Source organism: uncultured Turicibacter sp., from assembly GCF_938044715.1.
Classification (GTDB): domain Bacteria; phylum Bacillota_I; class Bacilli_A; order MOL361; family Turicibacteraceae; genus Turicibacter; species Turicibacter sanguinis.
Genome location: NZ_CALIOS010000050.1, coordinates 1 through 115,343, shown reverse-complemented (window position 1 = coordinate 115,343; position 115,343 = coordinate 1). Strand labels below are relative to the sequence as shown.

Genomic DNA, 115,343 nt, shown 5'->3' with positions numbered 1-115,343 from the left:
TATTGAAGAAAATCCATATGAAATCGAACTCATCACCCTAGGCCCTCTAACCAATATTGCCATGGCTTGCTTAAAAGCGCCTGAAACGATGAACAAATTAAAATCAATCACTTTAATGGCTGGAACAGGACTTGGACCGGGGAATATTACTGAAACAGCAGAATTTAATGTTTATGTCGATGCAGAAAGCTTATCTATCGTCTTAGATTTAGAAATTCCAAAACTCTTTGTTGGTTGGGATGCCATCATGAACAAAGGATTCTTAACTCGTCAAGACACTAACTACTTAAAAAACAGCGATTCATCACTTGCTAAATTTGCTATGCGTTGTACACAATCTCTTGATGAATACAATCAAAAACTTGGATTTGATGGATTTGAATTAGCAGATCCAACTGCAATGATTGCAGCTATTTGGCCTGAAATGATGACAAAATGCATTCCTGCTTATGCCACTGTTGAAACAAAAAATGAGGATAACTATGGCCAAGTCTATTTAGACTTATCTTCAAAAACACCCAACGCCACAATTTGTATCGATATCAACCCTGATTTATTTAAAAAATATCTATTTCAATCTTTATTATAAGATGAAGTGATATAATGAACTTATCATTATCACAGGGGGGCTACGATGGCTAAACTAAGGAAAATGCTTAGAAGTATAGATTCACCAGAGATTATTTCTTTAATGCATTTAATTGAAACACAAAATAAAATGACGATTGCCACTTGGTGTGTTAACTATGCAAAGGAACATATTCTCCCTATTTATCAAAAGAGTTTTCCGAAAGATCAACGCTTACTTCAAGCGATTAATGGAGCATTAGATTATTTAGAGGGGACAATAAAATTACCTGCAGCTAAAAAGCTAATCTCTGAGGCTCAAACAGCAGCAAGAGAGACAAAGGAAAATCCAGTAGCACAAGCGGCAGCAAGAGCAGTCGCTCAAGCCTGTGCCACTATTCATAAATCAACTAATGCATTGGCACTTGCATTTTATGGATCAGCAGCAATTGCCTATGATCGAGTGGGATTACTCGAAACAAAAGAAACTTATGATGAAATTGCGACTGAAGAATTTCATAGGTTAGAAGAAGCTTTACGCTCTATTGCGATTGAAAATGAACCCAATCCAGCCAAAATCAATTGGCACTGCTAGAATAAAAAATAGCACCGTGGTGAGGTGCTATTTTTTATTCCGAATATCGAAAGGGCTTAGTTATCCATTTGAATAACTTATATATAATAAATACTGGAATACCATATTGAATCATGACCACTGTAAAATAGCATGCTAATTTAACAAAGAAAAAGATAAACGCAAATAAGCTAAAAAGCCAACTCATCACGAATGTCCTCCTTAATAAAACTATGTTTCATTTCCTTTGTATCTTATGTTTTTAAAGTATTTATGTGCGTTTTATTTACGATATTTCTTTAAAAACTGATTATTCCAATTTACGTGGTGTTTAATATATGGAGCAATATTTTTTCCTTTTAAATAAGCAATGAGCATCGGTGCTAATGTAACTACACCATCTCGATATCCGATTTCAATTCTTTCTTTAATCGAAGTTTGATTAAAATTTAAAGTTCCACTTCCATTCACAATTTCTAATGGAAACGAAGGATAAATTTCTATAATATTTGCCTGTGGATAAAGATTTAAATCTACTTTATCTGTATACGTTAAATGAACGACGATAATTAAATCTAAATCATGATTCATAATTGGAGCAATAGGTACATTATCCGCACTAGCTCCCGAATATAGAGGGTTATTAATTCCTCCATCCGCATATTGTTTACCTTTAAACGTCACTGGAGTAAAAATAAAGGGAACAGCACATGAAGCAATGCTAATATCAATTATTTCTTCTTCATTGTAATCATTGAGCTTAAAGTATTCTGGATGACCATCATTAATATTATAGGCACAACTGTAAATATCAATATTCGTACTTTTTAATGTTGGCATATCTACGAATTCCTCGATATAGTCACGAATTCCTTTTTGAGAAATGAGTCCAAGAGCACTTAAATCAACGTTTTCTGCTATTTCATCTGGCTTATGACCCGTAGCAATCAATTTGATGATTTCTCCTATATCAGCCAACTTAAATCCTTCACTTTTCGTGACAATCTTTTGATAAGTTAACGACTTCCAACTAATATCAATAAGATCCCGCTTCTTCATACAAAGCATTAAGGAGTTAAGTGTTCCAATTGAAACACCAGAGACTGCTGTAATATTATTAATTAAATCTAAGTCCCATAAAGCTTGCATCACACCTGCTTGATAAGCTCCTTTTGTTCCTCCACCAGCTAAAACTAGGCCAACCTTCAAATCATAAAGACTTTGATCCATAAAATTCATTTTGCCACCTCGCAGCATGCATTATCTACCATTAGTCTATGTTATAATTCTCCATTTAATAGCAATATTAAGTAAAAATTAAATTTAATCTATTATTTCATTGCTTTTTCGCTTTCAAGTATATATAAATTCCTTAGCAAACTGATTATCACCCAGTCCTAAAATGAAGTTTAATTGTTCCTTATCTAATCCAAATAAAAAAGATGCCACCCATGTAGCATCTTCATTCCTTTATCTCAAGTCAGCTTTTAATCTTTTACGGTAAATAATTTTGATTAATATACAAATAGCAAATAAAAGTGTAATAATCATAACACTTAAAATTAAGAATAGTTCTTCTGGTAGAGCTAAAATAACTGGATCGGTACGATAATCAAAAACCCAGTAATCATTACGAAAGAAGATTTTATGGAACATCGTAAAAGTAGCTGAAAAGTTCACCATAATTGAAACAATTAACAAACCAAATACAATAAATGTTAAATTAACACCTTTATTAAACATAGATAATACGGCTTTATCTTTGTCGTGATGTTTAATCACTAAAAAGATAGCTAATGCGATGATAAATAAGATAACAATGACATATAACCATTGAAAAATGATTTTAACATCCGCAAAATGAATCATTCCATTTTCACTCATTTTAAAATCTGAAAGTGTCAAATACTCTGAACTAAAACACTGTAAATAAGAAACAATTTCTTTATAGTTTAGCATTAGAGCATCTTTTGAAAGTCCTGTAACCGAGGTTAATCGATATTTATCAATAATAAACCCATAAATAGAAGTGCAGTTTAAAACAATTAAGACAGTAGTTGAAATCAATGCTAGAAAAAACCACAATCCCCCTATATACTCTACAATCTTATGTTTTAACTTTTTACGCTTGTTCATACTTCTTTCTCCCTTGTGAAGCTTCTTTAAACATGATTTTATAGACTTTACTATTATAAATGCTCAACTTCATTGTGGCAATGTTATCTGCTTAAAAAGTTAAATTTAGTACTTAAAAAGACTAATCATCATCGGATGATGTAGAATAATGGAAAATGATTCCCTGTCATCTTTACGTTCATCGACATGTCAAAATGTTAGAAATATGATAGAATATTCATTAAGGCTAAAAAAACAAATATGATGAATCACTCTGAAAGGGGTTGTGAATATGGACTTCAATGCATTATCACCAAACTGGGATACTGACTTAAGAGTTAAACGCGCGGAAGCAATTAGTGCTGAGATTGAGAGTTATTTAGGAAGTGGCCCTCTTGAAATGATGGAGTTTGGTTGCGGAACAGGCCTCATTTCTTTTCATCTTAAAAATAAAAAAGCACAATTCTTACTAATCGATAATTCTGAAGGAATGATTAAGGAAGTTGAACAAAAAATTAATGAGTCTGATCTTAAAAATATGAAGACTTATTGTGGTGAATTAAAGGATTTAGAAACTGATACTAAATTTGACGTTATCTACACTTCAATGGTTTTACATCATATTGAGGATGTTCAATCTACTGTGAATCTTCTAGCAAGTCATTTAAAACCAAACGGAAAATTAATCATCGTGGACTTATTACCAGACGATGGAACTTTCCACAATCACAGTGAAACCTTTAAAGGTCACCACGGCTTCTCTATTAATGAAATGAAAGAGTATTTAGAAGCTGCTTCTTTACAAAATATTAGTGGCCGTAAATTTTACTCTAGTTATAAAATGGTCGATGATATGAATCATCCTTATAGCTTATTTAGTATCTATGCAACAAAATAAAAAAGTGAGATCTTAAGATCTCACTTTTTTATTTGTTATGAATTTTTCGAAATAGCTATTAAGTTGTCTTTTTTCATCTTCCGTAAAGTAAAAATGCCCTGATTTAGGTAACTCTAATACATTATATTTACAAGTTAAATGACGTTTAAATACATTTATACTTTCATCACTAACAAACTCATCATCTTTACAATGTACAATAGTTAATGGAATTTTAATCTCACCTAATTTTTTATTTGTTTCTCTAACAAGCGAAAATAAATCTAAATAGCGTGGAATCCATCTCAAATAGGTAATAAGATGTTTCGCTCTTTTAATACTCCAAGCTCGATAAATAGCTGTCGTATAAATATCTTTTTCATCAACTTTACCGCGCGCTACTTTTATACTACATCTTAATCCCCTAAAACTTAATTTTAATTTTAACGGTGTTGAAATTAAAAAAGCTTTTTTTATCTGTGGATAACGTAAAGAAGTTAAAAGGCCTAGTAAACACCCCATCGAATGACCAACAATAATAATCTGTTGATAATCTTTTGATAATCGTCTAATCGTCTGTTCAACATAATTTAGCCATACTTGTTTCTCAATACGAGAAAATCTTTCAGCACTATCACCATGTCCAGGTAATAAAATAGCATAACTTGAGTAACCATTTTGATTGGCGATATCAGCTAATCCTCTAAATTGATAAGGCCCCTCCAAAATTCCATGAATAAACAAAACCACACCCTTAGCATGTGGAACCTCGTGTATAAAAGGTTTATGGGCTACTCTTTTCGTTAATTCCATATTATCACCTATTCCTTAAGTCATAACAATATTTTACCATTTTTTATCTTTTTCATTCAGGATTTTGGTATTTTTATTGACTTAAAAAATGTTGATAAAGATTAATAGCATAATAATGAAAATATTTCGACTCATCTTATTCTCCATTACAATTGATTTAAGAAATAATTATATAAATAAACAGCATCAAGCACGTGATATTGTGGGGTATAGGCACTTCCATCAGCGTGCGTTGTCACAAGGGCATATTCGTGTTTTCCATCTGTTGCATAGCTCGCTAAACAAAGTTGCGCCTCATGCGTATAACCTGTTTTTCCACCTAACATTTCAACACGACCAAATGTTGGTGATGATAAACGGTCAAACATTCGACTCGTAAAGACTAACATTGGCGTTGTACTCGTGACATAAGATTTAGCAGAATAAACTTCTCTAAACTTATCGTTATATAGCGCGGCCTTGACTAATACGGCCATATCTCGCACCGTTGAGTAATGATTATCGTCATGAAGTCCTGTTACATTTGTAAAGTGAGTGCTCGTCATGCCAAGTTCCCTTGCTTTTTGATTCATTAATTCAACGAAGGCCTCTTCTGAACCTGCTACATAATTGGCTAATGTTTGGGCTGCATCAGCACCTGATGGTAACATCGTTCCATATAACAAATCGTCGCCACTCACAACTTGTCCATTTGAAAATCCGGCAAGCGCGGCTCCTTCTTCATATAACTTATTAAAATCAACATCTACAACCATCGGCGTATTTGGCATATTTTCAATCGCAACTAACACTGTCATCATTTTGGTCAGAGACGCTGGATATGTTATAACATCAGGATTTCTTTCATAAATGATCTCATTCGCCGTTAAATCCACCAAGATTGCATTGGAACTATAAATCCCTACCTTCACATCATCATCTGTTAAAACATAATCACTTTTAAATCCGTAACCGTAATGCAGGGAAAAGATTAAATCCTCGCGATTAGGCATATAAAAAGTACGATAATGTTTTTCTATGGTAACGTCCTCTTTAAGGGGACTTGCTTGGACAACTGGTGCTAATCCTAATAAAGTAATCGCTGCTATCGATATATTTTTTAAATTAAACCATTTAGACATAAAAAAATCAGCTCCTTATACGACTATTAAACCATATAATCGGAGCTGATACCTTGTTATTTTAATAAAAAATTATTAAATAATTCGCCAAAAAACATCTTATTGATGTTTTTCTTGTAATTTTTTGAAGAATCGATAGATACTCTCTAATGATTGAACTAAATCTTCTCGAAACTCTAAGTCTTTTAAAGCAGCATTTACTAAGTCTTCATGAAAGGCTTCATGAATTTCAAATACACTCTGACCTTTTTCCGTTAAATCTAGTAAAACCACTCGACGATCATTCACATCACGTTTACGTGTTACATAACCTTTTTCTACTAATCGGTTAACCGATGTTGTCAAAGTCCCCATTGTAATCATTAAACGTTTAGACACGGTCCCCATTGTTGATGGTTCACATTTACGAATCGCCTCAATGACATGAATCTCCGTCATCGTTACATCAACTGCATCATGCTCTTGTAAATTACGTTCCTCTAAAATTAAAATTTGATTAAAAACATCTGTTAATAATTCATTAACAACTTTTCTTGAGCGATCCACCTATAACACCTCCCATTTCTATATGCTGACAGAAATATGATCTAGACTTATATATCAGGAAACAAAAAAATCCTCTTGTACATATCTATTAAAAGCAAAATTGCTTAAATTTTCAAAAAATAGTAACCTATTATTAGAATGGGCGAAATTAAATGATTTATGACTAGCTGTGTATAATCGGTAAAAAACTAGGAGAAAGTATCTCCTAGTTCATTTAAAAAATTATTGTTTACTTTCGATATAATCAACGATGTTTTTAACGCTTTTCATTGCTTTAGCATCGTCTTCAGCGATTTCTAAATCGTACTCTTCTTCTAATGCCATGATTAATTCAACAGCATCTAAAGAGTCAGCACCTAAATCTTCTAAAGTTGAATCAATAGTTACTGCTTCTGCATCTACACCTAATTCGTCTACAATAATTTCTTTAACGCGATCAAATACCATTTTGATTTCCTCCTTCATCTAACTATAGTACTATTATAATTAGTTTGAATTACAAAGTAAATAGTTTTTTAGGCTTTTTCTACCGTATATTTAGATTTTAAACCTTGAGTAAACGCACTATACATCTCATTTTGTTTTTTCGTCACTAAGTATTGTTTAATTTGTGGTAAAACATCAGTAAATGGCACTGTTTCTTTTTTGTCTAATAATTTAATTAAATGATATCCAAACTGAGATTTAACTACCCCAGAAATTTCTCCAATATTTAAAGCGAATGCAGCTTGTTCAAATTCAGGAACCATTTGTCCACGTCCGAAATCTCCTAAATCTCCTCCACGAGCTCCAGAAGGACAGCTTGAATGTTCGCTTGCTAATTGATGGAAATCTGCACCTTCATTAATTTGATTTAATAAATCCTCTGCTTTTGCTTCTTCATCTACTAAGATATGAGCAGCGCGAACTGTTTCTTCTTTGAATTGATCTTGGTTTTCATTATAGTAAGCTTCACACTCAGCATCTGTTACATTAATTGTTTTGAACATTTGTCCAATGCTGTGTTGGAAAATGAATTCGCGATATAATTTTTGGAACTCTTCAGTTTCAGTTAATCCAGACTCAATTGCATCTTCAACAACTAATTGACGAGCAACTAATTCATCTAATAAATCTTGTTTTTGTTCTTCAGTTGTTAAATTAATATTTTGTTGTGCGCGTAAGGCATCGATTGTTTCATTTAACATTTCTTCAGTGATTTCATAATTTTTAACTTTAGCTAATACTTTTGACATTTTTTGTACACCCTTTCGGTTTCATATATAGCATAATTGTAGTACTTATTTACCATTTAGTAAAGAAAAGCTACACTTTAAATCCTAACAATCAAAAGGATTATCGAAAAATTCACAGATAATCCTTTTTCTATATCTACCATCCTAAAAAATCTCAGTTCCTGACTCATCAAAATAGCTGACTTCCATTTCAAAATAATCTGTTCCTGCAGGGAGATTCAAATCAAAAATAGTCAGCGTTGGGAGGCCTATCTCTATCTCCTGTGATGGCAAAACTTCCTCATTCACCGTTACCTGAACTTTGGATAACTCTGTTCAACCCAAAAATATACTCCTAAATAACTTTATTTGATTACTTGTTAGTATTAAACATACATTTTTTACCACATAATAAAACAATTATCTTAAAATAATGTTAAAATTAGGGAGAGATAATCACTAGAGAGGATATGAATAATGAGCGAAAATATTGGATGTTTAGGAAGTATTCTTAATGCACTGGGACTATTACCAAAACAGAATAACAAACAAAGTAAAAAAATAGAAAATATATTTCCATATGTTTTACGGGATGATTTTTTATCAGCAGCAGAACTTAATTTTTATAAATCCTTGTCACTTGCTACTAAAGAGCTTCCAGTTAAGATTTTGTCTAAAGTATCATTAGGAGATTTATTTTTTGTTAATATAAAAGATTTTAAAATGAAACAAAGCTATTGGAATAAAATTAACCGAAAACATGTAGACTTTTTAGTTTGCGATAATGTATCTCTGAAACCATTGGTAGCTATTGAACTGGATGATAAAAGTCATCAGCAATCAAATAGAGTACAACGAGATGCATTTGTTGATGAAGTTTTTAAAGCGGCTAATCTCCCTCTTCTCCATATACCCGTCAAAAATAGCTACGCAATTTCTGAATTAACAGATTTAATACAGTCCCAAATGAAAACTAATCCTATTATTGCTAGTATTACCTCCGAAGATTATGTACCAATCTGTCCAAAATGCCAGATACCTATGACTTTACGTGAAACTAAAAAAGGCAATCATATTGGACAAAAGTTTTATGGTTGTTCAAACTTTCCAAAATGTAAAGAAATTAAACCCTATAATTAATAAAAGGAGACTAAACTAATGCAAGTTGAAGTTATAGAAACTACAGGTGGTAATATCTTCAATCAATTACTATTTTCAATTTCATCTTTAATCCCACTGGTTATGTACGGATTGATTATTTATATTCTGATACTAATCATAAAATGTTTAAAGTTGTATATTAAAAATAATTCATAATATTAAAAAGGAGCTAGCTAGCTCCTTTTTAATTTATTTAGCTTCTGGCATGATCATAGTTAACGCTAATCGTTTACGATTTAAGTCAACTGACTCTACCCATACTTTAACGATGTCCCCAACTGAGGCAACATCCATTGGATGTTTAACGAATCCTTTTTTCATTTTTGATAAGTGAACTAATCCATCTTCTTTTACACCACAGTCGACAAATACTCCGAAGTCAACAACGTTACGAACTGTCCCTTGAAGTTCCATTCCTGGTTTTAAATCTTCAAGTTTTAACACATCAGAACGTAATAAAGGTGCTGCCACCTCATCACGTGGATCACGATTCGGTGCAACAAATGCATCTAAAATATCGTTTAATGTATGTTCACCAACACCAAGCGTTGCCATTAATTTTAAGCGATCAGCTTTAGCAACTGCTGCTTTTAAGCCTTCGGTTCCTAAATCATCTTTTGTGCACCCTAAGCTTTCAAGAACTTCTTCTGCAACTTTGTAACTTTCAGGGTGAATACCCGTTTTATCAAGCGGATTTACCCCATCAATAATACGTAAAAATCCGATTGCTTGCTCATAAGTTTTAGCTCCTAAGCGTGCAACTTTCTTTAACTCTTCACGTTTTGTGAACTTTCCAACTTCATCACGGTGCTTCACGATATTATTGGCAATCGTTGAAGAAAGACCCGCTACATATTTAAGTAATGCAGGCGACGCTGTATTTACGTTTACCCCTACCTGGTTAACAGTTGTTTCAACCACGAAGTTTAATGAATCATTCAACTTAGATTGCGTTACGTCATGTTGATATTGACCTACCCCAATAGACTTAGGATCAATCTTAACCAGCTCTGCTAATGGGTCTTGAAGACGTCTTGCAATCGAAACAGCCGAACGCTCCTCAACCTGTAAATCTGGGAACTCTTGACGCGCAAGATCTGATGCCGAATAAACTGAAGCTCCTGCTTCATTCGTAATAATATAATAAATTGGATGCTTAATTTCTTTTAACACATCAACAATAAAACTTTCTGTTTCGCGTGAAGCTGTACCATTACCGATCGACACAATTTCTACTTTATGAGTATTGATTTTATCAATGACCTTAGCACGCGCCGCCGCTACTAATTTAGGGTCTGCAGTTGACCCTTTTGATTTTTCGTGAGGATAAATCACATCGATATCTAATACTTTACCAGTCTCATCAACAACTGCTAACTTACATCCAGTACGGAAAGCAGGGTCAACTCCAAGTACAACTTTTCCTTTCATAGGAGGTTGTAATAATAATTGACGCACATTCTCAGAGAAGATATGAATCGCTTGATTTTCTGCTACCTCTTTTAAACTAGCACGAATCTCACGCTCAATTGAAGGTTTGATTAAACGTTTATACGCATCCTCAATTGCCATCATCACCTGATTGGCAGCTTCCCCTGATGCATCCTTAATAAATTGCTTTGATAAATAAGTGTATACGCCTTCAGCGTTCTCTGTAATAGAAATACGTAAAATCTTCTCCGACTCTCCACGATTCATCGCCAGAACACGGTGAGGAACAATACGTGAGATAGGTTCAGAGTATTCATAATATTGTTCATAAACATGGCGCTCATCTAATGATTTATCACGAACCTTAGATTGAATTTCACCATTTTTCGTTGTATATTCACGAATCCATTTACGATAATCTGCGTTATCCGCAATCATCTCCGCGATAATATCGCGAGCTCCTTGTAAAGCCTCTTCAACAGATGCTACTTCTTCATTCACATATTTAGCTGCTTCAACTTCAATTCCTGATTGTGGATAAGTTAAAAGATACTGTGCTAATGGCTCTAAACCTTTTGCTTTTGCCATCGTTGCACGAGTTTTCTTTTTCTCCTTAAATGGACGATATAAGTCTTCAATCTCAGTTAATTTCTCTGCTTTTAAAATTTGATTTTTTAACTCTGGTGTTAACATCCCTTTTTCATCAATTAAACGAATGACATCATCTTTACGCTGTTGTAAATTAACACCGTACTCATATGTCTTAGAAATTTCACGAATCTGCTCTTCATCTAGCGCTCCTGTTACCTCTTTACGATAACGAGCAATGAATGGAACGGTTGATCCCTCTTCTAAAAGTTTTAAGACCGCATTAATTTGATTCGTTGTAATGTTTAATTGCTTCGCAATTTGCTTATATAAATCATTCATAAAATTCTGTTCCATGTTGGCCCCTCCTTTAATCACCTGTATTATTTTAGCACAAAAAAATTTCATAGTTATGTTCTGGATAATTTTTTACTATATTTATCAAAATTATAATAATATATCATAGTAGTTATCTTATTATTTTGAAACATTTATGTATAAATACAAATCAGAGAGGATCTTTAACATGAAAAAATCAACAGCCATGATTGGTGGTTTTACTTGTTTAATTATCGCGATGTTACTTTTACTTTTGGTAAAATAATGCATTTTAAAAGGTTGAGTCCAATCAAGACTCAACCTTTTTTCATCTAAAACATTTATGATATAACATCATATAAAATATCAAATTATTTTTAATTGAATCATAAATTCACTACCAATCCCTACTTCACTTTTTACACTCAGCAATCCCCCGTGAGCTTCTACAATAGATTTCGCAATCGTTAATCCAACACCAATGCCCCCCGTTTCCTTACTTCTTGACTTATCCACACGATAAAATCGTTCAAAGATATGTTTCAAATCAACCTCTGGAATTCCAATACCATTATCCACAACTTTAATATAGATATGTTGCTCATCAGAATGACACATCACCGTAATCACTCCGCCTACATTTGTATACTTAGTGGCATTCGATAATAGATTGATTAACACTTGAGAAAATTTCTTCTCGTCAACTAAAGCCACTACTGGTTCAATTTGCGATTGAATCTCGATGTTTTTTTCAAAGGCTTGAACTTGATAATTATAAATGACAGACACTAACAGCTCATCTAATCGTATTTTAGATAACTCAAGCTTTGTCCTTTCGCTATCATACTTTGAAAGATGGCGTAGTTCATCTACCATCCGGCTAATCCTAACGACTTCCTCATTAATACTCATCAAACGCTCAGACGTCGGTTCCCAAATTCCCGCAATCATCACATCCAAATGCCCCTTTATCGTCGTTAAAGGCGTTCTTAACTCGTGCGCAATATCAGTCGTCAGTTGCTTCCTCAACATTTCTTGCTCATCTAAAGCCAGTGACAAATTATTAATCGATGTGATTAACTCATCAATCTCCTTAATATCGCTACGAGTCTCCACTTCCTTCTTATATTGGCCAGTCTCAATCAACTTCGCCATTCGGGACACCTTCACGATAGGAATCGAAATAGATTTTGAAATCATCGCAGAAACCACAACAATACTGCCCACTGACACAATACCAATAATTAAAATCACCTGATTAACCGTATTCAATAGCTCTAAATCATTACTCATATAATACGTCGAAGCATAATGAGTTAAATCTAGTTTTCCGACAACTTCATCTCTCTCATTATAAATATCTACTTGATAATCCTCGAGTGCATTACTCCAATCACTGTCAATGTTTTGCATATTTTGACTAATTTCATTTAACGTGTAATCGGATAGCACCTTCTCATCAGAAAACACACTCCAAAGCTCCTTGCCCGAATGATCATATACTTTAATCGCAATTCCTTTTTGAATCGCATCAATTCCTAAATTTTTAATAAAATCCATATCCCATTCATCATTTCGATAGAGCCCTCGAGCGTCAAAATTCATTAAATGATATAACTCTACTTTATTCGAATCATCTACATATCGTTCAAATGAATGTTGAAAAAGCGTTGCAACAAATAACCGAATCATAATAATCGTCACAATCATGACAAATGAAAAAATTAAAATCATTTTTTTATTAATAGGCATTCTTTTACTTTTGTAATCCAAAACGATACCCCACTCCGTACACGGTTAAGATAATTGAATCTATCTCAATCTTATGCCTTAAATTTTTAATATGACTATCAATCACACGATCAAATTTTTCAACATATCCATCAACTGCATAAGCCAGTAATTCTTCTCGAGTATACACTTTTTGAGGATGTGAACTAAGGGCCAATAAAATTTTATACTCTGTATTCGTTAAAGGAACCTCCTGTCCTTTAACCTTTAACTGATGGGATAAAGTATTTAGTTCAAAATCTGTTCCAAATTTAATTAAATCTTGATTATCTTTTTTTATCGTTCGTTTTAAAATAGCCTTTATTCGGAGTAATAACTCCATTATATTAAACGGCTTACAAATATAATCATCACAACCTAATTGAAAACCTTCAATTCGATCTTCATCTTCTATTTTGGCTGTTAGCATTATAATTGGAATATCAGACTGTTGTCTAATTTGTTTACAGATTTCTTCCCCACTCACATCAGGCAACATTCGATCAAGCAGAATCAAATCATAGGTATACTGATGAAATAAACTAAGTGCTGTTTTACCATCATGAGCAACCTCTGTTTGATACCCTTCATTATCTAAACACGCCTGTACAAATTCACAAATCTTTACTTCATCATCTACCATTAAAATACGCATCTCATCAACTCCAATCTCTCTTTTTATTATAAGCAGAAAAAGCCTACAATGTAGGCTTTTTCATATTAAATTCCTAAAAGTGTGCGAGCTAACATAAAGTAAACAATTAATGCAAAGGCATCAACAATCGTTGTAATCAACGGACTCGCCATAATAGCTGGATCAAATTTTAACTTCTTAGCAATAATCGGTAAAATACTTCCCACCACTTTAGCTAAAATAACCGTAAAGAACAAACTTGCACAAACAGTAATTCCGACCATAAACTCGACATGCTCAATAAAATAAATTCTTAAAAAATTGACAACAGATAGAACAATTGCCACAACACTTCCTACTCGTAACTCTTTAAACATAACTTTTAAATAATCATGAGTCGTAATTTCACCAAGCGCTAATCCTCGAATAATTAAAGTAGAAGACTGAGAACCAGCATTTCCCCCTGTGTCCATTAACATTGGAATAAATGATGCTAAAATAACAACCGATTGAATGACTTCCTCAAACCCTTGAATGATACGTCCTGTCACCGTTGCTGAAATCATTAAAACTAATAACCAAATAATACGATGTTTAGCTAAAGATAAAACGGGAGTTTTTAAATAAGGTTCCTCGTTTGGTGCCATCGCTGCCATCTTTTGAAAATCTTCCGTATTTTCTTGCTCAATGATATCCACAACATCATCAATCGTAATCATTCCTACTAGACGGTTTTCTTTATCCACGACGGGCATAGTTACTAAATCATACGCCTTAAATAAATGTGCAACCTCTTCTTGATCAACCGATGTTTGAACTGAGATAAGATTAGTGTCCATAATATCTTCAATTATCATATCATCTTCGCTTAAAATTAAATCTTTAAGTGTCACCGATCCTAAAAGATGACGTGCTTGATCAATGATAAAACAAGTTTCTAACGTTTCCTTAGTTGTTCCAGTTTTTCGAGTATGATTAATTGCCTCTTTAACAGTCATATACGCTTTTAAATCAACAAACTCAATCGTCATAATTGATCCTGCTGAATACTGTGCATACTGTAAAAACTGATTAATTAATTCACGTTTTTGAGGAGATGTATTTCGAATCACCTTTTTAACAACATTTGCAGGTAACTCCTCAATAAAATCAACTGTGTCATCTAAAAATAACTTATCCACAATTTGTGTGACTTCTCGATCTGTAATCGACTCCACAATATGTTGTTGAGAATCTTTATCTAAATAAGAAAAAACTTCTGCAGCAATATCCTTAGGTAAAACCCTAAAAACTAAAACCAACTCTTCATCCTCAAGATCCATTAATTGATTCGCTACATCAACAGAATTCAATTCTTGTAAATACTCACATAACTCTAATAACTTATTTCTTTCAATTAACTCTTTAATTTCAATAACCATGGCTCAATCCTCCTTGGTTACCATATCCTCCACTTCATAAGATGGTCAGATATGGAACCCATCTTATTATCCTTACAACAACTCGGACTACCGTCCATACCCTCACATCCTTTCAATATCATCGGCAAAGTAGGTACATTCACAACCCACGATATTATATGACAACACTATGGAGAAATTATGTGGTTTTATTAAAAAGTTGAATCAAGCGTTTAGCCAGTCGTAAAAATGGGGGGCCCCCACGCTAGGAAATGAGCTTGCGAATTCGTAGCTTTCCTCCCTTAGTAGGGCTTTTTTGATATGAGAGATAATCTCCCTTATAACATTGCTTTATGCCATATTCATTGTTATAATCCACTTATCAAATTTAGAATGAGGGATTAGATATGAAAAAAGCTATAATATTTGATATGGATGGATTAATGATTGATAGTGAAAGAGTGACTTATGAAGAATATTGTCATAAGTTAGATCAATTAGGATATAAATTTGACGAAACACTTTATCGTCGTTGCCTAGGAAAAAATAAAAAAGGCGTTTATCAAGTATTAATAGATCACTACGGAGAAGATTTCCCAATAGATGAGGTCTGGGATGATGTTCATGTCTCATTAGATAACCGCCTAAAACTTAACACACCATTAAAAAAAGGAATCGTTGAATTACTAACGTTTCTAAAAGAAAATAACTATAAAACAATTGTAGCAACCAGTAGTGCTCGTGCTCGTGCGGATATCATTTTAAAAACAGCAAATATCTATCAATATTTTGATGATATGATTTGTGGCGATGAAGTGACTTGTGGAAAACCTCATCCTGAAATTTTCTTAACAGCCTGTGAAAAATTAGGAATAACTCCTCAGGAAGCGTTAGTTTTAGAAGACAGTGAAGCCGGCATTACAGCAGCACACGCTGGAAATATAGATGTTATCTGCGTACCAGATATGAAATATCCTGATGAAGAGTTTGCCAATAAAACAGTTAAAATTGTCGAATCATTATTAGAGGTTATTGATCATCTAAAATAAATGTGACCTCACTTTATCAATACGTAATCAATTGATTAAACCTCTGCCTCAACTGCTTTTTTATAGTACCAAAAACTAGATACTTAAAAAGATAGATTTTGTCTTGCTAATGGTACCTATAAACTCGTTAAACGTTTTCAAAAAATGATACATAAAAAAAGGTCTGTCATATTTTTGACAGACCTTTTTTTATGTATGGTAAATAAATTAAATACCATGTTTTAAAAGATACTTCTCATACTTATAGGACATTAATCCATCGCTAAAAATCTCTATATTAGTTGAATTTTCTAATGGGAATAATCGGCTTGTAAAGGCTAACTCCCCATTGTTAATAAAGATTTCAACAATACTATTATCCATTAAAACTTTAATTTCAATCTTTTCACCAATTTTTAATTCTGCTTGACGATATGTCCCAAACTCTTCAACAAACTGATGTTTTAATTCACTTCGATCAAGTGTAACGGTTTGATTTTTCTGATTAAACTCTAATACCAGACGTTCCTCTTTTGAAACTGATAGGTTTATTCCAAAAATATTTGCATCATTTGGGGTGAGTATCATATTTAACTCATATGTATTTGTATCATTTTCTAATAAAGAAAATCCTTGACATTGACCTGCTTCTGATACTTTATTGAGACGTAATAACTCAAGTTCTTTTGCTGGAATTTGAATAACCTTATTATCTTTGATTCTAATTTCTCTTGGGAATGTTAAGCAATGAGCCCATCCAAAAATATCAGTTGGATATTCAAATTCTCCTAAACCTGCCCAGGCTAATAGTAGTGTTTGATTTTCTTTTCCTTTAAAAGTTTGAGTCGCATAGAAATCAAATCCTCGCTCAAATTCATCAAATGATTCTACTTCAAATATCAATTGATCTAAATCTAACTTTCCAATTACATACGTTACATTAAATAAATTTTTATACTTCTCACCTTGTACTTCAACTCCCTGTGGTGAAAAAATCAATAAATCCTTTCCGTCAATCTCAGCAAAGTCTGGACATTCCCACATATACCCTAAATTCTGATTAAAGTTTTTTAACGTTAACTCTCCTAAAAAACTCCAATCTACTCCATCTGGGGATTGATACATAATAAAGGTTCCTGTTTCATCTAATCGTTGAGCTCCCAAAATCATATAATATTGACCATTCTTTTTAAATACTTTTGGATCACGAACATGTCCGGTATACCCTTGTGGAACGCCTTCAATCAACGCATTTGATGGATGTTTTTGAATATTCCCCTTATCATCCATAATAGCTAAACACTGATTTGCGCTTCGATTAAACTTATCTAATTTAATGTTTCCAGTGTAATACAAATACAACTGATTATTTATTTCTATAGCTGTTCCTGAATATGCTCCATGAGCTTCATAATCTTCAGTTGGTATTAATGCTACTTCTTCACGTGTCCATTCAACTAAGTTTTTTGATTTCAAATGAGCCCAATGTTTCATTCCATGTGTTGTCCCAAAAGGATACCATTGGTGAAAAAGATGATAATAACCATTAAAATATGCTAATCCATTTGGATCATTTAATAAACCAAACTCTGGATGAATATGATAAATTGGTTTCCAATTATCATCTTTTGACTTTTCTAGAAGTTGAACTAATTCTTCTGTTGTAGCTTCTAGAATTGTTCGATGTTTAGGCTCTTTGTATCTCATAATTAAGCTACCTCTCTTTTAACTTTTACTTTTCCATATACATATGTAAAGATAAATCCAGCTGATAAAGCAATTAAATGAGCAAAAATATAATTAAGATGTCCATTTCCTTCAGCTGCTACAATTGCAATTCCAGGAATAGCTGTTGCACCAAATCCAATAGCTGTTACATGTGTAAGATAAACATATGCTCCCCCTAAAGTTGCTCCTAAGCATCCTGCAATTAATGGGAATTTATTTTTTAAAGTTACTCCGAAAATAGCCGGTTCAGAAATTCCAAATAAAATTGACCCAAATGAAGAAATACAAATTTGTTTAACTTTAGCATCTTTCCAATTTAAAAGTAAGAATCCAAGAACTGCTCCACCTTGTGCAATTAAAGCAACTGACATTAATGGCATAATAAAGTTACGTCCAGTATCTGCGATTAATTGTGCCTCAACTGCTCCGATAACATGATGAATTCCAGTAATAACAATGATTTGTTGAATTCCTGCAAACAACATGAAACCAAAAATTCCTAAATTTGTTGTTGCCCATAATAATGAATAAGTAATAATATCTGCTAGAGCACGTCCTAGTGGACCAATGACTGTAAATAATAAGAATGCTGCAATCACTACTGTTGCTAATGGTGCAAAGAATAATTTAACCATATCTGGAATTTTTTTGTTAAAGAAAATATCAAGTTTAGCCGTAATGAATCCCATCATTAAAGCAATGATAATCCCACCTTGAAATGCAACTAATTCTACATTTAGTCCAAAAATATTAATAACTTCGGGATCAACTGTTCCATTTCCAACAGAATAAGCATTTGCTAAATCAGGATGTAACATAATTGCTCCAATAACTAATCCAAGAACAGGTGTTCCACCATAACGTCTTGTTGCTGAATAAACAACTAACATTGGTAATATTGTAAAGATTCCTGTTGAACAAATTGATAAGAAGCGATTAATTCCAGCTAAAGATGGAAACATCTCAATCACAGATTGAGGACCAAAAATTCCTTCTTGCCCAAGTAAACCTGTCAATCCCATCAATAGGGCTGCAGCTAATAAACCTGGAATGATATCTACGAAAACGTCAGATAACGATTTAATAGCTTTTTGAAATGCATTCTGTTTCTGTACTGATTGAGCTTTAACATCACCTAAAGACATTCTTTCTGTTCCACTAACTTCTGTAAAGACATCATAAACATTATTAACTGTTCCTGCGCCAAAAATAATTTGCAATTGATCTCCTGCCACAAAGACCCCTTTAACTAATTCTAATTGCCCAATTTGATCTAAATCAGCTAATGAATTATCAACTAAGACAATTCTTAATCGTGTTGCACAATGCGCTACTCCTTGTATGTTTTCTTTTCCACCAATTAACGTTAATAATTCTTCTGAAATTTTTTGATAAATTTCTTTTTTGTTAGACATATTTCATTTCTCCCCTCACCATAGGAACCGGTTCCACCGATTACGAAAATAATATAACACAATAATTACCATATAGCAACCCTTTTCAGTAAGTGTTTACAAAAAAAAAAAAAAGACAATCAGGTTTTAAAAACTAGATTGTCTTTTTTATCTTTATTTATGCTTTACACTTTTTGATTTGATTAACTGATAGCCAATAACCTGTAGTTCTGCAACATCTCTTCCTTCCATTAGGTCTATAATCGTTTCAGCGGCTAAGTGTCCTGTTTTCTCATTTTCAAATTTAATTGTCGTCAAAGGTGGTGTAACTAAAGTTGCCAAATCATATCCTCCAAAACCTGTAAGTGATATATCTTCTGGTACACTTAAATTATGTCGTTGAATAGCTTTTCTAGCCCCTAATGCTATTCGATCTGTAGCACAAATAATTGCACTTGGTTTACTATCTTTTAAAGCATCGTTGACTATTTTCTCAGAAAGTTCACTTGTGAAATCTGACTCCATTATACGAATATTCATCAAATTATTTTGGTAACGTAATCCATCCAAAACCCCATTACGACGATTTATTCCTACCGCAGTATCATCTTTTGATACGCCCAAATAAATAACATCCTGATGCCCCATCTCTTGAATATATCTCCCTACTTCAAACCCTGCATGATAATCATCATTAACAATTGAAGTAACTCCATCACAGACTTGTCCAATCATTAAAAATGGAACCTTTAACTGACTAATTACATCTCGATGAGCATCTTTAATTTCGGTCGCTACTAAAATAATTCCATCTACTTTTAATCGTGCTAAATTTTCGATACTTTCAATTTCTAAATCTTTTCGTAAACTAGTATTTATAATTAATGGATTGTATCCATTTTCTCTTAAGGTTGTATCAATGGCCATAATTACTTTTGATGTAACAATAGAATCTAACCCAGGGGCTATGATTCCAACAAATTTTGTTTTTTTTGCTTTTAGACTCTGTGCAAAAGCGTTTGGTTCATAATTATGCTCTTCAATAACTCTCCTGATTTTTTCCTTTGTTTCTTCACTCACTTTGCCATTGTTCAAGTAACGAGATACAGTACTTTTCGCTACCCCAGCGATTTCAGCTATATCTTTAATTGTTAAGGCTTTATTCATCCTTCTCCTCCTAATAACCCTTACTAAAAATTAAAACAGTTTTATCTCTTTAATTATAGATTATATTTTGCTACTTTGATATGCTAATTAAATAGAAGAACAAAAATAAATACCATCTAATTTATAAAATATTAGATCGTATCCTGATTCCTACAAAAAAAGAACCGATAGCTCCCTATCGGTTCTTTTTTTAGTGATGGTTTAAACATACTTCTCTACAACTTATGTTATAAATCAAAGCTTTATGACTCTTTTTTTCATTGCATTACTTTTTCATAATACTAAAATACTTTGTATAAAATATGTAGAAAAAGACGAATTGATGTAGAAAAAAAACTTTCCATGTCATCATTATACTAATAAGTAATTATATACCATATAGACTGGAATATCCTCTTTTAGTGAATTAAGATTATTTTTCAAATAAAATCCTCTCTAGATATTAATCTTGTCATAAAAATCCATATAAATTTATATTCGCTTTTCATATAATGATGATAGCGCTATAAAAGGGGGGATCAATATGGACAAACAGTCTTATCTTAAACTAATTGATAAAGTCATTGAACAAGGACCATTCAAAGACACGTGGGAATCTCTTGAACAATACGACGTAGCAAAGTGGTATCAAAAAGCGAAGTTCGGAATCTTTATTCACTGGGGGCTATATTCTATTCCGGCATTTGGAAGTGAGTGGTATTCAAGAAATATGTATATTCAAGGTAGTAAAGAGTACGAGCATCATATTAAAACATATGGGCCGCAAAAAGAATTTGGGTACAAAGATTTCATTCCGATGTTTAAGGCTGAAAAATTTGATCCTGAAGTTTGGGCAGACTTATTTGAAAAAGCTGGGGCGCGATATGTCATGCCTGTCGCCGAACATCACGATGGATTCCAAATGTATAAAAGTGATCTCTCTCCATTCAACTCATATGAAATGGGACCTAAACGTGATATTTTAGGTGAATTATCTCAGGCATTTGAAAAACGAGGTATTAAAGCCTGTGCCTCATCTCATCGAATTGAGCATTGGTTTTTCATGGGAGAGGGGAAAAAATTTGATAGTGATATAAATGATTCTTTAGCGTGTGGCGATTTTTATTGGCCTGCCATGCCTGAGCCTGATCACTATGATTTATTTAGTGAACCTACCCCAACAAAAGAATTTTTGGAAGATTGGTTACTCAGATGTTGTGAATTAGTTGATAAATATCGTCCTAAACTCATTTACTTTGACTGGTGGATTCAACATCATGCTGTTAAACCCTACCTCAAAAAATTCGCTGCTTACTACTACAATCGTGCACATGAATGGAATGAAGAAGTTGCTATTAACTATAAAAATGATGCGTTCATGTTTGGTAGTGCTGTTATCGATATGGAACGTGGTCAATTTAATGAACCCAAACCAAACTTATGGCAAAGTTGTACGTCTGTTGCAAGAAACTCTTGGGGATATACTGAGGATAATGACTATAAAACAGCAAACGAAATCATTTGTGACCTTGTGGATATCGTGAGTAAAAACGGGTGCCTACTATTAAATATCGGACCAAAAGGAGATGGCTCAATTCCAGAAGAAGATAAAAAACTCCTACTCGAAATTGGAGACTGGCTAAAAATCAACGGCCAGGCCATTTACGACTCTAAGGTTTGGCGGTACGCATCAGAAGGTCCAACCAAAGTATCAGAAGGACAATTTTCAGATACAACGAGCAAAAAGTTCACTCCTAAGGATATTAGATACACCGTGAACAACAATGCCATCTACGCAACGGTCCTAAACTATCCTGAAAATGGACAAGTCAAACTCACCTCTTTTGCCAAAAAAGATCCTTGTTTCGTCCCATGCTTCCACGGCATTATCAAAGATATTGTTGCGCTAGGATTTGACGAGAAAATCAAATGGAATCATAGTACGGATGCCCTTGAGATTAGTACAACTACTATTCAAAGTGAGCTCCCTGTTGTTTTCAAAATTATTCTCGATTAAAAAATCAAAAGCATTAACCTGATATCGGCTAATGCTTTTTTATATGATTAAATTAACCCAAAATGTTTACAAGCATGGTAGATTCCATCTTCATGAACTGGTTTTGTGACATAGTTAGCATGCTTTTGAACATCTTTATGAGCATTCCCCATTGCAACACCCATTCCAACTGCTTGCAACATCTCAATATCATTGAATCCATCCCCAAACGCAAGTGCATTCTCAGGTTTCAACCCGATTTTATCTAAAATCGTTTGTATAGCAGTTGCTTTTGAACCATGTAACGGTAATAAATCAACGCCATTTTCTTGCCAACGAACAATGCGAATTTCTTTAATTGACTCAAAGAAATGCTCATTCTCTTTTGTAACTCCCGCTACCATCTGATACACCTTAAAATCAGGTTTTTCTAAATCTGTTTGAATTCTAGGATAAGGTAACTTCATAGCCTCAAGTCCTGATAATAAAAGTTCTTGATTGGCACCTGATAAAATATAATGCTCTGCTGGCATCCATAAAAGTGGAATATCATGCTTCTTAGAAACATCTACAATTTCATCAAGTAAAGTTTCTGAATAAGGTGCCTCATGAATCACTTTACCATGCATCACAGCATATTGACCATTCGTACAAATATAACTATCAATTTCTAATCCCTCAAGTAAATCCTCAATCATAAATGGAGAACGTCCTGTTGCAATAAAAGGCGTGATTCCATTCTCTTTTAATAATTTAATCGCCTCAATCGTTGACGCTGGTACTAACTCCATATCTGAACCATGCGAATGCGTTGAATGATTATCCACAATCGTTCCATCTACATCAAAAAAAGCAACCTTAATCTCCATCCTGGCCATCCTCCTACAAACTAATGTTGATAAACATAGGATACTACAAAAAAGACATTTAATCTACACTTAACCTCTTCCTTCGACACGTAACAATAATTGGTATCTAAATTTTAAAAGTCATTTTGAATGAAAAAATTTATCTGTGACATAATGAGGTTAAAGAGGTGATAGCAATGAATACCGAATTTATCGAAACACCGATTGAGGCTCTTACATTTATTGCAATCGAATTAATTATGTTGACAATCGTCTTAGCACTTTTAACTTATACTTTTTTAAAACTTTATTCTCTCCTGACCAAAACATCACATCACGATTCTCAAGAAGATTTTAAATGAAATCTTCTTTTTTATTTTATCTGTATACTCTTTATAGATATTAAAAGTCATGCAAATATGAAGAATGTATAACAGATATATTACCTATTTAAATTTCTCCTGTATTTTCTACGTATATATAAATACCATTAAAGTATTTTTATTTAAAACGTTTTTATTCTGTGTTACAATTTCATAAAAGAAATCATTTAGGAAGTGATTACCATGTCTAACTCAGAATATAAAATACTAGACCATTTATCTAAAGGAATATTAGTTATTAATAATGAATTTAAAATTATTTATGCGAATCAAGTAGCAGAAGAAATCTTTAATATAAATAAAGATAGCATCCTAGGTGAGTCCTTGCATCATCTAAATTGTCAAAAAGAGCTTTGCTTATTTTGTTTATTAAGTAAGCAAATCAAAGATTTTCCACTCCATTCTCCAATTAAGAAAATTACCATTCCAAATTATTATCAAATACCAGATCAACATTTAATAATAAAAATTATCCGACACGAAAACATATTCTTAGTTGAGGGAAAATCCATTAATTTTTCTAATGATAGAAAAAAAGAGCTATTGACTGAACTGATACAACATTCAAAAGATTATATGTTCTTTAAAGATGAGAATTTAAACTATGTTATCGCGAATCAAAGTTATTTAGACTTTGTCGGTCTTAAGGAGAATGAGCTAATAGGATTAAATGATTGGGATTTAGTGCGTAAGGGAATTCTTTCTGAAGAATTATATTATCAATGTAAATGTGGAGATAATGATACTTTATTACACGGTTCTTACTCAGGCGTTGAAGTATTTTTAGGACGCTCTTATCAGGTACTAAAACAAAAGGTAAATCAAGGCGTGTTATGTGTAGCCAAGGATATAACAGAAATAATCAATATGACTAAATTATCAGTAGAAGATTCCTTAACTCAAATGTATAATCGCCGAAAATTTAATACCGTTTATAATAATATCTTTGAAGATTCTAAATATAATTACTATTTAGTATTAATAGAATTCAGTAATCTTGATTTAATTAATACTTTATATGGCTATCAACAAGGTGACGAATATTTAAAAATATTATCAAAAATCCTTTTAAATTATTCAGAAGAGCTATTTTTCAGATTAGATGGAAGTATCTTTTGTTCTCTTACGGATAAAAATCAAAAAAATCTTGAAAAGTTTATTAGTCATATTTTTTCTGACCTAGATCAAATTAACATCACACCAAAAATAACGATTAATGTCGGTGCCTGTCAAATAGATAGAACAACTTCAAAGGAAATTAATTATAATAAAGCTTCTCATTTTTTAAATGAATCTAAAAAAATAGGACAAAATCAATGTATCATTGACGGCGAATTATATCTTAAGAAATAAAATTGAATCAAAATAAAGACCTACATTTAATTATCTCTAATTAAGTGTAGGCCTTTTTATTAAACTTATTACATCAATCATATTATTTTTGTTTTCCTTCTTTATTAAATAATTGTTTAACTCTAATCTCTGTTACAGCCATTGAAATTAATACAATCACAACTAACTCCAAAACATTAATCATCACAACCTCAAAAGGACTCAGTAATCGAATATATGAATTTAATATAATCCCAATCACAAGAGCAATTGCCCCCATACTAACTAACATCACACCAAAAACTTTATTCGCAAACTGCCATGATTCTTTTGTTTGTAAAACTGATCTAACTCGATATCCAAACCTTCGTATATCTTGGTCCGACTCTAAAACATTAACCACACCAATTAACATCGAAAGTAATCCAACAATAAACACAGAAAACTCTAGCATAACCCCTACCTCCTTTAAAATCAATATATTTCCATTACATTATACCACGAGAATGGACCTAACCCTTAAATACTTTCAAATTCAAACAAAAAAGCACGCCTTAGCGTGCCTTCACAACCATAAAACCATATGAATCCAAACTTACTGTCTCATCAAATGACAAAATCTGATTTCCATACAACTCATGAACTTCCTTATTTTTTAGCTCAGGGATTAATGGAATCGTTAGGTGATAAGGATTATTATTAATAATAAAATAAATACTATGATGTTCATCAAACTTTCTATAAATTAACGTATTTTGATGATGATAAATAAACTCTAAGTTCCCAGAATACTCTTTTCTTAACTCAATACAACGCTTTAAATGCGTAAAATAAGGCATCTCACAAGCAGCGTCAGTCCAAATCATACACTGACGTGAACGAGTATCATTATCCCCCTCAAGTCCCACTTCAGATCCATAAAAAATACACGGAGACCCTATTAACGAATAAAGTAATAAATAAGCGAGCTTGATTTTACCTTCACATCCATCAGCTAAAGTAGCAAGACGTGGTGTATCATGACTATCGAGTAAATTAAACATTACGTCATTCACATTAGCAGGATATCGATAAAGTGCCTCAACAATTGTATCAACAAAACCTTGATCATCGATATGATTGGTCGCCACAAACTCTAAAATAGCTTTCGTTAATGGATAATTCATTACCGCATCAAATTGATCGCCTAAAAGCCAGGCATAAGAATCATGCCAAGTCTCTCCTACAATATATAAATCGGGATTCGCCTCTTTAACAGCCTTTCTAAAATCACGCCAAAAGTCATGAGAAATCTCATTGGCAACATCAAGTCGCCAGGCATCAATCCCAAACTCCTTAATCCAATACAATGCAATATCAATTAAATATTGTTTTGCCTCTTTATGATTTGTATTAATCTTTGGCATATACGGTGTGAAGCTAAAAGTTTCGTACGTTCCGATAATCGGAGCCCCCTCCTCATCAACAACTGGAAACTCATGAATGAAGAACCAGTCTTTGTATTCTGACTGCTCACCATTTTTCACAACATCTTGCCACTGAGGTGAATGATATCCCATATGATTAAAGACAGCATCAAGCATCACTTTCATTCCACGCTGATGAGCTTCATTTACTAACGTTTTAAAAATAGCATCATCTCCAAAATGAGGATCAATTTTATAATAATCCACCGTATCATACTTATGAGTAGACGGTGATTCAAAAATCGGAGTTAAATAAAGTCCATTAATTCCAAGCTCTTGCAGATAATCCAACTTATCCACAATTCCTTGTAAGTCACCACCATAAAAAGAATCAATCGTCACTTCCCCCTCTCCCCAAGGAAGAACATTCTCAGGACTAATTGAATCATCTCCATTTGCAAAACGTTCAGGAAAAATTTGATACCACATCGTATCACGTACCCAATCTGGTGCCTTAAATACGTCTTCAACATTTAAATACGGAAATGCAAAATAACTATTAACATCCTTCTTAATTACTTCATCCTCAACACTAAAAAATCCACGCTCAATAAATAATAATTCTTCTATCCCATCATTTAAAATAAATCCATATTTAAAACGACGATACGTTGGCTTGATTTCAATAAACCAGTAATCAAACTCTGATGTTGAATGTTGTTTTATCATTGGCGTTGATTTTAAGCACCATTCATATTCACCTTTCTCATTAGGTTGCCAATCATATGGATCATTTCCAAGTAACTTGACTGCCTTTATATCATTTTTAGCACTTCTTAAACGGATATGAAGCGTTTCTTTGTCATATGCATACGCATACGCACTTTTTGCACGGTGGTAAATTGCTTGTTTAATCATTTTTAGCTGCCCCCTTCTTACTTCTTCATTATACAAAAAAGAGTCCTCATATTCATCGTACTGCCAATGAGAAATGAAGGGCTAAAATTTATATTAAAGACCTTTTAAAAGCAAGACTTTCTCACAAATGATTCTCACCAGTTAATAAATAAGCGTCTTTATACATCCGATTTCGTACATAAAACTTTATAACTGATTCATATAAACATTCATCATACAATAAGTTAGACATTCCCTGTTCCTTATATTTCGTAATTAAATCTTGAAGTTCATCAAGCTGTGACTTATCCCCATTTTCACAAAGCGTTAAGATTTGTGAGGTAATCGTATCCTCAATCACCAAAGGCTCATCCGACTGATTCAATCGACTTAACATAAAAGTCTGCCCCTCCTGTGCCTCCTTCAAAAACTCCAAACGATTCAACTTCCTCATATAAGTCACAGAGCGCTCATACTGTCTAAGTGCGCGCTCAGTACTCCCTACCTTATAACAAAGTACCGCCTTAAAATGATAAAAGCCAATCAACCCAATTAAATTTCCCTCATCCAAATAAGTTTGATACGACTTTTCAGCAAATTCAAATGCTTCATAGTAACTCGACAACTTATAATAAGCCATCGCCAAATACAAAAGAGAATGCCCTGTTGTTTCATAATTAGTAGACTTTAATAACAAATCGCGTGCTAAGGTCGCATCGCGATAATAAAGCAACTGATCTAACCCTAAATAAAAATAATACTTAAATCGTTGATGATTCGTTAATAAATGCTCAATAGATTGAATCATCATCAATACCTCATCAAACTTATCACGCTCAGATGTTGAACAAAACTTCGCAAAATGGACTAAATAATAGTCAACAATCAAAGGAGAATGAATAAACTTATCCTCTTGCTTTACTAATCGTTCAAAAATCTCACCAGACTTCACAAAACCATTTAAATTCAGTTCATCAAAAAACTCATCAATTAACTCTCGACTTTCTCTTAAAAAATTTGAATCGCTATAGTATCTAATATCAAGCTCATCAAACAAAGACTCAATAATATCAAGACTTGGGACAACCTCCCCATTCTCAATCTTACTCAAATAAGAAGGCACACAAATCCCCTGTGCTAAATGTTGCTGACTCATATTTTGACGAATTCGATTTACCTTAATTAATGAACCAAGCAACGTTAAATTCTGCTTCTCTAATAATCCATTTAAATCTCGCATCAGTCATCCCTCAATTTTAATAGTATTAACTCTAGTATACATGATAAACAAAAAAAGAGACTTCATAAACATGAAGTCTCTCATAAATTCTTATTAATCTCTTAATTAGAAGTTTACAACAACATTTTGAGCTTGAAGTCCGCGTTGTCCTTCAGCAGTTTCAAATGTTACTTTTTGTCCTTCTTCAAGACGTTTGAATCCGTCAGCTTTAATTGCTGAGAAGTGAACGAATACGTCGCTTCCGTTTTCTGCAGTGATAAATCCAAATCCTTTTTCTTCGTTAAACCATTTAACTGTACCTTTCATATTGGTACCTCCTAAAATTTTATTTCTGTAATGAAAGTAAAAAAATTCACGTATTATTACAGATTACATTGAGTGGTAGAATATAATCTCTAATAACATGTGAATTTCATGATTTTTAAAAGCTATAGACAACTACTTAACATACTCTTATTATATACCCTCTCATACATAATGTCAACAGTATCCTAAATTTATTATCTTAAAATTTATTTTTTACATTCTCCGAATTAAATAGTATTATTCATCTACATAAAAAAGAGCAATCTGATTAAAATTGCTCTTTTTCTAATTTTTTATACTGATGCAGCTGTTTCACTTGAAGGAGTCACTACTTTTTCTTTTTGTATACGAACTAATTGATTCGCGTAACGTTTATATAAAACAACTAAGATAATAGCACTCAAAATATATGATGCTAAAACAAATGGTGTATTATAACCAACTGAATATACAACTGGATTCATTCCTTCTGGTGCATAGTCTGCGAAGAATACGACACCTGAAATAATATGGCACGCTAATCTTGCAATTGAACCGATTCCTGTGGCAAGCCAAATATAAAGACTACGTTGCCCCACTTCAACCACATTGACCTTACTTGCAAAGAATCCTGCAAATCCTAGTACTGCATATGGTAACGGATAATCAAATAACACTTGAATTGGGTGCATGATATAAGCTCCCGTTAACAATTGTAACAATCCCATTGTAAATCCACTTAAAAATCCCGCTACCCACCCATAGCGAAATGCAATAACGGCAAGTGGTACTAATGAAATTGAAATTGATCCTCCAAATGGCCAGAACCATCCTGAATAAATGTTAGCTACATAGTCAAGCACGAATGCTAAGGCAACTAAGATACTCATTTCCACTAATTTTTTCGTTTTTGAATTTTGCATAAAAAAATCCTCCCTGTTATAAGGAGGCTTTACGGCTTAATTAAAAGTATAAGAATATAATTTTATTAAAATAGCATTTAATAAAAATTCTGTCTACTTCCCTCCGCTAGTCCTAACTAGTTCAGGTTCAAAGGGTTATGTATCGCTACACTCTCAGCCGTAAGGCACCCCTAGTATCATTAACACTTTTAACTTAACACATATTTCCTATTCGGTCAAATAAAACAACTCGACAAAACTATAACTTATCATACTCTGATAAAATCTTATGATGTGCAGCTACAAGTGGATACTCATGTAAACTTGTAGAACTTATCCACAATCCACTATTTTCTGCCACCTCATCACTCAAGGTAATATCCGTTGTTACTTTAACTGAATAACTTTCCATTTCCCAAATTCGATGTGAAAAAACATGATTAAATGTTCCAATCGCTTGAATGGACTCAACATTTTTACAAACTGGGGATAACTTTTCTAACAAGAACTCAGCAGGTTCTAGCGTCCCATCATATTCAAAACTCATAAACTCATAAAAATTTGCTAGCAGTCCTTTATCCGGTCGCTTATTTACCAAATACTCACCGTATTGGTTTTCAACAATGGCCACTACTAACTTAGTTTTAACTTGAGCATTCGCCTTAGTTTTAACAGGTAATAAATCATCAATCCCTTGTTTAAAAGCCTGGCAATGTTTTTGAACTGGACATTCCAAACACTTAGGAGATTTAGGTGTACAAATTGTCGCTCCAAGCTCCATTAATCCTTGATTAAAGGCACTTGGATCCTCATGACTTATCACGTCAGTCACCACAGATTCAAAAACTTTACGAGTTTTAGGTTTCGCAATATCCTCAAAAATACAACAAACTCGACTCATTACTCGAAAAACATTCCCATCAACCGCAGGAGCTGGGATACCAAAAGCAATACTACTAACAGCTCCCGCTGTATAAGGACCTACGCCTTTTAACTTTAAAATTTCTTCATGAGTCGTTGGAAACCCGCCCATCGCTTCAATCATCTTTGCGCTCTCTTGTAAATTACGAGCACGAGAATAATAACCTAATCCTTCCCATGCCTTTAACAATGTTTGCTCATCCGCCTCTGCCAACTCCTTTGTGGTTGGAAAAAGCTTCATAAAACGTTCATAATACGGAATCACTGTAACAACCTGAGTTTGTTGTAGCATAATCTCTGAAACTAAAATACGATACGGATCACGATTAATACGCCAAGGCAAATCACGCTTCACAATATAATACCAATCAATTAAATCCTTTTGAAATTGTTCTATATTTAAATGCTCTATATAATTTTGAGTCATCTTAATCACCTACTTATAATATTAGTCTATCAGATACACTCTGAATTTAAACACAATATACTACAAAATTCGCATTTTAAACAAAGAAAAAGCACCTGGCAGGAAACCGGTGCTTTTTAAATTTTGTAGGAATTAAATGATAAATTGTAGCATTTTTACCCCAACTACAATTACCTTTAATAAAGATTATATCTATTTTCAACACAAAATGCTAGTCTTAATTACTCACAAATACTGACAACAAATGATTTTATCCTGCAAAATTCCATAATTAATACTATAAATTTAAGCATTTAAAAAAAACACACAAATCATGACCAGCGACTTGCGTGTTTTTTATTTGTTAGCCATCAATCACAAACAAAAAAGAATGACTAATTGAACAACTAACAACTTTCATTAAAAATCTTGAAAAAACAAAAGGGACTATATGATACAAAAAGAGAGATATCGAGGTAAGAAAATGACTCATTCCCCCTAGTAGAGAAAATCTCTTTAAGGGAAAGTGACGCCACATCTCACTTCTCTACATAATATGTATAATTCTTCGTATTTAGACCTTTTTTATGTTTTTTCGTGAAAATTTTTAGATAGCTCTAACTGAGCTATGCGAAGTTTTAATCCATATTATCCTGCGCATTAATGTTTCTCCTTAACTAACAGGAAAGGTAGAAACATTTGATGCAGAGGGATTTTATTAATCTAGCCTCAAAGACCAAATGCTCTATAAAGTTTTATCCACTCTTGTGTTTTTAAAACACGCGGTGGCTAAGCACTTTTAGTCGCATTTAAGCGGTCTTTTCAGCTTTTTATACAATCTAGCTTCGACAACCTGATACTTGAGAAAAATCGGAAGTGCTGACCGGATTTCAAACAATCCTTTTCATCTCTTCCTTGCATTTTTCCAAGTATCAAAACAGTTGTCTCAGCTTTTTATATTACTCGCCTTTTGATAGGATTACGGCATCTTTGTCGTCAAGTTCTGTTAGATATAGTTTAACTACTTCTTTATGAGAAGTCGGGATGTTTTTACCTACATAATCTGCACGAATTGGAAGTTCGCGATGTCCTCGATCGATTAATGTTGCGAGTTGAATATTTTTAGGGCGCCCATATTCTAAAACAGCTTCTAAAGCGGCGCGTACAGTACGTCCTGTATATAAAACATCATCAACTAGAATAACCGTTTTTCCATTTAACATCATTGGAACTGAACTTTGGTTCACAATGACTTCTTTCATTTCGCGTGTAATATCATCGCGATATTTTGTAATATCTAATTCACCAAGTGGCACTTCTACCCCTTCAAAAACTTCGATTAACTTTACTAATCGTTGAGCTAAGTAAGCTCCACGTGTACGGATTCCTATAATAACAACATCATTTAAATTGTCGTTTTTTTCTAAAATTTCATGTGCGATACGTTTTAATGATCGCGTAATCGTATCATGATCAAATAACACTTTTTCCATCAAGAGACCCCTTCCTTCTACTTAGAAACTCTCTCATCACATTTCATAACTTTGTGATAAACGGCCTTTTATCATTAGAATATCATAATATAGTATGTTTTTGAATATTTCAACAAATTATTTAACTTAATATTTAAGAACTTCATGTAACGAAATACGATCAAGTTGAGCTTTTGAGCATCCCATTGCAATAAAGTAGGTAAATAAAATAATGAATAATCCACTTATAGCCTGTATCATCGTAAAATCAGTTGGAATCGCCATTGGAAGACTAGCTGCAATTTGATTCATTATATAATCTATCGTCCCACGAGTGACTGGAATACTAATTAAATAAGCAACAATTACAAATGGTAGATAAATTGTTAAAACCATTTTAGAAACTTCTTTTTTCGTATATCCCATTACCTTTAATATAGAAATTTGTTTTTGATTTTCATCAATTATAAAGTTAGTAATTAAAATCATAATAATACTTCCAAGCACGACTGAGATAATGAGCATGATACTTAAAGAAACTTGAATCATTTCCATTCCAATTTCAATATTACGCTCTAAATCGTTAATTGAAAAAATATAAGAAATATTTTCTTCTGTACTTGGTCTATCCCCAGTCCATTTTCCATTATAATATCCTTCGACTAAGTGTAAATCATCAGCTAATAAGTTCATATCTACATACATCATCGGACCATTATAGTGGTCTACAACATCGACAACCTCATAACTAATCTGTTTATTTTTTGCTTCAAACGTTAGCACATCGCCAATTTCTAAAGAATAGGCCCTTGCGATAAATTCATTAATAATTAAACCTTGTTGAGATTTTCTTGTAATATTTTCACCCGCTGCGTTATATAACGGATTAATAATGTTATAACTATCAATACCATAGACAACAAAAGAAGTTGTGACATCAAACATCACTTCTCCTTCACTATTTTTCATGCTAAGAGGCATTGCATTATACTCAATAAACGGACTTTCTGTAATGCCCAGCGGTTCATTTATTAACTTACTATACTTAACTTGATAATTATAATTAACAGAACCAAATGCTTTATCCACAATATTTTCAACTGACTTAAATACTATAGAAGCGAAAACTAAGAAAATACTCGCTACAAATACGATGATGAATAATGATAAAATTTTCCCCATGTTTCTAAAAGCTAGAGAATATTTAAAACGAGTTTCAAATGATAACGGAGATAATAGCTTCGCTAGAATTTTTGAAGTTCTAGATAATTTTAAATGACTGCTTTCTTTCATTAAATCTAGTGGAGCTTCTCTAAGTAAAAACAATAAAATGATAAAACTTGAGACTGCGACCATTAATATAGGATAAACAATGCCCCCAAGTAAAATTTGGGGCGTAAAATAAGTGCTAATCTTTGGCACAACATAATGCACCATATACGAAGAAGAAATATAACCTGAAACTCCAATACCAAATAAACTTCCAATAACTGTTCCAAATAAAGCGGCAATTAGCGGATACGTTAAATAATTTAAGCTAATTGTTAAACGACTATATCCCATCGCTTTTAAAACACCAATTTGCATACGATCTGCATTAATTCTTTTTTTCAAAATTAAAACGATGACAACCACACACATGACTAAGAGTAATGATGAAAACGTAGCAGAAAGTAATTTATTTCCGATTAACTCGCCAGATACAGTGCTAATACGGACATTTTGATTTTTGCTTAACACGTGAGAAACCCCAGAAATCCCAGCCATCTTTTCTACTTCTTCTTCAACATCCACATCATCATTAAAATAACCACTGTATAAAACCCATTGTTTTTGTGAAAGTGTATCATAGACATCATCTGTGACAACCGCAATGGTTTCACGATCCGCTTCATAAAGCGGATTATCATAACTAAAAACAGGATAAATATAATCTGGTACTGCAATAAATGCTGAAATTTGATATTCAGCATCATTCATTTTAACTGAATCTCCGAGTGCGAGATCATTAGCATCTGCATATTGTTTAAATACTGCAATCTCCGAGCTACTTTCAGGCATTTTACCTGCTACAACATAAGTTGAATTTACCGAATCAGTCTGTTTTACAACTCGATAAGTATAGGTTCCATCATCGGTTTCTTGGACGATATCGCGATAAAATCGGCCTTCAATCGTTGCATTAAATCGCTCACCAAGTGCCGCTACCTTATCCTCATAATAATCAACTAAACTATACTCATACTGTTTCATCATTTCAGATTTACTTAAATTCGCTAATTCAGATACACTAACTCCTTTTTGTGCAATCATCGAACGAATAGCCTGTTCTGTTGGTGAGGAAAGAACAACTAAAAAATCTTCCTGATTTGTTTTTGAGGCATAATCATCTAAAAAATAAGAAACAGATGAGATTGCCGTTTCTAATGAAACATATGTAAAAGAAGACATCATAATGAGAATCATCAATGAAAAAAATTGTAATGGCTTTTGCTGAATCGTCCTTAATACATTTTTAAATATCATTATACCCAACTCACTTCTTTAGCTCGTTTTTTATCTTGATTTTGAGTTACATCAATAATTTCTCCGGAACGCATTCTTACAACTTTATCAGCAATCTCTGCAATTCCTAAATTATGCGTAATTAAGAAAATCGTTGTTTTAAATTCTTCATTAATACGTTGTAACACTTCAAGAACTGTTTTTCCTGTTTCTTCATCTAAAGCCCCTGTTGGTTCATCACAAAATAAAATAGATGGATTTTTAGCAATTGCTCGTGCGATTGCTACACGTTGTTGTTGTCCACCTGATAATTGATATGGAAATTGTCCGACATACTCCTCTAGCATAACTTCTTTTAAAACTTCATGAACATCTAAATGATTTTGACTAAGTCTTGCCCCAACCTCTACATTCTCAAGAACAGTCATATTTGGCATCAAGTTATACTGTTGAAATACAAATCCCAACTCTTGACGTCTAAAACAAGTCAGTTGTGATGAGGTCATATTTGTAATCTGTTGGCCATTCACCAAAATTTCTCCTTGATTTACCTCATCAAGTCCTCCACTAACATGAAGAAGTGTTGACTTCCCTGATCCTGATGGACCTAAGATCACGACAAATTCTCCCTGTTCTACATTGAGATTTATATTCTTTAATGCATCAGTTTGAATTTCACCAACTTTATAACTTTTTGAAACATCACGAATAGAAATTAACACAATGACTCACCTACCTCAGTTTTAGCATCTTGCATATTAAAAGTATTAGCATAAAAAGGAATTTTATACTTTTAATAGTTTTAATTGTCTTAAAATTCAAATAATAGCAATACAACCACTCTATCCTGATGAAAACCTATAGGTATCCTACTCATTATTGTGCTAAAATGAAAAAGATAAAAAATGAGGTGCTTACATATGTCAATTACGTTAACTACGTTAAATTCAAAATACATTCATACAAACTTAGCCATTCGATATTTAAAAGCGAATGCACCAGCCTTTGATATTAAATTAAAGGAATACACATTAAAAGATACATTAGAAAACATTGCTAACGATTTACTTGCAACAAATCCAAAAATCATCGGATTCAGTGTTTATATTTGGAATGTTGAAAAAACTTTAACCTTAATCAATATGTTAAAAGAAAAAGATCCAACCCTTACAATTTTGATGGGTGGACCTGAAGTTTCATATGATTTTGATGTTTGGTTCTCAAGATGTGCTATCGACTACATCATCTACGGTGAAGGAGAACTATCTTTCCGTGAACTGATGGAAGCATTGCATGGGCAAAGAGATATCACCACAGTACGTGGAATTGTTTATAAAAACTTAGTAACAGGCGAGTTAATCAAAGCAGCGGAAGCTCCAATTTTGGATCCAAAGGAAATCTTATCTCCCTTCTACTTCGAAGAAGATATTCCTCATCTGCCAAATCGAATTCAATATATTGAAACATCACGCGGGTGTCCTTATTCATGCCAATACTGTTTAGCATCAGTTGATAATAAAGTACGCTACTTTGATATCGAAAATGTAAAAAACGAAATTCGTTATCTGATGAAGCATGGTGCTAAAACGTTCAAATTCTTAGATCGTACGTTCAATATTAACAAAACATATGCTCTAAACATCTTCGACTTTATTATTGAAGAACATCTCCCTGGCACTCAATTTCAATTTGAAATTACAGCAGACATCATGCCAACCGAGTTAATCGATTATTTAAATGAACATGCCCCTGAAGGATTATTCCGTTTTGAAATTGGAATTCAATCAACATATGAATTAACAAATAAACTCGTTAAACGTCGTCAAAACTTCGACAAATTAACAACAAATATCCTACGTATTAAACAAGGTGGAAAAATCGTTCTTCACCTCGACTTAATTGCTGGACTTCCCGAAGAACCGTACGATCGATTCGAGCAATCATTCAATGATGTCTTCGCGCTTCGTCCAGAAGAATTACAACTTGGATTCTTAAAAATGCTACGTGGAACAGGACTTCGTAAACAAGCCGATGAATTTGGATACGTTTATGATGAATTCGCCCCATACGAAATGAAACGCAACGATAAACTATCTGAAAGTGATGTTGAGAAAATCCACTTAGCAGAAGAAATTTTAGAGCGTTATTGGAATGCTCATCGTATGGATTACACCATGAAATTCTTAGTAGACAATGACTTCAAGACTTCTCCATTTGACTTCATGTATCGATTTGGAGTGTATTGGAATGAAAGATACCCTTGGATTCGTTATCAACTTAGCGATTTATTTACAAGACTATATGATTTCTTAGAGAGCATCGATTATAACCAAATGCCAACCATACTTTCATACATGAAAGTAGACTATTTAACGAATAGTAAAATTAAACCGAAAATTTGGTGGCAAGATCGCCTACAAAAAGAGGAGCGCCGAGCAATCATTAATCAATTAGCAGAATCATCAGATGAAATGAAAGAATTGTTAAATACACATAAAATTAATTTACCTGATATCTTTAAATATGCTGTTCTAGAACCTGTTTATCTAGATAATCAGTTAAAACCATCAAAAGAATTACACTATTTAATCGTCATCTATTTACCAAATCAAACTACACAATATTATATTGTGAAATAGCGATGAGGAATTTGACTTACTTTGTTAAAATTTTGCATATATTTTACAGTCATTAGTGTTATAATCAATTTTGAATGATATATAAGTTCAATGCGTTTATTTTAAAGGGAGTGCCTAAGGATGTTTATTGTTAAGAAATTAAGGAATTTTATCCATTCAACGCCAACAAGGTTAATTGTAGGATACTATTTCATGTTTACCATAGGATTTGCCTTCTTATTATGGTTACCATTTAGTTTAAATGAAGGTGTCTCATTATCATTTCTAGATGCTTTATTTATTTCAACAAGTGGTCTTAGTAATACAGGGCTATCCCCCGTATCACCAGTTGATACATTTAGTATACCAGGAATTTTAATTCTTGCTCTTAACCTACAAATTGGGGGACTTGGGTTAATGATGATTTCAACTGCTATTTGGTTACTAGCAGGCCATAAAATTTCAACACGGGAAAGAGCCTTAATTATGACTGACCAGAATCAGATTAACTTAAGTGGTGTAGTTAAACTCGTTAAATCCGTTTTAATCTCTTTCTTGGCCATTGAATTAGTTTTTATGCTCATACTTGGAAACTACTATTATTTCGCAGGTTATTATCCAATCTATTGGCAAGCTATGCTTCAAGGATTCTTCACAACTGTATCAGCTATTACAAACTCTGGGTTCGATATAACTGGCTCATCATTAATGCCGTTTCAAAAGGATTATTTCGTTCAAACACTTCACATGTTTTTAATGTTCTTTGGTGCCATGGGATTCCCAGTGATTTTAGATATTAAAAAATACTTTCAGTGTCGTAGGACAAAACAGCGTTTTAAATTTTCAATCTACACAAAATTGACGATGGTTACAACGATTATATTATGGGTTGTGGGTATTGTTGGATTCTACCTATTTGAATGGAATCACTTCTTAGCAGACAAAGGTTTAATAGAAGGATTCTTCTATGCAACATTTAACTCATTAACAACACGTAATGCAGGATTTGCAACTGTTGATATGAACGCCTTCTCGACTGCAACACTAACTATGTTCTGTGGTTTAATGTTTGTGGGATCGTCGCCTAACTCATCTGGTGGTGGAATTCGTACCACAACATTTGCCTTAATGGTTCTTGCTATTCTTTCATTCGCACGTGGAAAACAGTATGTCAACATTTATGGACGCGAAATTGAAACTCAAACCGTTTATAAATCATTTATGATTTACATTGTAGCAACATTTATCGTTTCACTCTCTACTCTTTTAATTTGTATGAGTGACCAGTTTCCATTAATGGAAATTTTCTTCGAAGTTTGCTCGGCATTCGGAACAACTGGTCTTTCAATGGGGATCACGGGTAGTCTAACATCATTTGCAAAACTCGTGCTTATTGCCACAATGTTCATCGGTCGTATCGGAATTATTGCGTTCTTAATGATTTTCAGAGCAAATGTGCATCCTGCTAAAGTTAGATACCCAAAAGTTGATATTATAATTGGATAAAACAAATTTGTACATTTTTGTACAATGAAATTGTTTTCATATGTTAAATTAAAGATAGATACTTATTTTAAATAAGTTTCTATCTTTTTATTTTCGAATAAAAGTAATAATAACAGGAGTATAGTTACAGTGCATTTTGTAAGATGTTTTAACGATTATAGTTTATTATTAAACTATTAGTAATCCATTAACAGGAAAAAACATCCATATCTTTTAACTTTAATCATCTAAGCTATTGAAAATACGGCTTAAAAACATTATGATATTATTAAACATGATAACGTTTTTAAAAACAGGAGGAGGCGTTTCATATAATGGTTCTTGATCGCTCAAAAGATTCTAAACCTTTATATTTACAAATAAAAGATATTCTAAAACATAAGATTATCAACAACGAATATGCAGTCGGAAGTACTATTCCATCGGAAAATGAACTAGAAGAAATATTTGGAGTTAGTCGTATGACTATTCGCCAGGCCGTTAATGAATTAGTAAACGAAGGATTATTAAGAAAAGAGCGCGGACGCGGAAAAGGTACAGTCGTTTTATCAAATGCAATCGCGGACAAATTATCAACAGTTAAAAGTTTTACACAAAAAATGCAAGAACAAGGATACATCTTAAAAAATAAACAAATCAACATTTCATTAGTTACTCCAGACCCTGCCGTTGTCGCAGCCTTCAACATTGAACCAACAGATAAAGTATTACGTTTAAGTCGTATTCGTATGGTTAACAACGATATCATCATGTACAGTATCTCATACGTTCCAGGATTTTTAGATCTACCATTTGACGCTGAACTTTACGGATCATTATACCAATTACTATCAACTCAAAACATCCAAATTTCTCATGCAGAAGAATACATCGAAGCCATGCTTGCAGATGAGGAAATCAGTAGAGAACTTGAAATACCACTTAATGCAGCTGTCTTAAAACGTACACGTATCAGTCAAGACCAATACAACCGTAATGTAGAATATACTACAACATACTACCGATCAGATAAATATAAATACGTAGTAGAATTAACAGTTTGATAATAAAGAAAAGCAATAAGGCGCGTTTTTCACACGCTGAAAATGAAAAAGGCACGAATCAATCATCAGATTGAGCAGTGTCTTTGAATTTTACCAGTGTGTTGCGACTGTTGCTAGACAATAAAGAAAAGCAAAAGAGAGTTCATAACAAACTCTCTTTTTTTTAGTTTAATTAATATCATCTTTTAATTTTCTCTCAACAAAATAAATTGGAACTATTAATCCTATCAAATTAATGATGGCATTAATCAATGACAAATTCTCTGCTGCAATCGGAATTAACAGCTTATCTAAAATAATGATAAATAACAATCCTAATCCTACCTTAAGTCATAATCCACCAAAATAACGCTGAGCAAATACCCAAACCTCCTTAGATGCCATAGAACGCTTAGTACGATACCCATAAACCGAATTAATAGTAGTTGGTGGATGCTTTTTAAAGAAATATCCTACAACAATCATCATCACTGGAATTAACAAATCAGTAACCCAAAAGAAAACTTCCATATCCTCGCTCCTTCTTTAGAATCTAATTACGTACACTCTATTACATAAGATTAACCTACATTTAACATAGTCCTAACTCTTTTAAAACAAGCTTAACACACAAATTGGAATCATAATAATGTCGGATTTACCTTCGCATATTATACCATAATTTTCCTACAAAAACCTAATCGTATAGCTTTCTTTTTTAGATTCATACTAAGTTTAACTATGTAAAAAGAAGGTGACCAAACTTGGAGGAAAATATAAAATTAAAGGTTATTCCACTCGGTGGCTTAGGTGAAATCGGTAAAAACATGACTGCTATTGAATACGATGATGAAATTATTGTAATTGACTGTGGGATTGCCTTCCCCGATGAAGATATGTACGGAGTAGACTTAATCATTCCAGAAATTAATTATCTACTCGAAAACGAAGACAAAGTTAAAGGGCTCTTCATAACTCATGGTCATGAAGATCATATCGGAGCTATCCCATTCATTCTAAAACAACTTAACATGCCAATTTACGGGACGAAACTTACCTTAGGTTTGGTGGAAAATAAAATAAGAGAACATGGATTACTACAAACAACTAAACTTCACGTCGTCAATCCTCGTGATGTTATTGCATTTAATCATTTATCCATTGAATTTATTCGAACAACTCACAGCATAGCAGACGCCTGTTCCCTTGCAATCCATACCCCAGTAGGAATTCTGTTCCACACTGGAGACTTCAAAGTTGATCATACTCCAATTGACAATCAACCAATGGATTTAGAACGCATTTCAGAACTTGCACAAGCCGGAATTCTACTTTTAATGTCAGATAGCACAAACGTCGAACGCAAAGGATACACCATGTCTGAAAAGGCGATTGGCGATACCTTCATGAAACTATTTGATCGTGCAACAGGTCGCATTATTGTCGCTACTTTCGCTTCAAATATCCACCGCATGCAACAAATCATCGATGCATCCCGTGCATTTAATCGAAAAGTAGCCTTCAGCGGACGTAGTATGGAAAACATCTCTAAAGTAGCAATGGAATTAGGATATCTTCACATAGATGACGATATGTTGATTAATATTAATCAGATTAATACAGTACCAGAAAATGAATTGACCTTAATCGTAACTGGTAGTCAAGGAGAACCAATGGGAGCACTTGCCCGTATTGCCTTCTCTACACATCGTCAACTTAAATTACAACCTAATGACCTATTCATCATCTCGGCTTCACCAATTCCAGGTAACGATAAACTCGTTGGCCGTGTCATTAACCAACTCTATAAAAAAGGTGCGGAAGTCATCTATAAAGACTTAGAATCAGTCCATGTTTCAGGACATGCTTGCCAAGAAGAACTAAAACTTATCCTACGTCTTACCCATCCAAAATTCTTTATGCCGGTTCATGGTGAATATCGTCACCTTGTACACCATAAAAATTTAGCCGTCAGTGTTGGAATTCCAAAAGACCATATCAAAGTCTTAGAAACAGGACAAATTCTTGAATTAACAAATAACTCAGCAAAAATCAATGGCCGCGTACGTACAGGAGCCATTCTTGTCGATGGAATTGGTGTTGGAGATGTCGGAAACATCGTCTTAAGAGACCGCAAAATGCTTGCTGAAGGTGGAATGATTATCATCGTTGCCACTATTGATAAACAATCAAAAGAACTCATTAGTGAGCCATACATTCTAACTCGTGGCTTTGTTTATGTCAAAGAAGCAGAAGAACTAATGAACAATATCAAAGAAATCGCTAAAAATGAGCTTCAAATGCTACTCGAAAACGATACAAACGAAATTATGGTCATGAAAACTCGCGTTAAAAAATCATTAGAACGTTATCTATACGAACAAACAAAAAGAAGACCTAGCATCTTCCCAATCATCATGGAAGTTTAAAAAAAGTATCTGCAATTTTTTGCAGATACTTTTTTCTTTTTATATAATTTTAAATCATTTTTAGAAGTTCTGTGGATAAATCAAAATTTTTATATTTATATCTATAATTTTAAATTATTTCCCAGGATATACTCTTTTTTTATATCATTAACACTTCTTTTCAGATTTAAAATAAGACTTTGTTTACATTTACGATTTGTTGTATTTAAATCATTGATACTGTTAAATAAATAGTAAATATGAAATACTGTGACGAACGAAATTTCGCTCGATCAATTTTGATAATATTTTTGAAATAATTATCTTTAATTATCAAAACTTGTCACTTTCGAAAATTAAGTCATATTGTATCAAAAACTATCGATTCCTCTGATGAGGCATTTCCCCTTTCCCGCCCAAAATAAAAATCTCTCAAAAGAGAGATTTTTAAAAATCCTTATTCACATTCACAAAAATTGCAACAACACTTAAAAAGGCTACTGTTCCAATCACAGTCCATTCAATCCATGACTTAGAGTACTCCAACTTTAAAGATTCTAAATCAACCTGAGCTCCATACGCCCCATTACTTACAATCCAAAACTGAAGATTATGTCGTCCTGGAATCTCATTCGTTTGATAAACGGTTTTTAAGGTATCATAAATATCATATGAAAACACGCCTGTCTTATTCGTTGGATATTGAAGATAATATCCTCGTTGATCACCTTCTACATAAACAAGTAATGACCAAAGTTCATCAACATCTTTAACATTAATTGTAAACTTTGGATTTTTCTCTAAATCTACTTCAAAGTAAGACGTCTGAATTCCGCCACTCCCCTCTTTATTTAAATTTTTAACTACTGCACTACCATCATAATAATTCACTTTTCCTAAAGCATTTAGTCTTGCCTGCCAATGTGTAATCTCTTGTGTTGTAAATGCCGTTTTCCAAGCTCGCTCTTTCATTGGCTGTAACCCTTGATTAAATAAACGAACCTTTTTCACATCTATCTCACCATTAGTCTCAAGCTCTAAAGACACTTCATGCTCACCTAATAAATGATAATTCTTAGGATTTAATTGATGTAAAGCATAATTCAAACTCATTTTAATTCTTCCCGCTTCAGTTGAATTCTCAAAAATATAGAACCGTTCTCCTGTCTCCTTCACCTTTAAGAATAAAGACCAAGGCTCTGTAAAATCAGCAATCTCCATCGCAATCATTGGGACCTGACTAAAATCAAGATTAAATGGCTGACTCTCAATTCCACCTCTGACACGAACCTCGCTATCACCATTAATAAACTCCACGCTACCATCATTAACTGGTGTCCAATTAATCAAATTATTTGGAAGTTCATTCAATAAGTAAGGATTCTCATCTTTTTGAATAAAAATGCGAGCATATGCATAATCCTTAAGTCCACTCGAAGTAATAATCTCAGCTTTCATCAAATGATATCCATTTGCCAACTTACTAACATCCACAACATAAGGTTTCGAGTAATTAACATTTTGAAAGATTGCATTCCCATCCATATAAATATTAATATTAGAAACTGCATCGTCCTCCATTGTTTTAATATCTAGATCAAGCGAATAATTATCAGAAATCGGTTCATATTGAGATAACCCTACAAAATTAACAGCTCCTAATACTTTAGCATTTACACTATTTTCAATCTTACGTTGTTCATCATACTTATTTTCACCTTCAGTTACAGGAACCTCAGCCAAAATTACTGCATCGGTCGCATTTATTGTAATACTAGTCTGATCACTAACATTTTTAGTTATAAACTCTTGCGTCATTACATTATATAAGTTGACCGTTCCCTCTGACTGAATCTTGTATTGTACCTCTTGCTTACTATCATAAGGATTAAACAACAAGTACATAGGCAGATTCTTCTCTTCATCCACGTAATAATCATTTGTATTAAGATCTACCTTCAAGATCCCCTCAACATTCGTTTGTTCAATCATTGCCGCCAACAATCCTAAATAAGCCCCACTTAAAATCGATTGTTTTTGATTTTCTGTCTCATTCATCCGTGAAACTCTATCAAATGGAATCACAGTATTATTAGGATAAAATAAATTCAAACTCTGTGTTAGATGTAAAATATAGCGTCCAACCTCAATTGCATAACGTTGATCATATTTTAGCATCGGAACTAACGCTGTTGCTGCAACAATACTAGCAAATGACTCTGGTGTTCCACCATATTCAGTTCTTGAACCAATTAATCCCGTTCCATATTCCCCATTAAACATCCCGTACTCATGACGATAATCACTTTCAGTAAAGAAAAACTCCATATATTTTGCCGTATCAAAATGACCATTTTCCATTGCATTCAAACGTGCCGATAAATAAGGTAAATATAAATAAACTACCTCATATCCCGGATTTCGCTGAAACTCTTCTAAATATTTCATACACTCGGTGGCTGCTTTCATATATTTACGATCTTCAAAACGCTCATACGCAAAATATTGAATCATCGCAACCCCAGCTGCTGCACCTGGTTCTGTCCATTCTCCATTATCATAAGGAACCTTCTGCTTAAAATCATATCCCGTATAAGCAAAATCAACCATTCCCTGACTTCCACCTAAATCCATCACCACATCGTACCAGTTATCTGCTATGCTTCTCAAAATCTGCTCCGAATCAAGTGTTGCCTCATATCGATCCATCAACATAAAATACAGCATTCCAGGATATACCTGTTCCCAAAATGATAGTTCAAGACTACTACCATTCTCATAATTTAAAAGAATCCCCTCACCATTCTCAACATTATAATAAGACTCCACTAACGGTACAAGTTTACTTAAAAACTCCTCACCAATTTCATCTCTACCAATCAAATTTGCAGACAATAAAGCTCCTATTGCCGTAATAGCCTGAGCCTGATTTATATCCTGTTCATCAGAGGTATAAGTCAAAAAACCTAATGACTCACGTCCTGTATTTCGATAACTACGATCAATATAACCATAGTGATACTCATCAAAATTGAATAGCATCCGATTAAAATCCATTGCAACAGCTCGCCAATCCCGATAAGCATAATTTTCAGGAATAAACGGAATGTCACTCGTAGATTGAATATTTTTATTAACACTTTTCACCTTCTGCTCACTAGCCGAAACATTCATATCTCCAATTACTAGAGTCAGAATCAAACTAATAAACACAATAATGACCATTAAAAATTCCTTCAACTTCATCCCAACCACCTCTACAAAAAATCAAAATCTTACACTTATTATTCACGATATCTTGCTTATTATGTAGAAATTAGGCGATTTGAATGATAGCTAAGATAATAAGAATTAGGTTCTAAAAATCTATAGAGAACCAGAAATATACTTTCTACCAAATAAAAATTTCAAAAACAAGGTTATCCACAATTTAATCCATAAAAAAACAGCCATCTTCAAAAGAAAGATGACTGTTTTAAGCATGTGTGTGTGCTTGTTAAATTAATATTAGAATTCCAATAATCCTAAGAATGATTCAACATCTAATGAAGCTCCACCAACTAAAGCTCCATCGATTTCTGGTTGAGCCATTAAACCAGCAATTGTGCTAGGTTTAACTGATCCACCATATTGGATACGGATTGCATCTGCAGCTTCTTGTCCGTGTTCACGAGCAACAACTTTACGGATGTATCCGATAGTTTCATTAGCTTGCTCATCAGTAGCAGTTAATCCAGTTCCGATAGCCCAGATTGGTTCATAAGCGATAACTGTTTCTTTAACTTGCTCTAATGATAATCCTTCTAAAGCGCGAACGATTTGAGAATCTACAACTTGGTTAGTTGTTCCATTTTCACGTTGCTCTAAAGATTCCCCACAGCAAACGATTGGAACTAATCCATTAGCAAATGCTGCATGAGTTTTTTTGTTAACTGTTTCATCAGTTTCATTGAACATTTCACGACGTTCACTGTGACCTAAAATAACATAAGTTACTCCTAAGTCTTTTAACATACCTGGAGCGATTTCTCCAGTGAAAGCTCCATTAGCTTCAAAGTGCATGTTTTGAGCACCAATACGTAAGTTTTCTCCTTGATGTTCAACTAATGAACGTAAGTATAATGCTGGAGCACAGATAGCAGTTTCTACTTTATCTGAGCTTGGTACTTTATCCGCTACAGCTTTGATGAATTCTAATGCTTCATCATAGTTTTTGTTCATTTTCCAGTTTCCTGCGATGATTGGTTTTCTCACAACGTTCACCTCTATATAAATTTTAAGTTTAAATAGGAACTCACAAAAGGTGAATTCCCTATTTAAAGACTAGTTTTTAAAAATTATTTGCATCCGCATCCACAGCATTTGTTGCTTAATGATGCTACACCTGGTAATTCTTTACCTTCTAAATATTCTAAAGAAGCTCCTCCACCTGTTGAGATGTGAGAGAATTTATCAGCGTATCCTAATTGCATTGCAGCAGCAGCTGAATCTCCACCACCGATGATAGTGATAGCTCCTTCTAAGTTAGCGATAGCTTCACATACTCCGATAGTTCCTTTAGCGAAGTTAGACATTTCGAATACACCCATTGGTCCATTCCATACTACAGTTTTAGCATCTTTTAATACATTAGAGAATAACTCAACAGTAGCAGGTCCAACATCTAATCCCATTTCATCGTCAGCTAATTCATCAACTGAAACAACGCGGAATTCAGTATCGTTAGAGAATTCTTTAGCTGCAACTGTATCGATAGGTAAAACTAATTTGTCTCCACCTTTTTCTAATAAAGCTTTTGCTAATTCTAATTTATCTTCTTCACATAAAGATTTACCGATGTTTTTCCCTTGTGCTTTAAGGAATGTGAACATCATACCTCCACCAACTAATACTTTGTCAGCTTTGTCTAATAAGTTTTCGATAACACCGATTTTATCAGATACTTTTGCTCCACCTAAGATAGCAACCATTGGACGTTGTGGTGCATCAACTGCTCCACCGATAAATTCGATTTCTTTTTCTAATAAGAATCCAGCTACTGCTTCTAAGTTAGCAGAGATTCCAACGTTTGATGCATGAGCACGGTGAGCTGTACCGAATGCATCGTTTACGAATACATCTCCTAAAGAAGCCCAGTATTTTCCTAATTCAGCATCGTTTTTAGATTCTTTTTTACCATCTAAATCTTCGAAACGAGTGTTTTCGAACATTAATACTTCACCGTCTTTTAATTCAGCGATAGCAGCTTCTAATTCAGCTCCACGAGTTTGCGGGATGAATTTAACGTCTTGTCCTAATAACTCAGCTAAACGCTCAGCAGCTGGACGTAATGATTTAGACGCTTTATCTTCTTCAGATTTGATTTTCCCTAAGTGAGAGAATAAAATAGCACGTCCACCATTTTCTAAGATGTATTTGATTGTAGGTAATGCAGCTACGATACGATTGTCGTTAGTAATTTTTCCATCTTTCATTGGTACGTTGAAATCAACACGTACAAGGACTTTCTTTCCATTTAACTCAACATCTTTAACAGTTTTTTTGTTCATGTGATGAGTCCTCCTTAAAAAATTTTTTCACAATATTATTTTAACGCTTTTTTACATATAATTCAAACATTACCGTCTGACATCATATTTTTAAAGCGCTTTTAAATGGTAGTGCAACAAATATAAAGATTCTGCGACAGTACGCTGTCTTATTTTTTCGCGATTACCATTAAAAATGTAAGATTTAATAATATTTTTGCCACATACATTAAGTCCGACATAAACTAATCCAACAGGCTTTAACTCTGAACCACCATCTGGTCCTGCAATTCCTGTTACACCTATCGTAACATCAGCACCTGTTAACTCTTTTAAATTATTCGCCATGTCATATGCAATTTCCTCTGAAACTGCTCCATGCTCCATTAAACGATCACGATCAATATGAAGTCGATTCATCTTTGATTCATAACTATACGTCACGATACCCTCTAAGAAAACAGAAGAAACACCCGCTACATTCACAATTTCAGAAGATAGCAATCCACCACTACAACTTTCAGCGGTTGCAATCGTCAACTGCTTTTCTTTTAACAAACGAACCACTTCCGTCGGGAGATCGGTATTCTGATCTCCAATATAGTAATCCGTCATAAGATTTTTAAACTCTTCATCAAACTCACGCAACTCTGTTTCATAACTTTCTGTGGTTGAAACAATATAATCCACATGATCAACCGCACAATAAGGAGCAATATTTAAATGAGGATATTTATCATATAAATATAAAATCATTTCCTCTGCATACGACTCACCAATACCACAAAGGCGATAACTGTTGCTAATTTTACGCTCTTTAATTTCTGTCAAGAAATATGGTGTCACACTTTCATAAAACATTGCCTGAAGCTCAGCTGGAGGTCCTGGCAATAAAAATACAGACTTATTATCTTTTTCTAAAAACAATCCCGGTGCCGTTCCATTATTATTCGTTAAAACAAGCCCTGTTTTAAATTTATAAGCCTGTCTAGCATTATTACTAGGAATCGCTCTATTCGTGCGTTTAAAGTACTCAACAATTCCTTGATAAATCTCTTCATCATACACAAGCGTTTCGTTAAAATACATCGCCACACCATCACGTGATAAATCATCAACTGTTGGTCCAAGACCACCAATTGTCAGCACAATATCCGCATAAGAATAAGCAACGTTAAGTCCTTCCACAATCTCTTCTAATACGTCAGGAACCACTTATTGGTGAACGATTTTCCCACCTAATTGCTCAACCTCTTTTGCAATAAATGCGCTATTCGTATTAATTGTCTTTCCACAAAGCACTTCATTCCCAATCGCTAAAATCGCAACCTTCATATTTTCACCTCTCATTTTAAAATGACCATCTCTCCTATTTTTATGCACTAATGAAAAAAGCTATCTCCAAAGAGATAGCTTTTTTTACAAAAAAGTTCGCGTTAATTAAAATTATTTAATTAAAGAAGCGAAGTATCCTAAAGTACGGATTAATTGGTTAGTGTAAGACATTTCGTTGTCATACCAAGCAGCAACTTTAACTAATTGCTCTCCGTTAACTTCCATAACTTTTGTTTGAGTAGCATCGAATAATGATCCGTAAGAAATTCCGATTACGTCTGCAGAAACGATTTCATCTTCAGTGTATCCGAATGATTCGTTAGCAGCAGCTTTCATTGCTTCGTTGATTTCAGCAGCAGTTACTTTAGTGTTTAAAGTACATACTAACTCAGTTAATGAACCAGTGATTACTGGAACACGTTGAGCTCCACCGTCTAATTTTCCTTGTAATTCAGGAATTACTAAACCGATAGCTTTAGCAGCTCCAGTTGAGTTAGGAACGATTGATGCAGCAGCTGCACGTCCACGACGTAAGTCACCTTTTCCGTGAGGAGCATCTAATGTATTTTGGTCATTAGTGTAAGCATGGATTGTAGTCATGAATCCTTTTTGTACACCGTATTTATCGTTTAATACTTTAGCCATTGGAGCTAAACAGTTAGTTGTACAAGAAGCTCCTGAGATAACTGTTTCAGTTCCGTCTAAAATATCTTGGTTTACGTTGTAAACTACAGTTTTGATATCTCCTGTAGCTGGTGCAGAGATAACTACTTTTTTAGCTCCTGCTTGTAAGTGTAATCCAGCTTTTTCTTGAGAAGTGAAGAATCCAGTACATTCTAATACTACATCTACTCCTAATTCTCCCCAAGGTAAGTCTGCAGGGTTACGCTCAGCAGTAACTTTGATTTCTTTACCGTTAACTACGAAAGCTCCGTCTTTAACTTCGATTTCTCCGTTGAAACGACCTTGAGCTGAATCGTATTTGAATAAGTGAGCTAATGTTTTAGCATCAGTTAAGTCGTTGATTGCAACAACTTCAAATTCATTGTTTTCGATCATTAAACGTAAAGCTAAGCGTCCGATACGCCCGAATCCATTAATCGCTACTTTAACAGCCATGTGAAGATTCCTCCTAGAATATAATAAATATGTTATTTGTCACAACCCGTGTAACCGAGTACACATATATATTGTGAAAAATTACTACATTTTTATTCTAACAATTTGTACCATGATAATCAAGTTTTAAACTACTGTAAGCGTTTATAATTAGTTGACTAACAAAAATAAACATAAGAAATTTCCATAAAAATGAATATATTACCTTCAACTATATTAAAATAGAGTATACCGGACTCAACGCTATATTTTTTTGTTGAACTGTGGTAAAATGTGCTATATAAATTTTTTATAAAAAGAGGGGTGGCCTTATGAGTTATTTAGTACCAACAGTCATTGAACAAACAGCTCATGGTGAGCGTGCATACGATATTTATTCTCGCTTATTAAAAGATCGTATCATCATGTTAAGTGGGGAAATTAATGACCACACAGCTAACATTGTTGTTGCTCAACTTTTATTTTTAGCAGCAGAAGATCCAGACAAAGATATTAATATCTATATCAACAGTCCTGGTGGATCAGTAACAGCAGGTCTAGCTATTTTTGATACAATGAACTATATTAAATGTGATGTTTCAACTATCTGTGTTGGAATGGCCGCTTCAATGGGTGCCTTCTTATTAACAGCTGGTACTAAAGGAAAACGTTATGTTTTACCAAATAGTGAAGTCATGATTCACCAACCACTTGGTGGAGCACAAGGTCAAGCTACAGAAATTGCGATTGCTGCAAAACACATCTTAAAAACTCGTGATCGTTTAAATAAAATCTTAGCTGAACAAACAGGTCAACCATTAGAAAAAATCGAACAAGATACAGAACGTGATAACTTCATGTCTGCTGATGAAGCAGTAGCTTATGGACTTGTAGACCAAGTTGTAACTCGTCCAACTGACGTTACAAAATAATTTTTAAAGTGAGGAAAATAACCTCACTTTTTTTATTTATTATTTTCTGCTAATTACGACAAAAAATACGAATAAAACGGATTTTTCTCATCTTCTGATAAAAAAAAGATGTGATTATGTCACATCTTATCTAATATTTAGACCACAAATTTTTCAATTCCGAAAGCCACTCCATCATTATGAACTGTTTCTGTTACTTGGTGTGCATACTTCTTCACCTCATCAGATGCATTTCCCATAGCAATACCGCATCCAACTGTTGATAACATTTCAATATCATTCTTACCATCACCAAATGCATAACTATTTTCAATTGGAATATTTAAATGTTGTAATGCTTTAATAATTCCAGTTGCCTTCGTATTCTTTTTTGAATATAGCTCGCAAACACCAAAATCAATACTGCTCACATGATCATACTCATCATGTCCTGCTAATAATTCTAGGCAAGCTTGATAAATTTCGTCAGTCATACATAACATCTCAATCTTGTGAATATCAACTTCATCTAACGAATAATTACTTTCAAAAAGGTCATTTAAAATACCCACACGATCATAAAACTCATAAAACTCTTTATGAGTTTCTTTTAAATAGGATTGTTTTTCTCCCTCTAAAATATACTGTACATTCATTGCCTCAAGCTTCGACGTAAATTCTTTAACAAATTCTTTATCAAGAGGTTCACTATGTAACAACTCATCCTTAACCACAACATGAGCACCATTAGCTAAAATAAAACCATCAAAACCGAAATTTAAAATTGCCTGGCTTAAAAAAGCATAAGGTCTTCCCGTTGCAATAAAAACATAATGTCCATTTTCCTGTAAAGAACGAATCGCAGACTGAACATTCGGTCTAATTTCTTTAATTCCGTCCTTAGCTTCAATTAAAGTACCATCAATATCAAAAAATATCGCCTTTTTCACAGCTCTGTCCCCCTTTTTTGTAACTATTATCATTTTAACCTTTTAATTTTAAGTTAACAATGTTAGATTTTCAATAAAATAAATAACTTCTCATATATAACCATCAATATTTCTTCTATTTTTAGAGTTCAGTTGCTAAACCTTTTTGCTATTAGGACATCTTATAATTCAGAGCCTCCCCAACAAAGGTAGTATTAAATCATGACGTCCCTATGTTAGGTTTTCCATGTATGAAAAACTCATCAGAACTTATATATTTTTTACAAACCTATTCAAATATTTAATATATAAAAAGGAGCTCATCAAATGATAGCTCCTTTTTATATATTAAATTAGGCTTTTGTTCCTTTTGCCCCTTTTGTTCCAGATCCTTGTAATGCTAAAACGTTTGAGTCGAATGAGAATGTTAAGTTTTCACGTTCACGTTGACGTTTTAAAGCTAATTCAACAAGACTTGTCATTAAACCTGTAAAGTCACGGTCTGTTTTTTCCCATAAGTAGAATGATAATGATCCTGGGATTGTATTGATTTCATTTACATAAACATTATTGTTTTCAGCATTAATTAAGAAGTCAATACGAGCAACCCCTGCACTACCAAGTACACGGAATGTTTGTAATGCAAGATCTTGAACATATTTAGTTCCTTCATCTGTCAAACGAGCAGGAATAATACGGTTAGTACTTGCCATACCTTGTGATTTAGTTCCTCCGGTTTTAGCACCTTTAGAACCTCCACCACCTTCATATTTATCTTTATAACTTAAAAACTCATCAGATCCCATTACTTCTTCTAGTACAGAAGCTTTGGCACCAGAGAAATCTCCAATTACTGAGCAGTTAACTTCAACTAATTGAGTTACCATTTCTTCAACGATAAATTTATTATCGTAGCTAATTGCTTCTGTAATAGCTTCTTCTAATGATGCACGGTCTTTCGCTTTTGAAATCCCAACACTTGATCCAAGACTAGCTGGTTTAACCATTAATGGATAAGATAATTTAGATTCAATCGCATCTAAACATGCCTCTGGATTCGCAAACCAATCAGAAGAATAATACCAAACATAATTTGTGATAGGTAATCCTGAATCACGTAAAATATTTTTCATGAACACTTTATCTTGTCCAACGGCCGCTGCAGCAACATCACATCCAGAGTAAGGAATTCCGTTTAATTCGAAGAATCCTTGTAGGGCACCGTCTTCACCATTTGTTCCGTGAATAACTGGAATTGCTACATCGATTGTATTTAAAATATTATTTCCAAATAATTTACTTGGATAACGTTCAACTTGGATTTTACCTTTGTTAGCTACAATGGTAATACGTTGACATTTTTTGAACAATTCGTCCATATTTTTATATTCTTTCACGTCGAATAACGCTTCACCTGTATACCATTCACGCTTTTTTGATAAGTAAACTGGTACTACATCGTATTTCTCTTTATCGATAGCATGCATTGCTTGATTAGCAGAAATAATTGAGATTTCGTGCTCTACCGATTCACCACCAAAGAACACACCAACTTTTAACTTCATGAGGAAGCCCCCTTTTAATTTAAGTTTAGTATCTATTGTAAAGTATACCGTAATTTACAGTAAAAACATACGTCTATTTTATCAATAAATGACTATCATTATAAATCTTTTTTTGTGTAAATTACTCAAAATATGTTTCTAATTGTTCAGCATAAACTTTATATGCCTTTTTAATTTCTTCAATTGAATTTTTTCTTGATAAGACCGGTAAATTATCTAATTCAAACCATGCTACTTCGGAAGTTTCATGGTTACATTTTGCCTCACCTGAAACGACATTACCCTGGAAATAAAGACAATAAACATCATAGATAGACTTTTGTGTATAATTTCTTCTGTCGAATACAGCTAATAATTTAGGGCATTCAATAACGTATCCTGATTCCTCGAATGTTTCCTTAATTGCAGTTTGTTTGGGTGTACAATCAATATCACACCAACCACCTGGTAATGACCATTCACCACTATCCTTTTCCTTGACTAGCAACACTTTACCATCTTTTAAAACCATTGCTCTAACTGCAGGTTGCGGTGTTGGATAATGATAATCTTTATATAAGTCACATTCTGCCTTAGGTAATCCCGTATATGAATGTAACATTTCAAGACTTAACTCTTTTAATTCGTTGTAGTTATCAATTGCGTAGGGATCTGTTGAAAAAGATAAGCCAATTTGTGAAATAGATTGAACTTTTTTAATAAACTCTAATACTTTATCGCTCATCGTTGTTTTCTCCCTTTTTAACGTTATTTCTACTTAGCACATCATTTCTGAATCTTTGTTAGTAAATCTAGGTTCGGACAGCACTCTCTCTATAAAGTCTACTAATGCCTAGAAACTCAAAGGACAAGTCACTGTCATTCGAAACGACTTTTACGAGCAGTTCCTGCTCGATTCAGCCTTTTAGATGGTTCTAATTGAGCTCTTGCGAAATTTAGACCATCTTATCCTGTGAATTTAATTATTCTTTTCGAACTCTGTGAGAATTAGAATAATTTTTCTCAGGGTTATTCAATCCAGCTTCATCGAGCAATTCGTCTATGAAATTCAATAAAGTCTTCATGGTCATAAACCGACCATTACGCTTTCTTTTCATTTCTACGTCGAATTAACCGCTCGATTCAGCCTTTTATTCAATCTAGCTTCGAGGTGCAGAAGCTCTATAAAGTTCCACTCCCATATTAACTCAAAGAGCGAGTTAATAGTGAGTGTTCACTTTTACGATCTTCTAAACGCACCTCTCAGCCTTTTATATTACTCTGCAAATAGTTCCGGTAGGTCATTTTCTAGTAATACGAAGGCACCTGGTTCCACGACTTCGTGCATTTTGGCAAAGGCATCTTGTAGGTTTTCTGCTACGTAGATTGTTTCTGTTGGGTATTCAACTTCCATTAATCCAGCATAGATTGGTTCTGTTTGTTTTTTTCCAACTAGAATGACATAATCACAGTTATCTTTCATGTATGTCCCAAATGCTTTGTTTAAATCATATTGAGCTGTACCTAAATCGACCATACCTGGTGTGATAACGATTCGTTTCCCATTCATTTGTCCTAATACTTCAAGTGCCATTTTAGATCCTACTGGATTTGAGTTGAAAGCATCATCGATAATTGTAAAGTTACCGTTACGACGTAGCTCTAAACGGTGAGTGACAGGTTTCATTTTACGAACTGCCATTTGCATTTTCTCAACTGGAATTCCTAACTCATACCCTAACCCAATACTTGCTAACGTATTATAAATATTATGCAATCCTAAAAGTTTTGTTTGGAATGTTTCAACACGTCCATCTTTAAAGTGAACATTGAATGTTGTTCCTTTTTCGCTGACTTCAATATCACTTGCACGATAATCTGCTTCACGTTCAATCCCATACGTATAAACTTTACACTTACCTTGGAATTTATTTTCATAGTAATCACGAATATTTTCATCATCAATATTAATAAATCCAATTCCGTCTTCAGGCAAATACTCAATCAACTCAAACTTTGTTTGTTTAACATTATCAATTGTTTTAAATGTTTCTAAATGTTGCGGTCCAACCGATGTTAAAACACCGTACTTAGGATAAGCAATTTCACATAACTCATTAATTTCACCAACTTTATAAGCTCCCATCTCAGCAATAAACTTACTATGAATTGGCTTCAAGAAGTTACGAATCGTAATCGTAATCCCCATCGGGGTATTATAGCTTTCAGGCGTCATTAATGTGTTAAACTGCTCTGATAAAATCGCATTCAATGCATGCTTCGTACTCGTTTTACCATAACTTCCGGTTACTCCGATTACATCTAAATCTTTCGAAGACTTCACAATGCGACGTGCATCATTAATAAATCCTAAACGAATCTGCGTCTCTAATGGCTTATTTAACTTATTTGCAAACAACACAATCATATACGCAAATAAATTGAATGTTAATACCCATCCAGGCAACTGAAGTAACAGGTTAAGTGGGACAAAGGCCATTGCAACACCAGAGATTGCTAGCATTACTAAGACTGCCGTTCCAATTAAGCGCCAAACACGTGCCGTAATTTTTAACGGTAACTTTGATTCTTTTGACTTAAAACTTGTTAAATTAGATAAAAATGCCCCAATAGCCGTAATTATTAAAAGTGGAATTGTAATCGTCATAAACGATAAAGGCATCAATAAACTTAAAACAATAACTACCCAATAGGCAATAACAAATACAGATAAAACAGTCGGGAACGAATTCAATCGATGCCCTGCTATCCAATTCGTAAAACGATCATTCATATAATGACACTGTTGTAACATTTGTAAGGCGTGTTTCATTCGCCCCCATAAAGTAAAACATAAAATGATAGAAAGTACCGCTAAAAGCCCCATGATTATATAAGGTAATGCCATTACTTCTCACCTCTTTCTTCTTGTAAGAACACGTCAATCACGCGTAAAAATTGACCTAAACAGTCTAGATATGAATAATGACCAGCGCCCTCAAACACAACCAGTCCCGCTCCAGGAATTTTTTTCTCCATAATTTTAGCATCGCTCAAAGGCGTCGCATCATCTTTATCTCCCCATACTAATAAAGTTGGCACTTTAATAGAAGGCATTAAATGCTGTAAATCTTCATTCACAACCTTACTCATAATCTGACGCATCACAGGTGATGCGTTTTTATAATCCGATGAACCGGCATTCGCCATCATCTGTTCTTTATAAGCACTTAAACCTGGTAAACTTAAAACCTTTTTACCTAATTTATAGCTATAAACACGAGCATAATAATCAATACCACGTTTTGGTTTAATTCCAGCACTATCAATTAACACTAATTTATTTAACTCATTTTGGCGCCCAGCATAAATAATTCCAACACGCCCACCAAATGAATGGCCAAAAATAGTTGGATTTTTAATATCTAACTGCTTTACAAACTTCTCAACCATGTCAGCATAATCATAAACTGACCAAATCGTTTTCGGTTCTTCACTTCGACCGAAACCAGGAAAGTCTAACGTATAAACTTTAAATTCTTTTTTTAATGGTTCGATAATCGGTCGAAATGCTTCAACCTTCTGCCCCCATCCATGCAATAAAAGAAGAGGATGCCCTTCCCCTTCAACTTCATAATAAACATTTAAATCATCTATCTTAATGAACATCGTCCATCATCTCCTAAACTATAGTCTTTACTATTATATGACAATCGTCCATAAAATTTAAGGGTCTAACATAAAAAAACTAACTTTTACAATTAATGCCTAAAAACTCTTTTCAATATTGGCAAATAATCAATAAAAATGAGATGAAATCCTAAAAATCTCATCTCATTTTTCATCTTCTGCTTCTTTTATCGCATCTAATATAGAAGTCAGAAAAATACTTTGCTCAACAGGTACTACATTCGTGTCGTAAATTGTAATTTCATATGTTGTTTTAAATAGTGAGAATTTTTTCTTTATTTTATACAATTCATTCCCACTTTTGTCTTCGATAATATATTCAGGAAAGATTCTAAACATCTTTTGTTTTGAAATAGCTATTTCTTTTCGATTTTCATCATAAAAATGAAATGTTTTTCCCCATCTAAAGAAATCCTCAATTACTTCTTCACCAATAAATCCAACTGTCTCATTACTACTATTATAAACCTGTGCTAATCGATTTAAACGAATGTTCCAACGTTTAATTTGTTGTTCTGAGCCATAAACGTCTCCATTTAAATCAGATAAAACAAGTCGTTCACCAAATAAATTAAAATAAAGTCCCTCAACCTTTCCTACTTTGTTCCCATCCACATAAACCTTATACGATTTATTCAGTGAAAACCAACTCTGCTTCACTTCAATCATATGTGATTGTTCCAAAGTAGTGAGTAAATCTTCTGCATGAACTTCTAAAATACCACCAATAAAAACGAGGCATGCTAACATAAACGCACTTAACACCCTTAACCTTCTCATCTCATCACCTACCTTGTCTTAGTATATGACTTATTGCTACAAAAAATTGCCTCAAATTATTTCGAGGCAATTTTCTTTTTATCTTCGTAATACTTATAGAAGCACCCTAAAATAATCAGTGCTGTAATACTAGAAATTGAGAATCCGATATCAAAACCAGGCGATTTATATTCAAGTGTAATTTCATATTGACCTGCACTCGGAATTTCAATTCCAATAAATCCGCCATTTACATTATGTACTTCTAATAATTCCCCATCTCCATAAGCTTTCCATCCTTCGTCATAAGGAATCGAATAAGAAAGCAGTGTTGGACTTAATGCCACATAATCATGAGAAATTCCATTTTGGGTATAGGTTACATTCTTAACGCCTTTATTTTGTCTGGTCTGAGCCGCTTGATAATATTGAATCTCACCTAGATAGCTTGGAAGAGTACTCAAATCATAAGCCTCAAGACGATATGTTAAAGCCAAATGTTCTACCTGTTCCTTATTTAAAATCATACAATTCAAGAAAACATATTGTTTTTGTTCACGACTTAACTTTTCAAAATCTGTATCCAATACATAGGTATTCATACTTGAGGCTACTGGGACAAAATAATTATTCTTGTATATCGTAATCCCTTCAATACGATCATAATACTCATACCCTGGCAAAGAGGCTTCGTAATCTGGCGTAAAATAATACTTCGCTGATAACGCAGTCGTAATCATATAATCCGTAGCTGAAATAGATAAGCCATTTGTTACATTTTCATTTAACATCCAAGAAAACTCATCGTCTCCCAAAAGCGCCTTATTTCCAATCGAGAAGCCATTATAACCTCGATAAATCGGTTCATTATACTGCGTCTCATAACTATTAATAATGCGATAAAACTCCGGATCAATGGTCTGAATATAGTCTGCTACCGCATAAGTTTCATTCACAATATAATCATTATCCTGTACATACTCCACAACGGCATTCGATTTCTGACTATTCGTTTCAAAATACATATATGCCGTAAATAGACACTCAAGCATCAAAATAACAAAGATAACCTTCCCTCTTAACTGATGCTCTTCCTTTACAATCTCATCTAAAATAAAACAATACAAAGAAATCAATAAATTCATTAATAAAAAAATCATTAAGTACGGCGTAATAGCGATTAATTGAGAGAAAACAGCCTCAGTTGTAAAATTCGTGAATCCTTGATTATTGAAACTATACTCATAAACAAAAATAAACACTAATACCAGTAATAATAGAAATTTATATCCATATTTCGTTTTCTTTAATAACTTTAAATCCAATTTATGCGTATCATTTAATACATAAGCCACTAATAATGAGTTAAATAAAATTAACAGTATCGATAATACATTCATATTTAAAGTTGCCAGTGACGTTACATTAATAAGTTGCATCGACTGCGTCAAAAATACAATCAAAAGTAACCCTATGTAACTTAAAATCGTGAGCCTGCGAGCTCCCTTACTAATCAATTTCACAAACTGTGGGGCTAGTAAAACAACTAGAACAGACTGATATAACGATAAATAATGAGAATGATTAATAAAATTAGCCACCCCCTTATAATTTTCATGAAGAGGTGGGAATAATCCTTGAACCGCTAAAGCTAATACAGATGATAACGTCACTCCATTTTGCAATTCAATTTGAACCGTATTTGAAGCCATCACCAGCGGTAAAATAAAGACCATATTGACTCCGATAATAATAAAGATAGACAAAATAAAATTTTTGATATCTTTATACAAATTATCTTTCTGTGAATGATGCATGACATAAATTCGAATTAAGATATAAATGAATAAGAACGGTAAGAACAATAATAAAAATGTAAAATGAGAGATTAATAACAATGTAAATGTAGCAACAAAGTACCGCTTCTTACCCGACGCGAGCATTTTCTCGGCGCCATATAAAACTAGTGGAACAAAAACAAGCAAGTCAATCGTAATAAACTCATTTAAATTAGTTAAATACCAGCCATTAAAAATAAAGAGCAAACTAGCAATGGTCGTCGTATGAAGTGAAAACCACTTCGTTTCCTTCATATACAAATATAAAGCCCCCGCTGCTAAGCACGTCTTTAAAAATAGCAATGGAAAATATAAAAACGACAAATTACTAGTTGAAAACAACATCGTAATCAAAAAGAATGGGTTATATATCGAATAAACATTCTGAGCTCCTAAAAAATTTCCACCAAGGAAAAAGTTCCAGGACCACATCGGCATCTGTCCCTGAAGTAATAAATCATGTGAATTCGTATAAATCGTCAAATAATTTTCAACAAACTGCCCTGATATAGCATAAATAAAATTACCTGAAAAAATGAAACCAAAGAAAATAATTACAAAGATAATACAAATATAAGTAAAAGTTTTTCTCAACACTTCTGATTTTGTTAACATATCATCCCACCCAAGCTCAATTGAATACATTCATTTTACCACAAAAACATCCGACGTTTACCAAAAAATAACTATAAAATTAAGACACATTACGAGTCATCGTATAAGCACTATGATATACTTAAAAAAGGTGATATAAATGGAAAGATACAATATAATAACGGAAAAATTTCCTCGTGAAATAGTCCTTTTAAAAAGTCGACCTTGTGCCTATGGAAAATGTGCATTTTGTGACTATATCGGAGATAATTCTACAAACGTCGAAGAAATGAACACGCTAAACAAGGAAGTTCTCTCAAACGTTAAAGGTCTATATGATACATTTGAGGTCATTAATTCAGGTAACATATTCGACCTTCCAAAAGAAACATTAAATATGATTAAACAAACAATCGATGAACACGAATTCAAAAAACTTTTTGCAGAAGCACATTGGATTTACCGAGAGCATCTTCATAAAATGCGTCAACGATTTGAAATTGATATGATGTTCAAAACAGGAGTTGAATCTTTTGACTACGATTTCAGGGAAAAAGTCTTAAAAAAAGGAGCACCTTTTAAAAGTGTTGATGAACTTAAGCAATACTTTGATTCGGCATGCATCATGGTTGGTGTGCAAGGACAAACAAAGGACATGATAAAAAGAGATATCGATATTGTCTTAAATCAATTCGATCATGCAACGGTTAACGTCTACTGTGAAAACACAACTATCATCAAACCAGACCCAAAATTAAAAGAATGGTTCCTTGATGAATATAAATGGTTAGACGATGTAAAACACTTGGAAGTTCTTTGGAATAATACTGACTTTGGAGTCGGAGACTAAGACAGCGTTACGCTGTCTTTTGTAATTTATTTTAGGTATTGATATCTTTTAACAAAAAAAGTATACTAATAGTATACTAAATAGAAAGGTTGTATAAAATGGGCGGACCAAATAAAAAAGAAGCCATAGCGGCCCTTCATCGTCAAACAATATTAGATGCTGCAGAACAAGTCTTTTATGAAAAAGGATTCTATGCAACGACGATTGAAGACTTATCAAAAGCTTCATCTTATAGTCGTCGAACAATTTACACCTATTTCGAAAACAAAGAAGATATTTTATACAACATCGTTTTAAAGGGATTAACCTCACTTAATCAGGATTTAACTGACGTCTTGAATATTGAAGGAGATTTTTTAACAAAGTACTACGCGATTTGTAAAGCAATGACCACTTATTATCAAACATACCCTTATTCATTCGATTCCGTTAATACAATGAAAAACTCAGATATCAACCTAAGTGAAATTCCCCCTACTTTAATGCAAATCTTTGCAAGCGGAACTGAAACGAATCAACTTCTTGAGAACTTCTTAAAACAAGGACAGGAAGACGGAATCATTCAAAAAAATGTAAATCCACAACAAGCTGTTTATATTCTATGGGCTAACCTTTCATCTCTAATCACACTTACTCATAACAAAGGTGAATTTATCTCCTCAGAATTAAACATAACAGTTGAACAATTTTTACAAAATGGATTCACACAAATCATCAATTCTATTTTAGAGGTACGCCTCTAAATGTTTCAGTGACCTAAAAACGGACTTTATTTAGTTTTGAAAGATAGAAATTTAACAAAAAAATACTTATTTCTTTTTATACAAACTAAAAAACATCCATAATTAAGCTATGTAATCATTCGGATTTAAAAAAACAAAAATAAAAGCACAATGAATCAAATGATACGCACCCATTTGAGCGATACTAAGGATGACTACTTAGAAAAACTCTATCTGTCATTCCATATCATAAAAAACAACTAGATCTACTAGCAGTTAGGTAAGTAAAAGGAGTGGTTTTATGTCAATGCCGGTATTTGACGAGAAAAAAATTCTTGAAATTAACGATAAGTTAATTAAATTAGGTAAAAAACGTGGTTATTTAACGTACGATGAAATTAATAATAGTTTTGCGGAAGTACAATTAGATCCTGAAATGATTAGTTCATTTTTAGATTTATACGAATCTGAACAAATTGATATCGTAAAAGCCAAAAAAGTGGTTGAGACTCCTAAAGTCAAAAAAGAAGTTAAAGAAACACCAAAAGTGCAAAACACTGAAGAGGAACAAACAACAACTGAAGAAGCTGATTTTGAAGAAAATGAGGAAGAGGAAAATATTCCAGCAGACTTTAAAATTGAAGAAGAAGATGAAGAACCATTTGACGCATTCGAGATTACTTCACAATTAAAACTTAGCGATCCAGTTCACATGTATTTAAAAGAAATCGGACGCGTTGAGTTATTATCAAGCCAAGAAGAAATCAAATTTGCTAAAAAAATCGAACGCGGAGATATTTTAGAAGAAATATTAAAATACCGTCGTCAAAATGAAGCATTACCTCAAGAATTAATAGATCGTATCGATTTACTTATTCAAGATGCCGGTGAAGCTCATGATGGAAATGAATTATTAGTTGGAATTACTGAATTAACAGAGGAAGAAGCTGATCGTGTTCTTCACGAAGCCGAATACGCTAAAAAACGTCTGGTTGAATCGAATTTACGATTAGTTGTAAGTATTGCTCGCCGTCATATCGGACGCGGAATGTTATTCCTTGATTTAATTCAAGAAGGAAATATGGGATTAATCAAAGCAGTAGAAAAATTTGACTACCGTAAAGGATTCAAATTCTCAACATACGCCACATGGTGGATTCGCCAAGCCATTACACGTGCCATTGCGGACCAAGCACGTACCATCCGTATTCCAGTTCACATGATTGAAACAATCAACAAACTAGTACGTATTCAACGTCAATTAGTCCAAGAATTAGGTCGTGAGCCATTACCAGAAGAAATTGCTGAAAAAATGGAAATTACACCTGAAAAAGCACGTGAAATTTTAAAAATCTCTCAAGAACCAATTTCATTAGAATCACCAGTTGGTGATGAAGCTGATTCAAGTTTAGGAGATTTCATTCCAGATGCTGATGCTTTATCACCATCAGACTTCACATCAAATGAAATGCTTAAAAAAGAATTAGCCGAAGTTTTAGAAACATTAACAGACCGTGAAGAACGAGTTCTTCGTTTACGTTTCGGTCTTGAAGATGGACATACACGTACACTTGAAGAAGTAGGAAAAGAATTCGGTGTAACTCGTGAACGTATTCGCCAAATTGAAGCGAAAGCCTTACGTAAATTACGCCACCCTTCAAGAAGCCGTCGTTTAAAAGACTTCATGGAAGAATAAAAAGCAGAGCTTAGCTCTGCTTTTTATTTTACCCTCTTATACTCTGCCCCGTTTTCTAAACGACTTAAATAGCCATGATTATATAAATGTCGACCAATTGTTTCGAATATAATCTCACACATTCTGCTTATCACTTAACTTAACTAGATAACTCTCATTCAAGCGCTCATCATTCAACAAACCATCCTCTAAATGCTCTGAACGACAATAACGTCCTTCCTCAAAAATCCTTATTCTTATATTTCGACTTAATTCCCGCTACAAGTCTAGACTTCGCATCCTCATCCACTTCATCAACTCATCAAGATAAACAGCATGCTTCTTGTCGCACGAAACAAGATTACTTAAAAATCTCCCGTAACTTTCATTATCGCCGAACCACTCTAACTTAACTTCATTATCTTTTACAAACTTTAACTCCATAATCTCTCCCCCTTTATTTACATCATTATAGAAAAAAGGTCAGAATAATCTGACCTTCTAAAAATATTATATTATCACATATATAATTGTTATAAATCTAACGGTTTTACCTTTTTCAATAAATAAACAAATGGAGTATCGCAAATACTTAAGATAGCTTTAACAAAATATGTAACAAAGAAAATTGATATAGCCGCATCTAATTCCCATAATCCAAACATATACACAATCGCTGTGAAAATGAAAGTATCTATTAACTGACTTAATAAAGTACTTCCATTATTACGTAACCATAACCACTTATCATGAGGAAACTTTTCCTTAATAAAGTGGAAAATATAAACATCAATGCTTTGAGAAACTAAGAACGAACATAGTCCTGCAATGGTGAATACTGGTAACGCTAAACCAAATAAACCTTCCATATACGGTTGTGCCCAGTCAGATGCTTCTGGTTTAAACCATAATGAAAATTGAGTCACAATTAAAAATGATAACTGCGTAAAGAATCCCATAAATACGGCTGACTTTGCAGCTTTTACTCCATACTTTTCACTTAATAGATCTGTTGATAAGAAAATACCACTAAACATTGTATTTCCTAAGGTTGTTACAATACCGAAAATAGTGGTTGTCTTTGCTACTTGAATATTAGCCGCAATAACGCTCATTACAATATAAGCATATAGCCCCTTGCGTCCAAATAACTTGTAGCTTAACACAACTAAACCAAAGTTTGTACACACAAATAATAGTGCAATTAATTCATTTGTCATACTAGTCACCCTTACCTTTAAACTTTATAATAATAAAAAAAACTCCTAATAAAAAACAGGAGCAGATAAGATCATGATTAAACAAACGCATAGCAAAATAAGCCTAACGTTCGCTAAACTAGACCTCCTATTTTTGATAACGCTGGATTCTGCCAACAGCATGAGGATTTTATAATGTTACAGTTTCATATTATAACATAGAAAAAGATTAAAAAAAACTCTCTCTTCCCCTAAATTAGGATACTAAAAGGCATTATTACATATTTTAATGTTTATAGAAACGTTCTCGTATAGATTTATACTATCATTATATTTTATAATATAAATAAATAAACTTAATAGAAGTGAGGACAAAATGGAAAAGACAGAATATCCCAATTTGAACGGTTATTATATTAACTTTCAACTTCTTACACAGAAATTAAAAGAAATTGCTCAAGAAAAAGGGATGACACAAAGTGAACTCGCTGCTGGCATTACACCTCGGGATCATTTAAACAAAATCTTAAATGGTAAACGCAATCCTAGTCTTGAGCTTCTCTATCAACTTTGTAATAAATTGCGTGTTGATATTCGTGTCTTAATTGAACAGTGTTATTACATTAACTTTGAGCAAACAAGTGACTATATGCATCAAATGAAGCAATGTACAACAATGGGCAATTACGACCTTTTAGAACAACTTCTTCAAAAATGTGCCAACCTTCCCGATTTTCAATATGGAGTAGGAAAACAAGCCTATACTTATCAACAAGGAGTGGTTCAGCTCAAAAAATATAAAAATGCTGCTAAGGCACTTGAATATTTTAATGAGGCTCTTCGCACTTTTTCTTTAATGGACGAAACAGGGAGTGAAAGACTTCATATCTTTACAATTGAAGAAATCGGGATTAATACTGACAAAGCTACTTGCTTATTCACACTTGGACAACGTCAAGAAGCAATTGAATTATTAACAACATCAGTTGAAAGTCGGTTAGCAAATTATGAAAATGTCGAAACACTCCATATTTTAAGAGCTTATTTCTATTTAGCGCAATTTTACCTACAAGAGAAAAATTATGTTAAATGTATCGAGATAGCAACTAAAGGAATTAATCTATCTAATTGTAAATTCGTCTATATCTATGCTGGAGATTTAAATGCCACTAAAGCTACAGCACTTCATTTTTTAGGAGATGAGGAACATGCCACGTTCCATTTCCGTAGAGCGTATGAATTTTACAACTTACTTGGAAGCTCCCGAATTTCAACTATGCTCGATCGACACCTTGAAATAATTGGTTTTGACAAGAATAAAATTAAATATGATGTAACTCATCCCATCCAATAACTATTACTAAATGAAAAAAACATCTTTAAAAAGAAAGATGTTTTTTTGCTATCCCTGTTTTATAAGATAAGTCATCCCGAATAACCTTATCTTGTGTCTAATTATATCTTATAAAATAAACAAAAAGAAGTGTGCATTTGCACACTTCTTTTACTATAATTGGATATTAAAACCTTGATCTTCTATTTTTTCAATCAAAATAAACTGACTAATAAACTTTTCATCATAATCAATTTGAACTAGCTTAGTCTTCAAATCAATTTTTACTTCTTTAACACCAGTAATTCCTGCCACAGCATCATGAATAGATTTCACACAATGTTGACAGCTCATATTTTCAACTTTAATCAACAGTTTACTCATCACTAACGCCCCCTTACATCTATCTTAGACTATTTAAGCGTTCAAAATCAATCGAAATATTATGCTTGCATAATTTTCTCTGGATGAGTTACCTCCAATTGCGGTTCTTTAGCTTCTTTTAAGCCACGTACCGAGCGGAAGAAAATGATTCCTGTAATTAAAGATGCTAATCCATCAGCTACTGGCCCTGCTAACCAAACACCCGTTAATCCTAAACCACCGATATGAGGCAAGATAAGTAAACAAGGAATTAATAAAATCACTTGTCTCAATAAACTTAAAAACATCGAAACTTTTGCTTTACCAATTGATAAATAGAAGTTTGAACTAATGATTTGGAATCCGAGCACTGGTAACATGAATAAGAAGATTTTCAATCCACCTGTTGCCATCTCTGATAAACTTGCATCATTACTAAACAAACGAATTAACGCTTCTGGATACGTCTGAATCACAATCCATCCAAACGTCACGATAATTGTTGCAACAATAACTGCGTACGTTACAGCTTGTTTAACACGATGGTATTTTTTTGCACCATAATTAAACCCGATAATTGGCTGTGAACCTTGATTTAGACCGAATAATGGCATCGTAAAGATTAACGAGATACTACTTACAATGGCCATAGCACCAATTGCTAAATCTCCACCATACATTTTTAGTGAGTTATTTGAAATAACTTGGACAATACTTTGTGCGATTTGCATCGCAAATGGACTCATCCCAATCGAGAAAATACTAAGAATAATTACCTTATCTAACTTCATACTTTGACGTGTAATTTTAATATTACTTTTACCTTTAGTGAAATAATATAAAATCCAAATCGATGATGCAATCTGAGATAAAACAGTCGCAATGGCTGCTCCTCGTACACCAAGTCCTAATACGAAAATAAAAATAGGATCTAATAAAATATTAATACCTGCCCCAATTAACATTGATAACATTGCAATTTTTGGATTACCATCACTACGAATCGAGTGATTTAATCCAAAACTCATCATATTAAAGATTGTCCCGATAAAGATAATTTGCATATATTGTGAAGCATAAATCTCTGTATCAGCACTTGCCCCAAACATTGATAAAATCGGGTCCATAAATAAGAGACCGACAACTGTTATTAACAAACTTAAAATTAATATTAAAACGAAAGCATTCCCTAAATGGTGCTGCGCCTCATCTCTTTTATGCTGCCCTAACTTTAATGAAATACGAGCACTTGTTCCAAGGCCAACTAGCATCCCAAACGCCATAATAATCGTCATAATTGGCATCGTAATTCCGACCCCAGTTAAAGCTAGACCTCCAACCTCAGGAATATTTCCAATATACATCCGGTCAACAATATTATACAAGGTATTAACCATCATCCCAATAATCGCTGGAACAGAGAATTGAATTAGCAACTTAGAAACCTTCTCTTCTCCCAAAACATTTGGTTTATTCATTTTAACTCCTCCTTAAATACAGTGTATCTGCAACTAATTTAAATAAAAAATAACCTTATAGCTATTTTTCATTTCTTAAATCTTCAACAGCAGAAATAGCATTACATAAAATTTTGTCAGAGATAGCTGAAAATTGTTCACATTCCTCATCGGTTAAGCCTTCAACTAACTCATCTGTAATTTCTTCTAAAACCTTAATTATCACTGGCATCAATTCATGTGCCTTCTCAGTTAAATATAATTGATTATATCGTCGATCATTTGAATTACAAACGCGATAAATATAATCATTTTCCTCTAACTTTTTTAAAGCTTTTGCTGTTGTTGCCTTATCAATCATTACTAATTTAGTTAGCTCTTTTTGACTAATTCCTAAATTACGTTCTATATTTATTAAAAAGATGTATTGTCCATATCCTAAATCATAAGGCTTCAATTTATGATTAATTAGAATCTGACGATATCTATAAATAATAGACATTGATTTACCAATTGACTCGTTCATGATCTCACCGCATGTCAAAAATTTTATACCCTACCTATCCTATCACCATTAGGATGTATTTGCAACTATTATAACTCAAAAAAATACTCCCCATTAGGGGAGTATTCATTTTATTCAACTGTTACAGATTTCGCTAAGTTACGTGGTTTATCGATATCAAATCCGCGTTGTAATGCCGCATAATAAGAAATTAATTGTGTTGGCACAACGGTTACTAATGGTGTTAGTAATGGATGTACGTCATCAATCACAATTTGGTCAGTTTCAGAACTTAATGATTTTAATGAGATGACAACTGTATTTGCTCCACGAGCTTTAACTTCTTTCACATTTGAACGTGTATTTAAGTTAACAGACTCTTGAGAGACAATCGCAATAACAGGAGTCCCTTTTTCAATTAAAGCAATCGTTCCGTGTTTTAATTCTCCTGCTGCGAATCCTTCCGTTTGAATATAAGAAATTTCTTTTAATTTTAATGACGCTTCAAGTGCGACATAGTAATCAACATGACGACCAATATAGAAGCAGTTACGAGCTGTTAAGTAATCTTTTGCAATATCAGCGAATTGCTCTTTATCATCTGTAATACTTTCCATGACATTTGCAACAATGGCTAATTCACGTGATAAATCTAAATTATGATTTTCTCCTACACGAGCAGCTAAGATCGCTTGAACGGCTACTTGAGCGGTATATGCTTTTGTTGAAGCAACTGCAATTTCAGGACCTGCATATAATAATAAAGTATGGTCTGCTTCACGAGATAAAGTTGATCCCGGTACATTTGTAATGGTTAATGATTTATATCCTAATTGTTTAATTTTAACTAATACAGCACGGCTATCTGCTGTTTCTCCTGATTGAGAAATAAAGATGAATAAAGGATTTTGACTGATAACTGGCGTATTATAAACAAATTCAGATGAAATATGAACTTCAGTTGGAATCCCCGCTAATTGTTCAAACATTTGCTTTCCTACGAAACCAGCATGCATACTTGTCCCAGCAGCCACAATATATAATCGATCTGCTTCACTGACAGCTTTGACGATTTCTGGATCAATTTTAATTTCTCCATCCTCGAAATATTGTTCAACAATACGTCGAATAACATATGGTTGCTCATCAATTTCTTTTAACATGTAATGAGGATATGTTCCTTTTTCGATGTCAGATGCATCAAGTTCTGCTGTGAATGGATCACGTTTAATTTTAACTCCTAATAAGTTATAAATGGTAACCTCTTCACGAGTTAATTTAATAAATTCTTCATCTTCAATTTCAACGAATTGATTTGTACACTGTAACATTGCCATTGCATCAGATCCAATCATATTGAATCCTTCACCAAGCCCAATTAACATTGGCGACTTGTTTTTAGCAGCATATAATACTTCAGGATTCTGTGCATCGATGACTCCTAAAGCGTAAGATCCGTGTAAAATACTCATCACGTGGCGAATCGCTAACTCAACATCTTCTTTTTCTAAAACAAATTTTTCGATTAAGGCAACAATCACTTCAGTATCAGTATCTGAAATAAAGTGGTAGTTTGGTAAATACTCTTTACGTAATTCTAATTCATTTTCAATCACACCGTTATGCACAACTGTGAAACGACCAGTGCTTGATTGATGAGGATGAGAATTACGTTGATTTGGTGCTCCATGAGTTGCCCAACGTGTATGCCCAATTCCCACTGTTGATAAAACTGTTTCGTCTACAACGGTACGTAAATGTGCAATACGCCCTTTATCTTTAAAAATATGAACTCCCGTTTCATTTACAACTGCAATACCTGCTGAATCATATCCACGGTATTCTAATTTTTCTAACCCATTTAATAAAATATTTTTAACATCTTGTTGTCCAATATAACCAACGATTCCACACATAAAAATTCACAACTCCTTATTTAATATAATTTAGTTAGAGCTGCTTTCTATTTATCTTTTTCTTCAATTTTGTCGTAAGAGTTACCTCTTAGTTTTGTTTGAAGACTACGACTGAGATATCCAGCCGGAAGGCATCCGCCGAAAAATCGATTAACCTTCACCTCGTCAGCTGCTCCTACCCTAAAACACAGCTCTGGCGCTTAATATGAATAGATCTTCTTTCTACCCTTGCTACCCTCCTTCCCACTATGAAAGCAACATTTCCATTATATCATATGCTAATGATTTTAAAATGCTATTTTATATTTATACCTAAAAAAACATAAAAAGGAGTGATAAATCACTCCTTTTTAACTACTATTTCAATTCTTTTTCTACAATAGCTAAGATACGCTCTACATAGCTTTCACATAACTCTTCTGTTTCAGCTTCAACCATAACACGAACTAATGGTTCCGTTCCTGAAGGACGAACTAAGACGCGGCCTTTACCATTCATTTCTGCCTCTACTTCAGCAATCACAGCTAAAATAGCCTCATTGGTCATCATGGCATTTTTATCTTCAACACGAAGATTTTTTAATAACTGAGGATACTTAGGCATTTCTTTAGCTAAATCAGCAAGTGATTGACCTTTTTCAACGATAATTTTAGCTAATTGAACTGCACTTAACATTCCATCTCCAGTTGTTCCATAATCTAAGAAGATTAAATGTCCTGATTGTTCTCCACCGAAGTTGTAATCATTTTTCAACATTTCCTCTAGAACATAACGATCTCCAACTTTCGTTTGGACACTATGTAATCCATTAGCTTCAACAGCATTATAGAATCCTAAGTTACTCATAACAGTTGAAACGACTGTTCCTTGTTTTAATAATCCTTTTTCATTTAAATAGCGACCAACGATAAACATAATGTAATCACCATCAATAATGTTTCCATTATGATCAACCGCAATTAAACGATCACAGTCTCCATCAAAAGCAAATCCTAAATGTGCTTCATGCTTCACGACTTCTTTTGCTAAGTTTTCCGGATGAGTTGAACCACAATTATGATTAATATTAATTCCATCTGGATTAGATGATACAGTTACAATATCAGCATCTAAATCAGCAAATAATTGAGGTGCTAATGCTGAACTTGCTCCATTCGCACAATCTAATACAATCTTTAATCCCGTTAATTTTTGACCAACAGTTCCTTTAATAAAGTTCACATATTTTTGAGATCCCATTTGGAAATCTTCAACACGTCCGATTTCACCAGCAATTGGACGTGGTAGTTCATCACTTAAATCAATTAAAGCTTCGATTTCTTCTTCTTCTTGGTCACTTAATTTATATCCACTATGGCTAAAAATTTTAATTCCATTATCTTGAACTGGATTATGAGAAGCAGAAATCATAACTCCCGCATCAACATCTAAATTTTTTGTTAAGTAAGCTACTCCTGGAGTGGTAATCACACCAAGCGTTAATACATCAGCACCAGATGACACTAGACCTGCAATTAAGGCACTTTCTAATAATTCACCAGAAATACGAGTATCGCGCCCGATTAAAACCTTAGGACGAGTATTTTTTTCCTTTAAATGATGTCCTAAAATACGTCCTAATTTTAATGCGAATTCTGGAGTTAGCTCAGTATTTGCTACTCCTCGAATTCCATCTGTTCCAAAGTATTTTCCCATATATAATAACCTCACTTTTATTCTGTAATTATGACATTAACCTTAGACTTATTAGACTCAACTAACACACCAGTTGGAGCTTCAATAGTAATTGGCACTTCATATTCACCAACACCATATCCCATAAGATCGATATATATTTTTATATCATCACTTGATATAGAATTCAACTTTGTCGTTGACCCTTTTAACGTAACATCTAACATCGCATCCTCTAAAGTTTTTGCTTTAATACGATAGTTAGCATCTAAGTTTTTAAAGTCTACTGAAACATCTTCTAATACCTTCGTTTGTGTTTCCTCAAACGTCACCTTTACTTTAATTGTGTCGGCATCCATTTTATGAATATTTTCCGGCTTATCTAATTTAACAATCAACTCATTATTCTCATCCAATTGATACAAGTCAACCTGAATTTGTAATTTCTCGAAAGTTTCAAGTTGAGAAGCTTCACCATATAATTTAACCTCGGATGGCGTTAAAGTCAATCCACTAACACTATACCCATCTGGTGCATTCCCAGTTACAATTGCCTCTACTGGTACTACTTTACTCGGACTTGTCACTTGGACAGTTGCTGATAACTTGTCTGGTTTAATTTCTACATCTAGTTTATTACCTAGTTTATCATAAGCAAAAACAGGAGCTTCATAGTCAGCTAATTTTGTTAAATCTGAAACATCAATAATTGCCTTAACACTTGCCACTTGGTCAACTACTGTTTGAGGACCTTTTATTTTTACAGTATCTAGTGCCAATTGAGGTTCACTTAAAACATACATTTCATCAATCTGATCTAAATTAACAAAATCTGCCTGAACTTTTTTATCAGTCTCTGTTAACGCCATAATCGTAACAACGATTGTACTTGGATCAATTTTAACATCTAATTTATCCCCTAATTTACTATAAGCTAAATTAACTTTATGCGTACCAGGAGGTAAATCTGTTAAATCTGCATAAATTTCAAAACTACCTTTTGTTTTAGCAATATCAACCTGACTCTTATCCCCTATTAACGTAACATCAACAGTGTCAGGAAGTCCTTCAATTACCATCCGCTCTTTATCATAATATGAAACAAGTGGATAACTATTAATATCTACTGAATACCTTTCAGTAACACTTGGTGCATATCTAGTACTTGCAGCAACAATAATGGCAACGATTAAAGCTAAAATTTTAGTTAACTTCTCATTTCTTAAAAAACTCTCATAAAAATGATCAAGATTATTAACCTTTAAAATACCTAAAATCAAACTAGGAGTAGTTAAAAATCTCCATATATTCTTGAAGAACGAAGAAATTTTCTGAAAAAACTTTTCAGTATCTTTTACTGTTTCAATTGCAATCTGACGAGCAATTTCATTTGAATCAACGTCAGGTTTCTGATTTTTGTTTGCTTTAGCTGATTTTTTAAAAAATGGGTTTTTCATTGTGACACCGCCCTTACCATTTCATTCTAACTTAGATACTGTTTTAAATCCCTTGAGAATAAATCTACTTGATCATAAACCTTTAGTTCTCCCTTATATGCAATAGAGAATCTTCCTGTTTCTTCTGAAACAACTAAAGTAATACTATCAGAAATTTCACTAATTCCAATAGCTGCTCTATGACGTGTACCAAATGCCTTATTTATATCCTCACGTCTTGTAGACGGTAAATAAGCTCCGGCACAGTATAATTTACCATCGCGAATCATAACAGCTCCATCATGTAATGGTGTAGTAGGTACGAAAATAGTTGTTAAAAGTTCTTGAGATATCTCTCCATCAACAATAGTAGATGGGGTAATAAACTCATCTAATTTGACCCCTCTTTCAATGACTATTAATGCCCCAATGCGACGTTTAGCTAAAAATTCCACTGAATTAGTTAATATACTAACAATGTCCCGATCACCTAAAATATTTTTTTCCCTATTTAAAGTGCTATTACGGCCGATTTGTTCAAGACCACTACGAATCTCAGGTTGGAAAACGATTATAATTGCAAGTAGGCCCCAGTCAATAACATTCCCTATAAGTGAATTTAATGTATAGAGATCAAAAACTTGACTGATGATGTCAATGATATAAATCAAAATGACACCCTTTAAAATTTGAACGGCACGTACATTTGATTTAATTAATCTTAAAACATAATAGATAATTAACCATACAAAATAAACATCTAATCCCACTAATACCAGATTTAAAAAAGTAAAATCTTCTACTGTATTAATCAAACTGTCGGCCTCCTTTTTACAACATTTTTATTATATCATACTTACAAAAAATATAAATCTTTCCTTGTAAATTAAAAGAATAAACTAACACATTTTTCCAACAAAATCGGTTCATTTTTAAAAAAACATCCTAATATTATCATTAAAACAATCATAATCACCGTACAGAATTAGTATGTTTCTTTAAACAAAAAAAAACCTTAAAACATATCAAAGATAGTTTTAAGGTTTTTAAAATTATACTAACTCGATAACTACCATATCAGCTGCATCCCCACGACGAGGTCCAACTTTTAAGATACGAGTGTATCCACCATTACGCTCAGCGTAACGAGGTGCGATATCAGAGAATAATTTTTGAACTGCAGTTGCTCCAGTTTCATCGTTAGCGATTTCTGCACGTACATATGCAGCTGCTTGACGACGAGCATGTAAGTCTCCGCGTTTACCTAAAGTAATTAATTTTTCAACTACTGAACGTAATTCTTTAGCGCGAGCCTCAGTTGTAACGATACGTTCATTGATAATTAAATCAGTTGATAAATCACGTAACATTGCTTTACGTTGATGACTAAGACGTCCTAATTTTCTGTAAGCCACTTAAAATTCCTCCTTCCATTGAAAAAATGGAATATAACATTTATAAAAAATAGATTATCTATTTAGTGCAACCTAAGCTTAATCCTAATTCGTCAAGTTTATCCTTAACTTCTTTTAATGATTTTTTACCTAAGTTACGAACTTTCATCATATCTTCTTCAGAATGACGTGCTAATTCTTCTACTGTATTGATTCCAGCACGACGTAAACAGTTATAAGAGCGAACTGATAAGTCTAACTCTTCAATTGGCATTTCTAATACTTTGTTTTTCTCTTCATCTTCACGTTCAACGATAAATGATGCAAGTTGCCCTGCTTCATTTAAGTTAACTAAAATACTGAAGTGTTCAACTAAGATTTTAGATGCTACAGAGATAGCCTCTTGTGGATTAATACTTCCATTTGTCCAAACTTCTAATGTTAATTTATCGTAAGATGCATCTTGACCAACACGAGTCTTTTCAACATCATAAGATACACGTGTAACTGGTGTGTAGATAGAGTCGATAGCGATCTCTCCTGCGCTTTCAAGTAACTTTTTGTTATCATCAGCACCTACATATCCATTACCACGACGAGCTTTCATAGTCATACGTAAACGACCAGTAGCTGATAATGTAGCAATGTGTAATTCAGGATTGATGATAGTTACTTCTTCGTCACACTCGATATCAGCTGCAGTAACTGCACCTTCACGAGCTACATCAATACGAAGTTCTTTAACTTCTTCTGTATCAATTGATAAGATTAAGTTTTTTAAATTTAAAATGATTTGTGTTACATCTTCTACTACACCATCGATAGCGGTAAATTCATGTTGAACTCCCTCTATAGAGATAGATGTTACTGCAGCTCCAGGAAGTGATGATAGTAATACTCGACGTAAGGAATTCCCTAACGTAGTACCATATCCACGTTTAAGAGGCTCAATAACAAATTTCCCATAGAATTCATCTTTGATGTATTCTTCAACTTCAATTCTTGGTTTTTCGATTTCTAACATCGATTTCCCTCCTCAGGATCGCTTAATAGTAGGGTACTACTTTCAAATTTCTTCCTGATTAACCACGTGGGTGTTTTGGTGGACGACAACCATTGTGAGGTACTGGAGTAACGTCTTTGATAGCTGTTACATCTAATCCTGCTGCTTGTAAAGCACGGATAGCAGCTTCACGACCAGGACCAGGTCCTTTAACAGTAACGTCTACACTCTTCATACCATGATCCATTGCAGCTTTAGCAGCAGCTTCTGATGCCATTTGAGCAGCAAATGGAGTTGATTTACGAGAACCTTTGAATCCTAATGCACCTGCACTTGACCATGAGATTGCATTTCCATGAGGATCAGTAATCGTAACAATTGTATTATTGAAAGTCGAGTGGATATGTGCTACACCTGTAGCAATATTCTTTTTAACACGACGTTTACGAGTAACTTGTTTACGTGCCATGTGATGACCCTCCTAACTATTTTTTCTTATTAGCAACTGTTTTACGTGGACCTTTACGAGTACGCGCATTATTTTTAGTGTTTTGTCCGCGTACTGGTAAGCTACGACGGTGGCGAACACCACGGAATGACGCAATTTCCATTAAACGTTTGATGTTTAATGAGATTTCACGACGTAAGTCACCTTCTACTTTTAATTTATCTACTTCAGTACGAATACGGTTTAACTCATCTTCAGTTAAATCGCGTACACGTGTATCTTCAGATACACCAGCTGCAGCTAAAATTTGTTGAGCTGTTGGTTTACCGATTCCGTAGATGTATGTTAATGAAATTACAACGCGTTTATCGCGAGGAATATCGATACCAGCAATACGTGCCATACATTGCACCTCCTAAAGCTTATCCTTGTTTTTGTTTATGTTTTGGATTTTCACAAATTACCATTACTTTACCTTTACGGCGAATAACTTTACATTTATCGCAGATAGGTTTTACAGATGGTCTTACTTTCATGAATTAAAACCTCCTCATTTTTGATTATATCGGAGTCTCTATTTATGACGATATGTAATGCGCCCACGTGTTAAATCATAAGGAGATAATTCTACTGTTACTTTATCACCTGGTAAAATACGAATGAAGTTCATACGGATTTTACCAGAAACGTGAGCTATTAATTGATGACCATTTTCTAATTCTACTTTAAACATAGCATTTGGCAAATTATCGATAACGGTAGCTTCTACTTCAATAACGTCTTGCTTAGCCATTGATTATGCCTCCTTATCTTTATAACTTAGTTAATATTTCATATCCATCGTCAGTGATGACAACAGTATGTTCAAAATGAGCACAGATACTCTTATCTCTTGTTACTACAGTCCAATTATCAGCAAGAGTACGAACGTATCTCTCACCAAAATTAACCATAGGTTCAATAGCTAAAGTCATACCTGTTTTCAATCTTGGTCCTCGTCCTGGAGGTCCGTAATGTGGAATAGAAGGATCTTCATGGAGATCTTGACCGACACCATGACCCGCATACTCACGAACAATTGAATAATTATGAGATTCTACATACGTTTGAATCGCATGAGAAATATCAGATAAACGATTATTCGCTTTTGCAAATTCTAAACCGATAAATAATGATTCTTTTGTAACATCAAGTAAATGTTGAGCTTCATCTGAGATTTTACCAACTGGATAAGTCCAAGCTGAATCTCCGTGGTATCCATTATATTTTGCACCAATGTCAATTGAGATAATATCTCCTTCTTTTAGTACACGATTTCCTGGTATACCATGTACAAGCTCATCATTAACTGATGCACAAATACTTGCAGGGAATCCATGATAACCTTTAAAAGAAGGTATAGCGCCTTGACTGCGAATAACATCCTCAACAATTTTATCTAAATGTTTTGTTGTTACGCCAGGTTTAATGTGTTTTTGGACCTCATGATGAGCCAAAGCAACAATACGCCCAGCTTCTCGCATAATTTCAATTTCGCGTGGAGTCTTACAAATAATCATTAATTATTGCCTCCGAGTACGTTTTGAATCTCTTCAAATACAAGATCAATTGATTGCTGACCATTAATATTAACAAGATTTCCTGCTAAAGAGTAATAATCTAATAATGGTTTAGTTTGATTAACGTAAACATCTAAGCGATTACCAACCGTTTCTTCATTATCATCTTTACGTTGATATAATTCGCCACCACATTTGTCGCAAACACCCTCAACTGCAGATGGATTGAAGATTTTATGATAAGTTGCTCCACAAGAACGACAAATACGACGTCCTGTTAAGCGCTCTTTAAGAATATTTAAATCAACATCAATATTAATTACATAATCAATCTTTGAATCAAGCGAAGTCAGTATTTCATCTAAGGCTTTTGCCTGATCTACTGTTCGTGGAAAACCATCTAACAGGAATCCCGACTTGCAATCTGATTCAGACAAGCGATCCTTTACTATACCAATTGTAACATGGTCAGGTACAAGTGCACCTTGATCCATGTAACGTTTAGCTTCCATACCTAATTCAGTTTGGTCTTTTATCGCTTTCCTAAACATATCACCAGTTGAGATATGTGGAATTTGATAAGTTTCAATAATTTTTTCTGCTTGAGTACCTTTACCAGCACCTGGAGGCCCCATAAATACGATTTTCATCATATCACCTCGATTATTTGATGAATCCTCTATATTTTTGATCCATTGTTTTTGTTTGGATTTGCTTAGCAGTTTCAATTGCAACTCCTACAACAATCAGTAAGCTAGTACCACCAATTTCTACACTACTAGGTAAATCAGTGATTGCGCCAAATAAGATTGGTAGACCCGCAATAACAACTAGATAAATAGCTCCAATAAAAGTGATACGTGATAATACTTTAGATAGATATTCTTCAGTATCCGCACCCGGACGAACGCCTGGAATATAAGATCCTTGTTTTTTAAGGTTTTCAGCCACTTTTTCAGGACTTACTTGTACGAAAGCGTAGAAGTAAGTGAAAGCAACGATTAATACAACATATAAAATAAATCCAATTGGTTGTGTGTAGTCAAAAATTGTTGTAATCCATTTCGTAACTCCTGATTCAGGAAGAAACGATACTACAGTTAACGGTAAACTCACTAATGAAACCGAGAAGATTACTGGAATTACACCTGCTGAATTTAACTTCAATGGGATAAATGAATCTTTTCGTCCTGATAACTGAGCTGAATTATGTCTATTTGCATATTGAATTGGTAATTTTCTAGTTGCGCTTTGTAAATATATAACAGCAATAATTGTTAAAAGCAATAGTGCAAGCACTGAAATAAATGCTAATACATTTGAAAGTGTTATATTTACCAAGTATTTCGTGTATAAATCGTTTAGCATATATGGAACACGAGATAAAATACCTGCCACGATAATCATTGATGTACCATTACCAATTCCCTTGCTAGTTATTTGATCAGCAAGGAAAATCATAACAGCAGTACCTGCTGTCATCGTTAGAGCGATATATAGATAAGTTAAAATAGAATGACTTTCTAATAAAACTCCTCCATACATTAAGTCGAAACCAATTGCCATTGTAATAGCTTGTACAAAGGCAAGTACTAACGTGACATAGCGTGTTAATTGATTTAACTTACGCTTACCAGTTTCACCTTCTTTTGCCCATTCAGACAAAATAGGGATAACATCCATTTGAAGCAACTGAATAATAATTGATGCAGTAATATAAGGAGAGATAGACATTGCAAACAATGAGAATCGTTTTAATGCCCCTCCACTTAATGTATCAATAAACCCAAGCATAGGAGTTTGAGCAGAGGCTTCTAACACAGAAGTGTTGATGGTTGGCACAGGAATATAAGATCCTAAACGATAAACGATAAAAATCATTAACGTAAATAGAATCCTTTTTCGTAAATCAGCGTTCTTCCATATTTTACTGAAAGTAGCCATTATACCACCTCGATTGATCCACCTAGAGCTCCAATACGTTCTTCTGCTGTTTTTGAGAATTTAGCTGCTTTAACAGTTAATTTCTTCTCTAATTGTCCTTGTCCTAAAACTTTAACCCCAGAATGTAATTTTTTGATTACTCCAGTTTCTAATAAAAGTTCTGCAGTAACAATTGTTCCGTCTTCGAATTTATTTAATTGATCTAAATTAACGATAGCGTACTCTTTACGGTTAATGTTTGTAAATCCACGTTTTGGTAAACGACGGAATAAAGGAGTTTGACCACCTTCGAATCCGATACGAACTCCACCACCTGAACGAGCGTTTTGTCCTTTGTGTCCTTTACCTGCAGTTTTACCTTGACCAGAACCGTGACCACGACCGATACGTTTTCTATCTTTACGAGACCCTTCAGTATAAGTTAACTCATGTAATTTCACCGAAAGTCACCTCCTTTGATTATTTCTCTTCTACAGTCACTAAATGAGATACTTTATTAATCATACCGCGAACAGCTACGTTGTCAGCTTTAACAACTGTTTGATTCATTTTACGTAAACCAAGAGCTTGAACTGTTGCACGTTGAGATTCATTTTGACCGATTACACTACGTGTTAAAGTAATGTGTAATTCTTTAGCCATTGGAGTTCCCTCCTTATCCTAAGATTTCTTCAACAGTTTTACCGCGTAATTCAGCTACACGTTCAACTGTTTTTAAATTTTCTAAACCGTTGATTGTTGCACGCACCATGTTGATTGGTGTGTTAGATCCTAAAGATTTTGATAGGATATCTTGTACTCCAGCTAACTCTAATACGTTACGTACAGGTCCACCAGCGATAACTCCAGTACCGGCAGAAGCAGGTTTTAATAATACGCTACCTGAACCGAATTCACCAGTGATTTGGTGAGGAATTGTAGTTCCAACGATAGGTACATAGATTAAGTTCTTTTTAGCACTTTCAACTGCTTTTTTAATTGCTTCTGGTACTTCTTGAGCTTTACCAGTACCGAAACCTACGTGACCATTTTTGTCACCGACAACAACTAGAGCAGCAAAACGGAAACGACGTCCACCTTTAACTACTTTTGTTACACGATTAATAGTAACAACACGTTCTTCAAGTGTTAAGTTACTAGGGTCAATGATTTGACGCATCTTTGTCCCTCCTTCTAAATTAGAATTGTAATCCATTTTCACGAGCTGCTTCAGCTAATGCTGCAACACGTCCGTGATAGATATATCCTCCACGGTCGAAAACAACTGCTGTGATATTTTTTTCTGAAGCGCGTTTTGCAACTGCTGCTCCAACTGCTTTAGCTGCTTCAACATTTCCTGTAGAAGCGATATTTAAATCTTTATCTAAAGTTGATGCACTAACTAATGTAGTACCAGTTACATCGTCAATGATTTGCGCATAAATGTGTTTGCTAGAGCGGAAAACATTTAAGCGTGGGCGCTCTGCAGTTCCTGTAACTTTAGCACGTACACGATAATGTCTTTGTTTACGTAACTCATTACGTGATACTTTCTTAATCATTCAGGCCACCCCTTTCGAATTATTTTTTAGCTTTTTTACCTTCTTTACGGCGTACTTGTTCACCTTTATAACGGATACCTTTTCCTTTATAAGGTTCTGGAGCACGTACCGCACGGATATTAGCTGCGAATTCTCCAACTACTTGTTTATCGATACCTTTAACAACTACAGTTGTATTGTTAGGTACTTCAACAGTCACACCTGCTGGTGCTTCCATTTCTACTGGGTGAGAATATCCAGCACTTAATACAAGTTTTTCTCCTTGTTTTTGAGCACGGTATCCAACCCCGATAATTTCTAATTCACGAGTGAATCCTTCTGAAACACCAACAACCATGTTATTTAATAAAGCACGAGTTGTTCCGTGTAACATTTTATTAGTTTTTTGATCGTCAGGACGAACTACAGTTACTTCGTTCCCTTCAACATTAAATTGCATGTTTGAGTTAAATGTACGTGTAAGTTCCCCTTTAGGTCCTTTTACAGTAACTAAGTTATTTTCAGCAACAATTACTTCAACACCAGAAGGTAATGCTACTGGTTTATTACCAATACGAGACATTAATGTACACCTCCTGTCTTTGTTATTACCAAACGTATGCTAATACTTCTCCACCAACTTGTTGTTGACGAGCTTCTTTATCAGTCATGATTCCTTTAGAAGTAGAAAGGATAGCGATACCTAATCCATTTAATACTTTAGGAACCTCTGTATTTTTAACGTATACACGTAAACCTGGTTTAGAGATACGTTTTAATCCTGTGATAACACGTTCGTTGTTTTTACCGTATTTTAAAGCAACACGTAAAACACCTTGTTTATTATCTTCAATATATTCTACATCGCGAACGAAACCTTCACGCTTTAATAATTCTAATACTTCACGTTTCATTTTTGAAGCTGGCATCTCAACCACTTCATGACGCATTTGGTTTGCGTTACGAATACGTGTTAACATATCTGCAATTGGATCTGTCATTACCATTTATTTTTCCTCCTTCCCGTTTATAGAGAATTAAGTTTATTACCAGCTTGCTTTTTTAACACCTGGAATTTGTCCTTTATATGCTAATTCACGGAAGCAAATACGGCATAATTTGAATTTGCGTAAGACAGAGTGTGGACGACCACAACGCTCGCAACGTGTATATTCACGTACTTCGAATTTTTGTTTACGCTGTTGTTTGATAATCATAGATTTTTTAGCCATGATTGACGCCTCCTTTCATCAATTATTTTTGAAATGGCATCCCTAATTGAGTTAACAACTCACGAGCTTCTTCATCTGTGTTAGCAGTTGTAACTACAACGATATCCATTCCGCGAACTTTACTTACTTTATCAAAATCGATTTCAGGGAAAATTAATTGTTCTTTAACACCTAATGTATAGTTTCCACGTCCATCAAACGATTTTTTAGAAACACCGCGGAAGTCACGTACACGAGGTAACGAGATTGATACTAATTTATCTAAGAAATCATACATACGCTCACCACGTAATGTAACTTTACATCCGATTGGCATTCCTTCACGTAGACGGAATCCAGCGATTGATTTTTTAGCACGTGTAACAACTGGTTTTTGACCAGTGATTAACGCTAATTCAGCAACAGCCTCATCTAATACTTTAGAGTTGCTTACAGCTTCTCCGATACCCATGTTGATTACGATTTTATCAATATTAGGAATTTCCATTACTGATTTATAACCGAATTTTTCAACCATTGAGTTTTTAATTTCATTTTCATATTTTTGACGTAAACGATTCATGTAGGTTTACCTCCCTTCGTTGTTAAACTTTATTATAAAACTTCACCAGATTTTTTAGCGAAGCGTACTTTTTTACCGTCAACGAATTTAAATCCTACGCGTGTTGGTTTTCCACTCTTTGGATCTACGATCATTACGTTAGATGCATGGATTGGTGCTTCAAATTCAACAATACCACCATCTGGGTTCATTTGAGAAGGACGTACGTGTTTCTTAACAACATTCACACCTTCAACAGTTACTTTGTTAGTTGATGGTTGAGCTGAAAGAACAACACCTTCTTTACCTTTATCTTTACCTGAAATAACTACTACTTTATCTCCAGTTTTAATATGCATAATGTGCACCTCCTAATCTTACGGATTAAGTGTTAATTAAAGAACTTCTGGAGCTAATGAAACAATACGCATAAATTCTTTATCGCGTAATTCACGAGCTACTGGTCCGAAGATACGAGTACCACGTGGAGATTTATCGTCTTTAATAATAACTGCTGCATTTTCATCAAATTTAATATATGATCCATCAGCACGACGAGCTCCAGTTTTCGTACGGACGATTACTGCTTTAACTACATCACCTTTTTTTACAACTCCACCTGGCGCTGCTGACTTAACTGTAGCAACAATAACATCACCGATGTTACCAGTTTTTTTGTGAGAACCACCTAAAATTTTAATTGCTAATAATTCCTTTGCACCAGAGTTATCAGCAACTCTTAAACGTGTTTCTTGTTGAATCATGATTGGACCTCCTTTCAAGACTCCAGTAAACTAAATATAAATAAAATTAAATAATAACTGCTTTTTCAACAATTTCAACTAAACGGAATTTTTTAGTTTTTGACATAGGACGACATTCTTCGATGCGAACTAAATCTCCAACTTGTGCTTCATTTAATTCGTCATGAGCTGCATATTTTTTTGAATATTTAACTCGTTTACCGTATAGAGGATGTACTTTGTAAGATTCGATAAGTACTGTAATTGTTTTATCTGTTTTATCTGAAACTACACGTCCAGAAAAAGTTTTTTTAGTACGTTCCATAATTGAACCTCCTCTCAAGCTCATTATTTGTTATTTTCGCGTTCGCTAATGATCGTTTTCATACGTGCAATACCTTTACGTACTTCACGAATACGACCAGTGTTTTCTAATTGTCCTGTAGCTAATTGGAAACGAAGGTTGAATAACTCATCTTTTAATTCGTTAATTTTAGCTTCGATTTCTGTAGTGGTTAAATTACGGATTTCCTTAGCATTCATTACTATCACCACCGTCTACACGTTTTACGAATTTAGTTTGAACTGGTAATTTATGAGAAGCTAAACGTAATGCTTCGCGAGCGATCTCTTCAGATACTCCACCAATTTCAAACATAACTTTCCCTGGTTTAACTACTGCTACCCATCCGTCTGGTGCCCCTTTACCTGATCCCATGCGGACTTCTAATGGTTTAGCAGTTTTAGCTTGATGAGGGAAGATTTTAATCCATACACGACCATTACGTTTCATGTAACGAGTCATGGCAATACGAGCTGCCTCGATTTGGCGGTTAGTTACCCAAGCACCAGTTGTAGCTTGAATTCCGTACTCACCGAATACTACTGTTGTTCCACCTTTTGCTTGTCCTTCATATGACAAACGGTGAGGGCGACGATATTTCGTACGTTTAGGTACTAACATATTATTTACCCTCCTTTACTTGACGGTTTTTAGTAGGTAATACTTCTCCTTTATAGATCCATACTTTAACACCTAATTTACCGTATGTTGTATCTGCTTCAGCTGTAGCGTAATCGATATCAGCACGTAATGTATGTAAAGGAACATTTCCTTCACTATATCCTTCAGCACGAGCCATATCTGCTCCACCTAAACGTCCTGAAACTTGAGTTTTAATTCCTTTTGCACCAAATTTAATAGCACGTTGGATTGCAACTTTTTGTACACGACGGAAAGAAGCACGATTTTCTAATTGTTCTGCGATAGAGTTTGCAACTAATTGAGCATCAACTTCAGGGCGTTTGATTTCAACGATACGGATGAAAACACGTTTACCTGTCATTTTTTCTAATTGAGCAACTGCTGCATCTTTTTCTGATCCACCACGACCGATTACCATACCTGGTTTAGCCGTATGAACGATAATATTAACACGGTTTTTAGCACGTTCAATTTCAACGCGTGATACCGAAGCTTTTTTGAATTTGTTATTAATGAAATCACGGATTTTTAAATCCTCGTGTAATAAAGTAGCAAAGTCTTTATCATTTGCATACCAACGAGCATCCCAGTCACGGATTACACCAACACGTAAACCAATTGGACTAACTTTTTGACCCACTTCGTATCCCTCCTTTAATTATTTTCTTTCAGCAACCACGATAGTGATATGTGATGTTCTTTTATTGATTTGTGATGCACGACCTTGTGCACGTGGACGGAATCGTTTTAATGTTGTTCCTTCATTCACATATGCTTCTTTAACATATAATGAATTAATATCTAAGTTTAAATTGTGTTCAGCATTCGCGATAGCTGATTTTAAAACTTTTTCCACAATCGGAGATGCCGCTTTTGGAGTGTGTTTTAAAATTGCATATGCTTCGCCAACTTGTTTTCCTCGAATTAAATCAATCACTAAGCGTGCTTTACGAGGAGCGATGCGAACTGTTCTAGCCATAGCTTTAGCTTCCATAGCCATGTCCTCCTCTCAATATTAACGTCTAGTTTTTTTATCTTCTTTAATGTGTCCTTTATATGTACGAGTTGGTGCGAATTCACCTAATTTGTGTCCTACCATATCTTCTGTTACATATACAGGAACATGTTTACGTCCATCATAAACAGCGATTGTATGTCCTACAAACTGTGGGAAAATTGTTGAACGACGTGACCATGTTTGAATGATTTTTTTGTCTCCGTTTGCATTAGCAGCTTCGACTTTTTTCATTAAATGATCGTCACAGAAAGGTCCCTTTTTTAAACTACGTCCCATTCTAAATTTCCTCCTTTCGAACATTTAGCATTTTTTTATATTATTTGTTGCGTCCGCGAACAATTAATTTACTTGATGCTTTTTTCTTATTACGAGTTTTTAAACCAAGAGCTGGTTTACCCCAAGGTGTAACTGGAGATTTACGTCCGATTGGAGTACGTCCTTCCCCACCACCGTGTGGATGGTCATTAGGGTTCATTACAGATCCGCGAACAGTTGGACGTTTACCTAACCAACGTGTACGACCTGCTTTACCGATGTTAACTAATTCGTGGTCAGCATTTCCTACTTCACCGATAGTTGCACGGCAAGTTCCTAATACTTTACGAACTTCACCAGAAGCTAAACGAACTAATACGTAACGCTCTTCACGCCCTAAAATTTGAGCAGAAGTCCCTGCTGAACGTACTAATTGTCCACCTTTACCAGGTTTTAATTCGATATTATGAATTAATGTACCAACTGGGATACTCATGATTGGTAAAGCATTACCAACTTTGATATCTGCATTAGCACCAGATTCAATTTGCATTCCAACTTTTAATCCTTTTGGAGCGATAATGTATCGTTTTTCCCCATCAGCATAGTTGATTAATGCGATATTTGCTGAACGGTTTGGATCGTATTCGATTGTAGCAACACGTCCTGGAATACCGTCTTTTGTACGTTTAAAGTCGATGATACGGTATTTACGTTTGTGTCCACCACCGTGATGACGCACTGTAATTTGACCGTGATTATTACGCCCTGCTTTTTTGCTTAAAGGAGCTAATAATGATTTCTCTGGTTGATTAGTCGTAATTTCGTCAAATGATAAAACTGACATGTTACGACGACCATTAGTGGTTGGTTTATACTTTTTAACAGGCATCTTGTTCCCTCCTTTTGCTAATTATTATACTTCAAACTTTTCGATAGTTTGTCCTTCAGCTAATGTTACAATAGCTTTTTTCATTGAAGGCTTGAATCCTTCATAACGTCCAACGCGACGTTTTTTAGGACGAACGTTAACGATGTTTACTTTTTCAACTTTTACATTGAATAAAGCTTCACAAGCTTGTTTAACTTCGATTTTGTTTGCTTTTTTATCAACTTCGAAAGTGAATTTACCTTCGTTCATTAAATCATAAGATTTTTCAGTGATAATTGGGCGCTTAACGATATCTCTAGCATCTTTCATTATGCAAGCACCTCCTCAATCTTTTTAACTGCATCTTGAGTAATAACTAACTTAGTTGCATCTAAAAGATCTAATACGTTTAATTGGCTTACTGTTAAAACTTTAACACCTGGGATGTTACGAGTTGATAATTCAACTGCAGCATTTTCCTCAGCAGTAACAACTAACGCTTTAGATGTAACATTTAACGCACCTAAAACATTGATCATTTGTTTTGTTTTTGGAGCTTCGAACACTAATTGATCTAAAACTACGATTTCATTTTCAACTACTTTAGTTGCTAACGCAGATTTTAAAGCTAAGCGACGAACTTTTTTGTTTAATTTATATGCATAGCTACGTGGAACTGGTCCGAATACGATTCCTCCACCACGCCATTGAGGTGCACGAATAGATCCTTGACGAGCACGTCCAGTACCTTTTTGTTTCCAAGGTTTACGTCCACCACCACGTACCTCAGTACGAGTTTTAGTTTTGTGAGTTCCTTGACGCATTGATGCACGTTGCATAATTACAGCATCGAACATTGCTTGTTTATGAGGCTCAATACCGAAGATTGCTTCGTTTAAAACGATTTCTCCAACTTGAGCACCTTGTTGGTTATATAATGCTACTTGTGGCATTATGAATCCTCCTTTCCTACTGTACTAAACTTATTTTGCTTTAACAGCAGAACGAACCATAACTAAAGATTTTTTAGCTCCTGGTACATTTCCTTTGATTAATAAAACGTTACGTTCTGTATCAACTTTAACAATTTCAAGGTTTTGAACAGTCACGATGTTTCCACCAGTTTGTCCAGGTAATTTTTTACCTTTTAAAACGCGGTTAGCAGCAATCGATCCCATTGAACCTGGGCGACGATGGTAACGAGAACCGTGGGCCATAGGTCCGCGAGATTGTCCATGACGTTTAATAACACCTTGGAATCCTTTACCTTTTGTTTTCCCAGTTACGTCAACAATTTCACCTTCAGCAAAAGTGTCAACTTTGATCTCTTGACCAACTTGATATTCCGCTACGTCTAAGTTACGGAATTCACGAATGAAGCGCTTAGGCGCTGTTTCAGCTTTAGCAACATGTCCCATTTCAGGTTTGTTAGCTAATTTTTCACGCTTAGTTTCGAAACCTACTTGAACAGCTTCGTATCCGTCAGTTTCATTTGTTTTAACTTGTAAAACAACGTTAGGTGTTGCTTGAACAACAGTTACAGGGATTAATTTCCCTTCTTCAGAGAAAATTTGAGTCATACCAATTTTTCTACCTAAGATTCCTTTGGCCATGAGTTACACCTCCTATTTCGTTTATATATTATAATTTGATTTCGATGTCTACACCAGATGGTAAGTCTAAACGCATTAATGAATCAACTGTTTGTGGTGTTGGTTCAACAATGTCAATCAGACGTTTGTGAGTGCGCATTTCGAATTGCTCACGAGAATCTTTGTACTTATGTACCGCACGTAAGATCGTATAAACTTGCTTTTCAGTTGGTAGAGGGATTGGACCTGCTACTTTAGCACCTGTTTTTTTAGCACTTTCAACGATTTTTTCTGCTGATTGATCTAAAATTCTGTGATCATAAGCTTTTAAACGAATTCTGATTTTTTGTTTTGCCATTTTTATTCCTCCCTTCGCCTATTTTAGGAATAGACTAGCTCCACGAAAATTCCCTGACACTTTGCCATGGCAAATCGGCCGGGTGTGTCAGCAACCTTTCGGTTCAACGCTGAAGTCAACATATCCATTATACATGATTATTAAAACAAATGCAAATATTTTTTTGCTTTTTGTCATAAAATATTTATTTTTAATATTTAATAGAAATTCCACTTATGGTTTAGCATTCGATAATAATTTACGTATTCAAATTTAACATATCTCTTACAAACAATCAAACAATTATAACAAGTAAATTTTTCTATTTTATTTTAACAACTATTCTAGTCCAACTATATTTAGAATTACACAACTTTAAGTATATATTTACACATCACCATGGTAATATTTTTTCTTATTTTAAACAAAAAAAGTCCTAGAGATTAACTCTAGGACTATAAGATTCAAAGTATAGACTATTCTAAGATATCTACTACTGAACCAGCACCAACTGTACGTCCACCTTCGCGGATTGAGAATTTAGTTCCTTTTTCAACAGCGATAGGAGCGATTAATTCTACAGTCATTGCTACGTTGTCACCTGGCATAACCATTTCTACACCTTCTGGTAATTGGATAACTCCAGTTACGTCAGTTGTACGGAAGTAGAATTGAGGACGGTAGTTTCCGAAGAATGGAGTATGACGTCCACCTTCTTCTTTAGATAATACGTAAACCTCAGAAGTGAATTTTGTATGAGGTTTTACTGATCCTGGTTTAGCTAATACTTGTCCACGTTGAATTTCTTCACGAGAAACACCACGTAATAAAGCTCCGATGTTATCTCCAGCTTCAGCTTGGTCTAATAATTTACGGAACATTTCAACACCTGTTACAGTAGTTGATTTTGTATCATGGTAACCGATGATTTCAACAACGTCACCAACTTTAACTACACCACGTTCAACACGTCCTGTAGCAACTGTACCACGTCCAGTGATTGAGAATACGTCCTCTACTGGCATTAAGAATGGTAAGTCAGTTTGACGAGCTGGAGTTGGGATGTACTCATCTACAGCAGCCATTAATTCGTTGATTTTAGCTTCCCATTCAGGTTGTCCTTGTAATGCTAATAAAGCAGAACCGTGGATTACTGGAACTTCGTCACCTGGGAAATCGTACTCAGATAATAAGTCACGAACTTCCATTTCAACTAATTCTAATAATTCTTCATCGTCTACCATGTCACATTTGTTTAAGAAAACAACTAAACGAGGTACACCAACTTGGCGAGATAATAAGATGTGCTCACGAGTTTGAGGCATTGGTCCGTCAGCAGCAGATACTACTAAGATACCACCGTCCATTTGAGCAGCACCAGTGATCATGTTTTTAACGTAGTCAGCATGTCCTGGGCAGTCAACGTGTGCGTAGTGACGTGCATCTGTTTCATACTCAACGTGTGCAGTTGAGATAGTGATTCCACGTTCACGCTCTTCTGGAGCACCATCGATTTGATCGTAAGCGCGAGCTTCTGCTTTACCTGATTTAGATAATACAGTTGTGATAGCAGCTGTTAATGTAGTTTTACCGTGGTCAACGTGACCGATTGTACCGATGTTAACATGCGGTTTAGTACGTTCGAATTTAGCTTTAGCCATTGCTAATATCCTCCTTTGTAATACATTTTTTGTATTTAACAATTTTTATTTTACAATACCCCTAATAAGAATGCAAGAAATTCTTATTAGAGGTTGTTATATGAATAACATCAATTAACTTAGATTATCCTCTATGTTTTTTGATGACTTCATCAGCGATTGATTTTGGAACTTGTTCATAATGATCCATTTCCATTGAGTAGTTACCACGTCCTTGTGTATTAGAACGTAATGCTGTTGCATATCCGAACATTTCTGATAATGGAACGAATGCGCGAATTACTTGAGCGTTTCCGCGTGCTTCCATACCATCTAAACGTCCACGACGTGAAGTAATATCACCCATTACGTCTCCTAAGTACTCATCTGGGATAACAACTTCAACTTTCATAACTGGCTCTAAAAGAACTGGTTTACATTTTTCATAAGCATTTTTTAATGCCATAGATGCAGCAATTTTGTATGCCATTTCACTTGAATCGACATCATGGTATGATCCATCGAATAAAGTTGCTTTAATATCAACTACTGGGAATCCAGATAATTGACCAGTTTGTAAAGCATCTTTTAATCCAGCGTCAACTGAACCGATGTATTCACGAGGTACAACCCCACCAACAACTGCATCTTTGAATTCGTAACCTGCACCAGCTTCTTGTGGTTCGAATTTAATCCATACGTGTCCGTATTGTCCACGTCCACCTGACTGACGCACGAATTTCCCTTCAACTTCAGCAGCTTGAGTGAATGTTTCACGGTAAGCAACTTGAGGAGCACCTACGTTACATTCAACTTTGAATTCACGACGCATACGGTCAACGATAATGTCTAAGTGTAACTCACCCATACCTGCAATGATAGTTTCTCCAGTTTCCTCATGAGTATGAGTGCGGAAAGTTGGATCCTCTTCAGCAAGTTTTTGTAAAGCGATACCCATTTTATCTTGGTCAGCTTTTGATTTTGGTTCAACAGATAAAGAGATTACTGGTTCTGGGAACACCATAGATTCAAGGATAACCACGTTATCTGGATCACATAAAGTATCTCCAGTTGTAGTATCTTTTAAACCTACTGCAGCAGCGATATCTCCTGCACAGCATTCAGTAATTTCGTTACGGCTGTTGGCATGCATTTGTAATAAACGTCCAACACGTTCACGTTTACCTTTTGTTGAGTTTAATACATAAGTTCCTGAAGATAATACTCCTGAATATACGCGGAAGAATGTTAATTTCCCTACGAATGGGTCAGTCATAACTTTGAATGCTAAAGCCGCAAATGGTTCTTCATCAGCAGCATGACGCTCAACTTCTGTACCATCTTCTAATGTTCCTTTAATTGAAGGAATATCAGTTGGAGCTGGTAAGTAGTCAATTACAGCGTCTAACATTAACTGAACACCTTTATTTTTGAATGCTGAACCACATAATACAGGGAATAATTCAACGTTGATTGTAGCACGACGAATCGCAGCTTTTAATTCTTCGATTGAAATTTCTTCACCTTCTAAGTATTTCATCATTAATTCTTCATCTAAGTTAGAAACAGCTTCAATTAATTGATCACGATACATTTCAGCATCTTCTAAGTGAGCAGCATCGATTTCTCCAACTTGGATATCTGTACCTAAATCATTAGTGTACATATATTGTTTCATTTCAACTAAGTCAATGATACCTTCGAAGTTATCTTCAGCACCGATTGGTAATTGAATTGGAAGAGCATTAGCTCCTAAACGATCGTGTAAAGTTTTTACAGAGTATAAGAAATCTGCACCTGTTTTATCCATTTTATTAACGAATACAACACGTGGAACTCCGTAAGTAGTTGCTTGGCGCCAAACTGTTTCAGTTTGAGGCTCAACCCCTGACTGTGCATCTAATACAGCTACAGCTCCATCTAATACACGTAATGAACGTTCAACTTCTACTGTGAAGTCTACGTGACCTGGTGTATCGATAATATTTACACGGTGACCATTCCAAGCAGCTGTTGTTGCAGCTGAAGTGATTGTAATCCCACGTTCTTGTTCTTGAGCCATCCAGTCCATTTGAGAAGCACCATCGTGAGTTTCTCCAATTTTATGAATACGTCCAGTGTAGTATAAGATACGTTCTGTAGTTGTCGTTTTACCAGCATCGATGTGTGCCATGATACCGATATTACGAGTATGTTCTAAAGAGAATTCTCTTGCCATGTTCGTTACTCCTCTCATAGTTAATATTACACTTTTAGGATTACTGGAAAACCCAGTAATCCTAAAAATTTATTGGTTATCTTACCAACGGTAGTGAGCGAATGCTTTATTTGCTTCAGCCATTTTGTGAGTATCCTCACGTTTTTTAACAGAAGCTCCAGTATTGTTAGCTGCATCGATAATTTCGTTAGCTAAACGTTGTTCCATAGTTTTTTCTCCGCGAGAGCGAGAGTATTGTACTAACCAACGTAACCCTAAAGTGATTCGGCGCTCTGGACGAACCTCAACTGGTACTTGGTAGTTAGCTCCACCGATACGGCGTGCTTTTACCTCTAATACAGGCATGATGTTTTCGATTGCTTCTTCGAATACTTCCATTGGTTCACGACCTGTTTTCTCAGCGATGATATCAAATGCGTTATATAAAATTGTTTGTGCAGTACCTTTTTTACCATCTTGCATGATGTTGTTAATTAAACGAGATACTAATTTAGAATTATAAATTGGATCTGGCAAAACATCACGTTTCGCTACATGTCCTTTACGTGGCATAATTTAGCCTCCCTTCCAGTTTATCCAAAAAAAGTCTTATTATTTTTTAGCTGCTTTTGGTTTTTTTGTTCCGTATTTAGAACGTGATTGCATACGTCCATCTACACCCGTAGCATCTAAAGTACCACGAACGATATGATAACGTACCCCAGGTAAGTCTTTTACACGTCCACCGCGAATTAAAACAACGCTGTGCTCTTGTAATTTGTGTCCAATACCAGGAATGTATGCAGTTACCTCTAAACCATTTGTTAAACGAACACGGGCATATTTACGTAACGCCGAGTTAGGTTTTTTAGGTGTCATAGTAGCAACACGTGTACATACCCCACGTTTTTGTGGAGAGTATAAGTTAGTTTGTTCTTTCTTTAAACTATTGTACCCTACATTTAAATGACGAGATTTAGATTTAGTTTCTTTACTTGTACGTCCTTTACGAACTAATTGGTTAATAGTTGGCATATTAGTCCTCCTCTCATAAACTTAGTCCACTTATCCAGGTGGTTCATTTTAGTTAGAAAAAGTAAGCTTTGCTATCAAAGCAAAACTCACTTTATTTTTTTAAAAGCCTTTATTAATCTAACATTTTTTTTAACTGATGTCAACAGTTCGACGCTGTTTTTTAAATTTTCCTGAGTTATTATAAACCAGAATTATTTATTTTATTCTTCTTCCGCATCAATAAAATCAGTTTCATCAAAATCTAATTCAACTAAATCATCTAAATCTTCTTCAATTAAACTAGCAGGTGATTTTAACGATATATCTTCTAAGTCAAATGCTAAGATATCATCATCTTCATCCTCTACATTTTTATGTACAGGTTGAATATAATCTTCTCTTAAAACTCCCGTTCCAGCAGGAATTAACTTACCGATGATAACATTTTCTTTTAATCCTACTAACTCATCAACCTTACCTTTGATAGCAGCATCTGTTAACACACGAGTTGTTTCCTGGAATGATGCAGCAGATAAGAATGATTCAGTTTCAAGAGATGCTTTGGTGATACCTAAAATTGTTGGAATACCAACTGCTGGACGTTTACCGCGAGCAATTGCTTCACCATTCACACGTGTATAGTGTGTAACATCAATTAAAGATCCTGGTAAGATATCAGTATCTCCACCATCAATTACCTTAACTTTTTTCATCATTTGATGAACCATGATCTCGATATGTTTGTCAGATAATTCTACCCCTTGAGCACGGTATACATTTTGTACCTCTTTTAAAATATAGGCTTGTACTGCCTCAACGTCTTTAACACGTAATAACTCTTTAGGATCAATTGAACCTTCTGTTAACATATCCCCAGCAAAGACATCATCACCTTCAGAAACTAAAGGTTGAACACCGTATGGTAATAAATAGTTACGGCTTTCTAATTTATTCGTTAATGTAATTTCATAACGGTTTTTAGTATTTGCTTTGATTGTTGTAATAGTTCCATCAATCTCTGCAATAATTGCACGTCCTTTTGGATTACGTGCTTCAAATAACTCTTGAATACGAGGTAAACCTTGTGTAATATCGGCACCGGCAACCCCACCTGTATGGAATGTACGCATCGTTAACTGTGTACCTGGTTCACCGATAGACTGAGCTGCCATAATACCTACAGCTTCCCCAACTTCTACTTCTTTACCAGTTGCTAAGTTACGTCCGTAACATTTTTTACATACACCTTTTGTTGCATTACATGAATAAATTGTACGAATATCGATTCCTTCAATACCTGATTCAACAATAACTTTAGCTAAATCATCTGAAATATATTCATTACGATCCATGATTAAAGCACCTGTTTCTGGATGATATACAGGTTTTGCAGTATAACGTCCAACAATACGATCAAATAAAGTCTCAACTGCTTGTCCACGTTGTTTAATTTCTGTAATATATTGTCCTTTATCTGTACCACAATCGTCTTCACGTACAATAACATCTTGTGCTACGTCAACTAAACGACGAGTTAAATAACCTGAATCGGCTGTTTTTAAGGCTGTATCGGCTAATCCTTTACGCGCACCATGGGTAGAGATGAAGAACTCAGTTACTGTTAAACCTTCACGGAATGAAGATTTGATCGGTAACTCGATTGTTTTACCAGATGGGTTGGCCATTAATCCACGCATACCGGCTAACTGTGTAAAGTTCGATGCGTTACCACGGGCTCCAGAATCACTCATCATGTAGATGTGGTTATCTGCTGGTAACTCATTCATTAATACATGTTGAATTTCATCTTTTACTTTTGCCCAAACATCAATAACTAAACGATAACGTTCATCGTCTGTTAATAACCCACGATTATAGAATTCATGAATTTCAGCAACTTTTTTGTCACCTTCTGCTAATAAATCTTTCTTCTTAGAAGATACGACTACGTCAGCAACCCCTACAGAAATTCCAGCAATTGTCGAATACTTGAATCCTAAATCTTTTAAGCGGTCTAACATTCTTGATGTTTCAGTTGTTTTATAGATTCGGAAGACTTCTGAGATAATATCTCCTAAGAATTTTTTCTTAAATGGAGATACAACCTTAACATCTTTTAAATATTCTTTAATATTTGTCCCTTTATCAACAAAGTACTTAGCTGGCGTAACTGTTTGTAAGTTTGACATTGTTGGTTCATTTAAGAACGGGAATGTTTTAGGTAAAATACCATTGAAAATAACTTTTCCTAAAGTTGTAACAATATACTTATTATTTTGTTCTTCAGTAAATGTCATATTATTTAAAGTGCGTGCATCTAATGCAATACGTGAATGTAATGTTACATATCCATTTGCATATGCCATCATTAATTCATTTGTATCTTTATAGATGTTTCCTTCACCGATAGCACCTTCTTCTTCCATCGTTAAATAATAGTTTCCTAATACCATATCCTGAGATGGTGTAACAACTGGTTTCCCATCTTTCGGGTTTAAGATATTATTAGCAGCTAACATTAACAAACGGGCTTCTGCTTGTGCTTCTTGTGATAAAGGAACGTGAACCGCCATCTGGTCACCATCGAAATCGGCATTGAATGCTGTCGTTACAAGAGGGTGAAGACGGATTGCGCGTCCTTCAACAATTTTAGGTTCGAATGCCTGAATACCTAAACGGTGTAATGTTGGGGCACGGTTTAACAATACTGGGTGTTCACGAATTACATCTTCTACAACATCCCATAAAGCATCATCCATACGCTCAATCATTTTTTTAGCACTTTTAATATTTTGAGCTAAATCACGTTCAACTAATTCTTTCATTACGAATGGTTTGAATAATTCAAGTGCCATTTCTTTTGGTAATCCACATTGATACATCTTTAAGTCTGGTCCTACAACGATTACGGAACGTCCAGAGTAGTCAACACGTTTACCTAATAAGTTTTGACGGAAACGTCCTTGTTTACCTTTTAGCATATGAGATAATGATTTTAATGGACGATTACCTGGTCCTGTAACTGGACGACCACGACGACCATTATCCACTAAAGCATCAACTGCTTCTTGGATCATACGTTTTTCATTATTAATGATAATGTTAGGAGCACCAATTTCTAAATAACGAATTAAACGGTTATTACGGTTGATTACACGACGATATAAATCATTTAAATCTGATGTCGCGAAACGACCACCATCTAATTGAACCATTGGACGTAATTCAGGTGGAATTACCGGTAAAACATCTAAAATCATCCATTCTGGTTTGTTTCCAGAATTTCTAAATGACTCAACGACATCTAAACGTTTGATAATTTTACCACGTTTTTGTCCTTGTGCAATTTTTAATTCTGCACGTAATTCTTTCGCTAATTTATCTAAATCAATAGCCTCTAATAATTTTTTAATGGCTTCAGCACCCATACCAACTTGGAATGCATTTCCCCACTTTTCATATGCTTCACGGTATTCTTTTTCAGTTAATACTTTTTGTTTAACTAAATCAGTTTTACCTGAATCAATTACAACATAATTTACAAAGTAAATAACTTCTTCAAGTTCGCGTGGTGACATATTTAATAATAGTCCCATACGACTTGGAATACCTTTTACATACCAAATATGAGCAACAGGAGCCGCAAGCTCAATGTGTCCCATACGCTCGCGACGAACTTTTGCTACTGTTACTTCAACTCCGCAACGATCACAAACAATACCTTCATGACGTATACGTTTATATTTTCCACAAGCACACTCACAATCCTTTGTTGGACCGAAGATACGCTCACAGAACAAACCATCTTTTTCAGGTTTTAGTGTACGATAGTTAATTGTCTCTGATTTTTTCACTTCACCATAAGACCATTTGCGAATTATATCAGAAGAAGCTAAACCGATTTTCATATACTGAAATTTGTTAACATCTACCAAGGTCATTCCCTCCTTGCGTCTAAATTATTCTTCAACACTTTCTGGAACAACGATTTGATGCGTTTTTACGTTCTCCAAATCGCGGATTTCAATTTCATCTTTTTCGTTCGATAAAATTTTAACATCCAATCCTAATGACTGTAATTCTTTTACTAATACTCTGAATGATTCAGGGATACCTGGTTCTGGAACATTTTCACCACGAACGATAGCTTCGTAAGTTTTAACACGTCCAGTAATATCATCTGACTTAACAGTTAAAATTTCTTGTAATGTGTATGCAGCACCGTATGCTTCTAGCGCCCATACCTCCATCTCTCCGAAACGTTGTCCACCGAATTGAGCTTTACCTCCAAGTGGCTGTTGAGTTACTAATGAGTAAGGTCCAATTGAACGGGCATGTAATTTATCATCAACCATGTGAGCAAGTTTGATCATGTACATTACCCCAACTGAAATTCGATTATCAAATTTTTCACCTGTACGTCCATCGTATAGTACAGTTTTAGCATCTTTATCCATTCCAGCCTCAGCAATGATTGCTTCTAAATCTTCAGTTTTAACACCATCGAATACTGGCGTTGCAACATGAATTCCTAACTTTTTAGCAGCCATTCCTAAGTGAATTTCTAAGATCTGACCGATATTCATACGTGATGGTACCCCTAATGGATTTAACATGATATCCACTGGTGTTCCATCTGGCATATATGGCATATCTTCTTGAGGTAAGATTTTAGAGATAACCCCTTTATTACCATGGCGTCCCGCCATTTTATCTCCCTCAGAAATTTTACGTTTTTGTACGATATAAATACGGATAACTTCATTAACACCCGGTGATAAATCATCTCCATTACGACGAGAGAAATATTTAACATCATGGACAATTCCATCTCCACCATGTGGTACACGTAATGAAGTATCGCGAACCTCACGTGCTTTTTCACCGAAGATTGCATGTAATAGACGCTCTTCAGCAGTTAATTCTGTTTGACCTTTAGCCGTAACTTTACCAACTAAAATATCATCTTCCTTAACTTCAGCACCGATTCGAATAATTCCACGATCATCTAAGTTTTTAAGAGCATCTTCTCCAACACCTGGGATGTCACGAGTAATTTCCTCTGGACCTAACTTTGTATCACGAGCTTCTAATTCGTATTCTTCGATATGAATTGAAGTATAAACATCATCTTTAACTAAACGTTCACTCATGATGATAGCATCCTCGTAGTTATAACCATTCCATGTCATGAATGCTACGACTACGTTACGTCCTAAAGCTAATTCTCCGCTTTCCATCGATGAACTATCTGCTAATACTTCTCCAGCATTAATATGATCACCTAATTTTACAATTGGGCGTTGATTTAATACTGTACTTGAGTTTGAACGAACAAACTTAATTAACGGATATTTATCAATTTGGCCATCAGCATCACGGCGTAATTTAATAACTTTTGAATCTACATATTCAACAGTCCCACTGTTATATGCTACTACTGCTTGACCTGAGTCTTTCGCCGCAACATATTCCATACCTGTACCTACGAATGGAGCTTCAGGAATTAATAATGGAATAGCCTGACGTTGCATGTTCGCTCCCATTAATGCACGGTTGGCATCATCGTGCTCTAAGAATGGAATACAAGCTGTGGCAACTGATACAATCTGTTTTGGAGATACGTCTACGAAGTCTACACGTTCAGCTGGAACGATTAAGTTTTCACCACGATGACGAACGATAACTTTCTCTGGTAAGTTTCCTTTTTCATCTAAATCTAAACCAGCTTGAGCAACTACATAACGATCTTCCTCATCAGCAGTTAAATAACGAATTTCATCTGTAACATGCATTTTTGGTTGTTTAGTTTCTTCATCAATAACTGGAACCACCTTACGATATGGGGTTTCAATGAATCCAAACTTATTAACTTTTGCATATGATGATAATGAGTTAATTAATCCGATGTTTGGTCCCTCTGGTGTCTCGATTGGACACATACGACCATAGTGAGAGTAGTGAACGTCACGTACTTCCATACCAGCACGTTCACGTGTTAACCCTCCAGGTCCTAACGCAGATAAACGACGTTTATGCGTTAACTCTGATAATGGGTTAGTTTGATCCATGAACTGTGATAACTGTGAACTACCGAAGAATTCTTTAATAGCTGCAGTAACTGGACGAATATTAATTAAACTTGAAGGTGTAATTCCTTCAGTTTCTTGAATAGACATTCTTTCTTTTACAACACGTTCCATACGTGATAAACCGATACGGAATTGGTTTTGTAATAATTCACCTACTAGACGTAAACGGCGATTTCCTAAATGATCGATATCATCTAAGTATCCAACTGAGTCTAATAAGTTGAAGAAGTAGCTAATTGAAGCGAAGATATCTGAAGTTGTGATATGCTTACATTCATCTTCAACATTTCCGATAATTCTTACAACTTGATCTCCTTCATTTACTCGTGGAGAGTAAACTTCGAATTCTTGTACGTAAGTTTCGCGTTCTTCTAAAGGATTAACTAATTCTACTTTTTTAATATTTAAACGATCAATTTTATCAGCTAATACATCTTCAAAAATACGACGAGTAATCACTGTACCTTCTTCAACTAAAACCTCACCAGTTTCAGAGTCAAAGATATCACTAGCTAATTTTTGATTTAATAAGCGCTCTTGTGCACTTAATTTTTTATTAAATTTATAACGTCCAACATGAGCTAAGTCGTAGCGTTTAGGATCAAAGAAACGCGAAACAAATAAAGTGCGCGCACCATCAATTGTCGCATGTTCCCCTTGACGAAGTTTTTGGAAGATTTCCATTAAAGCTTCATCTGAATTTACTGTTTGATCTTTTTCTAAAGTATTTAGAATATATGCATTTTCACCAAACATTTCAATAATTTGTTCTTTTGTTGAAAGTCCTAAAGCACGTAATAATACTGTAATTGGAATTTTACGTGTTCTATCGACACGAACATAAACGATATCTTTTGCATCAAGTTCATACTCTAACCATGCACCACGATTAGGGATTACTTGTGCAGCATATTTTTCTTTACCGCTCTTTTTATCAGTTTCTTTATTATAATAAACACCTGATGAACGAACTAATTGTGATACGATTACACGTTCAGAACCATTGATAACAAATGTTCCTGTTGGAGTCATCAAAGGGAAGTCCCCCATGTATACTTCGCTTTCCTTCACTTCTTTAATTGCCTGTGTCTCTTCGTCTTTAATATGTAAACGAACTTTGACACGTAAAGGGGCAGCATAGTTAGCATCGCGTTCTTTTGCTTCTAAAACAGTATATTTCGGTTCACCTAAGTTATAATCTACGAATTCAAGCGCTAGATTACCATTGTTATCTTCAATTGGAGAAATGTCTTTAAACATTTCACGAATACCTTGATCAAGGAACCACTGATAAGAAGCAGTTTGAATTTCAATTAAGTTAGGGAGTTCGAGTGCAACATTAATTCTTGAGTAATTACGACGTTGTCTCTTTTTACCATATTGAACAATTTTCCCTGCCACGCGTTTCACCTCTTTGTTTGTTTATGTAAACTTTTGTTGTTTTATTAATTCAACACCTAATGTATTAGACTTAGCACATGTAAAATACAAGCAGTATTAGGCATTTTATAATAATATCAAATTTTTTCAATAGTGTCAACAATTAATAGATTTTAAGATAAAATACCCTTTATCTCTATCAACCATTTCACAATTTCCGTACACTTGTTCCATCTTTTCTTTAGCGGATGGAGCGCCTTGCTTTTTTTGAATGACAATCCACAGTTCACCATTCTCAACCAAATATTCCTTAGCTTCTTCAATTATTGCATGAACAACTTTTTTACCTGCCCTGATTGGGGGATTAGATAAAATAGCAGCAAATCTGTCATCCACACCCTCATAGCAATGACTTTCATAAATCATCACATTTTCAACACCGTTATTCATCGCATTTTTTTTAGCTAATTCTAATGCTCTTTGGTTTACATCAACCATATGAACATTTCTATTTGGATAACTTTTAGCTAAACTCAAACCGATAGGTCCATAACCACAGCCAACATCTAAAATATTTCCGCTTATCTCAGGCTCAGCAAATGTTTCCACTAAAAGTCTAGAACCAAAGTCAACGTCTCCTTTTGAAAAAACTCCAACATCTGTTGTAAATCTTAATTTATGACCTTTTAAAACATAGTCAAAGAATTTTTCATCAGATCGAGCATTAACATTGTTTGTATAATAATGCATGATCACAACCCCTTTTGATTTTACCTAAAAATTAGAGAATATGAACATTTTTACATGCTCTATTATTGCCATGTTGAGTCAAATTATTACAATATACTTTTATGAAATAAAAACCTGAGCGAATTTTCACTCAGGTTTTTATTATATTTAAGCAAAACTAGCGTTTAAAGTTAATTATTTAACTTCAACAACAGCTCCAGCTTCTTCTAATTTAGCTTTTAATTCTTCAGCTTCTTCTGGAGAAACTTTTTCTTTGATTTTTGCAGGAGTTCCGTCAACTAATTCTTTAGCTTCTTTTAATCCTAATCCAGTGATTTCACGAACTACTTTGATAACACCGATTTTTTTAGCTCCAGCGTTTGTTAAGATTACGTCTACTTCAGAAGGTCCAGCAGCTTCTACAGCTCCACCAACCATTGCTACAGGAGCAGCAGCAGTTACACCAAATTCTTCTTCGATAGCTTTAACTAATTCGTTTAATTCTAAAACTGACATTTCTTTGATCGCTTCGATCATTTCAGCAGCAGTTAATTTTGCCATTTTATTTTCCTCCTTCAAATTCAGGGTATACCTGTTGAATTAATTTTTATTTAAAATTATTCAGCAGTAGCCTCTTCAGCCACTTCAGTTGTTTCAGCAGCAGCCTCAGCTACAGGTGCCTCAACACCAGCTTCTTTTTGTTCAGAAACAGCTTTAACAACACATGCCATATTGCGCATTGGAGCTTGTAATACAGAAAGTAACATAGATAATAAACCTTCGCGGTTTGGTAACTTAGCTAATTCCATAACTTGCTCTAACGTAGCAACAGAACCTTCGATTAAACCAGCTTTTAATTCTAAAGCTTGGTGTTCTTTCGAGAAGTTGTATAATACGCGTGCAGGTGCAACAACGTCTTCTTTTGAGTAAGCAACAGCAGTTGGACCAACGAATGCTTCAGATAAACCTTCGAATCCAGCTTCAGTTACAGCACGACGAGAGATATTGTTTTTTAATACTTTGAATTCAACACCTTCAGCACGTAATTGTTTACGTAATTCAGTAACTTCAGATACAGTTAACCCACGGTAATCAACAACAACTAAAGAAGCTGATTCTTTGAATTGACCTGCATACTCAGCAACTAATTGTGATTTCATTTCAATTGCAGTAGCGCTCATTATTCACACCTCCTAAGTTTAATTATACGTCCGTAGAAAAGCCCTTGAGCCCACAATCTATTAAGTTCGTGGACAGAAGGGCATAACTAAGGCATGAAAATAAATAAATTATATATATCCAAAACCTCGGTAGGATGATTAAGCATAAGCCCCTACTGTCTACGGTAATTCTATTCGATTATCAATGAGAAAAATTATTTTTCTAATGATTCAGATGCAACTTTGATACCAGGTCCCATTGTTGAAGAAATAGCAACATTCTTAACATAAGTTCCTTTAGCTGCAGATGGTTTAGCTTTTAAGATTGTATCATAGATTGCTTTGAAGTTTCCAACTAATTTTTCGTTTTCAAATGAAACTTTACCAATTGGAACGTGGATATTTCCAGCTTTATCAACGCGGTATTCTACTTTACCAGCTTTGATTTCATTGATTGCTTTAGTAACGTCCATAGTTACAGTTCCAGTTTTAGGGTTTGGCATTAAACCACGTGGTCCTAAAACGCGTCCTAATTTACCTACTTCAGCCATCATATCTGGTGTAGCTACTACTACATCAAACTCCATCCAACCTTGTTGGATTTTGTTGATCATATCGCTATCTCCTACGAAATCTGCTCCAGCTGCTTCAGCTTCTTTAGCTTTTTCACCTTTAGCGAATACTAATACTGAGCGAACTTTACCAGTTCCGTGAGGTAATACCATAGCTCCACGAATTTGTTGATCCGCTTTACGTGGGTCAACTCCTAAACGGAATGCTACATCTACAGTTGCATCGAATTTAGCAACATTAGTTTTTTTAACTAATTCTACAGCTTCTTCTACAGCATATAATGTAGTAGAATCAACTAGTTTTTTGGCTTCGATGAATTTTTTACCTTTTTTAGCCATTCTAAATACCTCCTAAATTGTGGTTAACGGAATCTCCTCCCACAGATTTAGGTTGTAATCTACAACCTAAAACATGTAGATTAGTCTTCTACAACGATTCCCATTTGTCTTGCAGAACCTTCAATAATACGCATTGCAGCTTCCACTGTATTCGCATTTAAGTCAGACATTTTAGTCTCAGCAATTGTGCGAATTTGATCTTTTGTTAAAGTAGCAACTTTTACCTTATGAGGTTGAGCTGAACCACTTGTGATTCCAGCAGCTTTCTTTAATAAGTCTGATGCTGGTGGAGTTTTTGTAATGAATGTAAATGAACGATCTTCATAAACTGTGATTACTACTGGAATAATACTTCCCATTTGTTCACGTGTACGCTCATTAAATTCTTGACAGAATCCTTGAATGTTCGCACCTGCTTGCCCTAATGCTGGACCTACTGGTGGAGCTGGATTTGCTTTTCCTGCAGGAATTTGTAATTTTACAATACTTTTTACTGCTTTTGCCACGCGACACACCTCCTCTAAGTCCGTGATGTGGTTATTTGGGTTTTTTACCCTCCCACTTGATATGAGTCTCATATCAACTACGATAGTTTATCACCTTTTTTTACTTTAGGCAACATTTTTTTTATTCAACTTCACAAATTTGATTAAAATCTAATTCTACTGGAGTTTCACGTCCGAATAGGTCAACCAATACGCTGACTTTGCTATGTTCTTGGTCAATTGACTCAATTGTTCCAACTTGTCCAGAAAATGGTCCAGCTGCTACTAATACACGTTGACCAACTTGAATATCAAGCGATACTTCCACACTTGTAATTCCCATTTTCTTAAGAATCGGCACAACTTCTTCCGTTGGTAATGGTACTGGGCGAGTTCCTTTTCCACTTGATCCTAAGAATCCAGTTACTCCTGGAGTATTACGAACCATATACCAAGAATCATCTGTATCAATCATTTCAACTAATACATAACCTGGGAAAGTTTTGCGCATTTTTTCTTTGCGAACACCATCTTTAATTTTTACTTCTTTTTCTTCCGGAATTAATACACGGAAGATTTTTTCTTGCATATTCATTGTCTCGATACGTTTTAATAAGTTAGTCATAACTTTATTTTCGTATCCAGCATACGTTTGTACAACATACCAACGTTTTTCCACTATCATGACCTCCTACCCTAGTAAATTCATTACTTGGGAAATTACTAAGTCAACTACAAAGAAGAATACTGTTAGTAATGCGACGAATACTAGTACTTGAAAAGTATAACTTTTCATCTCTTTTTCAGTTGGCCAAGTAATCTTCTTTAATTCTGCAGATACACCTTTAAAAAACCCTTTAACTTGATTCATTAAACTGCCCCCTAGTAGATTATTTTGTTTCCTTATGCATTGTATGTTTTCCACAGCGTTTGCAGAATTTTTTAACTACAAGACGCTCGCTGTGTGTTTGTTTATTCTTAACTGTTGAATAGTTGCGACTTAGGCATTCATCACAAGCTAATATTACTTTTGTACGCATTTTATCCCTCACAACTTTTTATATCTTAACTTAATCTACTCTATCAAAAAGAAGCTTCATTGTCAATAAAGCTAGAAACTTTCACCAATAGAGGAATTCATTTTATTTAAATTCTTTAATTTACTTTTACACCGGCTTAAAGCATTATCAATTTTCTTAGGGGACAGGTTTAATATTATAGCAATCTCATTATAATTATGACCTAATAAGAAGTATTTCAAACATTGTTTCTCAAATGGCGACAATATTTTATCACTATTCATTGCCATTTCAATAATTAACTTTTCGTTTAAATACGTATATTCACTATCATAGTGATAATATCCTGGAGTTTCTAATGTGGAAACTAACGGATGCTCATCATAATCCGTTAGTTGGTCAAGACCAGATGTTCGTTTTAATCTTCGGTAGCTTGTCGTAATCGCATTTCTTACACAAGTCATTGCATAGGAATAAAAACTGTAGTTTGAATTTTCATCAAAAGAATAGATTGCTTTTATAAATGCCATACGGCCTTCTTGAAAAAAATCTTGATAGTCATATCCAATTCCATAATAAGAAGATGCAATTTTTCCGATCAAAGGTGAGTATTTTTCTATGATGATGTGAAGCGCCTCTTCGTTTTGCTCACGTACTAAATACACTAACTCATAATCGTTATATTCTACCGTCACATTATACCTCCAGTATAGTTATTATTTTATAGGATTGCGCTTGTTATAAATTTCATACATCAATAAAGCTGCTGCAACTGATGCATTTAATGAAGTAACATGTCCACGCATTGGTAAGTAAACTTTAAAATCACAAGCTTCACGAACTAATCGACTCATTCCTTTTCCCTCGCTACCAATTACAAGACCTAATGGTAATGTAGCATCTAAAGTACGATAGTCTTGAGCTTCACTTGCATCTGTCCCAGCAATCCAGAGTCCCGCTTCTTTTAATTGATTAATAGCAACCGTTAAGTTTGCAACACATGCAACTGGAATATGTTCGATTGCTCCCGTTGATAACTTAGCTACTGTACTTGTTAATCCAACTGAACGATCTTTTCGAATAACAATTCCATCCACTCCCGCTGCATCAGCAGTACGTAAGATTGCACCTAAGTTATGTGGATCTTCTAATCCATCTAGAATGATGATGAAAGCTGGTTCTTCCTTTTGAGTTGCCTTTGCAATTAAATCAGGTAATGGCATATAAGCATAAGGTTCAACAAGTGCTAATACACCTTGATGATTTCCACGTGCATCATATTTATCCTTTGCTAATTGTTCGAATTTTTGACGAGGTAACACTTTGCAAGGAATTTGTTTTTTCTCGATTGTCGCCATCAATCCTCTTTCCGCTTTTGCTACTGTGTCTGCTACAATCACTTCAAAAACTTTACGTTTTGATTCTAATACTTCATTGACTGTATTTTTTCCATAAATGACTTCGTATTTACTTTCTTTTTTGTTTTCGCGACGGCTATCTTTTTTTACTTCACGTTTTTTGTCTTTTTTAACTTCTTTTTTCGCCATTAGTTTGTCACTCCATTTTTATATTCAATACTTTTGCTCACAATTGCATCTAAACGATCAAATTGTTCTGTTAAATATAAGTATCCAATTAAAGCCTCGAATGCTGTACTATGAGCATATGTTAAGACATCTGTGTTTTTAGGTACGGAACGACTTTTCGTGTTACGTCCTTTTTTCACTACTTCTAATTCTTTCTCTGTTAAAAATTCTATTTCAATTAAATATGCTAATGTAGTGGCTTGAGCATGTGCTGATACATATTTAACTGCCAATTGGTGAAGTCTGTTTGGTTTATTAACCCCACTCTTGCATAACATTTCTCGAATTTTTAAGTCATAATATGAATCACCGACAAATGCCAGCATCGTACTATTCATCTGATTTGCTTCCATTATTTCACGCGCCTTCTTTGATATCGTCATTATTATACACTACTTTTTTATCTTTTAACGAAAAAGCAATAAAACGGACTTGTTTTCTTGAATTCGCCTCAGTTTGACACTATTCTATCACTTTTTACCCTAAAAAAGTTTCAATTTTAAGATGGTTTTCCTAAAACTCATTTTTTAAAATAAAAAAGACTCCACTGATTTTGGAGTCTAATTTATCATATCTTATTTTATAAAACATTTAAAGCCTGTAATTTTCCACGTAATTCATCTGCTTTAGCAAAGTCTTTTGCTTTTCTTGCCTCTTCCCAAGCTTGCATTAATTCACGTTCTTCATCTGTTAAACGTTTTTTGTTTAAATCAAATCCGAAAATATAAGTCATATTTTGTAATGTCATTAAAGCATAGCGGTTTGCTTCATCTGATGCTTTCGCACGAACCATTTTATTAATTTCTTTAATCACACCATATAAACTTGCAATAGCATTTGCGGTATTGAAGTCATCTTCTAAAGCTTCAACAAACTGGTTCATTAGAGCTTCAATTTCAGGAACTACTGATGGTTCTACATCAAGTGCACCAGCTAAATCAAGTTTTAAATGTAATTGATCATAAGTCGATTTTACTTTTTGCCATTCTTTAACTGCTAATTGGATGTTTTCTTCAGTGTAGTTAATTGGTTGACGATAATGAACTGATAACATAAATAAACGGAAGGCATTAGCATCGATTTGTTCAATTAAATCTTTAACATTGATAACATTTCCGATTGATTTACTCATTTTCTCATTATTTAATCCTAAACGTCCAACATGCATCCAATAGTTTGCGATGTTGTGTTCATACATACATAATGATTGAGCAATTTCATTTTCATGATGAGGGAATTGTAAATCAGTTCCACCTCCATGGATATCAATTTTTCCATGGAATTGGTTATTAATCATCACAACGCATTCTGTATGCCAACCAGGACGCCCTGCACCCCAAGGTGAATCCCATGTAATTCCTTTATCTGTTTTTTTCCATAAAACGAAGTCTAAAGGATTTTCTTTTTTAGAGTCTTCTGCAATACGAGCTCCAACTTCTAATTCATCGATTTTCTTACCTGATAATTGTCCGTATTCACGAACTTTATCAATACGGAAGTAAACGTCTCCATCAACTGCATAAGCAAAATCACGCTCAACTAATTGGTTAATAAATTCAATCATTGAATCCATACTTTCTGTTACTTTTGGCATTGCTGTTAATGGTAAAGCATTTAATGCTTTATTACATTCTAAAAAGTAGTTTAAATATTTTTCAGAAATTTGTGCTTCTGTCACACCTTCTTCAATCGCACGGTTAATGATTTTATCATCAACATCTGTTACGTTTGAAACAAATTCTACTTCGTATCCTAAATATTTAAAATAGCGATGTACTAAATCGAAAAACAGAACAGGACGTGCATTTCCGATATGAATATAGTTGTAAACAGTTGGTCCACAAATATACATTCTCACTTTGTTTTCTTCAATCGGTCTAAATTCTTCTTTCTCACGCGTATACGTATTATAAATTAGCATCGTGAGTCCAACTCCTATCTTTTTCTTGATGTTATTTTCATTTTAATATATTTCGCTAAAATTATCTAGTTTGTATACTCAATCTCATAACCTGATTCGATTAATTTTTGAATGACGCGTTCTTTATGAGCAGCGTCTAACGTTTCAATAACGACCGTCACTCCTAATTGATACATTGATAATCCTTCACGATATCTATTTTGTCGAATCATAATAAGATTACCGAGTTCCTCTGCGATTGTATCTAAGAAAGCATTCAACTCACCAGGACGATCTGCAATTGAAACTTGAATTTTTGTTCGACGTCCAAGAGACATCATAGCATGATTAATAATACTTTCAATAAGATTAGTATCGATATTTCCTCCGGACAGAACGGCACCGACTTTCTTACCTTTAAGGTCTAGCTGATTTGAAAGAATTGCAGCAACACAAACTGCTCCTGCACCTTCACACACCAAGTTACAGTTTTCAAGCAATAATAAGAAAGCCTGCGAAATTTGAGTTTCAGATACTGTGATAACTTCATCAACGTATTGCTGAATTAATGGGAACGTAACATCACCTGGGGTTGCGACTGCAATTCCATCTGCAATCGATTTAGTAACCTTCACTGTGCCAATTTTCCCGTCTTTAATTGATTGATACATCGATGGGGCATTTTCTGTTTGAACTCCAATGACTTTAGTATTTGGATTTAATGTTTTAATAGCCATTGCAATTCCTGCTGCAATTCCACCTCCGCCGATTGGAACTAACACGACATCTAAATCTGGTTGTTCTTCAATCATTTCAAGACCAATTGTTCCTTGCCCTGCAATAACGTAAGGGTCATTAAATGGGTGAACAAATGTTGCTCCAGTTGCTTCTTTAATTTCTAATGCTTTTTGATATGCCTCGTCGTAGATTTCTCCTTCTAAAACCACTTCACCACCATAATTGCGAGTAGCAAAGATTTTAGCAAACGGTGCACTCCTTGGCATGACAATGGTCGATTTGATGCCAAGTTTCGTTGCACTAATTGCAACACCTTGTGCGTGATTCCCAGCACTTGATGCAACAACACCACATTGTTTTTCTTCATCACTTAAATGAAGCATCTTATTATAAGCACCTCGGATTTTAAATGATCCTGATTGCTGAAGATTTTCTAATTTTAAATACACTTCTGCTCCACTACGCTCACTTAATGATTCTGCAAAACAGAAATCTGTTTCTTTAATAACTCCTTTTAAGTTTTGTGCTGCTTCTTTTATCATTTCAAACGTTACAGTATTCACGATAGGTCCCCTCCGCTACAGCATTCATTATTTCGTTTTTTCCTTCATTTTATAGTCTTATTCTATCACACAAACTCATGCATCATAACTCTTAAAACCATTATATGGATATGGTATAATAAAAATGATGAATAAATTCTTAATTTTAAACGGACACTCTTAAGGATGCTCGTAAACTGATGAGGAGGAACTACTAATGAATATTATTGCAACAGATAATGCTCCAAAAGCCATTGGACCTTATTCTCAAGCTATTGAAGCAAATGGAACACTTTATATTTCAGGACAAATCCCATTAGACCCACAAACAATGGAGTTTGTATCTGATGAAATCGAAGCTCAAACTCACCAATGTTTAAAAAATATTCAAGCTATTTTAACTGAAGCGGGATATACATTAGAAAATGTCGTAAAATGTGGAATTTTCTTAGCTGATATGAATGATTTTTCTGCAGTAAATGCGGTATACGGAGAATACTTCTCAGCCCACAAACCAGCACGAGCTTGTGTACAAGTAGCCCGTTTACCACGCGATGCTAAAATCGAAATTGAAGCAATTGCAGTTAAATAATAACTAAAAAATCTCTAGTGCTGAACTAGAGATTTTTTGTTTGATTATCAATATAAATTTGCAAAGCTTTATTTGCTCTAATTAATAGTTTAAAAACAAGTACCCAAAACCAGATGATTAAAGCAAAAACAGATACGATAATTAAGAACTGTCCAAACATACTTAGCTCTCCCCTCTTAGTAGATACTATGCCAATCATTATTCTTTTATTTCAACCAAATGTTCTGGCACCTGTGGTAAATTCATGATGCGTTCTTTTAAAAACAATGGATAAATATTTAGATGTTTAATTTTTTCTAAAGGTAGCCATAGGAAAGATAGTTTTTTATATCCACCTTCATTCATGATAAACTCCTGACCTCTTTTTAAAATGTCTTCCTCTGTTAACTGAAGCAAGTAGTACATTCCAATTTCATGAAATTGTTCTTGGCTTTGTTGCTCGACGAAGAAATTTTCAACGATCCATAGTAATTGAGTCGCTTCAACCTCCACGTCCAATTCTTCTTTTATTTCTCGTTTAATAGCCATAGTACTTTCCTCATTCATCGACACTCTCCCACCTGGTAAATAATAATAGGGTGAGCGTTCATCGGTCATGACAAGCAGCCGATTCTCATGAATTAATACGCCAGCCACATGGTAGTTAAAGCGTCCAACATCCGTTTGAAAAGTTACATCCATTTTAATCCCCCTTTTCTAATAAATACAATACCCGATATTTATACATAATCCTAGTCTATTTATCAAATTCTAAACTATACGATTTATTTGGAGTGTGAACAAATGAGTAAGAAATTAGAATTTTATAAATGGCTTGTTTTACTATCATGTTTTTTAATTATGGGTGTTGCATTTAGTATTGTTAATAATATTACGACATTATTTTTAGATCCCGTCACCAAAGACTTAGGATTCTCACTCTCATCCTTTTCATTCATTTTTACGATAGGTGCAATCACGACCTCACTAATGTCTCCAATTATCGGAAAACTACTAACAAAACTTCCACTTAAACTCATTATGAGTATCGGAGCTATTTTAACCGGCAGTGGATTTTTCTGTTATTCTCTCGCTACAAAAATTTGGATGTTCTATTGCATTGCCATTATTGTCGGAATAGGGCTAACCTGTTTAACTACCATTCCGATTGCTACAACACTAACACACTGGTTTAAGGATAAAAAAGGATTAGCATTAGGAATTTCAACGGCAGGAGCGGGAACAGGGTCTTTTATATGGATGCAGGTGGTTTCAAGGTTACTGATCAGTAAAGGATACACCTTCACCTATGCTATTCTTGGCATTATCATTATTGTAGTTTGTCTACCGCTAGCACTCTTCATTATGAGGATGCCACCAGATACAACCATTAAAGCTAAAAAGAAAGAAAAATTTTCATATAAAGATATTCAGTGGAGTCCACGGCTAATTTTATTTATAGTCGGTCTCTTCTTACTCGGGATGTGTATTTCAGGAACTAAGATGCATATTCAATCATATTTAATTTATCTAGGCCATCCACTTCCGTTTAATGCAAATGTCGGTTCAACTCAAGCACTTTTCGCATTAATGTGGAGTTTAATCGGAGGATATATTTTTGATAAAGTAAAATTAACTAAATCAATTATTCTATTAGTCTCAATGGCTCTTATCGGTTATGTCTGTTTACTTTTAGGAACCATTCCATCACTCCTTTTTGTTTTCGCCGCTCTGTTTGGTATTTGTTTATGTTTACCCTCTTTAGTCCCTACCTATGGAACAAGCGCTTTATTTGGACAAGAACATTACGCCATGTATCTAGGAGTGATTAATATGATTTTCACACTCGGTGGAGCATTAGGTCCTGTTATTACAGGATTTATTGTTGATTATTTCAATTATAGTGTAGTTTGGACCCTCTATTTTTTTATTACTATTATCTATCTTCTTTTAATCTTACTCGCCTTAAAATCAAAAAAAACCTCAGATTAATTCTGAGGTTTTAATATTTCATTAGATGAATTTTGCAATACGTCCAACAACTGTTTCTTTACCTAATAAAGCTAATGCTTTTGGTAAATCTGGACCGTGCATTTGCCCAGTTGTTGCAATACGGCAAGGCATGAATAACATTTTACCTTTTGCTCCCGCTGCTTTTCCAGCTGCTTTAATTGCGGCTTGGATTCCTTCAGCATTGAAATCTTCTAATGCTTCTAATTCTGTTTTGAATGCTTTTAACGTTTCAGATACACCATCTTGTGCAATGAAAGCTTGTGCTTCTTCGTCTAATTCTAATTCTTCTGAGAAGAATTCATCATATAAATCAACAATCTCAGCACCATATGACAAGCGATCATGGAATAATGAGATTAATTCCATTGCCCATGCTGTTGTTTTTCCTTCTAAAATTCCCTCTTCAACTAAGTGAGGCATACATAATTCTAATAACTCTTCATCTTCTAATGCTTTGATGTAGCGGTTATTAATGTATGATAATTTATTTTTATCGAATGTAGATGGTGATTTAGATAAACGTTTTTCATCAAATAATTCAATTAATTGTTCATGCGATAAAATCTCTTCTTCAATTGCAGGAGACCATCCTAATAATGCAATGAAGTTAAATAATGCTTCTGGTAAATATCCCATGTTAGCATATTGTTCAATGAATTGAACTGTATCTTTGTCACGTTTTGATAATTTCTTACCATTTTCGTTAACGATTAATGTCATATGACCAAATTGAGGAATATCCCATCCAAAAGCACGATAAACCATCATTTGTTTTGGAGTATTTGTTAAATGCTCTTCACCACGGAAAACATGAGTAATTTTCATTAAGTGATCATCCACAACTACTGCAAAGTTATACGTTGGGATTCCGTTACTTTTCATGATAACCCAATCACCAAAATCTTCTGATTTAAAAGTAACCTCTCCACGAACGATATCATTGAATGTGTATTCTTCATTTTCAGGAACTTTAATACGAACCACGTATTCTCCACGTGCTTCTAATTCTTTCTTTTCTTCTTCTGTTGCATTTAAACAACGACGAGAATAATGGATATTATCATGACCATGAGTAGATAAAGCTTCGCGTTCTGCCTCAAGTTCTTCACTTGTACAATAGCATTTATAAGCTAATCCTTTTTCGATTAATTCTTCTACATATTGACGATAAATATCTAAACGTTCTAATTGACGGTATGGGCCATATTCTCCACCACAATCAACAGACTCATCCCATTCAATTCCTAACCAACGTAAAAAGTTCATTTGAGACTCTTCTCCACCTTCAACGTTGCGCTCTAAGTCAGTATCTTCAATACGTAAAATAAAATCTCCACCGTAATGTTTCGCAAATAAATAATTGTATAATGCTGAACGAGCATTTCCGATATGTAAAAATCCTGTTGGACTTGGTGCATAACGAACACGAACTGTCATAAATATTGCCTCCTATTTAAACATAATAACTGTACTATTGTTATTCTTTTCATATTATATACGATTGAAACAAAATATTAAAGATTATTAAAAAAAATTGCGCCCAAGACACTGATTTTACCATGATTCTAAGTCATTAAAGAATAGATTTATGATATGATGAATCTACCGGAGGGGATGAGATGCAAATATATGTAATGCCAGATTGGATTAATTTAACGTTACAAATACTATCGACTATTGTTCTAATTGCAATCGTTTGGCTTGTTATTAAATCTTTACGAAAACGATGAATCTAAAAAAAGATTCACTTTTTGGTAAATGTATTACAACATTTAATATTATTTTATCTAATTAGGTGAAAGGAGAAGGGAATGTTACCTATGAAAACAATATCTACAATGAAAAGAGGAATTATATGAGATCTGAAGTGATTCCGTTTTAAAATTAAAACTGTGGATAACTAAAAAGCACCTCATTAGCGAGGTGCTTTTTGCTTTATAAATCCTGAATTATATAATTAAGTCAGACAACTGGTAAACGTATTTAATGGTAATAA

118 protein-coding genes, 1 riboswitch and 1 other annotated feature (1 of these 120 running past the window's edge) are annotated in these 115,343 nt (G+C 34.2%); of the genes, 19 read left to right on the top strand and 99 right to left on the bottom strand.

Annotated features, from left to right (window positions below; genetic code table 11):
• Together QWC74_RS05485 and QWC74_RS05480 are read left to right on the top strand one after the other, a co-directional pair.
• Window positions 1-589 carry the 3' portion of a nucleoside hydrolase gene (locus QWC74_RS05485; protein WP_006784549.1) on the top strand. Its footprint begins 329 nt before the window's first position, so the window shows 589 of its 918 coding nt (coding positions 330-918); the start codon falls outside the window, past its left edge; it ends in the stop codon at window positions 587-589.
• A gap of 45 nt (window positions 590-634) precedes the next feature.
• Window positions 635-1,162, top strand: a complete 528-nt coding sequence (locus QWC74_RS05480; protein WP_006784550.1) for a putative immunity protein — start codon at window positions 635-637, stop codon at window positions 1,160-1,162.
• Between the two features lie 261 nt (window positions 1,163-1,423).
• On the opposite strand, the gene QWC74_RS05475 is transcribed toward QWC74_RS05480, so the two are convergent.
• The gene (locus QWC74_RS05475; RefSeq protein ID WP_006784551.1) at window positions 1,424-2,380 is read right to left on the bottom strand and encodes a patatin-like phospholipase family protein; all 957 of its coding nucleotides are present in this window, start codon (window positions 2,378-2,380) and stop codon (window positions 1,424-1,426) included.
• A 231-nt stretch (window positions 2,381-2,611) separates the two neighbouring features.
• The gene (locus QWC74_RS05470; RefSeq protein ID WP_006784552.1) at window positions 2,612-3,277 is read right to left on the bottom strand and encodes a TIGR01906 family membrane protein; all 666 of its coding nucleotides are present in this window, start codon (window positions 3,275-3,277) and stop codon (window positions 2,612-2,614) included.
• A gap of 271 nt (window positions 3,278-3,548) precedes the next feature.
• Between QWC74_RS05470 and QWC74_RS05465 the strand changes: the two genes are divergently transcribed.
• Window positions 3,549-4,154: a class I SAM-dependent methyltransferase gene (locus QWC74_RS05465; RefSeq protein WP_006784553.1), complete on the top strand. Its 606-nt coding sequence runs from the start codon at window positions 3,549-3,551 to the stop codon at window positions 4,152-4,154.
• Between the two features lie 12 nt (window positions 4,155-4,166).
• Here QWC74_RS05465 and QWC74_RS05460 read toward each other — a convergent pair whose 3' ends face one another.
• The 6 genes from QWC74_RS05460 to QWC74_RS05435 all read right to left on the bottom strand — a co-directional run bounded on the left by QWC74_RS05460 (window position 4,167) and on the right by QWC74_RS05435 (window position 8,121).
• Window positions 4,167-4,946 (bottom strand): carboxylesterase, encoded by a 780-nt coding sequence (locus QWC74_RS05460; protein WP_006784554.1) that lies wholly within the window; start codon window positions 4,944-4,946, stop codon window positions 4,167-4,169.
• A gap of 146 nt (window positions 4,947-5,092) precedes the next feature.
• On the bottom strand, window positions 5,093-6,067 hold the full coding sequence (locus tag QWC74_RS05455) for a D-alanyl-D-alanine carboxypeptidase family protein (protein WP_006784555.1): 975 nt from the start codon (window positions 6,065-6,067) through the stop codon (window positions 5,093-5,095).
• 99 nt (window positions 6,068-6,166) lie between these two features.
• Window positions 6,167-6,613: a MarR family winged helix-turn-helix transcriptional regulator gene (locus QWC74_RS05450; protein ID WP_006784556.1), complete on the bottom strand. Its 447-nt coding sequence runs from the start codon at window positions 6,611-6,613 to the stop codon at window positions 6,167-6,169.
• A gap of 222 nt (window positions 6,614-6,835) precedes the next feature.
• Window positions 6,836-7,066: an acyl carrier protein gene (gene acpP, locus QWC74_RS05445; protein ID WP_170837697.1), complete on the bottom strand. Its 231-nt coding sequence runs from the start codon at window positions 7,064-7,066 to the stop codon at window positions 6,836-6,838.
• A gap of 62 nt (window positions 7,067-7,128) precedes the next feature.
• Entirely contained in the window at window positions 7,129-7,848 is a 720-nt protein-coding gene (locus QWC74_RS05440; protein ID WP_006784558.1) for a peptidylprolyl isomerase, read from the bottom strand.
• A gap of 144 nt (window positions 7,849-7,992) precedes the next feature.
• A complete protein-coding gene (locus tag QWC74_RS05435) occupies window positions 7,993-8,121 on the bottom strand; it encodes a hypothetical protein (RefSeq protein ID WP_262951661.1) in 129 nt (42 codons plus the stop codon).
• 183 nt (window positions 8,122-8,304) lie between these two features.
• Here QWC74_RS05435 and QWC74_RS05430 point away from each other — a divergent pair, with 183 nt between their 5' ends.
• Window positions 8,305-8,967, top strand: coding sequence for a DUF2726 domain-containing protein (locus QWC74_RS05430; RefSeq protein WP_006784559.1), 663 nt, complete (start codon window positions 8,305-8,307; stop codon window positions 8,965-8,967).
• 210 nt (window positions 8,968-9,177) lie between these two features.
• On the opposite strand, the gene QWC74_RS05425 is transcribed toward QWC74_RS05430, so the two are convergent.
• The 4 genes from QWC74_RS05425 to mgtE all read right to left on the bottom strand — a co-directional run bounded on the left by QWC74_RS05425 (window position 9,178) and on the right by mgtE (window position 15,150).
• On the bottom strand, window positions 9,178-11,364 hold the full coding sequence (locus QWC74_RS05425) for a Tex family protein (RefSeq protein ID WP_006784560.1): 2,187 nt from the start codon (window positions 11,362-11,364) through the stop codon (window positions 9,178-9,180).
• A 327-nt stretch (window positions 11,365-11,691) separates the two neighbouring features.
• Window positions 11,692-13,098: a cell wall metabolism sensor histidine kinase WalK gene (locus tag QWC74_RS05420; RefSeq protein WP_230310396.1), complete on the bottom strand. Its 1,407-nt coding sequence runs from the start codon at window positions 13,096-13,098 to the stop codon at window positions 11,692-11,694.
• A complete protein-coding gene (locus QWC74_RS05415; protein WP_006784562.1) occupies window positions 13,082-13,750 on the bottom strand; it encodes a response regulator transcription factor in 669 nt (222 codons plus the stop codon). Before QWC74_RS05415 ends, QWC74_RS05420 begins: the two co-directional genes overlap by 17 nt.
• Before the next feature lie 65 nt (window positions 13,751-13,815).
• On the bottom strand, window positions 13,816-15,150 hold the full coding sequence (mgtE, locus tag QWC74_RS05410) for a magnesium transporter (RefSeq protein ID WP_006784563.1): 1,335 nt from the start codon (window positions 15,148-15,150) through the stop codon (window positions 13,816-13,818).
• Window positions 15,151-15,536: 386 nt separating this feature from the next.
• Here mgtE and QWC74_RS05405 point away from each other — a divergent pair, with 386 nt between their 5' ends.
• Window positions 15,537-16,178, top strand: coding sequence for an HAD family phosphatase (locus tag QWC74_RS05405; RefSeq protein ID WP_006784564.1), 642 nt, complete (start codon window positions 15,537-15,539; stop codon window positions 16,176-16,178).
• A 207-nt stretch (window positions 16,179-16,385) separates the two neighbouring features.
• On the opposite strand, the gene QWC74_RS05400 is transcribed toward QWC74_RS05405, so the two are convergent.
• The 3 genes from QWC74_RS05400 to QWC74_RS05390 form a co-directional block, all read right to left on the bottom strand.
• Entirely contained in the window at window positions 16,386-17,864 is a 1,479-nt protein-coding gene (locus QWC74_RS05400) for a sucrose-6-phosphate hydrolase (RefSeq protein ID WP_006784507.1), read from the bottom strand.
• Between the two features lie 2 nt (window positions 17,865-17,866).
• Window positions 17,867-19,300, bottom strand: coding sequence for a PTS transporter subunit EIIC (locus QWC74_RS05395; protein ID WP_006784506.1), 1,434 nt, complete (start codon window positions 19,298-19,300; stop codon window positions 17,867-17,869).
• Window positions 19,301-19,453: 153 nt separating this feature from the next.
• Entirely contained in the window at window positions 19,454-20,461 is a 1,008-nt protein-coding gene (locus QWC74_RS05390; protein WP_262949369.1) for a LacI family DNA-binding transcriptional regulator, read from the bottom strand.
• Window positions 20,462-20,969: 508 nt separating this feature from the next.
• Between QWC74_RS05390 and QWC74_RS05385 the strand changes: the two genes are divergently transcribed.
• A complete protein-coding gene (locus tag QWC74_RS05385) occupies window positions 20,970-22,442 on the top strand; it encodes an alpha-L-fucosidase (protein WP_006784504.1) in 1,473 nt (490 codons plus the stop codon).
• A gap of 47 nt (window positions 22,443-22,489) precedes the next feature.
• Here QWC74_RS05385 and QWC74_RS05380 read toward each other — a convergent pair whose 3' ends face one another.
• Window positions 22,490-23,290 carry a Cof-type HAD-IIB family hydrolase gene (locus QWC74_RS05380; RefSeq protein ID WP_006784503.1) on the bottom strand — a complete coding sequence of 267 codons (801 nt, stop codon included), beginning with the start codon at window positions 23,288-23,290 and terminating at the stop codon, window positions 22,490-22,492.
• Between the two features lie 176 nt (window positions 23,291-23,466).
• Between QWC74_RS05380 and QWC74_RS05375 the strand changes: the two genes are divergently transcribed.
• Both QWC74_RS05375 and QWC74_RS05370 read left to right on the top strand, forming a co-directional pair.
• Entirely contained in the window at window positions 23,467-23,631 is a 165-nt protein-coding gene (locus QWC74_RS05375) for a hypothetical protein (RefSeq protein ID WP_006784502.1), read from the top strand.
• Between the two features lie 204 nt (window positions 23,632-23,835).
• Window positions 23,836-25,005: a diguanylate cyclase domain-containing protein gene (locus tag QWC74_RS05370; protein WP_006784501.1), complete on the top strand. Its 1,170-nt coding sequence runs from the start codon at window positions 23,836-23,838 to the stop codon at window positions 25,003-25,005.
• 82 nt (window positions 25,006-25,087) lie between these two features.
• On the opposite strand, the gene QWC74_RS05365 is transcribed toward QWC74_RS05370, so the two are convergent.
• From QWC74_RS05365 to QWC74_RS05325, 9 genes are all read right to left on the bottom strand, one after another.
• On the bottom strand, window positions 25,088-25,438 hold the full coding sequence (locus tag QWC74_RS05365; protein WP_006784500.1) for an SdpI family protein: 351 nt from the start codon (window positions 25,436-25,438) through the stop codon (window positions 25,088-25,090).
• A 100-nt stretch (window positions 25,439-25,538) separates the two neighbouring features.
• Window positions 25,539-27,308 carry a glycoside hydrolase family 13 protein gene (locus QWC74_RS05360; protein ID WP_006784499.1) on the bottom strand — a complete coding sequence of 590 codons (1,770 nt, stop codon included), beginning with the start codon at window positions 27,306-27,308 and terminating at the stop codon, window positions 25,539-25,541.
• 121 nt (window positions 27,309-27,429) lie between these two features.
• Window positions 27,430-28,527, bottom strand: a complete 1,098-nt coding sequence (locus tag QWC74_RS05355) for a helix-turn-helix domain-containing protein (RefSeq protein WP_006784498.1) — start codon at window positions 28,525-28,527, stop codon at window positions 27,430-27,432.
• 105 nt (window positions 28,528-28,632) lie between these two features.
• Entirely contained in the window at window positions 28,633-28,833 is a 201-nt protein-coding gene (locus tag QWC74_RS05350; RefSeq protein ID WP_006784497.1) for a cold-shock protein, read from the bottom strand.
• Between the two features lie 293 nt (window positions 28,834-29,126).
• On the bottom strand, window positions 29,127-29,735 hold the full coding sequence (gene thiT / locus QWC74_RS05345; RefSeq protein WP_006784496.1) for an energy-coupled thiamine transporter ThiT: 609 nt from the start codon (window positions 29,733-29,735) through the stop codon (window positions 29,127-29,129).
• 81 nt (window positions 29,736-29,816) lie between these two features.
• Window positions 29,817-29,917: riboswitch (TPP riboswitch) on the bottom strand.
• A 56-nt stretch (window positions 29,918-29,973) separates the two neighbouring features.
• Complete coding sequence (mutY, locus tag QWC74_RS05340) at window positions 29,974-31,062, bottom strand: A/G-specific adenine glycosylase (RefSeq protein WP_006784495.1); 1,089 nt, start codon at window positions 31,060-31,062, stop codon at window positions 29,974-29,976.
• Window positions 31,063-32,000: 938 nt separating this feature from the next.
• The gene (pyrR, locus tag QWC74_RS05335) at window positions 32,001-32,534 is read right to left on the bottom strand and encodes a bifunctional pyr operon transcriptional regulator/uracil phosphoribosyltransferase PyrR (protein WP_006784494.1); all 534 of its coding nucleotides are present in this window, start codon (window positions 32,532-32,534) and stop codon (window positions 32,001-32,003) included.
• Window positions 32,535-32,660: 126 nt separating this feature from the next.
• Window positions 32,661-35,039 (bottom strand): FtsX-like permease family protein, encoded by a 2,379-nt coding sequence (locus tag QWC74_RS05330; protein ID WP_006784493.1) that lies wholly within the window; start codon window positions 35,037-35,039, stop codon window positions 32,661-32,663.
• The gene (locus QWC74_RS05325) at window positions 35,039-35,740 is read right to left on the bottom strand and encodes an ABC transporter ATP-binding protein (RefSeq protein WP_006784492.1); all 702 of its coding nucleotides are present in this window, start codon (window positions 35,738-35,740) and stop codon (window positions 35,039-35,041) included. Before QWC74_RS05325 ends, QWC74_RS05330 begins: the two co-directional genes overlap by 1 nt.
• A 198-nt stretch (window positions 35,741-35,938) precedes the next feature.
• Here QWC74_RS05325 and QWC74_RS05320 point away from each other — a divergent pair, with 198 nt between their 5' ends.
• The 3 genes from QWC74_RS05320 to QWC74_RS05310 all read left to right on the top strand — a co-directional run bounded on the left by QWC74_RS05320 (window position 35,939) and on the right by QWC74_RS05310 (window position 40,185).
• Window positions 35,939-37,657, top strand: coding sequence for a B12-binding domain-containing radical SAM protein (locus QWC74_RS05320; protein ID WP_006784491.1), 1,719 nt, complete (start codon window positions 35,939-35,941; stop codon window positions 37,655-37,657).
• A gap of 120 nt (window positions 37,658-37,777) precedes the next feature.
• A complete protein-coding gene (locus tag QWC74_RS05315) occupies window positions 37,778-39,142 on the top strand; it encodes a TrkH family potassium uptake protein (protein WP_006784490.1) in 1,365 nt (454 codons plus the stop codon).
• Window positions 39,143-39,456: 314 nt separating this feature from the next.
• On the top strand, window positions 39,457-40,185 hold the full coding sequence (locus QWC74_RS05310; RefSeq protein WP_006784489.1) for a GntR family transcriptional regulator: 729 nt from the start codon (window positions 39,457-39,459) through the stop codon (window positions 40,183-40,185).
• A gap of 330 nt (window positions 40,186-40,515) precedes the next feature.
• Here the strand turns inward: QWC74_RS05310 and QWC74_RS05305 are convergent, their stop codons facing one another.
• Window positions 40,516-40,695, bottom strand: a complete 180-nt coding sequence (locus tag QWC74_RS05305; protein ID WP_006784487.1) for an SdpI family protein — start codon at window positions 40,693-40,695, stop codon at window positions 40,516-40,518.
• 233 nt (window positions 40,696-40,928) lie between these two features.
• Between QWC74_RS05305 and QWC74_RS05300 the strand changes: the two genes are divergently transcribed.
• Entirely contained in the window at window positions 40,929-42,593 is a 1,665-nt protein-coding gene (locus tag QWC74_RS05300) for a ribonuclease J (protein ID WP_006784486.1), read from the top strand.
• Window positions 42,594-43,019: 426 nt separating this feature from the next.
• Here QWC74_RS05300 and QWC74_RS05295 read toward each other — a convergent pair whose 3' ends face one another.
• The 5 genes from QWC74_RS05295 to gap all read right to left on the bottom strand — a co-directional run bounded on the left by QWC74_RS05295 (window position 43,020) and on the right by gap (window position 50,554).
• A complete protein-coding gene (locus QWC74_RS05295; protein WP_006784485.1) occupies window positions 43,020-45,818 on the bottom strand; it encodes a hypothetical protein in 2,799 nt (932 codons plus the stop codon).
• A gap of 261 nt (window positions 45,819-46,079) precedes the next feature.
• Window positions 46,080-46,826, bottom strand: coding sequence for a triose-phosphate isomerase (gene tpiA, locus QWC74_RS05290; protein ID WP_006784484.1), 747 nt, complete (start codon window positions 46,824-46,826; stop codon window positions 46,080-46,082).
• Between the two features lie 83 nt (window positions 46,827-46,909).
• Window positions 46,910-48,121: a phosphoglycerate kinase gene (gene pgk / locus QWC74_RS05285; protein ID WP_006784483.1), complete on the bottom strand. Its 1,212-nt coding sequence runs from the start codon at window positions 48,119-48,121 to the stop codon at window positions 46,910-46,912.
• A 90-nt stretch (window positions 48,122-48,211) separates the two neighbouring features.
• Complete coding sequence (locus tag QWC74_RS05280) at window positions 48,212-49,315, bottom strand: nicotinamide-nucleotide amidohydrolase family protein (protein ID WP_288993937.1); 1,104 nt, start codon at window positions 49,313-49,315, stop codon at window positions 48,212-48,214.
• A 231-nt stretch (window positions 49,316-49,546) separates the two neighbouring features.
• A complete protein-coding gene (gene gap / locus QWC74_RS05275) occupies window positions 49,547-50,554 on the bottom strand; it encodes a type I glyceraldehyde-3-phosphate dehydrogenase (protein WP_006784481.1) in 1,008 nt (335 codons plus the stop codon).
• Between the two features lie 311 nt (window positions 50,555-50,865).
• Between gap and clpP the strand changes: the two genes are divergently transcribed.
• The gene (gene clpP, locus QWC74_RS05270) at window positions 50,866-51,465 is read left to right on the top strand and encodes an ATP-dependent Clp endopeptidase proteolytic subunit ClpP (protein ID WP_006784480.1); all 600 of its coding nucleotides are present in this window, start codon (window positions 50,866-50,868) and stop codon (window positions 51,463-51,465) included.
• A 137-nt stretch (window positions 51,466-51,602) separates the two neighbouring features.
• Here clpP and QWC74_RS05265 read toward each other — a convergent pair whose 3' ends face one another.
• The 7 genes from QWC74_RS05265 to QWC74_RS05235 all read right to left on the bottom strand — a co-directional run bounded on the left by QWC74_RS05265 (window position 51,603) and on the right by QWC74_RS05235 (window position 60,819).
• A complete protein-coding gene (locus QWC74_RS05265) occupies window positions 51,603-52,394 on the bottom strand; it encodes a Cof-type HAD-IIB family hydrolase (protein ID WP_006784479.1) in 792 nt (263 codons plus the stop codon).
• Window positions 52,395-52,726: 332 nt separating this feature from the next.
• Window positions 52,727-53,938 carry a D-alanine--D-alanine ligase family protein gene (locus tag QWC74_RS05260; RefSeq protein ID WP_006784478.1) on the bottom strand — a complete coding sequence of 404 codons (1,212 nt, stop codon included), beginning with the start codon at window positions 53,936-53,938 and terminating at the stop codon, window positions 52,727-52,729.
• Between the two features lie 121 nt (window positions 53,939-54,059).
• Window positions 54,060-54,662: an NUDIX hydrolase gene (locus QWC74_RS05255; protein ID WP_006784477.1), complete on the bottom strand. Its 603-nt coding sequence runs from the start codon at window positions 54,660-54,662 to the stop codon at window positions 54,060-54,062.
• 531 nt (window positions 54,663-55,193) lie between these two features.
• Window positions 55,194-56,825 carry a UDP-N-acetylmuramoyl-tripeptide--D-alanyl-D-alanine ligase gene (gene murF, locus QWC74_RS05250; protein ID WP_006784476.1) on the bottom strand — a complete coding sequence of 544 codons (1,632 nt, stop codon included), beginning with the start codon at window positions 56,823-56,825 and terminating at the stop codon, window positions 55,194-55,196.
• Window positions 56,825-57,586 carry an alpha/beta fold hydrolase gene (locus tag QWC74_RS05245; protein WP_006784475.1) on the bottom strand — a complete coding sequence of 254 codons (762 nt, stop codon included), beginning with the start codon at window positions 57,584-57,586 and terminating at the stop codon, window positions 56,825-56,827. The genes murF and QWC74_RS05245 overlap by 1 nt, the downstream gene beginning before the upstream one ends.
• A gap of 165 nt (window positions 57,587-57,751) precedes the next feature.
• Window positions 57,752-58,387 carry a hypothetical protein gene (locus tag QWC74_RS05240; protein ID WP_006784474.1) on the bottom strand — a complete coding sequence of 212 codons (636 nt, stop codon included), beginning with the start codon at window positions 58,385-58,387 and terminating at the stop codon, window positions 57,752-57,754.
• Window positions 58,388-58,443: 56 nt separating this feature from the next.
• A complete protein-coding gene (locus QWC74_RS05235; RefSeq protein WP_100068694.1) occupies window positions 58,444-60,819 on the bottom strand; it encodes a YfhO family protein in 2,376 nt (791 codons plus the stop codon).
• A 139-nt stretch (window positions 60,820-60,958) separates the two neighbouring features.
• On the opposite strand from QWC74_RS05235, the gene QWC74_RS05230 reads away from it, so the two are divergent.
• From QWC74_RS05230 to rpoD, 3 genes are all read left to right on the top strand, one after another.
• Window positions 60,959-61,648, top strand: coding sequence for a hypothetical protein (locus tag QWC74_RS05230; protein WP_006784472.1), 690 nt, complete (start codon window positions 60,959-60,961; stop codon window positions 61,646-61,648).
• Window positions 61,649-61,746: 98 nt separating this feature from the next.
• The gene (locus QWC74_RS05225; RefSeq protein WP_006784471.1) at window positions 61,747-62,391 is read left to right on the top strand and encodes a TetR/AcrR family transcriptional regulator; all 645 of its coding nucleotides are present in this window, start codon (window positions 61,747-61,749) and stop codon (window positions 62,389-62,391) included.
• A 280-nt stretch (window positions 62,392-62,671) separates the two neighbouring features.
• Complete coding sequence (rpoD, locus tag QWC74_RS05220; protein WP_006784470.1) at window positions 62,672-64,066, top strand: RNA polymerase sigma factor RpoD; 1,395 nt, start codon at window positions 62,672-62,674, stop codon at window positions 64,064-64,066.
• Between the two features lie 258 nt (window positions 64,067-64,324).
• On the opposite strand, the gene QWC74_RS05215 is transcribed toward rpoD, so the two are convergent.
• Both QWC74_RS05215 and QWC74_RS05210 read right to left on the bottom strand, forming a co-directional pair.
• Window positions 64,325-64,489 (bottom strand): hypothetical protein, encoded by a 165-nt coding sequence (locus QWC74_RS05215; protein WP_006784469.1) that lies wholly within the window; start codon window positions 64,487-64,489, stop codon window positions 64,325-64,327.
• 89 nt (window positions 64,490-64,578) lie between these two features.
• The gene (locus QWC74_RS05210) at window positions 64,579-65,265 is read right to left on the bottom strand and encodes a queuosine precursor transporter (RefSeq protein ID WP_006784468.1); all 687 of its coding nucleotides are present in this window, start codon (window positions 65,263-65,265) and stop codon (window positions 64,579-64,581) included.
• Between the two features lie 355 nt (window positions 65,266-65,620).
• On the opposite strand from QWC74_RS05210, the gene QWC74_RS05205 reads away from it, so the two are divergent.
• Complete coding sequence (locus QWC74_RS05205; protein ID WP_006784467.1) at window positions 65,621-66,598, top strand: helix-turn-helix domain-containing protein; 978 nt, start codon at window positions 65,621-65,623, stop codon at window positions 66,596-66,598.
• Between the two features lie 153 nt (window positions 66,599-66,751).
• Here the strand turns inward: QWC74_RS05205 and QWC74_RS05200 are convergent, their stop codons facing one another.
• The 56 genes from QWC74_RS05200 to ilvA all read right to left on the bottom strand — a co-directional run bounded on the left by QWC74_RS05200 (window position 66,752) and on the right by ilvA (window position 110,784).
• Window positions 66,752-66,961: a heavy-metal-associated domain-containing protein gene (locus QWC74_RS05200; RefSeq protein WP_006784466.1), complete on the bottom strand. Its 210-nt coding sequence runs from the start codon at window positions 66,959-66,961 to the stop codon at window positions 66,752-66,754.
• 59 nt (window positions 66,962-67,020) lie between these two features.
• Window positions 67,021-68,418: an MATE family efflux transporter gene (locus tag QWC74_RS05195; protein ID WP_006784465.1), complete on the bottom strand. Its 1,398-nt coding sequence runs from the start codon at window positions 68,416-68,418 to the stop codon at window positions 67,021-67,023.
• A 61-nt stretch (window positions 68,419-68,479) separates the two neighbouring features.
• Window positions 68,480-68,923, bottom strand: a complete 444-nt coding sequence (locus tag QWC74_RS05190) for a MarR family winged helix-turn-helix transcriptional regulator (RefSeq protein WP_006784464.1) — start codon at window positions 68,921-68,923, stop codon at window positions 68,480-68,482.
• A 110-nt stretch (window positions 68,924-69,033) separates the two neighbouring features.
• Complete coding sequence (glmS, locus tag QWC74_RS05185) at window positions 69,034-70,818, bottom strand: glutamine--fructose-6-phosphate transaminase (isomerizing) (protein WP_006784463.1); 1,785 nt, start codon at window positions 70,816-70,818, stop codon at window positions 69,034-69,036.
• Window positions 70,819-71,175: 357 nt separating this feature from the next.
• Window positions 71,176-72,513, bottom strand: a complete 1,338-nt coding sequence (gene glmM, locus QWC74_RS05180; protein WP_006784461.1) for a phosphoglucosamine mutase — start codon at window positions 72,511-72,513, stop codon at window positions 71,176-71,178.
• Window positions 72,514-72,530: 17 nt separating this feature from the next.
• Window positions 72,531-73,949, bottom strand: a complete 1,419-nt coding sequence (locus tag QWC74_RS05175) for a YbbR-like domain-containing protein (protein ID WP_006784460.1) — start codon at window positions 73,947-73,949, stop codon at window positions 72,531-72,533.
• A gap of 26 nt (window positions 73,950-73,975) precedes the next feature.
• Entirely contained in the window at window positions 73,976-74,743 is a 768-nt protein-coding gene (gene cdaA / locus QWC74_RS05170; RefSeq protein ID WP_006784459.1) for a diadenylate cyclase CdaA, read from the bottom strand.
• Window positions 74,744-74,980: 237 nt separating this feature from the next.
• Window positions 74,981-75,343: a 50S ribosomal protein L17 gene (gene rplQ, locus QWC74_RS05165; RefSeq protein ID WP_006784458.1), complete on the bottom strand. Its 363-nt coding sequence runs from the start codon at window positions 75,341-75,343 to the stop codon at window positions 74,981-74,983.
• Window positions 75,344-75,401: 58 nt separating this feature from the next.
• On the bottom strand, window positions 75,402-76,346 hold the full coding sequence (locus tag QWC74_RS05160; RefSeq protein WP_006784457.1) for a DNA-directed RNA polymerase subunit alpha: 945 nt from the start codon (window positions 76,344-76,346) through the stop codon (window positions 75,402-75,404).
• A 58-nt stretch (window positions 76,347-76,404) separates the two neighbouring features.
• Window positions 76,405-76,794 carry a 30S ribosomal protein S11 gene (gene rpsK / locus QWC74_RS05155; RefSeq protein WP_006784456.1) on the bottom strand — a complete coding sequence of 130 codons (390 nt, stop codon included), beginning with the start codon at window positions 76,792-76,794 and terminating at the stop codon, window positions 76,405-76,407.
• Between the two features lie 16 nt (window positions 76,795-76,810).
• Window positions 76,811-77,176: a 30S ribosomal protein S13 gene (gene rpsM / locus QWC74_RS05150; protein ID WP_006784455.1), complete on the bottom strand. Its 366-nt coding sequence runs from the start codon at window positions 77,174-77,176 to the stop codon at window positions 76,811-76,813.
• A 19-nt stretch (window positions 77,177-77,195) separates the two neighbouring features.
• Window positions 77,196-77,309, bottom strand: a complete 114-nt coding sequence (rpmJ, locus tag QWC74_RS05145; protein ID WP_006784454.1) for a 50S ribosomal protein L36 — start codon at window positions 77,307-77,309, stop codon at window positions 77,196-77,198.
• Window positions 77,310-77,347: 38 nt separating this feature from the next.
• On the bottom strand, window positions 77,348-77,566 hold the full coding sequence (infA, locus tag QWC74_RS05140) for a translation initiation factor IF-1 (RefSeq protein WP_006784453.1): 219 nt from the start codon (window positions 77,564-77,566) through the stop codon (window positions 77,348-77,350).
• 19 nt (window positions 77,567-77,585) lie between these two features.
• Window positions 77,586-78,332, bottom strand: a complete 747-nt coding sequence (gene map, locus QWC74_RS05135) for a type I methionyl aminopeptidase (protein WP_006784452.1) — start codon at window positions 78,330-78,332, stop codon at window positions 77,586-77,588.
• On the bottom strand, window positions 78,332-78,982 hold the full coding sequence (locus QWC74_RS05130; RefSeq protein WP_006784451.1) for an adenylate kinase: 651 nt from the start codon (window positions 78,980-78,982) through the stop codon (window positions 78,332-78,334). Before QWC74_RS05130 ends, map begins: the two co-directional genes overlap by 1 nt.
• A gap of 13 nt (window positions 78,983-78,995) precedes the next feature.
• Entirely contained in the window at window positions 78,996-80,276 is a 1,281-nt protein-coding gene (gene secY, locus QWC74_RS05125) for a preprotein translocase subunit SecY (protein ID WP_006784450.1), read from the bottom strand.
• A complete protein-coding gene (gene rplO / locus QWC74_RS05120) occupies window positions 80,276-80,716 on the bottom strand; it encodes a 50S ribosomal protein L15 (protein ID WP_006784449.1) in 441 nt (146 codons plus the stop codon). Before rplO ends, secY begins: the two co-directional genes overlap by 1 nt.
• Window positions 80,717-80,735: 19 nt before the next feature.
• Window positions 80,736-80,918: a 50S ribosomal protein L30 gene (gene rpmD, locus QWC74_RS05115; RefSeq protein ID WP_006784448.1), complete on the bottom strand. Its 183-nt coding sequence runs from the start codon at window positions 80,916-80,918 to the stop codon at window positions 80,736-80,738.
• Between the two features lie 13 nt (window positions 80,919-80,931).
• Window positions 80,932-81,435 (bottom strand): 30S ribosomal protein S5, encoded by a 504-nt coding sequence (rpsE, locus tag QWC74_RS05110; protein WP_006784447.1) that lies wholly within the window; start codon window positions 81,433-81,435, stop codon window positions 80,932-80,934.
• 19 nt (window positions 81,436-81,454) lie between these two features.
• Window positions 81,455-81,817, bottom strand: coding sequence for a 50S ribosomal protein L18 (gene rplR / locus QWC74_RS05105; RefSeq protein WP_006784446.1), 363 nt, complete (start codon window positions 81,815-81,817; stop codon window positions 81,455-81,457).
• Between the two features lie 19 nt (window positions 81,818-81,836).
• Complete coding sequence (rplF, locus tag QWC74_RS05100; protein WP_006784445.1) at window positions 81,837-82,379, bottom strand: 50S ribosomal protein L6; 543 nt, start codon at window positions 82,377-82,379, stop codon at window positions 81,837-81,839.
• Between the two features lie 25 nt (window positions 82,380-82,404).
• Complete coding sequence (gene rpsH, locus QWC74_RS05095; RefSeq protein ID WP_006784444.1) at window positions 82,405-82,803, bottom strand: 30S ribosomal protein S8; 399 nt, start codon at window positions 82,801-82,803, stop codon at window positions 82,405-82,407.
• Window positions 82,804-82,842: 39 nt separating this feature from the next.
• Window positions 82,843-83,028: a type Z 30S ribosomal protein S14 gene (locus QWC74_RS05090; RefSeq protein ID WP_006784443.1), complete on the bottom strand. Its 186-nt coding sequence runs from the start codon at window positions 83,026-83,028 to the stop codon at window positions 82,843-82,845.
• Window positions 83,029-83,050: 22 nt separating this feature from the next.
• Window positions 83,051-83,590: a 50S ribosomal protein L5 gene (gene rplE / locus QWC74_RS05085; RefSeq protein WP_006784442.1), complete on the bottom strand. Its 540-nt coding sequence runs from the start codon at window positions 83,588-83,590 to the stop codon at window positions 83,051-83,053.
• A gap of 32 nt (window positions 83,591-83,622) precedes the next feature.
• Complete coding sequence (rplX, locus tag QWC74_RS05080; protein WP_006784441.1) at window positions 83,623-83,928, bottom strand: 50S ribosomal protein L24; 306 nt, start codon at window positions 83,926-83,928, stop codon at window positions 83,623-83,625.
• Window positions 83,929-83,964: 36 nt separating this feature from the next.
• Window positions 83,965-84,333 (bottom strand): 50S ribosomal protein L14, encoded by a 369-nt coding sequence (gene rplN, locus QWC74_RS05075; protein WP_006784440.1) that lies wholly within the window; start codon window positions 84,331-84,333, stop codon window positions 83,965-83,967.
• 46 nt (window positions 84,334-84,379) lie between these two features.
• Window positions 84,380-84,637 (bottom strand): 30S ribosomal protein S17, encoded by a 258-nt coding sequence (gene rpsQ, locus QWC74_RS05070; RefSeq protein ID WP_006784439.1) that lies wholly within the window; start codon window positions 84,635-84,637, stop codon window positions 84,380-84,382.
• A 23-nt stretch (window positions 84,638-84,660) separates the two neighbouring features.
• Window positions 84,661-84,855 carry a 50S ribosomal protein L29 gene (rpmC, locus tag QWC74_RS05065; RefSeq protein WP_006784438.1) on the bottom strand — a complete coding sequence of 65 codons (195 nt, stop codon included), beginning with the start codon at window positions 84,853-84,855 and terminating at the stop codon, window positions 84,661-84,663.
• On the bottom strand, window positions 84,845-85,276 hold the full coding sequence (gene rplP, locus QWC74_RS05060) for a 50S ribosomal protein L16 (RefSeq protein WP_006784437.1): 432 nt from the start codon (window positions 85,274-85,276) through the stop codon (window positions 84,845-84,847). Before rplP ends, rpmC begins: the two co-directional genes overlap by 11 nt.
• A gap of 1 nt (window position 85,277) precedes the next feature.
• Window positions 85,278-85,937, bottom strand: coding sequence for a 30S ribosomal protein S3 (gene rpsC, locus QWC74_RS05055; protein WP_006784436.1), 660 nt, complete (start codon window positions 85,935-85,937; stop codon window positions 85,278-85,280).
• Between the two features lie 18 nt (window positions 85,938-85,955).
• Window positions 85,956-86,291 (bottom strand): 50S ribosomal protein L22, encoded by a 336-nt coding sequence (gene rplV, locus QWC74_RS05050; protein ID WP_006784435.1) that lies wholly within the window; start codon window positions 86,289-86,291, stop codon window positions 85,956-85,958.
• 21 nt (window positions 86,292-86,312) lie between these two features.
• The gene (gene rpsS, locus QWC74_RS05045) at window positions 86,313-86,591 is read right to left on the bottom strand and encodes a 30S ribosomal protein S19 (RefSeq protein WP_006784434.1); all 279 of its coding nucleotides are present in this window, start codon (window positions 86,589-86,591) and stop codon (window positions 86,313-86,315) included.
• 40 nt (window positions 86,592-86,631) lie between these two features.
• Complete coding sequence (rplB, locus tag QWC74_RS05040) at window positions 86,632-87,462, bottom strand: 50S ribosomal protein L2 (RefSeq protein WP_006784433.1); 831 nt, start codon at window positions 87,460-87,462, stop codon at window positions 86,632-86,634.
• 24 nt (window positions 87,463-87,486) lie between these two features.
• Complete coding sequence (gene rplW / locus QWC74_RS05035) at window positions 87,487-87,771, bottom strand: 50S ribosomal protein L23 (protein WP_006784432.1); 285 nt, start codon at window positions 87,769-87,771, stop codon at window positions 87,487-87,489.
• A complete protein-coding gene (rplD, locus tag QWC74_RS05030; protein ID WP_006784431.1) occupies window positions 87,771-88,394 on the bottom strand; it encodes a 50S ribosomal protein L4 in 624 nt (207 codons plus the stop codon). The genes rplW and rplD overlap by 1 nt, the downstream gene beginning before the upstream one ends.
• Window positions 88,395-88,424: 30 nt before the next feature.
• Window positions 88,425-89,054: a 50S ribosomal protein L3 gene (rplC, locus tag QWC74_RS05025; RefSeq protein ID WP_006784430.1), complete on the bottom strand. Its 630-nt coding sequence runs from the start codon at window positions 89,052-89,054 to the stop codon at window positions 88,425-88,427.
• 28 nt (window positions 89,055-89,082) lie between these two features.
• Complete coding sequence (rpsJ, locus tag QWC74_RS05020; protein WP_006784429.1) at window positions 89,083-89,391, bottom strand: 30S ribosomal protein S10; 309 nt, start codon at window positions 89,389-89,391, stop codon at window positions 89,083-89,085.
• Window positions 89,392-89,846: 455 nt separating this feature from the next.
• A complete protein-coding gene (tuf, locus tag QWC74_RS05015) occupies window positions 89,847-91,031 on the bottom strand; it encodes an elongation factor Tu (RefSeq protein WP_006784428.1) in 1,185 nt (394 codons plus the stop codon).
• Between the two features lie 124 nt (window positions 91,032-91,155).
• Complete coding sequence (fusA, locus tag QWC74_RS05010; protein ID WP_006784427.1) at window positions 91,156-93,228, bottom strand: elongation factor G; 2,073 nt, start codon at window positions 93,226-93,228, stop codon at window positions 91,156-91,158.
• An 81-nt stretch (window positions 93,229-93,309) separates the two neighbouring features.
• The gene (gene rpsG / locus QWC74_RS05005) at window positions 93,310-93,780 is read right to left on the bottom strand and encodes a 30S ribosomal protein S7 (RefSeq protein WP_006784426.1); all 471 of its coding nucleotides are present in this window, start codon (window positions 93,778-93,780) and stop codon (window positions 93,310-93,312) included.
• 39 nt (window positions 93,781-93,819) lie between these two features.
• Window positions 93,820-94,242 (bottom strand): 30S ribosomal protein S12, encoded by a 423-nt coding sequence (gene rpsL / locus QWC74_RS05000; protein ID WP_006784425.1) that lies wholly within the window; start codon window positions 94,240-94,242, stop codon window positions 93,820-93,822.
• 200 nt (window positions 94,243-94,442) lie between these two features.
• A complete protein-coding gene (gene rpoC, locus QWC74_RS04995) occupies window positions 94,443-98,162 on the bottom strand; it encodes a DNA-directed RNA polymerase subunit beta' (RefSeq protein WP_370454869.1) in 3,720 nt (1,239 codons plus the stop codon).
• Window positions 98,163-98,180: 18 nt separating this feature from the next.
• Window positions 98,181-101,723 carry a DNA-directed RNA polymerase subunit beta gene (gene rpoB, locus QWC74_RS04990; protein ID WP_262941873.1) on the bottom strand — a complete coding sequence of 1,181 codons (3,543 nt, stop codon included), beginning with the start codon at window positions 101,721-101,723 and terminating at the stop codon, window positions 98,181-98,183.
• A gap of 126 nt (window positions 101,724-101,849) precedes the next feature.
• Window positions 101,850-102,443, bottom strand: a complete 594-nt coding sequence (locus QWC74_RS04985) for a class I SAM-dependent methyltransferase (RefSeq protein WP_006784422.1) — start codon at window positions 102,441-102,443, stop codon at window positions 101,850-101,852.
• Between the two features lie 174 nt (window positions 102,444-102,617).
• On the bottom strand, window positions 102,618-102,983 hold the full coding sequence (rplL, locus tag QWC74_RS04980; RefSeq protein WP_006784421.1) for a 50S ribosomal protein L7/L12: 366 nt from the start codon (window positions 102,981-102,983) through the stop codon (window positions 102,618-102,620).
• 56 nt (window positions 102,984-103,039) lie between these two features.
• Window positions 103,040-103,603 (bottom strand): 50S ribosomal protein L10, encoded by a 564-nt coding sequence (gene rplJ / locus QWC74_RS04975; RefSeq protein WP_006784420.1) that lies wholly within the window; start codon window positions 103,601-103,603, stop codon window positions 103,040-103,042.
• Window positions 103,604-103,628: 25 nt separating this feature from the next.
• Window positions 103,629-103,786: a sequence feature (ribosomal protein L10 leader region), on the bottom strand.
• Between the two features lie 11 nt (window positions 103,787-103,797).
• Window positions 103,798-104,493, bottom strand: a complete 696-nt coding sequence (rplA, locus tag QWC74_RS04970) for a 50S ribosomal protein L1 (protein WP_006784419.1) — start codon at window positions 104,491-104,493, stop codon at window positions 103,798-103,800.
• 80 nt (window positions 104,494-104,573) lie between these two features.
• Window positions 104,574-104,999 carry a 50S ribosomal protein L11 gene (rplK, locus tag QWC74_RS04965; RefSeq protein ID WP_006784418.1) on the bottom strand — a complete coding sequence of 142 codons (426 nt, stop codon included), beginning with the start codon at window positions 104,997-104,999 and terminating at the stop codon, window positions 104,574-104,576.
• Between the two features lie 121 nt (window positions 105,000-105,120).
• Window positions 105,121-105,657, bottom strand: coding sequence for a transcription termination/antitermination protein NusG (gene nusG, locus QWC74_RS04960; RefSeq protein WP_006784417.1), 537 nt, complete (start codon window positions 105,655-105,657; stop codon window positions 105,121-105,123).
• 12 nt (window positions 105,658-105,669) lie between these two features.
• The gene (gene secE / locus QWC74_RS04955; protein ID WP_006784416.1) at window positions 105,670-105,849 is read right to left on the bottom strand and encodes a preprotein translocase subunit SecE; all 180 of its coding nucleotides are present in this window, start codon (window positions 105,847-105,849) and stop codon (window positions 105,670-105,672) included.
• A 19-nt stretch (window positions 105,850-105,868) separates the two neighbouring features.
• Window positions 105,869-106,018 (bottom strand): 50S ribosomal protein L33, encoded by a 150-nt coding sequence (gene rpmG / locus QWC74_RS04950; protein ID WP_081448230.1) that lies wholly within the window; start codon window positions 106,016-106,018, stop codon window positions 105,869-105,871.
• A 71-nt stretch (window positions 106,019-106,089) separates the two neighbouring features.
• Window positions 106,090-106,692, bottom strand: coding sequence for a sigma-70 family RNA polymerase sigma factor (locus QWC74_RS04945; protein WP_006784415.1), 603 nt, complete (start codon window positions 106,690-106,692; stop codon window positions 106,090-106,092).
• Between the two features lie 21 nt (window positions 106,693-106,713).
• Window positions 106,714-107,544: a 23S rRNA (guanosine(2251)-2'-O)-methyltransferase RlmB gene (rlmB, locus tag QWC74_RS04940; RefSeq protein ID WP_006784414.1), complete on the bottom strand. Its 831-nt coding sequence runs from the start codon at window positions 107,542-107,544 to the stop codon at window positions 106,714-106,716.
• Entirely contained in the window at window positions 107,544-107,966 is a 423-nt protein-coding gene (locus tag QWC74_RS04935; protein WP_229098574.1) for a Mini-ribonuclease 3, read from the bottom strand. Before QWC74_RS04935 ends, rlmB begins: the two co-directional genes overlap by 1 nt.
• Before the next feature lie 197 nt (window positions 107,967-108,163).
• Window positions 108,164-109,504: a cysteine--tRNA ligase gene (gene cysS, locus QWC74_RS04930; protein WP_006784412.1), complete on the bottom strand. Its 1,341-nt coding sequence runs from the start codon at window positions 109,502-109,504 to the stop codon at window positions 108,164-108,166.
• A 65-nt stretch (window positions 109,505-109,569) separates the two neighbouring features.
• On the bottom strand, window positions 109,570-110,784 hold the full coding sequence (ilvA, locus tag QWC74_RS04925; protein ID WP_006784411.1) for a threonine ammonia-lyase: 1,215 nt from the start codon (window positions 110,782-110,784) through the stop codon (window positions 109,570-109,572).
• Window positions 110,785-110,980: 196 nt separating this feature from the next.
• Between ilvA and QWC74_RS04920 the strand changes: the two genes are divergently transcribed.
• Window positions 110,981-111,355, top strand: coding sequence for a RidA family protein (locus QWC74_RS04920; RefSeq protein ID WP_006784410.1), 375 nt, complete (start codon window positions 110,981-110,983; stop codon window positions 111,353-111,355).
• 25 nt (window positions 111,356-111,380) lie between these two features.
• Here QWC74_RS04920 and QWC74_RS04915 read toward each other — a convergent pair whose 3' ends face one another.
• Together QWC74_RS04915 and QWC74_RS04910 are read right to left on the bottom strand one after the other, a co-directional pair.
• Window positions 111,381-111,515, bottom strand: coding sequence for a hypothetical protein (locus QWC74_RS04915; protein ID WP_006784409.1), 135 nt, complete (start codon window positions 111,513-111,515; stop codon window positions 111,381-111,383).
• Window positions 111,516-111,553: 38 nt separating this feature from the next.
• Complete coding sequence (locus QWC74_RS04910) at window positions 111,554-112,036, bottom strand: NUDIX hydrolase (protein ID WP_006784408.1); 483 nt, start codon at window positions 112,034-112,036, stop codon at window positions 111,554-111,556.
• A gap of 102 nt (window positions 112,037-112,138) precedes the next feature.
• On the opposite strand from QWC74_RS04910, the gene QWC74_RS04905 reads away from it, so the two are divergent.
• A complete protein-coding gene (locus QWC74_RS04905; RefSeq protein WP_006784407.1) occupies window positions 112,139-113,326 on the top strand; it encodes an MFS transporter in 1,188 nt (395 codons plus the stop codon).
• Between the two features lie 21 nt (window positions 113,327-113,347).
• On the opposite strand, the gene gltX is transcribed toward QWC74_RS04905, so the two are convergent.
• Window positions 113,348-114,784: a glutamate--tRNA ligase gene (gene gltX / locus QWC74_RS04900; RefSeq protein WP_006784406.1), complete on the bottom strand. Its 1,437-nt coding sequence runs from the start codon at window positions 114,782-114,784 to the stop codon at window positions 113,348-113,350.
• Between the last annotated feature and the right edge of the window lie 559 nt (window positions 114,785-115,343).

Coding starts and splice junctions, on each gene's coding strand:
- rpsL (WP_006784425.1), bottom strand. CDS start 94,242: ATGCCAACTATTAACCAATTAGTTCGTAAAGGACGTACAAGTAAAGAA.
- rpmC (WP_006784438.1), bottom strand. CDS start 84,855: ATGAATGCTAAGGAAATCCGTAATTTAACCACTACAGAAATCGAAGCT.
- QWC74_RS05160 (WP_006784457.1), bottom strand. CDS start 76,346: ATGTTAGAAATCGAAAAACCAAGAATTGAAGTTGAAGAATACATCAAA.
- tuf (WP_006784428.1), bottom strand. CDS start 91,031: ATGGCTAAAGCTAAATTCGAACGTACTAAACCGCATGTTAACATCGGT.
- rplP (WP_006784437.1), bottom strand. CDS start 85,276: ATGTTAGTACCTAAACGTACGAAATATCGTCGCCCTCACCGTTTGTCA.
- pyrR (WP_006784494.1), bottom strand. CDS start 32,534: ATGGAAAAAGTGTTATTTGATCATGATACGATTACGCGATCATTAAAA.
- QWC74_RS05480 (WP_006784550.1), top strand. CDS start 635: ATGGCTAAACTAAGGAAAATGCTTAGAAGTATAGATTCACCAGAGATT.
- QWC74_RS05400 (WP_006784507.1), bottom strand. CDS start 17,864: ATGAGATACAAAGAGCCTAAACATCGAACAATTCTAGAAGCTACAACA.
- QWC74_RS05385 (WP_006784504.1), top strand. CDS start 20,970: ATGGACAAACAGTCTTATCTTAAACTAATTGATAAAGTCATTGAACAA.
- QWC74_RS05190 (WP_006784464.1), bottom strand. CDS start 68,923: ATGAACGAGTCAATTGGTAAATCAATGTCTATTATTTATAGATATCGT.
- rpmG (WP_081448230.1), bottom strand. CDS start 106,018: ATGCGTACAAAAGTAATATTAGCTTGTGATGAATGCCTAAGTCGCAAC.
- glmS (WP_006784463.1), bottom strand. CDS start 70,818: ATGTGTGGAATCGTTGGTTATATTGGACAACAAGATGTTAAAAATATT.
- map (WP_006784452.1), bottom strand. CDS start 78,332: ATGATTATTTGTAAGACTCCACGCGAAATTGAAATTATGCGAGAAGCT.
- QWC74_RS05225 (WP_006784471.1), top strand. CDS start 61,747: ATGGGCGGACCAAATAAAAAAGAAGCCATAGCGGCCCTTCATCGTCAA.
- rplR (WP_006784446.1), bottom strand. CDS start 81,817: ATGATTAAGAAAGTATCACGTAATGAGTTACGTAAACAAAGACATTAT.
- fusA (WP_006784427.1), bottom strand. CDS start 93,228: ATGGCAAGAGAATTCTCTTTAGAACATACTCGTAATATCGGTATCATG.
- rplW (WP_006784432.1), bottom strand. CDS start 87,771: ATGAAAGATGCTAGAGATATCGTTAAGCGCCCAATTATCACTGAAAAA.
- infA (WP_006784453.1), bottom strand. CDS start 77,566: ATGGCTAAGCAAGACGTTATTGAAGTAGAAGCTACCGTTATCGATAAT.
- rplB (WP_006784433.1), bottom strand. CDS start 87,462: ATGCCTGTTAAAAAGTATAAACCAACCACTAATGGTCGTCGTAACATG.
- QWC74_RS04905 (WP_006784407.1), top strand. CDS start 112,139: ATGAGTAAGAAATTAGAATTTTATAAATGGCTTGTTTTACTATCATGT.
- QWC74_RS05475 (WP_006784551.1), bottom strand. CDS start 2,380: ATGAATTTTATGGATCAAAGTCTTTATGATTTGAAGGTTGGCCTAGTT.
- QWC74_RS05330 (WP_006784493.1), bottom strand. CDS start 35,039: ATGATATTTAAAAATGTATTAAGGACGATTCAGCAAAAGCCATTACAA.
- rplC (WP_006784430.1), bottom strand. CDS start 89,054: ATGGCCAAAGGAATCTTAGGTAGAAAAATTGGTATGACTCAAATTTTC.
- QWC74_RS05310 (WP_006784489.1), top strand. CDS start 39,457: ATGGTTCTTGATCGCTCAAAAGATTCTAAACCTTTATATTTACAAATA.
- QWC74_RS05255 (WP_006784477.1), bottom strand. CDS start 54,662: ATGAGCGATAAAGTATTAGAGTTTATTAAAAAAGTTCAATCTATTTCA.
- rplA (WP_006784419.1), bottom strand. CDS start 104,493: ATGGCTAAAAAAGGTAAAAAATTCATCGAAGCCAAAAAACTAGTTGAT.
- mgtE (WP_006784563.1), bottom strand. CDS start 15,150: ATGGTTATTGAAATTAAAGAGTTAATTGAAAGAAATAAGTTATTAGAG.
- QWC74_RS05295 (WP_006784485.1), bottom strand. CDS start 45,818: ATGAAGTTGAAGGAATTTTTAATGGTCATTATTGTGTTTATTAGTTTG.
- QWC74_RS05360 (WP_006784499.1), bottom strand. CDS start 27,308: ATGATTAAACAAGCAATTTACCACCGTGCAAAAAGTGCGTATGCGTAT.
- QWC74_RS05195 (WP_006784465.1), bottom strand. CDS start 68,418: ATGAATAAACCAAATGTTTTGGGAGAAGAGAAGGTTTCTAAGTTGCTA.
- QWC74_RS04910 (WP_006784408.1), bottom strand. CDS start 112,036: ATGGATGTAACTTTTCAAACGGATGTTGGACGCTTTAACTACCATGTG.
- QWC74_RS05425 (WP_006784560.1), bottom strand. CDS start 11,364: ATGGAACAGAATTTTATGAATGATTTATATAAGCAAATTGCGAAGCAA.
- QWC74_RS05130 (WP_006784451.1), bottom strand. CDS start 78,982: ATGAAAATCGTATTTATGGGGCCTCCAGGTGCTGGTAAAGGTACTCAA.
- QWC74_RS05355 (WP_006784498.1), bottom strand. CDS start 28,527: ATGCGAGATTTAAATGGATTATTAGAGAAGCAGAATTTAACGTTGCTT.
- QWC74_RS04920 (WP_006784410.1), top strand. CDS start 110,981: ATGAATATTATTGCAACAGATAATGCTCCAAAAGCCATTGGACCTTAT.
- gltX (WP_006784406.1), bottom strand. CDS start 114,784: ATGACAGTTCGTGTTCGTTATGCACCAAGTCCAACAGGATTTTTACAT.
- QWC74_RS05430 (WP_006784559.1), top strand. CDS start 8,305: ATGAGCGAAAATATTGGATGTTTAGGAAGTATTCTTAATGCACTGGGA.
- QWC74_RS05440 (WP_006784558.1), bottom strand. CDS start 7,848: ATGTCAAAAGTATTAGCTAAAGTTAAAAATTATGAAATCACTGAAGAA.
- pgk (WP_006784483.1), bottom strand. CDS start 48,121: ATGAACAAAAAAACTGTTAAAGATGTTGAGTTAAATGGAAAGAAAGTC.
- secE (WP_006784416.1), bottom strand. CDS start 105,849: ATGAATCAAGTTAAAGGGTTTTTTAAAGGTGTATCTGCAGAATTAAAG.
- glmM (WP_006784461.1), bottom strand. CDS start 72,513: ATGGGAAAATACTTTGGAACAGATGGAATTCGAGGAGTAGCAAATACT.
- murF (WP_006784476.1), bottom strand. CDS start 56,825: ATGGCATTACCTTATATAATCATGGGGCTTTTAGCGGTACTTTCTATC.
- rpoC (WP_370454869.1), bottom strand. CDS start 98,162: ATGACCTTGGTAGATGTTAACAAATTTCAGTATATGAAAATCGGTTTA.
- QWC74_RS05200 (WP_006784466.1), bottom strand. CDS start 66,961: ATGAGTAAACTGTTGATTAAAGTTGAAAATATGAGCTGTCAACATTGT.
- QWC74_RS05365 (WP_006784500.1), bottom strand. CDS start 25,438: ATGCTAGAGTTTTCTGTGTTTATTGTTGGATTACTTTCGATGTTAATT.
- QWC74_RS05415 (WP_006784562.1), bottom strand. CDS start 13,750: ATGCGTATTTTAATGGTAGATGATGAAGTAAAGATTTGTGAATTTGTA.
- QWC74_RS05090 (WP_006784443.1), bottom strand. CDS start 83,028: ATGGCTAAAAAATCTATGATTATCAAACAACAGCGTAAACAAAAATTC.
- secY (WP_006784450.1), bottom strand. CDS start 80,276: ATGGCTACTTTCAGTAAAATATGGAAGAACGCTGATTTACGAAAAAGG.
- rpsH (WP_006784444.1), bottom strand. CDS start 82,803: ATGGTAATGACAGATCCAATTGCAGATATGTTAACACGTATTCGTAAC.
- QWC74_RS05370 (WP_006784501.1), top strand. CDS start 23,836: ATGTCTAACTCAGAATATAAAATACTAGACCATTTATCTAAAGGAATA.
- rplF (WP_006784445.1), bottom strand. CDS start 82,379: ATGTCTCGTATTGGTAATAAACCAGTAGCATTACCTTCTGGTGTTGAA.
- rpsM (WP_006784455.1), bottom strand. CDS start 77,176: ATGGCACGTATTGCTGGTATCGATATTCCTCGCGATAAACGCGTTGTA.
- QWC74_RS05315 (WP_006784490.1), top strand. CDS start 37,778: ATGTTTATTGTTAAGAAATTAAGGAATTTTATCCATTCAACGCCAACA.
- rpoD (WP_006784470.1), top strand. CDS start 62,672: ATGTCAATGCCGGTATTTGACGAGAAAAAAATTCTTGAAATTAACGAT.
- cysS (WP_006784412.1), bottom strand. CDS start 109,504: ATGCTAATTTATAATACGTATACGCGTGAGAAAGAAGAATTTAGACCG.
- rpsQ (WP_006784439.1), bottom strand. CDS start 84,637: ATGGAACGTACTAAAAAAACTTTTTCTGGACGTGTAGTTTCAGATAAA.
- rplD (WP_006784431.1), bottom strand. CDS start 88,394: ATGCCACAAGTAGCATTATATAACCAACAAGGTGCTCAAGTTGGAGAA.
- QWC74_RS04915 (WP_006784409.1), bottom strand. CDS start 111,515: ATGTTTGGACAGTTCTTAATTATCGTATCTGTTTTTGCTTTAATCATC.
- rpsJ (WP_006784429.1), bottom strand. CDS start 89,391: ATGGCAAAACAAAAAATCAGAATTCGTTTAAAAGCTTATGATCACAGA.
- clpP (WP_006784480.1), top strand. CDS start 50,866: ATGAGTTATTTAGTACCAACAGTCATTGAACAAACAGCTCATGGTGAG.
- QWC74_RS04935 (WP_229098574.1), bottom strand. CDS start 107,966: ATGACGATATCAAAGAAGGCGCGTGAAATAATGGAAGCAAATCAGATG.
- QWC74_RS05245 (WP_006784475.1), bottom strand. CDS start 57,586: ATGTTCATTAAGATAGATGATTTAAATGTTTATTATGAAGTTGAAGGG.
- rpsS (WP_006784434.1), bottom strand. CDS start 86,591: ATGGGACGTAGTTTAAAAAAGGGACCTTTCTGTGACGATCATTTAATG.
- QWC74_RS05230 (WP_006784472.1), top strand. CDS start 60,959: ATGGAAAGATACAATATAATAACGGAAAAATTTCCTCGTGAAATAGTC.
- QWC74_RS05350 (WP_006784497.1), bottom strand. CDS start 28,833: ATGAAAGGTACAGTTAAATGGTTTAACGAAGAAAAAGGATTTGGATTT.
- rpsG (WP_006784426.1), bottom strand. CDS start 93,780: ATGCCACGTAAAGGACATGTAGCGAAACGTGATGTTTTGCCAGATCCA.
- mutY (WP_006784495.1), bottom strand. CDS start 31,062: ATGACTCAAAATTATATAGAGCATTTAAATATAGAACAATTTCAAAAG.
- thiT (WP_006784496.1), bottom strand. CDS start 29,735: ATGCAAAATTCAAAAACGAAAAAATTAGTGGAAATGAGTATCTTAGTT.
- rpsE (WP_006784447.1), bottom strand. CDS start 81,435: ATGCGTCAAATCATTGACCCTAGTAACTTAACACTTGAAGAACGTGTT.
- rpmD (WP_006784448.1), bottom strand. CDS start 80,918: ATGGCTAAAGAATTACACATTACTTTAACACGTAGTGTAATCGGTCAA.
- QWC74_RS04985 (WP_006784422.1), bottom strand. CDS start 102,443: ATGCATTATTATACAAACAATGTTAATGCTCGATCTGATGAAAAATTC.
- QWC74_RS05395 (WP_006784506.1), bottom strand. CDS start 19,300: ATGTCTAACAAAAAAGAAATTTATCAAAAAATTTCAGAAGAATTATTA.
- QWC74_RS05215 (WP_006784469.1), bottom strand. CDS start 64,489: ATGGAGTTAAAGTTTGTAAAAGATAATGAAGTTAAGTTAGAGTGGTTC.
- rplX (WP_006784441.1), bottom strand. CDS start 83,928: ATGCATATTAAAACTGGAGATAAAGTAGTAGTTATTTCAGGTAAAGAT.
- QWC74_RS05465 (WP_006784553.1), top strand. CDS start 3,549: ATGGACTTCAATGCATTATCACCAAACTGGGATACTGACTTAAGAGTT.
- QWC74_RS05470 (WP_006784552.1), bottom strand. CDS start 3,277: ATGAACAAGCGTAAAAAGTTAAAACATAAGATTGTAGAGTATATAGGG.
- QWC74_RS05375 (WP_006784502.1), top strand. CDS start 23,467: ATGAATACCGAATTTATCGAAACACCGATTGAGGCTCTTACATTTATT.
- rplJ (WP_006784420.1), bottom strand. CDS start 103,603: ATGAGCGCTACTGCAATTGAAATGAAATCACAATTAGTTGCTGAGTAT.
- QWC74_RS05455 (WP_006784555.1), bottom strand. CDS start 6,067: ATGTCTAAATGGTTTAATTTAAAAAATATATCGATAGCAGCGATTACT.
- QWC74_RS05235 (WP_100068694.1), bottom strand. CDS start 60,819: ATGTTAACAAAATCAGAAGTGTTGAGAAAAACTTTTACTTATATTTGT.
- QWC74_RS05175 (WP_006784460.1), bottom strand. CDS start 73,949: ATGAAAAACCCATTTTTTAAAAAATCAGCTAAAGCAAACAAAAATCAG.
- rpsK (WP_006784456.1), bottom strand. CDS start 76,794: ATGGCACGTAAACAAGTTACTCGTAAACGTCGTGTTAAAAAGAATATT.
- QWC74_RS05260 (WP_006784478.1), bottom strand. CDS start 53,938: ATGAAGTTAAAAGTTGGTGTGTTCTTTGGTGGTGAATCGGTAGAGCAC.
- QWC74_RS05210 (WP_006784468.1), bottom strand. CDS start 65,265: ATGACAAATGAATTAATTGCACTATTATTTGTGTGTACAAACTTTGGT.
- rpmJ (WP_006784454.1), bottom strand. CDS start 77,309: ATGAAAGTAAGACCATCTGTAAAACCTATCTGCGATAAATGTAAAGTT.
- QWC74_RS05205 (WP_006784467.1), top strand. CDS start 65,621: ATGGAAAAGACAGAATATCCCAATTTGAACGGTTATTATATTAACTTT.
- rplV (WP_006784435.1), bottom strand. CDS start 86,291: ATGGAAGCTAAAGCTATGGCTAGAACAGTTCGCATCGCTCCTCGTAAA.
- rlmB (WP_006784414.1), bottom strand. CDS start 107,544: ATGGCGAAAAAAGAAGTTAAAAAAGACAAAAAACGTGAAGTAAAAAAA.
- QWC74_RS05405 (WP_006784564.1), top strand. CDS start 15,537: ATGAAAAAAGCTATAATATTTGATATGGATGGATTAATGATTGATAGT.
- rplN (WP_006784440.1), bottom strand. CDS start 84,333: ATGATTCAACAAGAAACACGTTTAAGAGTTGCTGATAACTCTGGTGCA.
- QWC74_RS05380 (WP_006784503.1), bottom strand. CDS start 23,290: ATGGAGATTAAGGTTGCTTTTTTTGATGTAGATGGAACGATTGTGGAT.
- QWC74_RS05240 (WP_006784474.1), bottom strand. CDS start 58,387: ATGAGAAGGTTAAGGGTGTTAAGTGCGTTTATGTTAGCATGCCTCGTT.
- QWC74_RS05305 (WP_006784487.1), bottom strand. CDS start 40,695: ATGGAAGTTTTCTTTTGGGTTACTGATTTGTTAATTCCAGTGATGATG.
- rplE (WP_006784442.1), bottom strand. CDS start 83,590: ATGAATCGTTTACGTCAAAAATATGAAAATGAAATTAAAAACTCAATG.
- rplL (WP_006784421.1), bottom strand. CDS start 102,983: ATGGCAAAATTAACTGCTGCTGAAATGATCGAAGCGATCAAAGAAATG.
- gap (WP_006784481.1), bottom strand. CDS start 50,554: ATGGCTGTTAAAGTAGCGATTAATGGATTCGGGCGTATCGGACGCTTA.
- QWC74_RS05320 (WP_006784491.1), top strand. CDS start 35,939: ATGTCAATTACGTTAACTACGTTAAATTCAAAATACATTCATACAAAC.
- QWC74_RS05460 (WP_006784554.1), bottom strand. CDS start 4,946: ATGGAATTAACGAAAAGAGTAGCCCATAAACCTTTTATACACGAGGTT.